The sequence below is a fragment of the Ferrovibrio sp. MS7 genome (assembly GCF_038404985.1).
Classification (GTDB): Bacteria; Pseudomonadota; Alphaproteobacteria; order Ferrovibrionales; family Ferrovibrionaceae; genus Ferrovibrio; species Ferrovibrio plantarum.
Genome location: NZ_JBBKBA010000001.1, coordinates 114,131 through 227,361 on the forward strand (window position 1 = coordinate 114,131; position 113,231 = coordinate 227,361).

The following is a 113,231-nucleotide window of genomic DNA, read 5'->3' on the forward strand; positions in this document are numbered from 1 at the left end:
GCATGGCAAACTCCATCAGTTTTGACGGGGACCACGATCCGGACCTGCCTTGGCCTGCCGGCGTGACGCTTTAGCAATGCAGACGCGGCGCAAGCTGCCCCTCAAATTCCCGCAGGCCGGTATGCGGATCCGGAGCGGATCCTCGCCAAGCCCCCTGCCCGCAGCGTCGCGCCTCCAGCAGTGTCTGACGCTTATTTCACGCATACAGATCGAATAGTCAATCCCATCTTTTGTATTTAAGTGTGATTTGTTTTATTTAACTATAATTAAATGTTATAAAGCGGCGCAAGCTTACCCCCAACCCATTGTACTGGCATGGAAAAAAGCGATGCAGGCACAAAAAAACCGGGGCGATGCCGCCCCACGACATCGCCCCGGACCTCGTCGCCCAGACCAGCAGCTCGGCGACGCACTCTCGATATACCCAGATAATATTGCGAGTGATTTGCAAAAGCAATAGGGATTCGGGCCGATAGGCGATTTTTTAATGGTGTAGCGTCTCGCGTAAAAATTTCTCGTAACTCTTTAATTCGTGAAGACAATCATTGGTGGCAACAGCGCTGTCTCATGAAGCCCTAAACTAAGCTCCAGGAAGATAGGCGGCAGATTTAATGCGGCGTCCAGTGGTGGGCGGTTTTCGGCTCAGCCATGGGCGAGGCAACCGCGCGGCCATCAATATAGTCGGCCCGTGCCTTCTGTGCCGCGTCCAGGATGCCCACTGTGTCGGCACCGTGGATGAACACCTTGAGATTGAGCGTGGTGGCGGCGGAGACCAGGCGAGTGACCGCAGCCGCAGCCTGCCCAACGTTGCACGGTAGCGACTTGGCACCAACCGAAAGGCCGAACAATCCCACTGACGCCAGCTCCTGAAGCTGTCCGCCGCTCGCCGGCGGTTCCACCAGCACGCCATGACCATACGGCTTGAGCGCTAGTGCGACATCGACCAGACGAGACACCGGCGTGCCGCTGGGAGCACTATGCACCTCGAACAGCAAGAATTGCTTGTATTGCTGAGGAATGTCGCGGCAGAGATTCAGGTACCTTTCCCGTGTCGCGCGGGTGCTCAGCGAGTTGAAGTTTACCGGGACTAGCATCTGTGCCGTGCCGCCGTCATGCAGCAGCCGATCAAGAGCCTTGATCGCCCAACCAACAATCAGGCAGTCGAGTTCGTGCAGGGTGTTTTTCAGTTCCTCCGGCGTTGTAATACCAGCCAGGCGTTGTAAGGCGCGCGTACCGGTCTGCTCGTTCAGCATGGCGCGGTAGCCGGCCACGATGCGGCGTGGCGCGTGCCAGATCGGGCTGAAGCGAATCCCAGCAGTGCGCAGCAATTCGCTGCGCCATGCCCGCGCCGAGGCTTCTGCCCTCTCGCGCACTTGGCGCAACTCGCGGGCAATCACATCGGCAATCGATTCCACCTCGCCCTTGTCGATGTCAGCCCATTCCAGCTCGGCAACAGTATGGTCGACCCGCAAGGGGATTTGCAGCGCCTGCTGGGCTAGCAGCGTGACAATCTCCTCGGCGATCATCCTTGTCTTAGCCTCCGCGTGCGCTTTGTCGAGCGATGCGAAGCACAGCAAAAAGGTTTCTCTGCCATGGCGCTGGTAGGCATCCTCAGCCGTGAGGTGCCGCTTGATAGTCTGCTCGGCAATGCGAAACGCGCTGTTAGCCATCTCACTCCAGCGTCCGCCCAACCGCTGCTTGATCTCTGCCATGCCGAGTAATTGAATGCTGCCAGCCATAACTGTGGCCGAGCCGGCCCTACGCATTTCGCCGAACGTCCGGGACGCACTGGCACTAGCGCCGGTGGCGGGTGGCGGGGTGTCGGCGGTCAGGGCGAGCAACATGCTTGCAAGCTTTTTCAAGCCGCTGCGAATGAGGGCCATGGCGTTCTACCTCTTGTCGGTTTGGTGGGAAGAAATCACCGGCATGATCACCGTTACCGAGGTGCCGTATCCGGGGCGGCTCTCGATCCGCAGTTCGCCGCCGTGCAACCGCACTAGGCGCTGCGCCAGCGTCAATCCCAGGCCGACGCCACTGCGCCGGCGGGTCATGCAGCCGTCGACCATACGAAAAGGCTGCAATGCCAGCTCGACCTGGTCGGGCATCATGCCGATCCCATTGTCGATCACCTCGAAAGCGACAAAGCCGTCATTGCCGATTGCGCCGATGCTGATCCGGCCACCGTGCGCGGTAAACTTGATGGCGTTCGATAGCAAGCAGGTCAGCGCCTGCTTGAGCCTTACCGGGTCTGCAGCGACCGACGACGCGGTGGAAGGACGCACCACTAGTTCGACCTTGGCAACCTCGGCCTGCGCGGCGACCGACTGGGCGCATTCCTTGATGATAGCCGAGGGCTCGACACGGCACGGCCGCAGATCAAGCTGGCCGGCGGCAAGTTGGGACAGATCCAGGGTGGCATCGACGATCGCCAGCAACTGCTCGCTGCCGGTATGGATATGGCCGACATAGTCGTAGTAGCGCCGGTCGCTGATCGGGCCGTGGATTTCGCTCAAGATCAGCTCTGCGAAACCAATCATGGCATTGAGCGGCGTGCGCAGCTCGTGGCTCATGTTGGCCAGGAATTCAGTCTCGGCCCGCGACATTGTGTCGGTCCGGATTGGGACCGTGCCCGGCTCGACCAGCGACGGCACGGCATCGCCAGACGCACCCCGCCCGATCACTATGCCGAGAGCCAGAGCCGAGGCCACGGCCAGGACCAGTGATCCCGCGGCGATCAGCCGATGCTGCGCGAGTGCCTGTAAGCTGTCGTTGCCTGCATCGGCCAAAGCGGCAGCGAATGCCACAAGAGCCGCGATGGTTGCAACCGAAGCAATCACCGCCCGCGTCAACCTAAACATCGCTGTACTCCGGAGTGACGGCGGCCAAAATGACCGAAACCCGGCCGATCACGTTGCCGCGCTCGTCCCTGACGCTGACGGCAAAGCCGAGATAGAAGCCGCCGCTGCACCCGATTTCCGCGCACATCGTAACGGCGCGCAGCATGGCCGCGCTGGGGCCGGACAAAACGACACCCACCGGATCGTCGTCCGTGCCGTGCCCGCCGTGGATCTGAAAAAAGTAGCGCTGCATCGCAAACCTCCACCAAGTTCCGTAGACATGGTGAGCAGTGCAGCCAGAAAACCTTGTAAGACTACGAGGAAAGGCAGATACTCGTAATAGTACGAGGTTGCCTGACTTTCTCATGTCGGGTCTGGGCCTCGGGGTCACTACACGCATCCAGACATATTGGGTATCTGCTACCGCAGACGCGGCAGCCTGTGACTCCGGGAGGGCAAGGTGTCCCCAAACATCACGACCGCACGTGGCGACGACAGAACTGGCGGAAGCCTGTCGCGCAGGCCCAAGCCCGGCGCACCCGCAGCGGATGAGCCATTGCGGCAGAGCGGCATCCGCGTAGTGGGCGAGGTGCCGTGGGGCGCCCATATCTGCATCTTCTACGAGACCAAGGACGACCTGCTCGATACGGCGGCGGCGTATTTCAGGGCCGGCCTCGAGAGCAACGAATTCTGTGTCTGGGCGATCTCGGAGCCGATTGGCGAGGTCGAGGCCACGGTCGCCCTGCGCCGTGCCATCCCCGACCTGCAGGCACATATCGCGGCCGGACGGATCGAGATCATTCTGGGTACCGACTGGTATTTGCGCGGCAACCAGTTTGATCTACAACGGATCACCGGCGGCTGGAACGAGAAACTGCATGGTGCGCTCGCCAAGGGTTTCGACGGCATGCGGGTGAGTGGCAATGCTTTCTGGATCGAATCCAGTCACTGGCAGGCATTCTGTGAATACGAGCACGAGCTAGACCGCTCGCTTGCCGGACAGCGGATGGTGGTGCTCTGCACCTACTCACTGCAGGCCAGCCGGGCGGTCGACCTGCTAGACGTGGCACGCGCGCATCAGTGCTGCACCGCCCGACGTCACGGTGATTGGGAGTTCCTGGCGACGCCGGAGCTGCGGCAGGCCAGACAGGAGATCGAACGGCTGCACGGTGCACTCGACGTATTGTCGAAACCATTCCCGGGCCATGCTTTACTGACGCCGCGCGAGCGTGTCGCTCTGGCGCAGATCGTGCGCGGTGCCTCCAGCAAAGAAGCGGCGCGCACGCTCGGCGTAAGCCCGCGCACAGTCGAGTTTCACAGGGCGAATGTGATGCGCAAGCTGGGCGCCAGGAATACCGCCGACCTCGTGCGCCGGGTACTCGGCGACTGAGAGAGGGAAGCCGGCGTTGCCACAACGGTGCGGCGCCCCGCACCGGCTTAGGTGTCTCATGCCGCTGGTTGTTGTGTGGCCCCAACAATCAGCAAAAGACCATTTGCCACTCAGATCTACAGTATGGCGGCATCTTTAGGGGCAATCCTGTATATTGCTGCGCCGTTGGTGCAGAAAGCCGCCAAGCGGAATCAGTCGCTGAGGCTAGAAACAATACAAACGAATTTCCGCGAGAAAATTATCATACTGTGCGACAAAGATTATCCACCCAATAGACCAAAACAATATTCGCCGTCCGCATCCTAGCTGAGGAAATTCTCATTTTAGGCGAGCCCCTGCAACGCCGCCACCGCCGCTGTTCATACAGCGGCAGCTACGCCGTCTGGGCCGCAGGCTTCAGCCGGTGCGGTTCTCTTCCTTATCGCGCGCCCGCATCGCCGCCGAGCGCTCCTCCGGTTTGCCGAAGCCGCCGCCGCCGGGCATCTCGACGACCAGGCGATCGCCCGCCGGCACGGTCTGGCGCCCCTTGGCCTTCAGCACCGGGCCTGAAGCGAGCCGCACGCGGCCCGGCTTGCCATCGGCGCCGCCGGCACGACCACGCGCCGGATTGTCGACGCGCTCGAAGGTGGCGTTGAGCGTGAAGGGCTCACCCTCGGCATGGGAAAGCTCGATGATCTGGCCATCGCCGCCGCGCCACTGCCCGGCACCACCGGAATTCTCGCGCAGTTCCTTCCGCCAAAACACCAGCGGCGTCATCGTCTCGACGATTTCCAGCGGCACGTTGCGCACGCCGGCAGGGAACGAGGTAGCCGACAGGCCATCGGAGATCGGTCGCGCGCCGGCACCGCCGGCATTGAAGGTGGTGATGCCGAAGCGCCGGCTGTTATGCCGCCGGTCGGCCGCCAGGCCCGGCGTGCCGGGGCCGCCAGCGACACGGATATTCCACAGGCAGGACGCGCCTTCCGCCGGCACCCGGTCGGGCGCTGCCTGATACAGGCAGCCGAGCACCGCATCGGGCAGCATCTGGCCGATCATGTGGCGTGCCGCCACGGGTGCTGGATGCGGCGCATTGAGAATGCAGCCCTCCGGCGCCGTCACCTGCACCACTTCCAGCGAGCCGGCATTGTTGGGAATGCGCGAGCCGACAACGCAGCGCACGCCGAAGCTGGTATAGGCATCGGTATAGCATTTCGGCACGTTGATGCCGGCCTGCGACAGCCCGCTGGTGCCATCGAAATCGATCAGGATGCGCTCATCCTCGATGGTCGCCGATACCACGATCTGCACCGGCGCGTCGAAGCCATCGATGGTCATGCGGTTATGGTAGGTGCCGCGCGGCAATTCCTGGATGGCGCGGATCATCGCGGCGCGCGAGGTGGTGAAGATATACTCCGCCAGTTCGTCGAGGCTCTGCTGTCCGAATTCATGCATCATCGGCAGCAGGCGGTCGATGCCGCCCTGGTTGCTGACGATCAGCGAATGCAGGTCGCCTTCCACCTGCATCGGCTCGCGCACATTGCTGCGGATCATGCGCATCAGCGTCTCGTCGATCTTGCCGCGACGGGCCAGCGGCATGATCGGCACATAAATGCCTTCCTGGTAGACATCACGCGCCTCGGTGCCGACGCCCAAGCCGCCGATATCGGCGACATGCACCGTGGCGGCAAACATCGCCACCACACGATTGCCGATATGCGCTGGCGAGACCACGGTGAAATCGTTCAGATGCCCGCTGGCCTTCCAGGGATCGTTGGTGATGAACACATCGCCCGGCTCCATCGTCTCCACCGGGTGCTCTTTCAGGAAATGCCCCACTGCCATGGCCATGGAATTGATATGGCCCGGCGTGCCGGTGATCGCCTGGGCGATCATGCGGCCATCGGGCGAAAACACGCCCGCCGCCAGATCGCCGGCTTCGCGGGTGGAGGTGGAAAAGGCAGTGCGGATCAGCGTCTGCGCCAATTCCTCCACCACCGAGATCAGCCGGTTCCACATCAATTGACGGCGGATGCCGGACATCGCTCCAGTCAGCTTGTCGCTCATTGCACAGCCCCTTCCTGGCGGTCGATCACCAAGTATCCGCCCTCGTTCACGCCCAGGGCATAGCCCTTGAGCACAATGGTCGTGGTTTCGCTTTCCACCACCGCCGCCGGACCCTGCAGACGCATGCTGCTGTCCAGCGTGGCACGGTCGCAGATCGCCAGTGGCTCGCGCTGGCCGCTTTCCGGATCGGTCCAGGGCCGTTCGGCCTGGGCCTGGGCCTGCTTCGGCGAATCCGACGGCGGCGCCAGCGGCTGCACGGTCGCTGGTACGGTGCCGAGCCGCAGCGACCAGCTCAGGATTTCGGACGCCAGGCCCGGAATCGAGCGGCCATAGAGCTTGGTATAGGCGGCGACAAAAAGCTCATGCAGGGCGGCGCGGTCGGCCTGCACCAATGGCCGTGTCGGCAATTCCACCTCGATCTCATGGCCCTGGCCGATATAGCGCATCAGCACACTGCCGCGTTCGACCAGCGGCGCCTGGGTAGCTGAGCGGATCAGTGCCGCCGCCTGGCTGCGCATGGCATCAAGCCGCGCATTGGCGGCAGCGAAATCCATCTCATCGGTGCGCTGATACCAGCTCTGTGCCAGATCGAAGGCAATGGGCGCCTGCAGGAAACCCACCGCCGAGCCGACGCCGGCGGAACTCGGCACCACGATGCGGCCGATGCCGAGGCGCTTGGCCACTGCCACCGCATGCAGCGGCGCGGCACCGCCAAACGCCACCATGGTGTAGCTCGAGACATCGCGGCCGCCCTCGATGGCGTGTACGCGCGCGGCATTGGCCATGGTTTCCTCGATGGTCTCGGCAATCGCCAGGCCAGCCTGATCGGCGGTCAGGTCCAATTTAGCACCAAAGGCACCCAGGGCCGCCGCCGTCTTGGCCGCATCGAGCGTGAAGGCGCCACGGGCGAAGCGGTCGGGATCGATGCGGCCAGTGGCGAAATCGCCATCGGTCACGGTCGGCTCAGTGCCGCCCCGGCCATAGCAGACCGGGCCGGGTTCGGAGCCGGCGCTGTCGGGGCCCACGGTGAGCAGGCCCAATTCGTTGATGCGCGCAATCGAGCCGCCGCCGGCGCCGATCTCGATCATCTCGATCACCGGGATGCGCAGCGGCAGGCCGCTGCCCTTGGTGAAGCGATAGACGCGGCCGACCTCGAAACTGCGCGAAGCCTGCGGCAGGCCATTGTCGATGAAGCAGATTTTCGCCGTGGTGCCGCCCATATCGAAGGACAATACCTTGTCCAGGCCACATTCCAGCGCCACCTGGGCAGCCAGCAGCGCACCGCCGGCGGGGCCGGATTCCACCAGGCGCACAGGAAACTGTTTCGCCACTTCCACACTGGTCATGGCGCCGCTGGAGGTCATCAGGAAGATCGGGCAATTGAAGCCCGCCGCGCGCATCTGGGCTTCCAGGTCGTCCAGATAAGTCTGCATGATTGGCCGGATATAGGCATTAGCGCAGGCGGTGGAAAACCTGTCGTATTCGCGGATCTCGGGGCAGACCTCGGCGGCCAGCGAAATCGACAGCTCCGGCATCTCCTGGCGCAGAATGTCGCGCGCGCGTTCCTCATGCACCGGATTGGTGAAAGCCTGCAGGAAACCGATAGCCAGACTGCGCACGCCCTGGCGGCGCAGTTCCGGTACGATGGCGCGCACGCCGGCCTCGTCCAGCGGCAGAATCACGTTGCCCTTGGCGCCAACACGCTCGGCAACAGTGAAGCGCAGGCCGCGCGGCACCAGCGGCGCCGGCTTCTCGATCATCAGATCATACTGATCGAAGCGATTCTCGTAGCCGATTTCCAGCACATCGCGGAAACCGCCGGTGGTAAGGAAGGCGGTGCGCGCGCCCTTGCGTTCGATCAGCGCGTTGGTGCCGAGCGTGGTGCCATGGATCACGCCGCTCACCGCATCGGGCTGCAGGCCGGCCTCGGCCATGATCTGGCGGATTGCGGTCATGAAGCCCTCGGCAGGCCGCTGCGGCGTGGTCAGCACCTTGCCGGTCCACCGCTTCTCTCCCTGCTCCAGCACGATATCGGTGAAGGTACCGCCGATATCGACCGCAATACGTGCCGCACCCTTACTCATGGACATTGTTGCTTCCGTTCCTCAAAGAGCCATAAGCCGGTCAAACCGCGATGAACTCGCTGACCCGGCAATAATTCCGGCCGCCGATGCGGCCCAACGCGTTGCTGGCTGCCGCATCCACATGGCAGGCCTTGTTCACCAGGCCGCTGCGGGCATGCATCAGCAGCACGCGGCCGACCACCAGGGAATTCGGCGCATCGCCGAATTCCACGATCTTCTCCACCCGGCATTCGAACTGGATGCGGCTTTCCGCCACGCGCGGCGGGCCAACCAGTTCCGATGGCAGGGTGGTAAGCCCGGCCTTCGCCAGCTCATCAACGCCGGGTTCCTCGATATCGGCGCAAAGCTGCACGGCTTCCGCCAATTCCTCCGGCACGGTGTTGATCACAAACTCGCCGCTACGCCGCACATTGCGCAGGGTATCCTTGATGCCGCGCGGTGCCGGACCGACCGAGAAACCCAGCAGGCCCGGATTGGCCGCCACGATGATGAACTGGCTAAATGGCGCGGCATTGATGCCGCCATCCTCGTTCAACGTCGTGACGAAGGCGATGGGCCGCGGAATCACGCTGCCGGTCAGCAGCTTGTACCGCTCCGGCGGCGTCAGGCTGTCCAGCGTGATGCGGTCGTATGCGGGTTCAAGTGTCATGAGGCTCGCGGCAGGATGGCTTCGCCGAACCACTGAATCTGGTCCTGCAGCTCGCTCATGGTGTTGGCCGGCACCATCAAAGCCGTGCAATGGTCAACGCCGATGGTTTTCAGGTAGGCGATCTTTTCCAGGATCACGTCCGGCGAACCGACCAGGTTTGCGATTACCTGCTGGCTGAGATCGCGGCCCGTATAGGACAGCGACTTGCGATGCGCCACCAGGCCGCTCTCCATGTAGATGCGCTCGGCCTCTTCCATGGTTTTGGCAATGGTGAAGGAGAATTGCGGCGCCACCTCGATGGACTTGGGGTCGCGGCCATGCTCGGCGGCGCGACGGCGCAGCAATTCGATGCGCTCCTTCATTTCCGGCAGCGGACGCCAGCCCGGCAGCCAGCCCTCGCCATAGCGCGCGGCGCGCTCCACCACCTCGACATTATGACCACCGATGAATAGCGGGAAAGGCTGCTGCTTCGCCTTCGGGAACATCTCCACATCCTTGAAGCCGTAGAACGGGCCTTCATGGCTGGCGCTCTTGTCGTAGAGCAGCTTGAGCAAGGCAGCGATACCGTCATCCATCATGTCGCCACGCCGCGCCTTGGCCAGTCGCGTGTTCCAGGCGGCGAATTCCTCGCGATAGGCACCCAGGCCGATACCAAGCACAAAGCGGCCATTGGTAAGCTGGTCCATGGTGGTGACCTGCTTGGCCAGATACACCGGATCGCGCATCGGCAGCACCAGCAGCGAGGTGCCGAGCCGCAGCTTGGTGGTGGCGGCGCCAATGGCGGTGAGCGTGATCAGCGGCTCGTAGAAAGCCGGCGGCGTGTCCGGGAATAACTCGCTGACGTATTTCTGCGTGGTGATATGGTCGTTGCCCCACACCGAGTCATAGCCGAGCTTTTCGCACAGCACGCCGAGCTTGACGAAATCCTCCGGCTGCACGAACGGGATCGGATACATCACGCCCTCGAAACCGGTGGGCAGGCAGATACTGAATTTCATTGGTCCCCCTTCGCGGCCGCCATGGCCGCCTTGATCAAATCCGAAACCTGCTGGCTTTCGCTGACACCACTCAGCACCAGTTCATCCAGGCCGGCAGCGCCGTAGGCGGCAAAGCGCGCCGCCACTTCCGCCGCGGTGCCGCTGGCGGCATGGCTTGCAACGATACGGTCGGTGAGCAAGGCATTGGCGGCAGACCAATCCTCGGCTGCCACGGCGGCGCGCAAGGCCGCCTGATCGAGCGTATTGCCGGCCAGTTCGAGATTGAGGCGGTGATGCTGGCCGCGCAGCACGATGGCCAGCACCCGGCGCAGGCGCTGATGCGCCGTTGCAGCATCCGCCGCCACCGAGCCATAGACCAGGCCGATGCGACGCACGGCACGGCCATTGGAACCGCGCGCCACATGATCCAGGCACCAGCGCATGAAATCGATCGAGGTGGCCGCCGAAAGCAGCACGCCATCGGCTTCGGCGCCGGCCAGTTCCAGCATCTTGGGCCCCGAAGCAGCCAGGATGACCGGCAGCGGCCCCGGTGCATGCACCAGCCGGCGGCTCTCGATGCGGAAACTCTCGCCCTGGAATGTCACCATCTCGCCGGCCAGCAACGCGCGCACCACGCGGATCGCCTCGCGCATCGGCGCCAGCGGCTTTGGGATCTCCAGGCCTACCGAACCAAGATCCACCGGCGCGCCGACACCAAGGCACAGCGTGATGCGCCCGGGATAAAGCTCATCCAGCGTGGCGGCACTCATGGCAAGCTGCACCGGATGCATGGTGAAGGGCGACATCGCCATCAGCGCAACGTCGATCAGCGGGCTTTCCTGCAAGGCGGCAGCGGCCAGCGCAATGGGGTCGCGCTGGAACAGATGGTTGGCGATCCACACACGGCGGCGCTGCCCGGCCTGCACGCCGGCGGCGAGCTTGGCGCGGAAGGCAGCCGGGGTTTCGCGGCCATCGGAACTGATACTCAGGTCAAACAAGGCTCTTCACCGCTTCGATGATCTTCACATAGCCGGTGCAGCGGCAGATATTGCCGCGCAGGAAATGCCGGATCGTCGCTTCCGTGGGCTTTTCATGCAAAGCCAGCAGCGCGCGCACCGCCAACACGAAACCCGGCGTGCAGAAACCGCATTGCAATGCGCCATGATCGACGAAGGCCTGCTGAATGCGGTCCAGCTTGCCTTCCTCGCCCACGCCCTCGATGGTCAGGACATCGCGGCCATCGGCATCGGCGGCCAAAGTCGAGCAGGCACTGGCCGGCAGGCCATCCAGCAGCACAGTGCAGGCGCCGCAGACCTCGACATCGCAGGAACGCTTGGTGCCGGTAAGGCCTAAGCGGTTGCGCAGGAAATCCACCAGCAATTCGCTGGGCTGGATTTCCACCTCACGCGGCTGGCCGTTCACCACCGGTGTGATGCGGATTTTCGCAATGCCCTGAACGTCGCTCATGCCGGCACCCGCTTCGCCTCTGTCTCATGGCCCAGAGCGGCCGTCAGCGCGCGCTCCAGCATGGTCAATGCCAGATGGCGCTTGTAATCGGCGCTGCCATGGCTGTCGTCCGATGCCTCGATTACGGCTATTTCTTCCGCTGCTATGCCCAAGCAGGCTTCCGCCACATCGTGCATCGCCTTGCCGCTTGCCGCAGCCATCGTGGCCGGCAATGGCAGCGGGCGGCCACTGACCGCGCCGATCCAGAATTGCGCTTGAGCAACCTTGCCAGTCGCATCCGGCAGGATCACGGCAGCCGCACCCGCCGCCGGGCGCTCGCCAGCGCCATAGCAGCGATAGGCGGCCTGCAGGCCGGGAGCCGGCTTCGGCACCAGAATGGCGGTCATCACTTCGCCGGGCTGCCGTTCGGTCTCGAAATCACCAAGGATGAAATCAGCCACCGCACAATCGCGCTGGCCTTCCTTGCCTTGCAGCCGCACCCTGGCGCCGAGTGCCGCCAGCAAGGCCGGCGGATCGGCGTGAGGTTCGGCGAAACACAGATTGCCGCCCAGCGTGCCGGCGCAGCGCACGCGGATATTGGCGATGCCGTCACTCAATTCGGCATAGGCCGGCAGAAGGCGCTGCATCAGCGGATGGTTGGCGATGCGATGATGACTGGCGAGGGCACCGATCACCACATCATCGCCGGCCTCCTCGATGGCGGCCAGTTCGGCCAGTGCCTTCAGGTCAACCAGGTGCGGGTAATGCAGCACACGGGCCTTCAGAGCAATCAGCAATTCGGTGCCGCCGGCATAGACCGAGGCATCGTCGCCATAGCGATCCAGCAGGCCGAAAACCTCTGGCAGCGAGCGGGGGCGGTGCAGTTCGAAGCGGCGCGGCAGCATCAGCGCAGCACCTCCTGCTGCAATTGCTGGCTGAACTCGGCGAAATTCTCGTCCGCCTTCTTGCGGATCACCGAGTAGCCGAGCGATGCCAGCCTACCTGCCACCTGCAGGCCGGCCTGCACATTCAGCGCCGATTGCGGCTCTGCCTGCAGTATCACCTCGAAATTCACAGTGAAATTCGTGCCAGTGAACTTGTCCCGTCCGGTGGCGCGGGCGCGCACCAGTTCGTTGGCGCGCATCTCGTCGATGAAGATTTCTGCCGGCACTTCCAGCTTGAAGGGGCCGATCTTCTGCTTCAGCACCGCCTTGTAATGCGCCAGCTCGGCCACTTCCTCCACCTGTTCGCAGCCGGGAATGCAGCCGGCGATGCGGCGGAAATCCAGCAGCACGGGCCAGACCTCTTGCGGCGCGCAGGGCAGCGGCATGGACATGGCGAAATCCATCACGCCACTCCCTTCGCCTTGATATCGCGCAGCGCACGCCAGACTTTTTCCGGCGTCAGCGGCAGACTCTTGATGCGCACGCCATAGCGGCGGGCCAGGGCATTGGCGATGGCGGGAGCTGTCGGCAGGATAGCGCCCTCGCCCATGCCGCGCGCACCGCCGGGGCCAGGGCCATCACCGCCTTCGATCAACACGGTATGGAATTCATCCGGCGCCTCGTCGATGCCCGGTACATGATAATCGATCATGCTGGCATTCACCGGCTGGCCGTCTTCGTAGAGCAGTTCCTCGAACAGGCCATGGCCGATGCCCTGCATCGCCGCACCTTCGTCCTGCCCCTCGGCGGCCACGCGGTTGATCACCTTGCCGACATCGGCGACGCTGACATAGCGTCGCACGGCAATGGCGCCGGTGCCTTCATCCACATCGATCTCGCAGCCAGCGGCGGCGGTTTCCCAGAACAGCGGCGCCTGCACGAAAGCCCCGCCGCGATATTGCGGCGTGATCACACCAAGGCCCGTCACCTCGCCGCTATCGATGCCGAAACAGCGATGCAGGATGTCGCGGAAACTATGCAGCTCATTGCCGACCAGCACGCCACCCGGCGCCAGGCGGCATTGCTCAATGGTGGTCTCGAAGGCAATGGCAGCCAGCTCCAATATCTTGCGCGCGGCATCGCTGGCCGCTTCCTGCACCGCCAAGCCGATGATCACAGTGGAACGGCTGGCGCCGGTGCCCCAATCAAACGGCGTGGTCAGCGTGTCGGGCTCGGCCACGCTCACCTGCTCCACCGGCTGGGCCAGCACATCGGCCGCCAGCTTCGCCAGCACGGCGCGCACGCCCTGGCCGATCTCGACGCTGTTGGCGAACACCACCATCGAGCCATCGATATGCAGCCGCACCATGGCCGAGCCGACCGCCATGATGCCGGGATCGCTGGCCGCCACCGCCAGGCCGCGCGCCGGGGCGTCGCTGCCCTTGGCTCCCGGCGGCAATGCCTGCGCCACCAGGTCCAGCGCCTCACCCATATCCACGTCGATGGGCCGCAGGTCGGACCGCACCGTCTCGCCCCGGCGCAACAGATTGCGGCGGCGCAGTTCCAGCGGCTCGATGCCCAGCGCATCGGCAATCTGATCCATCTGCGACTCCGTCGCCCACACTGCCTGCGGCCCGCCGATGGAGCGGAAGGCGGCGCCGGGCACGGTGTTGGTATAGACGGCGAGCGATTCAAGCCGCAGGTTGGGAATGCGATAGGGGCCGATGGCACGGTTGGCGGCCTTGATCGCCACGGCCGGCCCGGTATCGGCATAGGCGCCGCCATTCATCACCACGCGCACCGCCTTCGCCAGCAGCGTACCATCGGCAGCGACGGCGGTGCGTAGCGACACCGTGGCGCTGAGGCGGCGGCAAGTGAGCATCGATTCGGCAATCGACAGACAGAGCCGCACCGGCTTGTGCAGCTTCCAGGCCAGGCCGGCCACCAGCGGATCGAGCTTCACCGAGGCCTTGCCGCCGAAGCCGCCGCCGACATAGGGCACACGTACGCGGATCTTGCCCTGCGGCACGCCAAAAATGGCGCCGATCACTTTCTGCACCGCACTCGGAGACTGGCCGCAGCTCCACAGGCTGAAACCATCGCGCGGATCGTAATCGGCGATAACGCAATGGGGCTCCAGCGCATAATGGAACACCATGGGGAAGTCGTAACTATCCTCGAAAACCCGGTGCGCCGCCGCCATGGCGGCATCCACATCGCCGGTCTCGTAGGCGAAATTCTGGAACACATTGCTGCCGGCCACCGGCTTGGCCTGGCCCTTGAAATAGAAATCTTTGAGCGTGTCCATGCGCTCATGCAGCAGCGGTGCATCGGGCGCCAGTGCCGCCTCGGCATCGGTCACATAGGGCAGATCCTCATAATCCACCAGGATGGCGTCGAGTGCCTCCTCGGCGCTGTATTCATCCTCGGCCACCACGGCAGCCACCGGCTCGCCGACATAGCGCACGCGATCCACGGCGATCAGTGGGCGGTCGCGCAGGAACAGGCCCCAGTGATGATTGAGGCTGGCGAAATCCGCGCCGGTCAGCACCGCCACCACACCGGGCATCCGCAACGCCGCTTCAGCATCGATCCCCTTGATCCGCGCATGCGGCAGCGGGCTACGCAACAGCTTGGCATGCAGCATCCCCGGCACGGTGACATCGGTGACGAAGCGGGCAGCGCCGCTCACCTTCTCCACTGCATCGGGCCGGGGGGTGGATGCCGTCATTTCGTTTCTTCCTGCGGCTCCAGCCCCAGCGCCGCATTGCTGCGCCGCCAGGCCAGAAGCTGCATCACCAGCACCGCCAGGCCGAGCACCAGGATGATGCCGGACATCGGCCGGCTGATCAGGATCATCGGGTTGCCATCGCCCATCAGCAGCGACTGGCGCAGCGAGGTATCGAGCAGATCGGCCAGGATGAAAGCCATGATCAGCGGCCCGGCCTCGATGCTGGCCTTGCGGAACAGATAGCCGATCACGCCGCCGGCCATCAGCACACCGACATCGAACCAGGCATTGCGCAGGCTGTAGGCGCCGAGGATGGCAATGGCGATGACGATGGGACTGAGGATCCAGAACGGCACGCGCAGCAACTGCACCCACAGGCCAACCAGCGGCAGGTTGAGGATCAGCAGCATGACATTGCCGACATACATCGACGCGATCACGCCCCAGAACACATCGGCATGCTTCACCAGCATCAGCGGGCCGGGCTCGATATTCTGGATCAGCAACGCCGCCAGCAGCACGGCGGTCACCGCATTGCCAGGAATGCCCAGCGTGAGCAGCGGTACGAAAGCAGCCGAAGCGGCTGAATTGTTGGCCGATTCCGGGCCGGCGACGCCGGCGATATTGCCCTTGCCGAAGCTCTCCGGATGCTTCGACAGGTTCTTCTCGATGGTGTAGCTGAGCAGGGAACCGAGAATCGCGCCGCCGCCAGGAATCAGGCCGAGCAGGAAGCCGAGCACCGAGCCACGTCCGATCGGCCAGGCGGAATCCTTCCAGTCCTGGCGTGACGGCATGATGCGGCCGATCTTGGTCGTTACCAGCGTCGACTCGCCGCGCTGTTCCAGGTTGTAGAGAATCTCACCGAGGCCGAAGATGCCCATCATCAGCGGCACGATGCCGATGCCGTTGGTCAGATCGAGGATGCCGAAGCTGAAGCGTGGATCGCCGGTCATGGTATCGAGGCCGACCAGGCCGAGCAGGATGCCGAGGAACACCATGCAGAGGCCGCGCAAAGGCGGGCCGCCGGCCAGCGTGCTGGCCAGGATCAGGCCGAAAGTCGCCAGCGCGAAATATTCCGGCGGGCCGAAACTAAGCGCGAAACGGGCGAACATCGGCCCGATCAGCGTGAGTCCGACCACGGCGAGCGTGCCGGCAACGAAGGAGCCGATGGCGGCAATGGCCAAAGCCGGGCCGGCGCGGCCCTGCTTGGCCATCTCATGGCCATCGATGCAGGTAATCACGGAAGCCGCCTCGCCCGGCACTTTAAGCAGGATCGAGGTGGTGGAGCCGCCATACATGGCGCCATAATAGATCGCCGCCAGCATGATCAGCGCGCCGAGCGGCGAACCGACCTGATAGGTGATCGGCAGCAGCACGGCGATGGTGGTGACCGGCCCGAGCCCGGGCAACACGCCGACCAGCGTGCCGAGCAATGAGCCGACCAGGGCATAGAGAAGATTTTCCGGCAGGACCGCAAGCGAGAAGCCGTGGCCGACCTGCTGCAACGCCTCAAGCATGGGGCCAAACCTCGATGGGCGTGTCCAGGAACATGCTGAACAGCACGGCGCCGCCAGCCGTCACCAGCAGCGAAACCAGCAAGGCCGGCAGCAGGCCGCGGCCATAGATGAACTTCACCAGGATGAACAGCATCACCGCCGTGGGAATGGCGAAGCCGAAACGCGGCAGGGCCGCCACGTAAATCCAGAGCAGGACCAGGGTGGCGATGGGCAGCAACTGGAAGCCCTCGCCTTCGCCCCGGCCTTCGCGGCCACGAATGGCCTGCACCAACAGGACGACAGCCAGCGGCAGCAGGGCCAGGCTGGCGATCATCGGCATCAGCCCGGAACCGGGGATGCCGTGATCCCAGAAGCCGAGCTTGAGAGAGCCCACGCCGAAAGCCACGGCAAGCGCGATCATGACAAGTGCCGAGACTCCGAGCGGCGTGAAACTCCCCCGCATGACGCCCGCCTTACTGCTTGATCTGCGCCAGCAGCGTACGCGCGCTGGCAATTTCGGAATCGACGAGCTTCTTCACCTCGGCGCCCGGCAGATCCACCACCACCATGGCCAGACGGTTCATGGTGTCGATGAAGCCCTGATCCTTCAGCGCCGCACGGAAGGCGCCTTCCAGCTTGAGTCGGGCCGCTTCCGGAACGCCGGCCGGCGCGATGATCGCCTGCACCGAACGTAGCGACTTGAAGCCCATCTCATTCATCGTCGGGGTATCGGGGAAGCGCGGCGAGCGCGCCGGCGTGTTCACCGACAAGAGCCGCAATTCCTTCTGCTCCACGAAGGGCGCCCAGACCGAGGTTTCGGAGATGAAATCGACATGCGCACCGAGCAGGGCCGGCACCGAACCCGCCGAACCCTTCTGCGGGATATGGACGAACTTGGCGCCGGTTTCCACCATCAGCCCTTCGATGCTGAGATGCTGCGTGGTACCAACGCCACCGGTGCCAAACTTGACCTTGCCGGGATTCTTCTTGCCGTCGTCGATCAGTTCCTTGAGCGTCTTCCACGGCGCATTGGCGGGCACCGCCACGCCGATCAGGTTGTCGCCGTAATAGCTCACATAGGAAAAGCTCTTTTCCGGATCATACTGCACCTGGCGACCCGCCAGCGGGATCAGGTAGCTGCTGGTGGAAAGCACGCCGAGCGTATAGCCATCGGGCTTGGCAGCGGCCAATTCGGTCATGCCCAGCACGGTGGCGGCGCCTGGCTTGTTCACCGGGACTATCGGCTGGCCCAGCACCTTCTCTGCCGCCTTGGCCAGCACGCGCGCGGTCTGGTCGGTGCTGCCACCGGCATCCCACGGGATGATCAGGTTGATCGGGCGATCGGGAAATTCGGCGCGCGCGGCGCCAGCCGAAGCGAACAGCGCCACTGCCGCCAATGCGGAAAACGCCGCCGTGATTGTCTTGCTTTGCATCATACGCCCCCTTGTTGCTGGTTGTTCCTGTTGTTGCGGGAAACTCAAACTCAAGCCGTACTCATCGCCTGACCGCGCGAAGCCAGCTTGCGCCGGGAGGCGCCAAGCCGCTGGGAAATCCGCTCTGCCGTGGCCGCCACCACGGCGCCAAGCTGATCGAGCCTGGCGCGCGACACCATGGCTTGCGGCAACGCACCGCTGATCGCTGCCACGATGCGGCCATTGCTGTCGCGCACCGGCGCGCCGATGGAGTAGATGCCGATAATGTTTTCGCCTTCCGACAAGGTGTAGCCCTGCTTGCGCGCCTTGCGGATCTCGGCCACCAATGCGGCCACACTCAGCTTGGTCTTGGGCGTGCGGCGGATCAAATCACTGGCGCTCAGGATTGCCTTGATCTCGGCATCATTCATATCCAGCAGCAGGGCCTTGCCCAGTGCCGTGGTATGCAGCGGGATGCGGTCTCCAGGCGATACCTGGATCGCAATCGGGCCGCTGCTCTGCAAGGTGGCAAGATACAGCGCCTCGTTTTCGCGCAGGATGCCGAGATAGGAATTCAGCTTGTGGTCCCGCACCATCGGCTCCATCTCGGGCAGACTGACTTCGGCCAGGCTGCCGCCGCGCATGAAGCTGGAGCCGATCTCGAAAGCATGCGGCCCGATGCGGTATTTCCGCGTCACCGGCTCCTGCTCCACGAAATCGCGTTCGCTCAGGGTATTGAGCAAGCGCTGCACAATGCTCTTGGACAGGTCGAGTTCACGCGCCAAGTCGCGCACACCAATGGTGTCGTCGGCGGCGCCAAGCATTTCCAGGATGCGCAGGCCACGGTCCAGCGACTGGCTGCGGCTCTTGGCATCGCGGCCTTCAGTGTTCCGATTATCGGTACTTTGTCCCGATTTCATGCAGGCAGCATGACAAGCCGGCGGCGATCAAGTCAAGCCAGTTTCTGTGCATCTGCAATGCTGCCGTAAAAAGCAGCAAGTTTTCATCACTGCGCAGATGATCCGCGCAGCTTCTCCGCATCAATGGTTGTTGTCAGTGCCGCCGGCTGACGCGACGCGCGCAATCCAGCTCACGCCATCAGGCGGCGGAGCAGCTCGTCGAGACCGTTTTCGTCAATATGAGGCACGCCATCGACAATGGCCGGCACATCCTTGAGGCCTGACGAGGTGAGAATCGCCACCACCGGCCCCTCGAAACGCTCGCCGCGCGCCGATGCCGCACGCAACGCAGCAAGCCCGGCGACGCCGGCGAGTTCCTGGTACAAGCCGGTATGGGCCAGGCTGGCGCGGATCGACACCAGATCTTCATCGCTGCAGGTAAGGGCAACGCCGGCAGTGTCGCGGATCGCGCGCACGCCGCGATAACTGTTCACCGTGCAGGCAATACCACCGGCGATGGTCGGCACTGATGCCACTTCCACGGCAGCGGCATTGCTTTGCAGCGCACGCGCCAGCGGGCCGCGCGCAGCCGGCTCGGCCGAGATGATACGCGGCACGCGGTCGGTGAGGCCCAATTGCTGCAATTCGCGAAAACCCTTGGCCAGGCCGTAAAGCAACTCGCCATAGCCGGTCGGCACCACCACGCAACCCGGCAGCTTGCGCCCAAGCTGCAGAAAAAGTTCATAGGCCACGGTCTTGTAGCCTTCCGGACCGAAGGGATTGCCGGTGTGGAAACGCGTGAGATTACTGACCGGGAAATAGCCGGTTTCCGCGATAATCCGGCGCAGCACCGGCCAGCGCCGCTCGGTCGGCACCAGCACCAGTTCGGCACCATAGGCAGTGATGAACTGGCGGAAGGCCGACTGCGCACCGGGGCTGGAAACGATCACGCAAGGCAGGCCCATGCGCGCGGCATAGGCGGCGGCGGCGGCGCCATGATTGCCGGAAGAAGCTGCCGCGATGCCACGCGCCCCGCCGAGCTTGGCGGCACTCACGGTGCAGAGATTGAGGCGGTCCTTGTGGCTCCAGGTCGGGTTGCGGCTTTCATCTTTCAGCAGCAATTCGCCATCGAAGCCGATGGCCGCCGCGATAGCCCCGCCATCGAGCAGCGGTGTGCCGCCTTCGCCCATGGAAATGCCCGGCGCCAGTGGCGGCAGCAACGGTGCCCAGCGGTCGAGACCGGGTAGCGGCGCTTGATCAAACAGCTTTAAATCAACTTTGGCGTAGTCGTAGTCGATCTCCAGCGGATACTGCATCTCTTCGCTGCTGCTCACCGGGCAGCCCTGCAGCAAAGCCGGTTGCAACGGGAAAAGCTGCGTCGGATCGCCAAGCGAGCGCTGACCGATAGCGAGCGATGAAGAAGGAGACTGCGCCATAACCTGTATATCCGCCTGCTTTAGGAAAGCCCGAAGCATTTCCCTCTAAAGCATCGGCGACGAATTACAAGCCTGATGGCATCAGCCCTGCGGCCGCTTCCAGGTGGCTACTTCCATGGTGTGGGGGCTGGAATGGCACAGGGCGCCGGCATATCGACGGTGCTGAAATCGGCCGGGCTGACGATTTCGAGATATTCCATGTCTGGCGAATAATCGAACAGGAAATGCACGATGCCGGGACGCTGATGCACGCAGTCGCCGGCCTTCACCAAGGTTTCCTTGTCTTCATACATGAACCGGGCCCAGCCCTTCAGCATGATGACGATATGGAAGGTGGCCTCATGGCGGTGCCAGCCGGTGCCTTCTTCCGGCGGCAGATTGGCTTTCACCAACTGGGCCAGAACCATGCCGTTGGTGGCTGCGGCAATGCCGAGATCACGATAGAGGAAGAAATCGCGCAGGCCGCCGGATTTGAATTCGGTATCGCCTTCACCAACATGCGAGAAAGCCGTGGCGATCAGGGCATCAATGGCAGGCTTGGTCAACGTATCGGTCTGCATGGGGCCTCCTGGGGCAGGCAAGGTTGCAGGGCAAGACACTGCAATGAAATCCGCAAATCTCGTGCCACAGGGCTGATTTTGAGTTTTTTCAGTGGGTTGCTGGTCTATACGGTCAACTCGACCGGCTTTATGCGATACGGAAAATAGGCGGCGCGCGTAAAAATATGGCGCTTTGCCGTGGCCCGCCGGCTTCGACGCCCAAAGCACGCACGGAGCAGGCCCATGGCAACGCCGCAATCATCGCGCCAGCATTGGCATTCACTGATACGGTGCAACGCTTGGCACCACCCCGAAGGCGATGCGGCCAGCCGCATGCATGCGCATGCCCGGAATCTTGATATCAACGTGCGTTTACCATTACATACCGGACACAAATTCCGAGGCTACTTCCCACCTGTATTTCTGGAGATACAAACATGGACGTTCGTGCCGCCGTAGCCTTCGAGGCCAAGAAGCCGCTCAGCATCGAGACCGTGAAACTCGAAGGCCCCAAGGCGGGCGAAGTGCTGATCGAGATCAAGGCGACCGGCGTCTGTCACACCGATGCCTATACCCTGTCCGGCCTCGATTCCGAGGGCAAGTTTCCCTGCATCCTGGGCCATGAAGGCGCGGGCGTGGTGGTGGATATCGGCCCCGGTGTGACCAGCGTGAAAAAGGGCGATCACGTCATCCCGCTCTACACGCCAGAATGCCGCCAGTGCGATTACTGCCTGAGCCGCAAGACCAATCTCTGCCAGTCCATCCGCATCACCCAGGGCGCCGGCCAGATGCCCGATGGCACCAGTCGCTTCAAGTGCCGCGGCCAGACCGTGTGGCACTATATGGGCACCTCCACTTTCGCCAATTTCACGGTGCTGCCCGAGATTGCCGTTGCCAAGATCCGCCCCGACGCGCCATTCGAGAAGGTCTGCTATATCGGCTGCGGCGTCACCACCGGTATCGGCGCGGTGGTCTACACCGCCAAGGTACAGGCCGGTGCCAACGTGGTGGTCTTCGGCCTCGGCGGCATCGGGCTGAATGTCATTCAAGGTGCCCGCATGGTTGGCGCCGACCGCATCATCGGCGTGGATATCAATCCGGCGCGCAAGGCCATGGCCGAGAAGTTCGGCATGACCCATTTCGTCAACCCGAAAGACATGAAGGACGAGGAACTGGTGCCGCATCTGGTCGAACTGACCAAGGGCGGTGCCGATTACAGCTTTGAATGCATCGGCAACACCAAGACCATGCGCCAGGCGCTGGAATGCTGCCACAAGGGCTGGGGCGAAAGCATCATTATCGGCGTTGCGCCTTCGGGCGCGGAGATTTCCACCCGCCCGTTCCAGCTCGTCACCGGCCGTGTGTGGAAAGGCTCCGCCTTCGGCGGCGCCCGTGGCCGCTCCGATGTGCCGCAGATCGTCGACTGGTACATGGATGGCAAGATCAACATCGACGACCTCATCACCCATGTGATGCCGCTCGACAAGATCAATGATGCTTTCGACCTGATGCACAAGGGCGAGTCGATCCGCTCTGTGGTGACATTCTGATGCAGCGATTGAAGAACTGGACCTGCTTCGGCGGCCAGCAGCAGGTCTGGAAGCATCGCTCGACAGCCCTCGACTGCGACATGGAAGTGGCGGTCTATCTGCCGCCCCAGGCCGCCGCCGGTGCGCCGCTGCCGGTGCTGTATTATCTCTCCGGCCTGACCTGCACCTGGGAAAACATGGTGACCAAGGCCGGGGCGCAACGCTATGCCGCCGAGCATGGCCTGATCCTGGTGGCGCCGGATACATCGCCGCGCGGCGTGAATATACCGGGCGAGAACGAGTCATACGATTTCGGCTCGGGCGCCGGCTTCTATGTCGACGCCACCCAGGCGCCGTGGTCGAAGCACTACCGGATGTATTCCTACGTCACGATGGAGTTGCCCGATCTCATCGCTGGCCACTTCCCGGTTGATGGCTCCCGCATCGGCATCACGGGTCACTCCATGGGCGGGCATGGCGCGCTGGTCTGCGCGCTGCGCAATCCGGCCCTCTACCGCTCTGTTTCCGCTTTCTCACCAATCGTTGCGCCGAGCCAGGTGCCGTGGGGCCAGAAGGCCTTCACCGGCTATCTCGGAACTGCCACGGACCAGTGGCAGCCTTATGATGCCACGGCATTGGCAGCCACGACGGCATGGACTAATCCCATCCTGATCGATCAGGGCACGGCGGATGAATTCCTGGAAAGCCAGTTAAAGCCGCAGCTTTTTGCATCGGCCTGCGCCAAGGCCGGTATCCCGGTGACCCTGCGGCTGCAGCAGCATTACGATCACAGCTATTACTTCATCCAGAGCTTCATTGGCGAGCATATCGCGTGGCACGCGGACGCGCTGCGGCAATAAACCATATCGGCCTGAACGCTACTTCGCCTGCAGAAAAGACAGTACAACCCTGACAACATGACCCTTCCAGTCATGCTGCCAGGCTTCCGACCGGATATCGGTCTGGAATGTCGCAGAGAGCGTGTAGCCGTTATTCAGGTGATGGCAGCTCAGGGCAACGATAGTGATATAGAGCTTGAGCGGATCGGTGCCGCGCCGGAACAGGCCGCTGGTTTCGCCGCGCTTCAGCACCATGCGCAAGGTATCGATCAACGGCGATGACATGGCCGGAATCCGGCTGGAGGCCTTGATATACTTGCCCTTGTGCAGGTTTTCCGTGCTGGTGAGGCGAACAAAGCCCGGATGCGCAGCAAAATGATCGACGGTGAATTCGACCAGCTTCTTCATCGCCGCCACCGGCTCCAGATGCTCCAGGTCGAGCTGCTGCTCGGCCGTGCGGATCTCCTCATAGACAGCTTCCAGCGCCGCGATATAGAGGCCTTCCTTGTCCTTGAAATGGTGATAGATCATCCGCATGTTGCACTTGGCCCGCGTGACGATGGTTTCCACCCGCGCGCCGCTGAAGCCATGCCTGGAAAATTCCTCTATCGCCGCCGTGAGGATCTGCTGGCGGGTGCGCGCACTATCCCGCTTCGCGGCGACACGAGCTCGCGCGCCGGGCGCGGGATGGCTGGAAATGCTTCTGGCGGCCATTCATGGTCTCAAGGGTTACTGTTCTGATTATAGTATCGAATCTCGAACAGCAATGCTTGCCAGTAGTGGGCCGAGTTTCTTGCCAAGGCCGAGCAATGCCCGATCCTGGCCCGGCGCCGCCGCCAGCATGCAGGCAAGCGGCAGGCCATGCCGATCCAGCCGCCCCGGCAAAACCGCCAGCGGCCCGCGCAGCATGGTCCAGGGAATCTGGTAATGCGCCGGGCCCGTGCTGGTGAGGCTCGGCGCCGAAGCCGGTACCGGCAGGGTCAATATGGCATCGAAATGCCGCAGGCCAGACCAGGTTGCCGAACGCCAGGCGGCGATGCGCTCCAACGCTGTTGCCGCGGCTTCCTCACCGATGCCGGAGCCATAATCGAGCAATGCACGGATATGCTGGCCGAGCAAAGCCCTGTCCGCCTGATAGACCGCCGCATGGGCCCGATATGCCTCGAAGGCCATGACCAAGCGATGATCCTGCAGCGGGGCATCGCCAGCAAAGGGAGTATCGATCCGTTCGAGGCTGTAGCCTGCCTGCACGACCATGGCCGCTGTCTGCTCGAGATGATCCAGCGCCTCATGATCGGCATCGGGGAAGAAATCGTGGCTAGGCATGCCAATCCTGGCACTCTCCGGCAGGGTGCTCTCGGGCCAGTCCGCCAAGGCTTCGAGCAACAGGGCGCAATCCGCGATCTTCGGCGCCATGACGCCCAGCGTGTCGAAGCTTGGCGCCAGCGGCAGCAATCCATCCGTGCGCAGCAGGCCATAGCTCGGCTTGAACGCAGCAATGCCGCAATAGGCAGCGGGCCGGCAGAGGGAGCCGGCGGTTTGGGTACCCAGCGAAGCTGACACCATGCCGGCGGCCACGGCCGCTGCCGAGCCACTGCTCGAGCCGCCAGGCGTATGCTGCAACTGCCACGGATTGCGCGTGGCGCAGGGATCCATGGTGGCATATTCGGTTGTTGTGGTCTTGCCGAGAATGATCGCGCCACATTCCCGCAGCCGCTTGATGATCCAGGCATCCTCTGTTGCCGGCCCGATCGCTGCCCGAGTGGCACTGCCGCCACGGGTCACCTCACCGGCAATGTCGATCACGTCCTTCACACCGATGGAAATACCCTGAAGCGGGCTCGGTGCCCCATCAACAGTATCCTGTCGCCGCGCCTCGGCAAGTGCGCCAGACGCATTGACCGAAACCCAGGCTTTCACATTGGCATCCGATTCCTCGATACGACGGAGCGCGGACAGAATGCATTCTTCCGCCGTGGTCCGCCGCTGCCGCAGGCCATGCGTCACCGCGAGCGGCGCCAGGGAAACCCTGTCATTCATGGCATGCGAATCCGGAAAACGGCATCGACCTCCACCAATGCCTGGCGCGGCAGCGTCGCTACACCCACGGCAGTACGTGCATGCCTGCCGGCTTCGCCGAAAACGGCAACGAACAGATCGGAAGCGCCGTTAATGACGAAGGGCACGCGGTCGAAATCCGGAGCCGCATTCACGAAGCCTCGCACCGACAGGCAGCTTTTCACGCGATCAAGATCACCGCCACAGGCCAGCTTCAGGGCCGCAAGCAAATTCAAGGCACAGATTCTGGCGGCTTCCTGCCCCACTTCCGGGGAATGATCCGTCGGCACCTTGCCGGTCTTGTGCGGCTTATGCTGCACATCATTGGTCTGGCCCGCCAGAAAGACCAATCCTTCGTCGACACGAAAGGGAACATAATTGGCTGTCGGCTCTGGAATCACCGGCAATGAAAGACCGAGTTCCGTCAGGCGCTGCTCGGCGGTACTGGGCATAGGCCAATTCCTCTTCTCGTCATCTACACCAGGGCTCGCGCATGAGCCGACCCTAGAATAGATGCTGACAGGGAATTAGCAAGTTTGTAAGTAATTTCTTACTTATGATTTCAAAGCAGCGCAGCTTCCACCTGGCTCTAGCCCGCCCTGAATTCCGCGACCGCCGCATTGGCGCCGACCTCGATGAAGCGGGCATCGGAGCCGACGGTGAGCAGGGCGAAGCCGCGCGCGGCCATCCGCGCTGCATAAGCCGGCTGGCCGCAATGCAGGCCGCAGGGCAGGCCAGCAGCGGCGCAGCGCGCCCGGATATGCTCCAGCAATTCGAGCATCTCGGTTTCGGTACGATCAAAGCCGGGCGTGAAACCGTGCGACAATGCAAGGTCGGCCGGGCCGATATAGATGCCGCCAAGGCCGGGCACCTGCAGAATGGCGTCTAGATTGGCCACCGCCGTCCGCGTTTCGATCATCGCGAAGGCAAGAATCTCGGTATTGGCTGACGCCACCGTATAGTCGCCGCCATGGGCCAGCCGGGCGCGGATCGGCCCGAAGCTGCGCGCGCCCCGTGGCGGATAGAGGCAGGCATCGACCAGCCGCCGGGCATCGGCAGCGGTCTGGATCATCGGCGCGATGATGCCGAGCGCCCCGGCATCCAATGCCCGCATGATCGCCGCCTGGTCCAGCCAGGGCACGCGCACCAGCGGCGCAATGCCGGCCTTCTCGATCACCGGCAACAACGCCAGCAGATCGGCGTAGTCAGCGGTACCGTGCTGCAGATCGATGGTCAGGCTGTCCCAGCCGGCCCGCGCCATCGCCTCCGCCGCCAGCGGTGAAGGCAACGCGATCCAGCCATTCAGCGCTGCGCCACCCGCCTCCCAGATGCGGCGCAGCGGATTGCGCAGACTCATGCCGCCGGCCAGCTCAGGTTTGTCAGCTTGATATTCTGGTAATCCTGGATCGCCTGGCGGCCGCCTTCGCGGCCCATGCCGGAATGGTCGATGCCGCCAAATGGCGCCTCCGCATGAGCAACCAGGAAGGTGTTGATCCCGACCATGCCCGCGCGCAGGCCGGCGGAAAGCTTCTCCGCCTTGCCAGCATCGCCGGTGAAAGCATAGGCGGCGAGACCGAAGCGTGTGCTGTTGGCGCGCGCGATGGCATCATCGAGGTCGTTGAAACTCGCCACCGCCGCCACCGGGCCGAACGGCTCCTCGGCCATGATGCGGGCATCATCGGGCACATCGGCCAGCACCGCCGGTTCGAGGAAGAAGCCCTTATTGCGGCCCTCTGGCCGGCGGCCGCCGCTGCGCAGGTTGGCGCCGCGCTCCAGCGCATCGCCGATCAGCGCTTCCACTTTCTCGCGCCCCGAAGCCAGGGTGAGCGGCCCCATGGTGGAAGCCGGATCGCGGCTGTCGCCAAGCCGCAGTGCCTTCGCCTCCGCCACCATGCGATCAAGGAAGCGATCCGCCACGCTGGCCTCGACATAGAAACGGTTCGGCGCGATGCAGACCTGCCCGGCATTGCGGAACTTGAAGGCGGCACATTGCGCGGCGGCGGCTTCCACGTCTGCATCGGCGCAGACCACTACCGGCGAATGGCCGCCCAGTTCCATGGAGCAGCGCTTCACGGTTTCCGCTGCCTGGGCCAGCAGCAGCTTGCCGACCTGGGTGGAGCCGGTGAGCGAAATCTTGCGCACTTCTTCAGCCGCCATCAGATGCGGCACGATATCGGAGGCCCGGCCAGTCAGCACCTGAACCACGCCCGCCGGCACACCAGCAGCGACGCAGGCATCCGCGATCAATGTGGTGGTCATTGGCACCTGCTCCGAAGGCCGCACAATGATCGGGCAGCCAGCAGCCAAAGCCGGCGCGATCTTGCGCACCGGCAGGTTGACCGGGAAATTCCATGCCGAGAAAGCGGCAACGATGCCGACAGGTTCCGGTGCGGCGATCAGCCGACCGCCCTGGCGCGAGCGGATGGTTTCACCAAACAGCCGCTCGGCCTCGCCGGCGAACCAGTCGAGCTGCTCGATGGCGGCATTCACCTCGCCCTCCGACTGCGATATCGGCCGGCCGATTTCCTGCGACAGGGCGCTGGCGATAAGCGGGCGCCGCACCTCCATCTCACGTGCGATGCGGCGCAGGATGCGGCCACGTTCCCAGCCATGCACCGCCGCCCATTGCGGCAGCGCGAGGCGGGCATGGTGCAAAGCCTCGGCCACTTCGACGGCGGTACAGGCCGGCTGGCGCCACAATTCCTCCTCGGTGCAGGGATCGAACACGGCGATGCTGCCGCCACTGGCCTTGTCGCGAAAAGTGCCACCGATCAACGCATAAGGTTCGGTCACGCTCATGTCAGACTCCGGGAGGTTGGGAGGGATTATTGCGAGGCGGTGACGCCGCCATCGATATAGACGACCTGGCCGGTCATGTAGCTGCCGGCGGCGGCGGCGAAGGTGATCACCTGCCCCACCACTTCCAGCGGATCGCCGATGCGGCCAAGCGGGTTGCGATCCAGGATGAAATTGCGGAAGGCCGGACGTTCGAGATGCGGCCGGATGCGATCCGACTGGATGAAGGTGGGCGCCACGCCATTGACGGTGATGTTATGCGGCGCCAGTTCCATGGCATGCTGCTTCACCAGCATCACCAAGGCGCCCTTGGTGGCGCAATAGGCCGAATAGCCGCGCCCGCGCAAGGCAAGCTGCGAGCGCACCGAGAGCAGATGAATTTGCCGCCCGCCCTGGCCACGCGCGATCTGGTCGCGCGCCACCGCCTGGCCGAGAAACATCGCCGAGCGCATATTGGTGGCATACATCTCATCGAACGTATCCGGCGTCACCTCCAGCAGGGCCTGCTCGCGCTGGATGCCAACACAATTGACCAGTACATCAATGCCGCCCATCAGGGCGATGGACTCTGCGGTGGTATCGGCAATCGCCTGGCTGTCGCGGGCATCAAGATCCAGGGCATGAGCCCGTCCGCCCGCTGCATTGATGCGCGCGGCCAACGCCTCGGCCTTGGCGCCGCTCGGCCCGGCGATGCAGACCACGGCCCCCAGCCGCGCCATCGCCGTCGCGATAGCTTCGCCGATGGCGCCATAACCACCGGGCAGGAACACGCGCTGACCACGGATATCGAACAGCCGGTCGATGCGTTCGAGCTCAATCTCAGGTGTCAGGCTCGTGCTCTGGTGATTCATGGCACGGCTCCGAAGCGGCCATAGCCGTAATGCCAGACACTGCCGGCATCCCTGGTGGTGCGCAGGCTGTGGCGCGCACCCGCCGGTATCCGCACCAGATCGCCGGGGCCACAAAGCTGACGCACCTGCCCGACCTCGATCTCGACGCGGCCTGCGGCAACAACGACGAATTCATCCACATCGTCGTGGCGAAAGTCGTCCCAGACCTGGCCGGGCGGATCGGTATAGGTGGCGAAACTGAACCCGGGATGATCCGCGCGTATGCTGTCGGGCGAAACCGGCACGGCATAAGCGGCAGGCTGAAAAATCCTCATGCCGCACGCTCCGTCAGCAGGCTGCCTAGATAGGCATGGGCCGGGGGATGCGCCAGCAGCGCCTGGTAATCGGCCAGCGGCGTGACACTGCCCTTCTGCACGAAAATGTAGCTCTCGCAGATTTCCCTCAGAATTTCGAGATGGAATGGTTCGTTGGGGTGGACGCAGAGAAATACCAGCCGGCCCTCGCTGCGCAGGCGGCGGAAGAAATCCAGCATGAAGCCGATATAGCCGTCCTGGGTGTTGAATTGCGGCTCATCGAACAGATGCACCATGGGATAATCGAACTCCGCCTTCTCGAGCAGGACATTCGGCATCAGCGAACGGAAATGCCGCACCTGGTAGGATTGGTGATAGTGGATCGCCAGGCGGTCACGCTGGTCGGTGCGCACACGGTGGATATTGCGGCCCATTACCTGCACCTCGCCGGCGGTGGGGCTGTTGGACCCGGTGATGAGTTCGAACAACGTGGTCTTGCCCGAGCCGTTCGGCCCCATCATGCCGACCACCGAAGACTTATCGATGGTGAAATCGGCGGTGAGGCGGAAAGTTGGCGTGCGGTCGAACCGGCTTTTGCAGTAGACCTTTTCCAATCCCTGGACGTGCAGCATCGCCGGCATGGCTCAGACTCCGATCAGGCGGCAGCGCAGGGCCGGATTATCGAGCAGTTCGCGCGCCGGCCCTTCATGCTCGATATGGCCACGGTCCATGACATAGACGCGATCAGCGACATCCAGGGCCGCCAGCGCATTCTGCTCGACGATCAGCACCGAGATGCCTTCCTGCTTCAGGCGACGGATGGTACGCATCACGCCCTGCACGATATTCGGCGCCAGGCCCTGGCTCGGCTCGTCGAACAGCACCAGGCCGGGCGAGCCGAGCAAGGCACGGGAAATCGCCACCATCTGCAACTCGCCGCCCGACATGTTCTCGCATTCACGACGCATCAGATGCTCAAGGGCTGAAAAAATTCCGAACATCTCATCCTCGCACCAGGCCCGGAAGCGCGTGCGCCGGGTGCCAAGCCGCAGGTTGCGCGCCGCCGTCAGGGTCGGAAACACGCGGCGATCATCCGGCACCCAGGAAATGCCCATGCGCGCAATGCGATGGGTCGGCAGCGCGGTGATGTCCTGCTCGTCGAAACGGATATGGCCCCGGCGCGGCGGCGACAGGCCGAGGATTGAGCGCAACGTCGTGGTCTTGCCAGCGCCATTCGGCCCCAGCAAGGCCACCACTTCGCCGCGCCCGATGCCTAGCGAGACGCCAAACAAAGCCTGGGTTTCGCCGTAGAAGGTCTCGATGCCATTGAGTTCGAGCATCACGCCACCTCGCCGAGCGCAGAGCGCGCCACCCATTTGTTGGCCCGCAATTCGGCCGGCGGGCCTTCTGCGATCACCTGGCCCCAATGCACCACGGAGATACGGTCGGCGAGATCGAACAGGAAGCGCATGTCATGCTCGATCAGGCAGATGGTGTAGCGCTGGCGTAGCTTGCGGATCAGCGCCGCCAGTGTTCGCGTCGCCTCGGCGCCAAGCCCAGCCGTCGGCTCATCCAGAAACAGAACACGCGGCTCGGCGGCCAAAGCGACGGCGATTTCCAGCGCCCGGCGGTCGCCATAACTCATCGCCTTGGCCTTGTCCCAGGCGCGGCCGGCAAGGCCAACCTGATCCAGCACGGCCATGGCCGCATCGATCAGGCGGCGGTCGCCAAAGCTTTCGCGCAACGGGCTGGCGCTGATGGCGCGGAAGGCCGGCAAGGCCAGCATCACATTCTCGATCACCACGGTGTCGTCGAACAGGTTCATGATCTGGAACGAGCGCGACACGCCGAGCCGGGCGATGACATGCGGCTTGAGGCCGGTGATATCCATGCCGTCGAAGATGATCTGCCCGGCATCGGGCGCATGAAAGCCGGTGAGGACATGAAAGCAGGTGGTCTTGCCGGCACCGTTCGGGCCCATGATGCCATGCACCGAACTGGCTTCGATCCCGAGCGTGATATTCTCCAGCACCACGCGGGCGCCGAAGCGTTTCTGGATCGCCTTCGCTTCGAATAACGGCATCACGCCTGCTCCGGCTTGGTGGCGGCAATGACGGCTGGCCCTGCCACCTCAGCAGTGGCGCGGCGGCGCAGCAGGCAATCCAGCAAACCTGCAACACCTTCCGGACGCGTCATCACCATGACGACGAACATCAGGCCGTACCACAGCAGCCAGGCTTCGGTGATGCCGCCCAGCACATCGCGCGCCACGTAATAGAGAATGACGCCAAGCACCGGCCCCCAGAAATTGACCAGGCCGCCGCCCACCAGCACCATCATCACGATCAGGCCGGATTGATGCAGGCTCATCACATCGGGATAGGCACTCTGCTGTGCCATCGAGAACAGCCCGCCAGCCAGGCCGGCGAAACCGGCAGACAGTGTGAAGACCAGCCACTTCCAGCGCCAGACATCGTAGCCGATGAAGCGGGCGCGGGTTTCGTTCTGGCGGATGGCCTGCAGCACATGGCCGAAGGGGGCATTCACCAGGCGCCACATCATAATCACGGCGAGCGCGGTGATCACGGCGACGAACCAGTAGAAATTCACATTGTCGTCGAGATCGACATGCCAGGGCCCCAGCACCAGATCGGGACGCGGAATATTGAGCAGACCATCCTCGCCACCGGTGATGCCGTGCAGTTTCATCGCCGAGAACCAGAAGACCTGACCGAAGGCGATGGTGAGCAATGCGTAGTAGATCCCGCGGCGATGCGAGAGGAAAAGCCCGACCACGGCGCCGGCAAAAGCCGCTGCCAGGACGGCGGCAAGCAAGCCGCCCCACAGGCTGACCGCGACATGGTGCTGGAAAAGGCCGAAGCCATAAGCGCCGATGCCGAGATAGGCGCCATGGCCGAAGGAATGCAGCCCGGTATAGCCGAACAGCAGGTTGAACCCCATGGCGAACAGGATCCAGATGGCGATCTCGACGCCGAGATACTGGTAGAGGCCGAGCGGCACCAGCCAGAACGGCGCCGTGGCCAGGCCGAGCAGGAACAAAGCCATCGGCAATGTGAACGGCGAGCCGCCGCGTGCAGGAATATCGGAAAGCGACAGCATCGGCTCAATTCTCCAGCGCGCTGCGCCGGCCGAACAGGCCACGGGCGCGGAAGCCGACAATGGCGATCAGCAGCAGATACATCGACATCATCGACCAGGCCGGCGCATAAGCACCGGTAACGCCGACCGAGAGGCCGACCAGCAGTGCGGCGATCACCGCGCCCCAGAAACTGCCGACGCCGCCAATGACAATGATCAGGAAGGCCGGGATCACCACATCGATGCCGAGATGCGGCCGCAGGCCCCAGATCGGCGCCATCACCATGCCGGCAATGCCGGCCAGCATCGCGCCGAAGCCGAACACGAACAGGCGCAACCGCGACAGATCATAGCCGAGCGCCCGCACCATCTCGCTGTCATGGGCACCAGCCTTGATGATGGCGCCATAGGGCGTGCGTTCGAGGAACAGCCAGACGGCGAGGATGGCAGCAATAGCGAAGCCGGCGGCGTAGAATTTGTAGGTGGAGAAGATCAAACCACCCATCAGGAAGGCGCCGGTGATCATCTGCGGCACCGGCAGGTTCTGCTCACCCGTGCCCCAGATCAGGCGGATCGCCTCTTCCACCACGATGGCGGCGCCGAAGGTGAGCAGCAGGCCATACAGCGGCGCCTTGCCATAAGTGGGGCGCAGGCAGAGTTCCAGCAGCATGCCGGCTATACCTGCCAGGGCCGGGCCGAAAGCCAGGGCCGAGAAATAGCGCGCCGCCTGCGGCAGCTCCAGCCACCAGGCCCCAAACGGCGTACCGGCGAACCAGCCGGCACCGATGGTGGACAGGGCCAGGTAGGCGCCGAGCGTGAACAGCGAGCCATGGGCGAGATTGATCACTTCCATCACGCCGACAATCAGCGTGAAGCCCAGCGCGATCAGCGCGAAGAGCAGGCCAAGCGTGACGCCGTTGATGAGATGCGGAACAAAACTGGTCATGAAGGGGATTGCTTCTGCGATGAGCGGCGGCCGGCCTGGACCGGCCGCCGGCTGAACAGCTTCAGGCGTCGAAGGTCGGCGTCGCCTCGTAGGATTCCAGCTTGCAGGCCCCTGCCGCATCGCTATCCATCGCCTCCTGCGGCGAGGTACTGGCGATGATCTTGAACATGTCGTCCTTGTCCTTGGTGCCGATATTCGCCGTCGCCTGGTAGATCGTCTGCTGCACCTGGTGCGTCACCGGATCGATCCAGGCATCATGGTGCTGCATGCGGTCGCGGGCCGACATCTTGTGACCCTCCAGCGCCTTGATCACCTTGATGTTGTTGGTGGAGCCGGCGCGCTCGATAGCGGCGAACAATTCGCGCGTCGCCCAGTAGCCGTTGTAGAACACGTTGCCCGGCACGCGCATCGCGGTATCCGGGAACATGGCCTGATAGCGCTTGACGAATTCAGCTACGCCCGGCAGGTCGAGATTGTAGTACCAGGTGGTGCCGAACATGCCGAACAGGTTGTCCAGCGGCAGGCCATAGACATCCGGCCAATCCTGCTGGTTGTTCAGCCAGACCGGCTTGTTGCCCATGCCAAGCTGGGCGATCTGCTGGCGCATCGCCTTCTGGTCATCGCCGCCGATGGCCGCCGCGACCACGCCGGGATTGATCTGCTGGATCTTGAGCAGTTGCGAGGAGAAATCGCGCGTGCCCTGCGGCACCAGGATTTCCTCGACCATCTGGCCGCCATATTCCTTAAGCAGTGCCTTGGTGGCCGCCGCTGTGCTGTGGCCCCAGACATAATCGTTTGTCAGCAGCACCCATTTCTTGCCGAATTTCTCGATCGCCGCCTTCACCGAGGCTTTGGCGAAATTGGTGCCGTTGGCATCCCACACGAACTTGGTGCGGTGGCAATTGGCGCCTGCTTCGGAAGGCGCGCTGGAATTGGTGTTGAGGTAGATGACGCCGTATTTCTGCGCCACCTGGCTGATCGCATTAGCGACGCCGGAATGGATCGCGCCGATCAGGAAGCCGCAATTCTCGCGCGTGATCATGCGCTCGGCGACGCGGCTGCCGGTGGCCGGTGTGGTCTCGGTATCGAGATGCACGAATTCGATCTTGCGGCCGAGCACGCCGCCGCGCGCATTGGCCTCGGCGATGGCCATCTGCATGCCGCGGCGGTCGCTGGCACCGGAATTGGCGTATTGGCCGGTGGCATCCGAGGTGATGCCGATCCGGATTGGCTTGGCCGCACCCTGGGCATAGACCCGGGTGTAACGCCAAGGGCCGGCAAAAGCGGCAACGCCGCCGGCAGCGGCAACGCCGGTCAGCAGACGGCGGCGGGAAACCTGCAATCGAGACATCCATTCCTCCCTTGATTGGCACCTGCCATGGCTCGGCTGGGTGCGCTCGTCCGGCGCTTCTTGCGATGCGTGTGAACGCCGTTTCAATCAAGTTGAATGAATATTCCCAAACTGTCAAAGAATATTTTTTCAATGCAATTGAATATTTCATCTATGATTGAGCTTACAGGCTAAACTGTTGTAAAGATTGGCTATGAAGAATGCTGCCGTGCCGAATCCAGGCCCCGTCACCGCCGAGGCGGCGGCGTTGAACCCGAATCCCGAGACCTTCGAGGCCCTGCGCCAGCGGCTCCGCGACCGTTTCACCAGCCTCAGCCCGCATCTGCAGCGCATCGCCCGCGCCGCGCTTGAAGAGCCGAACGGCTTCGCGCTCAACACCACCTCGAAAATCGCCGGCGAACTGGATATCCAGCCTTCGACGCTGATCCGCTTCGCCAAGGAATTCGGCTATGCCGGCTTCTCCGATCTGCAGCGGGTCTTCCGCCAGCGCCTGATCGAGGGCGAGGCCGTGGTGCGCGAGCGGGTCTATTCCGAGGCCAGCGCCCTGCAGGCGCCGCCGGATGTAAAGGATCTGCTGCAATCCTGCGTGCAGGCGCATATCAACTCGCTGCAGGAATTGCTGCGCCATTGCGATACCGACAGCCTGGCCCGCGCGGTGGAAGTGCTGCGCGCCGCGCGCCATGTCTATGTTGCCGGCCTGCGCCGCTCGCGGCCAATCGCCAGCTATCTCGCTTATGCGCTGATGCGGTCGGAGCGCCCATGCAGCCTGCTCGATTTCGCCGGCGGCATGGCGGGCGCGCAGATCGCCACCATCGGCCCGGATGATCTGCTGGTCGCCATCGCCTTCGCGCCGCATTCGCAGCCCGTGGTCGATGCCGTGCAGGATGCCTATGTCTCCGGCCGCAAGGTGCTGGTGATCACCGATGGGCCGAGCAGCCCGCTCGCCTCGCATGCCCATACGCGGCTCTATATCGATGCTGGTGCTGCCTCGCCGTTTCAGCCGATTTCCGGCGCCATCGGCCTGGTGCAGACCCTGGTGACCGCGCTCACCATCGACTCCGTCACCGGCGAGTGACGCTGATAGGCCTGCCCTAGCGCAGCAACGTAGCCGCGAGTTCTATCGCCTGGTCGCGGATATCGGCAATCGCCGTGCATTCGAGATGTACGCCGCGCAGCAATGGGCCGAGGCCATAAAGCCCGGCTACTGGCTGACCATCGCCGCCGACAAGCTGGCCATCAGGCCGGGCATCCAGGCCCATGCCGAAAGCATCGCGGCGCACCAGATGCCCGGCTTCGAGGGCCTGAATCAGCATCGCTTCGTCGCCGGAGGGTTTGGGGCCGACACAGAGAATAAGCGTCGCAGCCGCCATTTCGATAATGCTTACGGCGCTGCGCCGGCGCACCGCGATGCGCAATTCGCCATTCTCCTGGCGCAGTGAAAGCAAGCGCCCCTTCTCCACCACCAGCTTGCCGCGATTGAGTTCGGTGGCCAGGAATGTCGCGGTATCTGGTGGCATGCGGTAGCGATGCGCATCCCAGAAACTGCGCAGATGGCGCACGAAACGGCTTTTCTCCGCCACGGGCAAAGCATACCAGAGTGGCCGCGTGATCGGCCGCAGGGCCTCAATCACCGCCTGCCAGCGGTTGTCGCCATGCTGGCGGATGGCGGCGCGCGAGGCCTGGCGCAATTGCTGCAGCAGGCGGCTGAAGCCCTGCCCTGCCTGTTCCGGGCCGAATGGCGCCGTTGCCGCCGGCGGATCAATCCGCAAGGTCGGCACCACGCCGTGACGCGACAAAGCTGTGATGGTGCCGAGATGCCCCGTCTGGCGCAGGGACTGCACGGCATCGGCCATGGTCAGCGCCGTGCCCAGAATGAATACCGGACGATCCGGCGGGATGCGTTGCAGCTCGTCCAGCGCCCAAGGGTTTGCAATTACCAAGCCGGCAGCGCGGGCTTCGGTGAGGCCTGGTACGGGCGGCGCGCTCGGCGGCAAGGCGCCCGCTGCCAACACCACGATGCGGCTATCGCAGACCGCGCCAGTATCAAGGGTCAGACGGAAACCGCCGGCCCGGCGTTCGATGTTGCGCACAGCCTGACGGTGATGCTCGACCTGATGCGGCGAAGCCTGCATCGCCTGGCGCAGCATGGAATTGACATACTGGCCGAAGACCAGCCGCGGCAGATAAGAATGCGGCGCCGCATCGCTATGGCCTTCGGCCACCGCCCAGCGCCAGAAGCTATCCGCATCCTGCGGCAGCAGGCTGGCGCGCGCGGCGGTGATGTTCAAGCTATGCCAGGACGCGGCAGCGCCATAAGCCAGACCAGCGCCAAGCCGCTCCGCCGGTTCGAACACATGCAAGGTAAGGCGCGGCGATGCCGGCTGGCGCAGCAAGGCCATCAGCAACGCCGCTGCCGCGAAGCCGCCGCCGACAATGGCGATGTCGGCGGTGGCGATTTTCGCTGCATCCTGCTTCATGCCGATCCGGGCTTAATCGACAGACAAATAAATCTAAATTCTCGCTGCATGCGGCACAGCTTAGCGTGGCCTGATGGTCTTACGCAACGCAGGGAACCCCGATGAAACAGATCATGCGCCGCCCAATCCTACGCCGCTCCATTATCGGCGGCATCCTCGCCGCCGGTTTGGCATTTTCTACAACGGGGGCCAGAGCCGAAGTGACCGAAGTGCGCTTCGCCCGCCAGCTTGGCCTAGGCTATCTACAGCTCTATGTCATGCAGGAACTGCAGTTGGTGGAAAAGCAGGGCGAGAAGCTGGGCCTGAAAGCCCTGAAGGCCAGTTACACACCGCTCGGCAGCCCTTCCGCGATCAACGATGCGCTGCTCGCCGGCACCACGGATTTCGGCGCCGCTGGCGTCACACCGTTCATCATTCTGTGGGACAAAACCCGCAGCAATATCCAGGTGAAGGCGGTGGCGGCGCTGAATGCGCAGCCCGCTTTCCTCAACAGCAACAAGCCTGACATCAAATCCCTGCGCGATTTTACCGAGAAGGACCGTATCGCGGTGCCGACGGTGAAACTTTCGTTGCAGGCGATCCTGCTGCAAATGGCGGCTGAAAAGACCTTCGGCCTCGGCCAGCAGAACAAGCTGGATCACCTGACAGTGTCGCTGGCCCATCCGGACGGCACGGCGGCGCTGCTTTCGGGGCGCACCGAAATCACCGCCCATTTCACGAGCCCGCCATTCCAGTATCAGCAATTGCAGGATGCCAAGGTGCATCGCGTGCTGAGTTCCTACGAGATCACCGATGGCCCGGCCTCGTTCAGTGCGATCTGGACCACGGCGAAGTTCCGCAATGACAATCCCAAGGCCTATCAGGCGGTGAACGCGGCGCTTGAGGAAGCCACCCAGATCATCCGGCAGAATCGCAAGGAAGCGGCCCGTATCTTCGTGAAGCTGGACAATTCCAAGCTGCCGCAGGATTTCATCGAGCAGTTGCTGGCCGATCCGGATATTCAGTATTCCACCGCGCCGCAGAATTTCGAGAAGTTCTCCGACTTCCTGCACCGTATCGGCAGTATCCAGGCCAAGCCGACCTGGCGCGACCTTGTCTTCCCGGAAGCCCACGGCAAGCCGGGCAGCTAACCACGGCAAGTAAACACACAGCAAAAGGGCTGGTTCCCTGTGGAACCAGCCCTTTTTTGATCCGCAGGCAGTGGCCGGATTACTGCGGCCGGTCGCCCTTCACCGTGGTACGGTAGAGCGTGCGGCGTTCGGTCGGCGGACAACCAACGGCGAGATGGATCACGGCACGATTATCCCAAAAAACCAGATCGCCCGGCTGCCACTGGTGGCGGTAGGTCAGGGCCGGCTGGGTCGAATGCGCGAACAGGAATTTCAGCAATTCCTCGCTCTCGCCTTCCGACAGGCCCTCGATCCGTGAGGTGAAACCCTCGCTGATGAACAAGGCCTTGCGGCCGGTTTCTGGATGGGTGCGCACCACCGGATGCGTTACCGGCTTGACCTGGGCCAATTGTTCCGGCGTCAGCGGATTGCGGGCATCGGACTTGGCCCGCAGGGCATCGTATTTCAGCGTATAGGAATGCTCCGCGCGGCGACCGGCGATGCGCTGCTTGATCTCCTTGGGCAGGGTCTCATAAGCCGCGTACATGTCGGCGAACAGCGTATCGCCCTCGATGCGCGGCAGTTCCTGGGCATGCAGCAGCGAGCCGAGACTCGGCTCTTCCTTGTAGGAGAGATCGGAATGCCAGTAGCGGCCGGCATCGCCCAACCCGATCTTGCGGCCGTTCTCCACCACATTCGACACCACCAGGATTTCCGGATGGCCGGGCAGATGGAATTCCTTCAGCACATGGATCTGCAGTTCGCCGAAGCGACGGCTGAAGGCAATATGCTGTTCCGGCGTCAGCGCCTGCTGGTTGCGGAAGACCAGCACTTGAGCATCGAGAAAAGCCTTGCGCACTTCGGCAAAGCTCTCTTCCGAAAGCGGCTGCGAAAGATCCAGGCCGACGATTTCGCCGCCGAGCGGCGCATCGAAATGGCGATAAGCAAAATCGATTTTATGCTGTGCGATGCCCATGGAGTCCTCCCTATCGCTGCATGCCCCAGCGACGCACGGTGGCGCGCTCGATGGAACGGAAAATGACGCTTTCGACCAGCAGGCCGATGCCGATGACGGTGAGCAGGCCGGCGAACACCGCCGGGATTTCAAGCTGATTGCGGTTCTCGAAGATGTACCAGCCCAAACCGCCATTGCCGGACGACACGCCGAATACCAGCTCGGCGGCGATCAGGGTGCGCCAGGCGAAGGCCCAGCCAATCTTGAGGCCGGTAAGAATCGCCGGGAAAGCCGCCGGGATCAGGATTTTCACCGCGAAATTCAAATGCCGCAGGCCGAAGCTCTGGCCGGCCAGGCGCAGTGTTTCACTGACACCCTGGAAACCGGTATAGGCATTCAGCGCCAGCGGCCACAGCACGGCATGCACCAGCACGAAGATCAGGCTTTTCTCGCCCAGCCCGAACCACAGTAACGCCAGCGGCAGCAGGGCGATGGCCGGCAGCGGATTGAACATGGCGGTGAACAGGTTCAGCAGATCGGTGCCGATACGGGTGGAAATCGCGGCGAGCGTCAGCAGCACCGCCACGACGATGCCGGCAGCATAGCCGAGCACCAGCAGCTTCAGCGACGTCACGGCGCGCAGCAGCAACGGCCCGCGCGTGAACCCATCCCACAAGGCCTCAATGGCCGCCCCGAAGCTCGGCAGCACCAGCGGATTGTTGATCCACAGCGCATAGGCCTGCCAGATCGCGGCGAGAATCAGCAGCAAGCTGAATTGTCGCACCGGATCGATCTGATAGATGCGTTCGGCCAGCGACAGAGGGCGCTCGACCTTGAGATCCGTCGGCACGTCATCGACATTGCGGATGAATTCCGGCCGCTCCAGCGGCGGTGCGCGGCGGGTTAGGCTGTGGCTAGCGGCGACCATGGGAGACCTTCCGTGCGTCCATCGCCCGCCCTTCCACCGCATTGTCCTGTTCATCGAACAACAGATGATGGATGCGGCGACCCAGGGCCGATTGTGCCTCGCCCCCCAGTTCGCCGCCGAACTGCGGCACATTCAGTTCACCGCGCACCCGGCCCGGATGCGGCGACAGCAGCAGGATGCGGCTGCCGACCACGATGGCTTCCTCGATACTGTGCGTGACGAAAAGCAGCGTGAAGCCAATGTCGTCCCACAGTTTCAGCAGTTCTTCCTGCATCCGGCGCCGGGTCAGGGCATCCAGCGCGGCGAAAGGCTCATCCATCAGCAGGATTTTCGGCTCCAGCGCCATGGCGCGGGCAATGGCAACGCGCTGTTTCATGCCACCGGACAGCATATGCGGGTAGACATCGCCGAAGCCCGTGAGGCCGACGCGGTCGAGATAGGCCCGCGCCTTGTCTTCCGCCTGACGTTTCGAGGTGCCGCCATTGACCAACGGGAAGGTGATGTTCTGCAACACCGTCTTCCACGGCATGAGTTGGTCGAATTCCTGGAATACCATGATGCGGTCCGGCCCGGCTTCACGCACCGGCTGGCCATCCAGCAGAATTTCGCCTTCAGTCGGGCGCAGGAAACCGGCCACCGCCTTGAGCAGGGTGGACTTGCCGCAGCCCGAGGGGCCGAGCAGCACGAAGCGGTCGCCCTTGTGCACGTCGAGGCTGACGCGGTGCGTTGCCGTAACCAGATGATCGCTGGTCTTGTACTGCACCGTGACGCCGCGCACGCTCAAGAGCGGATGCGGCAACTGGGCGACTGGGGCGGCGGCCATGGCTTTAGCTACCCTGCTGGTCGTGCAGATCGGCGAAGAAATAGTCGCGCCAGGTTTCAGGCTTGTTCTTCACCGTGCCGACACGATAGAGGAAATCGGCGATCTTCTGGGTGTTCTGCGGCGTCAGGGTGTATTTGATCGTCGGGTCGCGCAGCAGCTTCTGCACCCATTCGGCGCCGAGTTTCGATTTCTCTTCCTCGATGAAGATTTTCGCCGCCGCATCCGGGTCTCGCGCGATCAGCTCATGGCCTTCCTTGAACGCATCGAACACGGCCTGGAAGGTTTTCGGGTTGGCCGCGCGGAACTTGCCGGTGGCATAGACCGAGGTGACCGTGGTGGGGCCGCCGAAAATCTCGTAGGACGAGGTGACCCGGCGGATGCCCTGCTGCTCGAGCTGCTGATGGTTGAAGGGCGGCGTGGTGAAATGTCCGGTGATTTCCGACTTGCCGCCAAGCAAGGCCACGGTGGCATCGGGGTGCGGCAGCGTGACGGTCAGCTTGTCCAGCCGCTCATGCTGGCCGATGCCGAATTCCTTCTCCACCGCGATCTGCAGCATCACCGCCTGGATCGAGGATTTCACCGCCGGCAGCGCGATGCGGTCCTTGTCGGTGAAGTCGCGCAGCGTCTTCACATTCGGGTTGTTGGTGTTGAGGAAGGTGGACGAGGCATCCAGGCCGCCAATGGCGCGCACATCCAGGTTGCCGCGGCTCTTGTCCCACAGGATCAGCAGCGGCGCGATCCCGGCGGCGACGTAATCGACACTGCCGGTGAGCAGCGCGTCATTCGCCGCCGTGCCACCCGAAAGCCGCGCCCAGGTGACGGTTGCCGGCGGCAGGCCGTGCTTGGTCAGATGCTTTTCGATCAGGTTCTGGTTCTTGACGATGATCAGCGGCAGATAGGCCAGGCCGAATTGCTGCGCGATGCGGATTTCCTTGGTTTCGGCCCGCACCGCCGGAGCGGCAAGGCCAAGGCTGAGGCCGGCGGCAACGGCAAGCGAGGCAAAACGGGACAAGAGATGCATGGCAGAACCCTTCCTGGATGGCGCGGCCCGGGAACACGGCCCGGGAACATGGCAGTCAGGGCAACGGTAGGGCGCAGCCTCTATTTCACAAAACAAAAGGTTTTTGTTTTCTTATTTACAAATATTGTTTGAGATAAATATTTATACCCAATATTTCTATGTTAAATTAAGCTATCACATTGTGAAGGTACCGCCCCATGGGATACGCCCTGCACCCGCTGCCCGCCGGCCTTGGCGCCGAACTACATGGCCTGGATTTACGTAAGCCACTCAATGATATAGCCCTGGCCGGCGTACTGGATGAGTGGCATCGGCATCTGGTGCTGGTGTTCCGTGGCCAGCATCTGAGCGATGGTGAGTTGCTCGCCTTCAGCCGCCGCCTCGGGCAACTCGACCCGGCGCCAAATTTCGATACCGAGAAGTCATCCGCCGATGGCTTCCCGGAAATCGCCGTGGTGTCCAATGTCGTTACCGCCGAGGGCCGCAAGCTCGGTGGCCTTGGCGATGGCGAACTATCCTGGCACAGCGACATGACCTATGTGCCGGACCCGCCGGTCGCCTGCCTGCTGCTGGCGCATGAAGTGCCGGCGCAGGGCGGCGATACCTGGTTCCTGAATCTGCAGGCGGCTTATGATGCCCTGCCCTATGCCTTGAAGAACACCATCGCACGGCTTCGCGTGCTGCATGATGCCGGCTATACCAGCGCCGGCACGCCACGGATGGGTGCCCAACCGGGCCAGGGCAGTTGGCATCCGCTGGTCACCACCGATCCATTCAGCGGCCGGCCGTCGCTGCTGCTGGGCCGCCGCTCCAACACCAAGGTGGAAGGGCTGGAGGATCAGGCGGCAAAGGCCTTGCTGGACGAACTCTGGCAGCATGCAACACAGCCGCAATTCACCATGCGCCATCGCTGGCAGCCGGGTGACCTGCTGCTGTGGAATAACGTGAGCGTGATGCATCGCCGCGATGCCTTCGATCCGGCAGCCCGGCGGCGGCTGCACCGCACCCAGGTGCGGCGGCTGTTCAGCAGTTGGGAACGCTACGCCTCTTACGCCTAGGCCGTCGCCTTGACGAGCGCCGTTTCGATCATGCCGAGCGCCTCTTCGATCTGCGCCTCGCTGGTGTTGAGTGGGGCGAGGAAGCGCACCACGTTGCGCTGAACGCCGCATTTTATCACCAGCAGGCCGGCGCTACGGGCCTTGTCGATAATGCTCTGCGCCAGGGCAGCATCGGGCTTCCTGCTGGCACGATCAGTAACAATTTCCATGGCAATCATGCTGCCAAGCCCGCGCACTTCGCCGATAATGGCGAACTTCTGCTGCAGGCGATCAAGCCCGGCACGCAGCCGCTCGCCGATGACATTGCTGCGCTCGACCAGCTTCTCTTCCTCGAAAATCCTGAATACCGCGAGACCGGCAGCACAGGCGAGCGCATTGCCGCCATAAGTGCCGCCGAGGCCGCCTGGCATCGGCGCCTCCATGATCTCGGCCCGGCCGACCACGCCGGAAAGCGGCAGGCCACCGGCCAGGCTTTTCGCCACCGTCACCAGGTCCGGCTTGATGCCCGAATGCTGGAAGCCGAACATCTTGCCGGTGCGGCCGAAGCCGGTCTGGATTTCATCGCAGATCAGCACGATGCCATGCTTATCGGCAAGGCCACGCAAGGCAACCATGAAATCATCCGGTGCCGGCAGGAAACCGCCATCACCCTGCACCGGCTCGATGATAATCGCCGCCACGCGATCGGGCGTCACTTGCGTGGCGAAGACTTCTTCAAGCGCCGCCAGGGCCACATCCGTGGTGATGCCGTGATAGGCATCCGGATAAACCGAGTGATAGATCTCGGCCGGGAAGGGGCCAAAATTCTGCCGGTAGGGTTGCGACATGCCGGTGAGGGTCATGCCGAGCAGCGTGCGGCCATGGAAGCCGCCACGGAACGCAATCACCGCCGGCCGGTTGGTATAGCCGCGCGCGATCTTGATGGCATTTTCCACCGCTTCGGCGCCGGTGGTGAAAAACACCGTCTTGCAATCGGCACCCGCACCGATCGCCGCGTTCAGCTTCTCGGCCAGTTCGATATAAGGGCCATAGGCGCCGACCTGGAAAGCCATATGGCTGATCTTGCCAATCTGGCCGGCCACCGCTTCGGCGATCCGGGGGTGGCTGTGGCCGATATTCATCACACCGATGCCGCCGACGAAATCGAGATAACGGCGTCCTTCGACATCCCAGACTTCACTGCCGAGCGCGCGCTCGATCACCAGCGGATGCGCAGTAAGAACGCCGCGCGGCACATGCTTGTTGCGGGTTTCGAGTAGAGCCTGATTGCTGCGGGCGACAGACATGATAGCCTCCATCTACACCCCGATATGGGCGCGTTCGGTTCAGAAAGGATGTCGCGAGCTTAGGCGCTCGGCGCCAACGGCATCGGCTGAACTTGACCGCTTTTCCATCCAGAAATGCCGCATCGTGGGCGATGGAAAGCATTTTCCACCAGGGCAACAGGCTAGGGCATTCTGTGATCAGAATACCTTCTCGCCTGGCGCAACCGCCGACCGGGGCGACAACACAATGACATCGCCGTTTTCGTTGCGGGCGCCAAGAATCAGCACCTGCGAAGCGAAGCCGGCGATGTTGCGCGAGGCAAAGTTGCAGACGCAGGCAACTTGACCGCCGATCAGTTCATCAGGCGAATAATTGGTGATCTGAGCACTCGACCAACGCGTGCCAAGCTCGCCAAGATCCACCGCGATCTTGTAAGATGGATTGCGCGCCCTTGGGAAAGGCTGCACCTCGGTAATCCGGCCAACACGGATGTCGAGTTTCAAAAAATCAGCGAACGCCGCCACCGGCGCGGCTGCTGGAACGAGCTCTGTCATGGGTTCCTCCGATACGGGGCCCATATTCCGGCCCAATAAAAAGCAGAGGATGCTGTTTTCAACCGTTTTCCCGCATTCAACGTCGAATGTACTGCGTCTACGGCAGCAAATTTGGTGCGTTGGCGGGATGATGCCGGCTGTAATCTGAGGAGAATCGACCATGCTTAAGGACAAACTGCGCGATCCGTCACTGCTGACCGGCAAAGCCTATATCGGTGGCGCCTGGGTTGCGGCCGCCAGCGGCCAGACCATTGCCGTGACCAATCCGGCAAATGGCGATGTGATCATCGATGTACCGGCCATGGGTGCCGCCGAGACCCGTCAGGCCATCGCAGCCGCGGAAGCCGCCTGGCCGGCCTGGCGTGCGCTGCCTTCCAGCGAGCGCGGCCGCCTGTTGGAAACCTGGCATCGCCTGATGCTGGAGAATCTGGAAGACCTGGCCCGCATCCTGACCGTGGAGCAGGGCAAGCCGCTGGCCGAAGCGCGCGGCGAGATCCACTATAGCGGTGGCTTCGTGAAATGGTTTGCCGAGGAAGCACGCCGCATCAATGGCGATATCATTCCGGCGCCAAGCACCGACCGCCGCATTCTGGTGCTGCGCGAGCCGGTGGGCGTTTCCGCCGCCATCACGCCGTGGAATTTCCCGAGCGCCATGATCACGCGCAAGGCGGCACCCGCGCTTGCCGCCGGCTGCCCCGTAGTCGTGAAGCCTTCCGATTTCACGCCGCTTTCCGCCCTGGCCCTGGCTGTGCTGGCCGAGCGTGCCGGCATCCCGAAGGGTGTGTTCAATGTCGTCACCGGCATGCCCGAGGGCATCGGCGGCGAATTGACCGGCAATCTCGGCGTGCGCAAACTCTCTTTCACCGGCTCGACGCGGGTCGGTCGGCTGCTGATGCAGCAATGCGGCGATACGGTGAAGCGCATCAGCCTGGAACTGGGCGGCAATGCCCCGTTCATCGTATTCGATGATGCCGATATCGATCTGGCGATTGCCGGCGTGATGGCCAGCAAGTTCCGCAATGCCGGACAGACCTGCGTCTGCGCCAACCGCATCCTGGTTCAGGATGGCATCCATGACCGTTTCGTCGAGCGTCTGGCCCAGGCTACCGCGAAGCTGGTGGTGGGCAACGGCGTGGACGACGGCGTGACCATCGGCCCGTTGATCAACCAGGCGGCGGTGAACAAGGTGGAGCGCCATATCGAGGATGCCCGCGCCAAGGGTGCCACGCTGGTGCTGGGTGGCGACACCAAGTCGAACAGCCTGTTCGTCAGCCCCACCCTGCTGACCGGTGCGCGGATTGAGATGGACCTGGCCAGCGAGGAAACCTTCGGCCCGGTGGCGCCGATCTTCCGCTTCCGTGAGGAAAATGAGGCCATCGCCATGGCCAATGCGACGCCGTTCGGCCTTGCCTCCTACTACTACACCCAGGATATACGCCGCGCCTGGCGCGTTGCGGAACGTCTGGAATTCGGCATGGTCGGCCTGAATACCGGCTCCGTATCGCTGGAAGTCGCCCCGTTTGGCGGCATCAAGCAATCGGGCCTCGGTCGTGAAGGCTCCAAGTTCGGCATCGACGAGTATCTCGAACTGAAGTCATTCCATGTCGGCGGCCTGGATCCATCTGCCGACGCGGCGGGCTGACCCTGATAAGCACCCTGCTGCCACGAAGGCAGCGGGGTGCCGTTCAACGTTCTTCGCCGAGCAAGGTCCAGATCGGTAGCGCCGTCTTCACGATCGGTGATTTCAGCACGATATAACTGAAATACTTCTCAATCCCGATATTGCGGTCCACCAGGTCTTCGATGATCTGCTGGTAGTGGTTCACATTCCGGGTGACGAAGCGCAGCAGGTAATCATAGCCGCCGCTGAGCAGATGGCATTCCATCAGTTCTTCGATATTGCGGATGCTGGATTCGAATTTCACGAAATCGTTGCGGCGGTGGTCGGATAGCGTCACCTCGGTGAACACCGTGATGGTCTCGGTCAGCTTGGCCAGATTGATCCTGGCCCCATAGCCGGTGATATAGCCCGCCTGCTCCAGGCGCTTGACCCGTTGCAGGCAGGGACTCGGCGACAGGCCGACATGCTGGGCAAGCTGAACATTGGTGAGCTGCCCGTCCTTCTGCAGATGGACGAGGATATTGATATCGATCCGATCGAGTTTGGGCAGCCCATTCATGCCGTGTTCAATCCCGCCTGATCAGGCGCGCAACTGCTCCTGATGCGCCTTGGCCAGATCGGCCATGCTGGTGAACCTGAAATCATATTTCGGCATATCGCCGGGATTCATGGTGGCGCCAAAGCCTTCGTCATTATGACGGCGGTAGATCCAGCAGGAAGCCAGTTGCATCTGGTTGGCCGGCTTGTGGTCATGAAACATGCTTTCCGCGGTGTGCAGGATCTTGTCCTTGGTCACACCCAGGCCGGCGAGCTTTTCCAGCATGTAGTCGAAATTGCGCAGGCTCGGCTTGTAGGAGCCAATATCCTCGGCAGTGTAGATGGCATCGAATTCGACGCCGAGCTTCTGGTTGCTGTAGCTGAAAGTCTCGTTATCAACATTGGAGAGAATCACCAGCTTGTAGTATTTCTTCAGATACTGCAGCGCGCCAGCGGTATCGGGGAAAGCTGGCCAGTTGCGCACACTCTGGCCGTAGCGCACGCATTCTTCCACCGATGCCGGTACACCCCATTCCTCGGCCAGACGCTTATAGACGATGGCGAGCAATTCGCTGTAGCGCTTGGTCGGCGTGTGAAGCTGCTGCGACGATTCATGGCGGGCATGGGCTTCCAGAATCGCATTGCGACTCAGCGGCGCCTTGACCTTGGTGGTCAGCGGCTTGAGCGCCTCGACCATGCCGGATTCCCAATCGATCAGGGTGCCATAGCAGTCGAAGGTCAGGGTGTTGAAATCGGTGAGACGCATGATCAGGCTCCTTGTTACCCCGGCATGGCCCAGGGTTTCCCTGGCCCCAAACTAGGGCAACGCGCCGCAATAGAATGCTGAAGGCCATCCCTGGCGCAGCATCATCCCCTGATTCGCCGCCCGAAGGCGGCATTGTAGCGCAACCCGCAACCCGCCATCACTGGCCCAGCAATCGATTCTGCCGCGCCAGGAACAGGCTCGACAGGACCGAGGCGCCGCCGGTGACGGCGATCAGGATGAAGGCCAGGGCGGCGCCGAACGGCCAGTTCATCACCAGCGCGAATTGCTGATAGACCGTGGGCGCCATCATGCGGAATTCAGCGCCGCCAAGCAGCACCGGCGTGGCATAGGAGTTCATGCCGATAGTGAAAACCAGCACGGAGGCGGCCGAAACACCCGGAATCGACAGCGGCAGGATGACGCGTCGGAAAGCAGTTGCCGGCGAGGCGCCGAGATTGCGGGCAGCATCGAACAGCGTGAAATCCAGCCCCTCCAGGACACCCAGCAAGGTCAGGATGACGAAGGGCAGCATCACGCTCATGAGGCCGACAAACACTGCCGTGTTGGTATACATGAATTGCAGCGGTTCGGGCGAAAGACCCAAACTGATCACCAGATGATTCAGCAATCCGTCGCGGCTGAGAAAGATCGTCCAGCCTGCCGCACGCACCACATTGCCGACCAACAGCGGGAACAGCACCAGGATGATCAGCACGCTTTTCCAGCGTGTATGGGTGCGCGCCAGCATATAGGCGACCGGATAGCCGAGCGCGACGCTGCTGACGGTGCAGATCGCCGCCAGCCCGAAGGTGCCAGTCATCACCTCGCGGAAATACGGCTCGGCAAAGAACTTGATGTAATTGTCGAGGATGAAGGCCTCGGACATGAGCTGCCCTGGCGTGAACTTGTTGAAGCTGTATCGCAACAGCGTCAACAAGGGCAGCACCAGCAGCAGGAGCATGACAACCAGCCCCGGCCCCATCAAGAGCACGGCCGAGGACCGGCCGTGCCTTGTTGTCGTTGCAGCGGCCATTATCAGCCCTTGAACTTCTGGTTCCAGAATTCGCTGATTTCGGTCGCCTTCAGCGTGGCATAGGCATAATCGGGCTTGTGGAACTTGGCCCGGTCAGCCTCGGTGAAGCCGATCTTCTCTTCCATATCCGCCGGCAGCTTGGCGGTGGTGACCGTCGGCACCTGGCCGATGGCGGCAGACACGGCAAGCTGCACATCCGGCTCGAGGGCGGCGCCCAGCACCTTGTTGGCTGCATCCGGATCGCGGGTATTGCGGGTCACACCGAAGACGAAGAAGGTCGGATAGACGCCTTCGCTCGGGGTGGTGTTGAGCAGCGGCACGCCCTGCTCGGCCCACTGGTAGGCGCGGCCCTTCCACATCAGCGACACCAGGATTTCCTCGCTCTTCAGCGCGGCACCGACGGCTTCATTGGACGGATAGACGCGGACACCCTGCTTCTTGAGTTCGAGCAGAGCATCGTAGGCCGGGGTGTAGTTGCTGACGCTGCCGCCGAAAGCAATGGCGGTCATCGGGATGATCTTGTCGTAGGAAAGATCCGTGAATCCGATCTTGCCGGCATATTCCTTCTTCCACAGATCCTTGATCGACTTCAGCGGCGTGACCTTCTTGTTGTAGACCAGCACCAGGGCGCCGTAACAATTCGGGATGCTGTAGTCGGTCTGGAATTCCTTGAACAGCGTGTTGTAGTTCGGGATGGCCGAGGGATCGTTCGGCTTCAGGATATTCTGCTGGTTCATCTGGTACATGTCACCATCGACCAGCCACGGAATATCCATGCTGTTCTGCGGGCGGCTGGCCTGGGCGAGCAGCTTGGTCTTGCGGGCGGTGGGGGTGCCGACATCGAAAACGATCTCGATGCCGTAACGCTCCTTCGCCTTCACGGCCAGGGACGAGCGGAGAATGCGCTCAGAATCGCCACCCCAGGTGCCCAGCACCACTTGCTTGCCCTGGGCAAAGACCGGCATGGACGCACCGGTGGCGGCCAGGCCGCCCAAACCAGCGGTTAGCTTGAGGAAGTTGCGACGCGTCTGAATGATCATGATGCTCTCCTGTCTCTCGCTTCTTGGTTAATTCTCTTGCAGCAATCTGGCTGCAGTGCTCTTCCAGCCGACGCTGCAATCGGCACCGACTGACAGGCCGGCATTCGGCTTGTCGCGGTTTTGCAGATGCACCAGGATTGTCTGGCTCTGCTGCGGCGGGCGTATTTCGATTTCGGTGATCGAACCGAGGTAAGTGAGGCGCTCGATCCGGCCCGAGACGTGGTTTTCAGCAATGCCGGCTGCATCGGTCAGCTCGATATTCTCCGGCCGTACGCATAGCACTGCGCGGCTGCCGGTATCGAACACACCGGTATCGCATTGGATTGCCAAGCCACTATCGGCGATAAAGCGGCCCTTCTCTGCCACCTTGCCCGGCATCAGGTTGGTATGGCCGAGGAAACTGGCGACGAAGACATTCTTCGGATTGGTGTAGAGTTCGGTAGCCGAGCCGGTCTGCTCGACGCGGCCGCCATTCATCAGCACCAGACGATCAGCCAGCGCCAGCGCCTCGTTCTGGTCATGGGTGACGAAAACCGTGGTCAGGCCGAGCGATTGCTGCAGGGCGCGGATCTCAAGACCGACGCTCTGGCGCAGCTTCGCATCCAGGTTGGACAGGGGCTCATCAAGCAGGAACACGCCCGGCCGCACCGCCAGGGCACGCGCGATGGCGACGCGCTGCTGCTGGCCGCCGGAGAGCTGGCGTGGATAGCGTTCGGCAAAGCCGTCGAGGCGTACCAGGCGCAGGGCTTCCGCCACCTTCGCCTTCATATCTTCCTTCGACACTTTGCGCATCTCGAGGCCGAAAGCCACGTTCTCCGCCACGGTCATGTGGGGAAACAGCGCGTAACTCTGAAACACCATGCCGGTATCGCGCTTGTGCGGCGGCGTATGGGTGACGTCCTTGCCAGCAATCTGGATGCGACCCGATGTCACCGGCATGAAACCGGCGATCATGCGCAGCAACGTGGTCTTGCCGCAGCCGCTGGGGCCAAGCAGTGCGACCAGTTCCGCACCTTCCACCTGCAGCGAAACGCGGTCCACCGCCGGAACACTGCTGGCGTCGAAGTGCTTGGATACTTCTTCGATGGAAAGACGCGCCATTATACCACCCGGCTCAATTTAACGAAGCGATCGGTAATCAGAAGCACCGCCGCCACAACGGCTACCTGCACAGCCGTGGCCGCCGCCACGGTTGGGTCCATCTGGAATTCCAGATATTGCATCAGCGCAATCGGGAATGTGGTGGAACCCGGCTGTACCAGCAGCAACGATATTTCGAGATTTTCGAATGAGATGATGAAGCTGAACAACGCCGCGGCAATGACGCCGGAGCGCATCATCGGCAGCGTGATGCGCCAGAATACCACCAGCGGCGGTGCTCCGAGATTGGCCGCCGCCTCTTCGATCGAGCGGTTGAGGCCGACGAGATTAGCGCATATCAGCCGCACCGACCACGGAATGGTGAGCAGCGTATGCGCCAGCACCAAGCCGAGGATCCCTTGCGTGAGATCAAAGCCGCTCCAGTTGGCCACCGCGATGAAGAAGATATAGAGCGCAATGCCGAGCACGATATTCGGCACGATCATCGGCGTGAGTAGCAGGCCCTGCAGCAGCTTCATGCCGCGCAGGCCACTGCGGATAATCACCAGGCTGGCGGCGGTGCCGGTCAGCACACCCAGGAAGGTGGCGGCCAGTGCCACCTTGATGCTGGTCTTGAAGCCGCTGGTGAAGGCGGTGTGCTCCGCCGCCCGCACAAACCAGTTGAGCGTGTAGCCGGGCGGCGGAAACGACATGAAGGTACTGTCGAAGAATGCCGCCCACACCACCAGGACCACCGGCGTCAGCATCACGGTATAAACCAGATACGTGATGATGGTCCGAAGCGTCTTGAAGAGTGAGGTGGCATCCATCAACGGTATTTCCCCGCAATCAGGTAGGGCTTAGCTGGCGGCCCAAGCTCGGACCTGGTCCGAGTGGCCACGGCGCAGCGCCTTGGTCTGCTGCTTGATCGGCAGTTCAACGCCCATGCCGCGCTTCACCGCGCGGTCATAAACCAGCGAGGCCATGGCGATATCCCAGAGGCCGACGCCATGGGATTTGAACAGGCTGATCGAACCCGGCTTGCGCTTCGGCGCTTCGGCGACGACATCGCTGAATTCTCGGATACGGTTCCAGTCGAGGCGGCCTTCCTCGACCGCCTTGATGAATTCGCCCGACTCGACATGGCTCTGCTGCCAATCATCGACCGCGATCAGGTCGGCACGCTCGATGGTCAGCGTGTCGATTTCGCGGCTGGTCGGCTTCATGGCGCCCACTAGGTTGATATGCTGGCCCTCGGGCACCCAGGAGCCATCAACGACGGGATCCTTGGACGAGGTGATGGTGCACAGCACGTCGGACTTGCGCACGACTTCCTCGACCGACTTCGCCGGTTCCACCGGGAGGCCGAGATGCTTGCTCATGCCCTTGCAGAATTCGAGCAGCTTTTCCGTGGTGCGGCTGTAGGCCAGCACCTTCTCGATCTTGCGTACTTTGCAGACGGCCTCAAGCTGGCTCGGCGCCTGATAGCCGGTGCCCAGGATGCCGGCGACCTTGCTGTCCTCGCGGCTCATATACTTGGTGGCGATGCCGGAGGCGCCGCCGGTGCGGATCAGGCCGATATGCTCGGCTTCCATCAGACAATGCAGTTCGCCGTCTTCCTTGAACAGCAGCAGCCAGAAGCGCACGCCATCGGGGCCGACGGTGTAGGTCTTGTAGCCCAGGCTGCCCAGGCTCGGGATCGCCGCCGGCAGCACCGAAAGCTGGGCATTCGGGGTGGCAACGATCTGACGCGGCCGGTTGGTCGCGATCTTCTGCCCCTGCTCCCGGATGGACGCCTCAAGCACGTCCATGGAATCGGTAACCGTCAGGAGTTCTTCGACGTCATGCTCGTTCAGGAACAGGGCCATTACAATCCTCGATAGTTGTACTGGGTAATCTTTTACCCGTTGACTTCGGGATTGGTTATAGCTAAATTGGATCCAATCTACAAGCGCCAATTTTTTAAGGGATAAATCAGGTGTCGGAATCAGCAGTTCTCACCCGAGACCAAGAGCCGCCCCCGCCATTACCGACCAGCCTTACCGAGCACGCCTACAGGCATCTCCGACAGGCAATCCTGAGCGGCAAGCTGCAAGCCGGCGCCCCGCTGCGGCAGGAGAAATTGTCGAATGAACTCGGCATCAGCCGCCTGCCGCTGCGCGAGGCCCTGCGCCAGCTAGATTCAGAAGGCCTTGTCGTGCTGCGCCCCCGGCGCGGCTACTACGTTGCGCTGCTCGATACCAAGGAGATCGAAGAACTATTCGATATCCGCGCCATGATGGAGGCGCGCGCCGGCTATCTCGCGGCCGTCAACAGAACCGAAAAGGATATCGCCGAAGTCGGTGAAATCCTGGAACGGCTTGATGCCGCAGCATTCCGCGAACCGCTGGATGCAGCGGAATTCTATCGTCTGAACCGGCTATTCCATCATCGCTTTTTCGCCAGCTCGCAGCGCGCTCATCTCTGCCGCCTGCTCAGCAGCGTGCATGACAGCCTTGATCCCTATATCCGCATGGGCGAAGGGATTCAGTCGCTCGAGGAATCACAGGACGACCACCGCAACCTGTTCGAGGCGCTGAAGGCTGGCGATGGCGATCTGGTGGCGCGGCTCTGCCGCGAGCATTGCGAGGCGTCCTGCCGCCGCCTGATCAAGTCGAGTTCGTAAAGGCTAGGACGGGCTGAGCGCCACCCAGGCGCCGCTCGGTGCGCTGGCCCGGATCGCATCGAGAATCAGGGCAATATCGAGGGATTCTGCCGGCGAGGCGCCATGCCAGCCGCCCTTGCCTGCCACCAGGCTGGCAAATTCCTCGGCCTCCAGGCGGAAGCCGTTGCCATCAGGGACAGCCAGCGGCTCCAGCGGCAAGGCAAGCGTGGTGCCGCGCCGGATCTGCAACAGCGGCGGCCCCCCCATCGGTGGATGGTTCAGGTAATTGGTTTCGATGATGCCGCTTTCGCCGGCAATCGAGGCACTGCGGAAATACGCTGCATCGAAACTGCAGGAAAGCTGCGCGAACAAGCCGCTGCCGAAATCGATATTGGCCAGTGTGGTGACATCCACGCCATTGCCATCCACCTGCCAGGTGGCCTGCACGCGCAGCGGGCGCCGGCCGGCGGCAAGCCGGATCAGGCTGGCGGCATAGCTGCCGGCATCATACAGGGCGCCACCGCCCAGATCGGGCATCAGGCGGATATTGGCCGGATCCTTGAACAACACCGAAAAGGTGGAGCGGATCAGCTTCAACTGGCCGATAGCGCCCTCGTGCAGCATCTGCCACAATGTAATCGTCTGCGGTTGCGCCATATAGGGATAGCCTTCGCGCAGGATCACGCCGTGGCGGTCGGCAGCGGCGAACATCGCCGCGACTTCAGCGGCATTCATCGCCAGTGGCTTTTCGCATAGCACATGCTTGCCGGCTTCCGTCGCCTTGATCGCCCAGGGCGCATGCAGCGAATTCGGCAGCGGCAGATAGATCGCGTCGATTTCCGGATCGGCCAGCAACGCCTCGTAGGAGCCCAGTGCGCGCTTGATACCGAGTTCCCTGGCCATGGCGTCGGCGCGGCTCTGGTCGCGGCTGGCAATCGCGATGATTTCAACATGCTCAGACGGCGCACAGCCGGCAACGAACATCCGCGCGATATTCGCGCCGCCCAGAACACCGAAGCGCAGCTTGCGACTCATGGCCTGAAATCCTTATCGGTGAAGCCTCACGGCCAGCGGCGGCCGTTCAGGGCGAACATGAAAGAGTAGAGTGGTTGCTGCGCTGCCGCACCCGCATGCTGCAACGGGTCGGCATGCCGGGCAGTGGCATTGTGCAGGGCAGCCTGATCCAAGCCCTCGATCAGCAACAGGGCGGCAAAACTACGGTCCCGCTCGCGCAGTTGCTTCTCGTTGGTCTGAATGGACGTGCGCACCTGATCGGTGACGAGCAAGTGAACGGCAGCGATGCGATCCGTAGCCGCCAGTTCATCCAGCAGGGCATCCGCATCCTGCGGCGCACGCTCAAGCGGCAGGGCGGCAAGGAAGCCGCCTTGGCCTTCGCCACGCGACAGGCGTCGCTCTCCGCCGCCACGCGCGAAATTCTGCAGGATCGGCATGATCCGCTGCGACCAGGGCGTCGGGTTATTGAGGCGGTCGAGATAAGGCTGCCCGTCCAGAGCCTCCGGCGTCTCCAGTTCATAGACGATGAGGAAGCGGTTGATAGCCGGAAGCAGGGCGCGGAATACCCGCACGGCAATGAAGCCCTGCACGCCCATGCGTTCCGCCGTGTGTTCACGGGTCAGCCAATGCAGGTAATCGGTTTCAAGCTCGGGCGCTACATCGCTCCAGATCGCCAGAAATCCGCTGCCGAGCATCCTGTTCCTCTACTTCTTCTTGCGTGGCAGCGCGGCTGGGAAATCCGCCGGCAGCTTGTTCAACATCGACAAAGCTGCCTGCATGCCAACAATATAGCCAAAGGGGCCAAGCCCGCAGATCACACCCGAAGCCGCCGCAGACAGCTTGGAATGGCGGTGCATCTCGTCGCGGGCATGGATATTCGAGATATGCACCTCGATCACCGGCCCTTCGAATATCTTCAAGGCGTCGTAGATCGCGACCGAGGTAAAGGAGTAGCCCGCCGGATTGATCACAATGGCATCGGCGCTGCCACGTGCCTGCTGGATCATGTCGACGATCTCGCCTTCATGGTTCGATTGCCGGAAATCCAGTTCGACCTTCATGCGCGTGGCGAAATCCGCGCAATAGCCCTGGATTTCAGCCAGCGTGGTATGGCCATAGATATGCGGTTCGCGCACGCCGAGCAGGTTCAGGTTGGGGCCGTTGATAATCAGTAGTCGGACGGTCATGGGTGATCACCAGGAAACATTTGGATGCGGCCTGCTAACTGAACCATTTGGCGGGCACCATGACCAGGGCTGGAAACAGCACCATCAGGAACAGCACCACCAGTTCGGCCCACAGGAACGGCCAGGCGGCCTTGATCAGCTCGGCCATCGGAATCCGGGCAACACCGGCCACCACGTTCAGCACCACGCCAACCGGCGGCGTGATCAGGCCGATGGAATTGTTGATGATGAACAGGACGCCGAAATAGACCGGATCAATGCCCGCCTGCTTGATGATCGGCATCAGGATCGGTGTCAGGATCAGGATGGTGGGGGTCATGTCCAGCGCCGTGCCGACGATCACCACCACCACCATGATGGCGATCAGCAACAGGGTCTGATTGCCCATGAAGGGCCGCAGTATATCGACGATCTGCGCCGAGATTTCCGACACCGTGATCAGCCAGGAGGAGACCAGCGCGGCGGCGACCAGGAACATGATCACGGCCGTGGTATAGGCTGCACGGATAAAAACCGGGAGAATGTCGCGCGGCTTCAATTCGCGATAGATGCAGGTGGCAACGAACAGAGCATAGACGGCAACGACAACGGCCGCCTCGGTGGGCGTGAAAACGCCAAACTTCAGGCCGAAGACAATGATCAGCGGCAGGCCGAGTGCCCAGGATCCATCAATCACCGCCCGGATTTTCTCGCGCCACGGCGCCCGCGGCGGTGTTGCGATATTCTCGCCACGCACCTTCCACCACCAGGCGACGCCGAGCGCCAGGCCGATCATCAAGCCAGGGAAGATGCCGGCGAGAAACAGCTTGGTGATCGAGACGCCGCCGACCACGCCGAAGATGACGAAGCCAATGCTGGGCGGGATCACCGGACCGATGATGCCGGAGGCCGCTATCAGGCCGCCGGCCGTGGCCTTGTCATGGCCGGCCTTCACCATCATCGGAATCATCAGCGCCGAGAGCGCTGCCGCATCGGCCACCGCTGAGCCGGACAGGGCCGAAAGCAGGCAGGCCGCGAGAATGGCAACATAGCCGAGCCCGCCACGGACATGGCCGACAAAGGCCATGGCAACATTGACGATGCGCTTGGACAGGCCACCGGCATTCATCACTTCGCCGGCCAGCATGAAGAACGGTACTGCCATCAGCGGGAAGCTATCGGCACCATTGATGACATTCTGCGCGATGATCTGGGCATCGAAGATATCGAGCTGAACCATCAGCGCCACGCCGCAAACCAGCAGGGCGAAGGCGATCGGCATGCCCAGCGCCATGGCGCCGAGCAGCGAGAAGGTGAAAATCGCGATGGTCATGGCGTTCTACTGTTCTTCCGATTCCCGGACCGTAACGAGTTCATCGTCGGTCAGGTCGCCGCGCAGGAAACGCACCAGGTCATAGGCCAGGATGATGCCGGCCGAGGCGCCGAAAGCCAGACCCGCGCCATAGAAAAGGCCGACCGAGAGACTGGTGGCGGGGGCGCGGTCGCCGGCGGTAATCAGCACCTGCGTCCAACTGCCCGAGAGCAGCAGCCAGTCGGCATAGAGCATCAGGCTGTAGCTGACGACAAAGCAGAGGCGCTTGCCCAGCGGCGGCAGCAGCAGGATCAGGGTATCCACGCCGAGATGGCCGCGTTCCCGGAGTGCCACGACGGCACCCAGGAAGGTGAGCCAGACCATGAGCCAGCGGGACAATTCCTCGGCAAAGGTGATGCCGGAATTGAAGCCGTAGCGCAGCACGACATTGCCGAACACCAGCACCACCATCACCGCAAGAAACAGCGCAATCACGTATTTCAGCGCGAGGCAGTAATAGTCGATCAGCTTGGCCATGGCCTGGCTACCCCATCCGCAACAAGGCTTAGTTCAGCTTCCGGATGCGCTCGAGTTCGCTGTTGAACAGCTTGACGATGGCCGGATTCATCTCGGCGGCGAACTTCTCCGTCACCGGCTTCACGGTTTCCTGCAGGCGGGCATATTCCGCCGGCGCGATCTCGTTGAACTGCATGCCCTTGGCCTTCAATTCGCCCAAAGCCTTGTCGGCAGCCAGTTTGGTCTGTTCGCGCTGATAGGCATGGCTTTCGGCAAACGCCTCACGCAGCAGCTTCTGTTCATCGGCCGAGAAGCGATCCCAGACTTTCTTGCTGACGGTGATGACGTTCTGCGTATAGGTGTGGTTGGTCGCCGAGACGAATTTCTGCACCTCGAAGAACTTGTTCGACAGGATCACCGAATAGGGATTCTCCTGGCCGTCCACGGTCTTGGTTTCCAGCGCCGTGTAGAGTTCGGCGAAATTCAGCGGCACCGGGTTGGCGCCGAAGGCCTTGAAGGTTTCGAGATAGACCGGGTTCGGGATGACGCGCAGCTTGAGGCCGCGGAAATCCTCCACCTTGGTGATCGGGCGCGTGCTGTTGGTGGCATTGCGGAAGCCCAGGCCCCAGAAACCGAGCCCGATCATGTCCTTCTCCGGCAGCATGTCGAGCAGGGCCTGGCCGAACGGGCCCGCCACCAGGGCATCGGCCTGGTTCGGCGTGCTGGCAAGGAAGGGGAAATCGAGCAGGCCGAGTTCCTTGATCACGCCGGCCAGCGAAGTGGTGGAAGCCGACAGCATCTCCTGGGTGCCGCCGCGCACAGCGGACTGCATCTGCATCTCGTTGCCGGGCTGGGAGGCAGCGAATTCGCGGATCTTCATCTTGCCACCGCTCTTGGCGGCCAGGATTTCCGCAGTCTTCTGCACGCCGAAGCTGATCGGGTGGTCGGTGTTGTTGAGATGGCCCCAGCGGATGGTCCGCTCCTGGATCTGGGCCTCGGCGGCCGGCGCAGCGAACAGCGCCACAGCCAGTGCGGACAGGATAAGTGACTGAATTTTCATATGTTTCTCTCCCCTAGGCGATAATGGCGGGGCTTTCCCGGCCAGCTTTATCGGCCATCCGTAGACCATATGGTCAATTCATAGTCAACATTTGTTTTAGTTTTTATATGATGATTTCTATTTTACTGGATGATATTTACACTGCGCAAGAATGTGAGATCCCTCGTACGACTCGGGGGAGTTGCGGTAAGAAGACTGGCTATGAGCTTGATTCAGCGCCTGGACGCCATGCAGACGATCGGTGAGGACGGCTATCGCCGCCTCCGCACCGATATCATTCTCAACCGCTACAAGCCGGAGCAGAAGCTGAAGCTGGAGGCGCTGAAGGAAGCCTATGGCATCAGCGTCAGCACGCTGCGCGAAATCCTCTGCCGGCTCTCCGCGGAAGGCCTGGTGGTGGCGGAAGGCCATCGCGGCTTCGAGGTGGCGCCGGCCTCCATCGACGACCTGCGCGAAATCGCCGACCTGCGCCTGCTGCTGGAAACCCATGCCATCCAGCTATCCTTCGCCAGGGCCGATGTGGAATGGGAAGGCCGCGTGGTCTCGGCGCATCACAAGCTGGCGCAGACCGAGCGCAACCTGCATGGCGAGAACAGCACGGCGGAGCAGTGGAAACGCTATGACAGCGAATTCCACCGCGCCCTGATTTCGAATTGCGGCTCGCACACCCTGATGGAAGCGCATGCCGCTGCCTTCGACAAATATTTCCGCTACCAGATGATCGTGCTGGATTACCGCGGCGACGAGCCGGTGCACCAGCATGAGACATTGCTGGACTGCGCCTTGAAGCAGGATATTCCGCGCGCACAGCAGACGCTGTTCGAGCATGTGACCAACTGCGTCGAACACGCCATTGCCGCTGGCCGCCTGAAATAATCAGTCCGCAAGCATCAGCGCGGAACAGTGAGGGCGGCGCTTAAATCGCGGCCTCCATGCAGCGAGGCACCGCCATCCACCGGCATTTTGATGGGCAAGCCTTAATTTGCCGCTCATTTCAGCATAAAACATTGCTGGATTGTTAAGACTGGAAAGATCAACTAGCATGCTTTGCGAATGTTTCTTTCCGCCGACAAAAGATTGCGGCGCTGTCCTGCTAATACCGTTGCCTCCGCAGAAGGTAATTTGCCCACAAATATTTGACTCGAGCGCAGCCTGAATGAAGAAGCTCGACCTGCTTATTACTGAGGACGACGCCGCCATCGCCCGTTTGCTCGCCATCTATCTGGATAGCGAGGGATATGCCGTGCGCGTCGCCGGCAGCGTCAAGGCGATGCAGGATGCCTTTAGCGCCGCCGCCCCAGACCTGATGATCCTGGACATGATGCTGCCCGATGGCGATGGCTGGGGCGCGCTGCGCTGGTTGCGGGCACGCAGCCAGATACCGGTTATGATGCTGACAGGCCAAGGCGACATAGAGGGCAAGGCGCCAGGCCTTGAATTCGGCGCCGACGACTACCTGGCTAAGCCCTTCGATCTGCGGGAACTGCTTGCCCGGCTGCGCAATCTCCAGCGCCGCACGGTGTAGCCTGCATCGACAGCAGCGCCCAATGGTGCAATCGGTGATCAGCCGTCCTGTGATGATGCAAGCATTACCTTTTGGCGCTGCGTCTGGCTGACAAACACCGCCAGCAGTCTGGCAATCATCCTACTTCGGTGCCGCCTTGGCACGGTTGACCTCCTGTAATGCGGCGCGCAGCATCTGGGCCAATTCCTGCCGCCGATAGGGCTTGCTCAGCAGGCGGAAATCATGCGCCACCTGGCCATCATTGCCAATATTGGTATCGGAGAAGCCGGAGGTCAGCACGATGCCAATCTGAGGCCAGCGTTTACGCACGATATGCGCCAGTTCCAGACCATCGAGCTTGCCGGCCATCACCACATCGGAGAACAGCAGATCAATGGCCTTGCCGGATTCCAGCACCTCCAGTGCGATGGCAGCATTCTCGGCAATGATGCAATGATAGCCAAGCATCTCCAGTTCGCGCTCGACAAGCTTACGGATGGCCGGATCGTCCTCCACTGCCAGCACGGTTTCCTGCAGACCTGGCACGATCACGTCATCGACCGGCGCGACCGTTTCCTGCTCGCCCATATGGCGCGGCAGATAGAGCCGGAACGTGGTACCAACACCCGGCTCGCTGTAGACATTCAGATGCCCGCCGGACTGCTTGATGAAGCCGAACACCATACTCAAGCCCAAGCCTGAGCCGCGACCTGCTTCCTTGGTGGTGAAGAACGGCTCGAAGATGCGCTTCATCAAGTCCGGCGCCATGCCCATGCCGGTGTCGCTAACCTCCAGCATCATGTAGTCGCCTTCCGACACATCCGAATGCTGAGACGCATAGTCGCGGTCGAGACGCCGGCGCTGGGTACGGATATTCAGGCGTCCGCCACGCGGCATGGCATCGCGCGCATTGGTCGCCAGATTGGCCAGCGATGCCTCAAGCTGCGTCGGGTCGACATTGACCATCCAGCTATCTGGTTCAAGCGACAGGACAACCTCGATCCGTTCGCCCAACACATGACGCAGCATACGCGTGGTTGCCGATATCGTTGTGTTGAAATCCACCGGGCGCGGCCGCAGCGGCTGGCGTCGCGCAAAGGCCAGCATGCTGCGGACCAGTTCGGCACCACGTTCAGCCGCCGCCATGATCTCGCCGCCAAACTGCTGCACCGTTTGGTCATTCGCACGCATATCGCGCAGCAACTGCGTATTACCCATCACGATCAGCAGCAGGTTGTTGAAATCATGTGCCAGGCCGCCCGTAAGTTGGCCGAGCGATTCCATCTTTTGTGCTTGGAAAAGCTGAATCTCGGTCTGCCGCCGCTGCGAAACATCTTCCATCACACCAAGCGTGCCGATCAGCACATCATCCTCATAAAGCGGTGCACCGGAAAAGCTGACATTGAGCTGGCGACCATCGCGGTGGTGGCACAGAATCTCCATATTGTGCAGCACCTCACCCTGTTCGACGCGGCTAAAGTAGCTATGCGCCTCCTCGGCGCTGTCTGGCATCGACAGATTATAGGGCCGGCCCATTACCTCCTTGGCGCTATAGCCGAAAATGCGCTCCGCCGTTTTACTCCAGAAACGGATACGCCGTCGGGTGTCTATGAAAATGATCGCCACCGGCAAGGCTGCAAGAGCGGTTTCAGTGGTGCGTGCCTGTTGCCGTAGAATCCTTTCCGCCTTGCTACGCTCCTCCACCTCCTCTGCCAGAGTCGCATTCGCTTCACTCAATTCCTGAGTACGCATCTGCACTGCCTGCGCAATATGTTCATGCAGTGCCTTCTGGTACATGAAATACAGCGTGAGGATTGCGGTCAGCAGCAGGGTCAGCAATCCGGAAACCCAAGGCAGGTTGGACCGTAAGGCACCAGCTACCGGTGCCGGGAAAGCGAAAGCCAGCGTCCAGCGCTGGCCGAAATCATCAAAATCAGCCTTGAACTCCATCGCGTCCTGCGGCGGCAGCCAGCTTTCTATCTCGCGCACCACGATCTGTTTCGCTCCAGGGTCATAGAGCGCCACCAGCTTGCCTATGCCTTCGGCCTTCGCGTCATTGGTATAGAAGCGAATGTATTCAACGATTTCCGGCGTATCGGCGATGGCGTGTTCCAGGATCGCGGCGATGCGCGAATGGCCGACAACGAAACCGCGCAGTTCACCACGGCTGGCATTGCCAAGGCTGCCAGCGTCTGGCGTCTTGGTCGACGTGAAGACCGGTGCGATCAGTTGCCGCATCGGTTCGCCAATCGACTGCATTGCCGGCTGCCAGGCCGGCGTAGCCATCATCTGGCCAGTGTTGCGCGCCTCCTGCAGCAGCGCACCGCGCACAGCATCGTGCAGCAAGTCATAACCATAGAGCTGGGCATGCTCTTCAAACAGTTCGGTATAGGCGATGGGGGCATATTCCGGCCACTCGGCGGCTGGCAGCAGGGTGCCGGCAATAGAAACATCGCGGATCGCATAAGATACCCCGATGGTCTGCGACATGACGCGCTCAAAACTGGCCCGTTCGTTGTGCTTCACGAGCGGTGCCCAACTCAATGCCCGCATGCTGGACTTGGTGCCGACCAGGCGGCCAACGAAATTGCTGTATTCGCCAGGGAAGAGGAATTCCTGCGAGGCCACGAAAGCCGCCGTGGCCGCCACGGGGGATGCCGCCAGACGTATCTTCGACTCAATGTCCTTAGCTCGCCACTCGGCGCGGAATTCCAGCGCAGTGTAGATGCGCTGGTCATCAATGTGTTTGCTGAAAAGGAAAATACCTACCGAAGCGGCAACACCGAATATCGCCGCCGTGGACGCAGCTAGGGAATGCCGCAACTGGCGTTGTACGAAGCGCCAGAAGCCTTGCTTTTCACCGCTCAATCCCTGTGTGAATCCTTCCGACACGTCGGCCTCTCACCACCCGGTCAATACCAGCAGCAGTAGACAGCACAGATCAGCATTCCAGCCTAGATTACCCAATCTTAAAACTAACTTATAGATTGTCTAACATGACCATGGGTTTGCTGTGGCGAGAAATGCATAAACCTCCATGCATTATAAAAGATGCAGCAATTCCAGGGCCATCGTGAATATCATAAGCATTTGATATAATTCACATTTACACCCAGCGACATGTGAATGCCGCACCCGGGCCATGCTGGCGCGGCCCGCTCCAGCCCAGGGCGGGACCTTTATGGTTCCCTTATGGCGGCAGCCCGGATGCCGCATGGCTTCCTGATGCAGGAGGGGCGTAAAGCTGCCTCTCGCAAAGGAGCCCTCCATGCCCGACCTGCTCTATTTCGGCCTCGGCGCCGCGTTCTTCGCCGGCTTCATCGCCTACACCCTGCTCTGCGAGCGCCTCTAGGCCTGCCTTCTAGGATTCCAGCCATGACCTTCGACTTCATTCTTGGCGGCGGCATCGCGCTGCTGCTGGCGATCTATCTCGTCTACGCGCTGCTGCGCCCCGAACGTTTCTGAAGCTGTGCCATGACCCAGAACGACTATCTCCAGCTTGCCCTCTACCTGGCCCTGCTGCTGGCGCTGACGCCGCTGCTCGGACGCTATATGACAAAGCTGTTCAGCGGCGAGATTGGCTGGCTGAAACCTGTCGAGCGCCCGCTCTATGCGCTGGCTGCGATCCGCGAGGACCGCGAGCAGCATTGGTCTGCCTATTGCATCGCCTTGCTGCTGTTCAATTTCCTCGGCTATGCCGTGCTGTTCGCGGTATTGCGGCTGCAGCATCTGCTGCCACTGAACCCGCAGGATCTGCCCGCTTTGAGCCCGGATCTCGCCTTCAATACGGCGGTGAGCTTCGTCACCAACACCAACTGGCAATCCTATGGCGGCGAAAGCACCATGAGCTATTTCAGCCAGATGGTTGCTCTGACGGTACAGAATTTCCTATCGGCAGCCACCGGCATCGCCATCGCGCTGGCGGCGATCCGTGCCTTCGCGCGCCGATCCGCCCGCACGCTCGGCAATTTCTGGACCGATCTGACCCGCGCCACGCTTGGCCTGCTGCTGCCCATTGCGGTGCTGGTGGCTGTGTTCCTGATCTGGCAGGGCATACCGCAGAATTTCGCCCCCTACACGGTGGCCAAGACGCTGGAAGGCGCCGAACAGGTGATCGCCCAGGGGCCGGTGGCCTCCCAGGTGGCGATCAAGATGCTCGGCACCAATGGCGGCGGCTTCTTCAATGCCAATGCGGCGCATCCTTTTGAGAACCCGACCGCCTTGAGCAACTTCGTGCAGATGCTGCTGATCTTCCTGATCGGTGCGGGCCTGACCAATGTGTTCGGCCGCATGGTCGGCGACCAGCGCCATGGCTGGGCGATCCTCGCCACCATGCTGCTGCTGTTCGTGCTTGGCACACTGGCGGCTGGCTATGCCGAAACCCAGGGCAATCCGCTGCTGACTGCGCTTGGCGCCGATCCTGCCTTGGGCAACATGGAAGGCAAGGAAGTGCGCTTCGGCAGCTTCAGTTCGGCTTTGTTTGCAGTGATCACCACCGCTGCCTCCTGCGGTGCAGTGAATGCCATGCATTCCAGCTTCCTGCCGCTCGGTGGCCTGGTGCCGCTGCTCAACATCATGCTCGGCGAAGTCATCGTCGGCGGTGTTGGCGCCGGCTTCTACGGCATCCTGCTGTTCATCGTCGCGACGCTGTTCATCGCCGGCCTGATGGTGGGCCGCAGCCCGGAATATCTCGGCAAGAAGATCGAGGCGCGCGAAGCCAAGCTGGCGGTGCTGGCGATCCTGATTTCGCCCATCGTGATCCTGGTTGGCACCGCCGTCGCGCTCGTCACCGAGGCCGGGCTTGCCGGCCTGATGTCGGCGGGCCCGCATGGCCTGAGCGAGGCGCTGTATGCCTTCACCTCGGCCGCCGGCAACAATGGCAGCGCCTTCGCCGGCCTTACCGCCAATTCGCCCTTCTACAACACGGCCCTAGGCATCGCGATGCTGCTCGGCCGCTTCGCCATGATCGTGCCGGTGCTGGCACTGGCTGGCGGCCTGGCGGCGAAGCCCGCCGTGCCTGCCTCCAGCGGCAGTTTCCCGACCCATGGCGCGCTATTCGTGCTGCTGCTGGCCGGCACCATCCTGATCGTCGGCGGCCTCACCTTCTTCCCCGCCCTGGCGCTGGGGCCGATTGCCGAGCATCTGCTGCTCGCCGCCGGCCAGAGCTTCTAAGCATCGGGTCTTCTGAGGAGTAAAGCATCATGAGCAAACGTAGCATCGGCGCGCCGGCGCTGTTCGATCCGGCCCTGGCTTTGCCGGCCATGACGCAAGCCGTCGCCAAGCTGGACCCGCGCCATCTCTGGCGCAATCCAGTGATGTTCGTCACCGCCGCCGTGGCCCTGGTCGCCACGCTGCTGTTCCTGCGCGATCTGCTTACCGGCGGCGAAGCCGCCCTGCTCGGCCAGATCGCCGCCTGGCTGTGGTTCACCGTACTATTCGGCAATTTCGCCGAAGCGCTGGCCGAGGGGCGCGGCAGAGCCCAGGCCGATAGCCTGCGGCGCGGCAAGACCGAGGCGATGGCGCTCAAGCTCGGCAGCGATGGCGCCACAACACTGGTGCCGGCCACGAGCTTGCGCGTCGGCGATGTCGTGCTGGTGCAGGCCGGTGATCCGGTGCCCGGCGATGGTGACGTGATCGAGGGCATCGCCTCGGTGGATGAATCCGCCATCACCGGCGAATCCGCGCCGGTGATAAGGGAATCCGGCGGCGACCGTTCCGGTGTTACCGGCGGCACCCGCGTGCTGTCGGATTGGATCAAGATCCGCATCACCGTCAATCCCGGCGAAAGCTTCCTCGATCGCATGATCGGCTTGGTGGAAGGCGCCAAGCGGCAGAAAACGCCGAACGAGATCGCGCTGACCGTGCTGCTGGTCGGCATGACCCTGATCTTCCTGGTTACCACCGGCAGCCTGGAGGCGCTGGCGATCTATTCCGGCATGCCTGTGCCGGTGGTCTACCTGATCGCCCTGCTGGTGACGCTGATCCCCACCACCATCGGCGGCCTGCTGTCGGCCATCGGCATCGCCGGCATGGACCGCCTGATCCGCCACAACGTGATCGCCAAGTCCGGCCGCGCCGTGGAAGCCGCCGGCGATGTCGATACCCTGCTGCTGGACAAGACCGGCACCATTACCCATGGCAACCGCATGGCTGCCGCCTTCATCTCCCTGCCGGGCGTGACGGAACGCGACCTGGCAGAAGCCGCCTTGCTCGCCTCGGTGGCGGACGATACCCCGGAAGGCAAGTCCATCGTCGCGCTGGCGGTGGAAAAATACAGCCTCGGCAATGCTGTGCCGCAGGCCGCCATGGGCCACTTCATCGCCTTTTCGGCGCAGACCCGCATGAGCGGCCTTGACCTCGGCGCGAAAGAAATCCGCAAGGGCGCCAGCGATGCTGTGCTGCGCTATTGCGGCGGCAATGCCCCGGCCGATCTTGGCCTGATCGTTGAGCGCATCGCCAAATCCGGCGGCACGCCGCTGCTGGTGGCGGTGGATCGCCGTCCCCTGGGCGTGATCCATCTCAAGGACGTGGTGAAAAGCGGCATCCGCGAACGCTTTGCCGAATTGCGCCGCATGGGCATCCGCACCGTGATGGTGACCGGCGACAACCCGCTCACCGCCGCTGCCATTGCCGCCGAGGCCGGCGTCGACGACTTCATCGCGGAAGCCACGCCGGAGAAGAAGCTGGCCCTGATCCGCACCGAGCAGGCCCAGGGCAAGCTGGTGGCGATGTGCGGCGATGGCACCAACGATGCACCGGCGCTGGCCCAGGCCGATGTTGGCCTCGCGATGAATATAGGCACCGCCGCCGCGCGCGAGGCCGGCAACATGGTGGACCTCGACAGCAACCCGACCAAGTTGATCGAGGTGGTGATGATCGGCAAGCAATTGCTGATCAGCCGCGGTTCGCTCACCACCTTCAGCCTGGCCAATGACGTGGCAAAGTATTTCGCCATCATCCCGGCGTTGTTCGCGGCCACCTACCCGCAGCTCGGCACGCTGAACGTAATGCAGCTCACCTCGCCACAGAGCGCCATCCTTTCGGCGGTGATCTTCAACGCCCTGATCATCATTGCGCTGATTCCGCTGGCCTTGCGCGGTGTGCGCTACCAGCCGCTGCCGGCCGCCAGCCTGCTGCGCCGCAACCTGCTGGTCTATGGCCTGGGCGGTGTGCTGCTGCCCTTTCTCGGCATCAAGGTCATTGATCTGGCCGTGGCCGCCCTGCATCTCGCTTAAAGGAATACCATCATGCTGTCGCATCTCCGCCCCGCCCTGGTCCTGCTCGTCACACTCACGGTGATCACCGGGCTGCTCTACCCGCTTGTTGTCACCGGCCTCGGCCAAAGGCTTTTCCCGCGCCAGGCCCAGGGCAGCCTGATCGAGCAGGATGGCCGTATCGTCGGCTCCCACCTGATCGGGCAGAATTTCTCCAAGCCGGAATATTTCCAGCCCCGCCCCTCGGCCGCCGGCAAGGAAGGCTACGACGCCACATCTTCTAGCGGCTCGAATCTTGCCCCCACGGCCAAGGCGCTGGTGGAACGCACCACCAGCGATATTGCCACTTACAGGGGCCGCGATGGCACGGCTGCCGTTCCCATGGATGCCGTCACCGCCTCGGGCAGCGGCCTCGACCCGCATATCTCGCCGGCCAATGCGGCACGCCAGATGCCGCGTGTCGCCGCCGCCCGCGGCATGGCGCTGGTGGAGTTGCAGCCGCTGGTGGAGCAGCATACCGAACGCCCCGTCCTGGCCTTTCTGGGCCAGCCAGGCGTGAACGTGCTGACGCTGAACCTGGCACTGGATAAGATCAAGCCGCTTCAATGACACCCGCTTGCAATAACGCCTGGCATGGCAGACCCACCAACCGATAGCGACCGGCGGCCCTCGCCGGAGGCCTTGCTGCAGACGGCCGCGCAGGAAAAGCGCGGTCGTCTCAGCGTGTTCCTGGGGGCCGCGCCTGGCGTCGGCAAGACCTACGCCATGCTGGAAACCGCCCATGCCCGCCAGCGCGAAGGCATCGACGTGGTGGTCGGCGTGGTGGAGACCCATGGGCGTGAGGAAACCGCCTTCCTGCTGCGTGGCCTGGAGCAATTGCCGCTGCGCCGCGTCGACTACCGTGACCGGGTGTTCAACGAACTCGATCTCGATGAAGTGCTGCGGCGGCGACCGCAACTGGTGCTCATCGACGAACTGGCGCATTCCAACGTGCCGGGCAGCCGGCACGAAAAACGCTATCAGGATATCGAAGAAATCCGTGCCGCCGGTATCGACGTTTACACCACGCTGAACATTCAGCATCTGGAAAGCCTGAACGACGTGGTGGCGCAGATCACCCGCGTGAAGGTGCGCGAGACAGTGCCGGATGCCGTGCTCGGCAATGCCGACAGTATCGAAGTGGTGGATCTGCCGCCGGAGGAACTGATCAAGCGGCTGCAGGAAGGCAAGGTCTATGTGCCCGAGCAGGCGGCGCGCGCGGTGCACCATTTCTTCGCGCCCGGCAACCTGACGGCTTTGCGCGAACTGGCTTTGCGCAAGGCGGCGGATCAGGTGGATGGCCAGATGCTGTCGTATATGCAATCTCATGCGATTGCAGGACCATGGCCGACGCGGGACCGCATCATGGTCTGCATCAGCCCGAGCCCGTTGCTGCCACGCCTGGTGCGCAGCGCGCGCCGCGTCGCCGAGCGCCGTCGCGGCCCCTGGATCGCGCTCTATGTCGAAACCCCGGCGCATGACCGGCTTTCGGATGAGGAAAAGAGCCAGATCAATCGCGCACTGACACTTGCAGAAGAATTTGGTGCCGAGGTGGTGACTGTCGCGGCCAGTAACGTACCCGCCGAGATCATCCGCCAAGCCAGGCTGCGCAACGTCACCGATATCGTGGTGGCGCGCAGCCACCGCAGCCGGCTGCTTAACCGCCTGCGCGGCACGCTCACCGACCGGCTGGTGGAACTCGGCGAAGGCATCAACATCCATGTCGTCACCGGCCAGTCGGAGCCGGAGAACTGGTGGGAGGTGACCCGGGCAAGGCTGGCCGACATGCGGCTGGACGGCTTGGCGCCGGCAGCACTGTTGTCGCTGTTCGGATTGCTCGCCGTCAAGCTGGCGGAACCCTGGCTGCCGCCCTCCAGCATCCCGCTGTTCATCCTGGTGGCGGTGCTGCTCAGTTCCCTGCGCCATGGCCATGCGGCGGCAGTGCTGAGCTCGGTAATCTGCGTGCTCGGCTACAACTTTCTTTTCCTGCCGCCGCTCTACACCTTCACCATCAATAACCTGGAGAATATCCACACTTTCTTCGTCTTCCTGGCCGTGGCGCTGGTGACCAGCAACCTGACCGCCCGCATACGTGCCCAGGCGGAAGCGGCGCGCACGCGCGAGAGCCGCACCGCCGCGCTTTATGATTTCAGCCGGCGCGTCACCAGCGCAGCAACCGAGGATGATATTCTCTGGACCGTGGTGCATCACGTTGCCGCCATTGCCAAGGCGCAGTCCCTGGTGCTGATGCCGGGCCATCAGGACCTGGCAGGGCATTTGAGCATCCGCGCCGCCTATCCGCCGGAAGACCAGATCGATGAGCGCGCCAGGGCCGCCGCCGACTGGGCCTGGGAGAAGGGCGAACCGGCCGGCCATGGCACCGGCACGCTGCCGGCTTCCGACTGGCTGTTCCTGCCCTTGCGCACCGCCGAGCGTCGGCTTGGCGCACTCGGCATCCGCTTTGCTGACCAGCGACCGCCCCTCGGGCCCGACGAACGCCGGTTGCTGGATGCGCTGGCCAACCAGGCCGCCCTTGCCATCGAACGCAGCCTGCTCAATCGCGATGTGGCGGAGGCGCGCGTCGCCGCCGAAACCGAGAAGCTGCGCTCCGCCCTGCTCTCCTCGATCAGCCATGACCTGCGCACACCGCTGGCCTCGATCATCGGCGGTATTTCCAGCCTGATGAATTTCGGCGACCGCATCGATGCCAAGGGCCGCCAGGACCTGATGCAAACCGTGCGTGATGAGGCCGAACGGCTGAACCGCTTTGTCGGCAACCTGCTCGACATGACCCGCATCGAAGCTGGCGCGATGCAGCCCAAGCTTGACTGGGTCGACCCTGAGGAACTGGTGGCAACTGCCGTGAAGCGCGCGGCGGGCCTCACGGCCGGGCATGAGATTGCCATCCAGATCGAGCCCGGTCTGCCGCTGCTGCGGGTTGATTACATCCTGATCGAACAGGTGCTGATCAACCTGCTGGATAATGCCGCCAAGTATTCGCCCAAGGGCAGCCCGGTAGCGCTGCGGCTATCGCGCAACGGCGATGGGCTTGTTGCCGAAGTGACCGACCAGGGCAGCGGCATTCCAATGGGTCAGCTTGAACAGGTGTTCGACATGTTCTATCGCGTCAAGGCCAGCGATCGGCAGGTGGCGGGCACCGGCCTTGGCCTGTCGATCTGCCGCAGCATCCTGCAGGCCCATGGCGGCAGCATCCGTGCCGAAAGCCCGGTTGCCGATGGCCACGGCACGCGTATGGTGGTGACTCTGCCGCTGGAGGAACAGCCCTTGCTGCCAAATGACGAGAAAAGCAGCCATGGCTGATGGCGCCAGCATCCTGGTGATCGATGATGAGCCGCAGATCCGCCGCTATCTGCGGGTCAGTCTGGAAGCACATGACTTCCGCATCCTGGAGGCGGCAACGGCCAAGGAAGGCCTGCGCCTCGCGGCCCTGGAAAAGCCCGACCTGATGATCCTCGATCTCGGCTTGCCGGATATGGATGGCCAGGAGGTTATCAAGCGGCTGCGCGAATGGAGCAGCATGCCGGTGGTGGTGCTCTCCGTGCGCGCCGATGAAGTCGACAAGATCGCCGCCCTCGATGCCGGTGCCGACGACTACGTGACCAAGCCATTCGGCACCGGTGAATTGCTGGCGCGACTGCGAGCCGCGTTGCGCCACACCATTGGCGCTGCCGCCGGACAACCGGTTTTCACCAGCGGGCCGTTACGTGTCGACCTGGAAAAGCGCCAGGTGGCGGTGAATGGCGACGCCGTGAAGCTGTCGCCAAAGGAATACGACCTGCTGCGGCTGCTGGTGCAGCATGCCGGCAAGGTACTGACGCACCAGTTCATCCTGCGCCAGGTCTGGGGTCCGGCGCATGAACATGATGTGCAGTATCTGCGGGTCTTTGCCCGCCAGTTGCGGCAGAAGCTCGAGGCCGATCCGGCCCAACCCCAGTTATTGCTGACAGAGCCCGGCGTCGGTTACCGCCTAAGCCTGGATTAGATAAACAGCTTGCGGATGCGCGAAGACACCAGGTCGACGCTGCTGACCAGCAGGATGATCATGATCATCACGGCGCAGGTCTGATCGAAGCGGAAACCCCGGATCACTTCCCACAGCACCACGCCGATACCGCCGGCACCGACCATGCCGACCACGGAGGCCGAGCGCACATTGGCCTCGAAGCGGTATAGCGAATATGACACCCAGAGCGGCATCACCTGCGGGATGACACCATAGACGATTTCTTCCAGCGGATTGGCGCCGGTGGCGCGGATACCTTCGACCGGCTGCGGGTCGATGGCCTCGACAGCTTCCGAAAACAGTTTGGCCAATGTACCGGTGGTGTGAATCCACAAAGCCAGCGCGCCGGCAAAGGGGCCGAGACCGACCGCCACCACGAACAGCATGGCGAAAACCATTTCGTTGATCGAACGCAGCGCATCCAGCAGGCGCCGCACCGGCTGATTCACCCAGGCCGGCGCTATATTGGAAGCGGCCAGCAGGCCGAGGGGCACGGCGAAGATTATGGCCAGCAGGGTACCCCAGATGGCGATATGCAACGTCACCAGCAGTTCGCTGAAGTAGTAGCGCCACTCGCGGAAATCCGGCGGGAAGAAGTCGCGCGCGAAGGTGGCCATGTTGCCGGCATCGCGGATAAGGTTGCCGGGATTTATCTCGGCCCCCTGGTAGGACCAGACCAATACAGCGCAGGCCAGGGCATAGCCGAATAGTTTCAGCAGCGAGGACTTTAGACCCTGCTTCGGCGGGTGGATCGGATAGTCGGTCTGGATCGCGGCGGTCTGGGACATCGGCAGCCTCACATAGAGAAACGCCGGGGAGGTTTTCCCACCCCGGCGTTCATTGCTTGCTTCAAGAACCAAGCTGCTTGTTCAGTTCGGCGAGCTTGGCGTCGATCTCAGCCAGCTTCTTGGCCTTTTCGTCGGCAGCCATGTTGGCATCGCCTTCCAGCTTTATCTTGTCGCGGAACAGGCCGAGCTGGCGGATCGGCAGCAGCTGCTTGTTGGAGGATTCCTTGAACGGACCCCATTGCAGGTCGGCAAGCACCTTCTTCTCGCGCTCATCCTTGGTGCCATAAGTCATGAAGAACGTCTTCACGGCCTTCTTGGTCTCTTCCGGCAGATCCTTGCGCCATACGATCGGGTCGGAAGCGATCAGCGGCGACTTCCAGATCGCCTTCACCTCCTTGGCCTTCTCGGGCATGGTCTTCTGCAGACGCTCGAGATTCTCGGTGTTGTTGGTGGCGATATCGACCTGCTTGTTGGCAACGGCGAGCGCGTTGGTCTCGTGATTGGCCGCCACAACGCGGGTGAAATGCTTGCGGATATCGATATTGTTCTGGCCCCAGGCGTAGTAGCTCGGCACCAGGAAGCCCGAGGTCGAGTTCGGATCGCCGTTGCCGAAAGTGTATTTGCCCGGCGCCTTGACGATATCTTCCAGCGAATTGATCGGGCTGTCCTTGTGCACCAGCAGCAGCGACCAGTAGCCCGGCGCGCCATCCTTGGAGGTGGTCTGCACGAACACTTCGCCATCGGCGCGATCCACCGCCTGCATAGCAGAGGCATTGCCGTACCAGGCAATCTGCACCTTGTTGAAGCGCATGCCTTCAATCACGCCGGCATAGTCGGGGGCAAAGAAGGCATTGATCTTCATGCCGGTCTGCTTCTGCATGTCGGCGAGGAACGGCTCCCAGATGGTCTTCAGGTTGGCGCTCGATTCGGTCGAGATGATGCCGAAGTTGAGTTCCTTCAGACCCTGGGCCTGAGCCGGGGCAGTGCCGGCGAAGCCGAGCAGCAGCAGCGGTAGTGTTGCCTTAAGCAAGTTGCGGCGAAGCATGGATAATTCTCCCGTTGGCTACGAAGTAATCGTGAAAAGGATCAGGCGATGGCCGCCTGCAGCGGACGTGCCCGGTATTCGGCGGCCTTAGGCTCCTCGACTTCTGGCGTGCCGAGCGAGCCGAAATCGAGGTCGCTGTTATCGCCATAGAGGTCGCGCAGCAATGGCGCGGTGACGCTGGCGGCCGGGCCGTCATACATCACGCGGCCATCGCGCAGCGCGACGACACGGCGGCAGTATTTCAGCGCGAAATCCACCTGATGCAGCGACACCACGACGGTGACCCCATCGGTGCGGTTGATATCGGCCAGAGCCGCCATGACGCGGCGTGAGGATTCCGGATCCAGCGAGGCAATCGGCTCGTCGGCCAGAATGACAGCAGCTTTCTGCACCAGGGCGCGGGCGATGGCGGCGCGCTGCTGCTGACCGCCGGAAAGGGTGGAAGCACGCTGGAAGGCGCATTGCGCGATACCGACGCGGGCCAGGGCCTGCACCGCATCGCGGCGCTGCTCGTCGGTGAACCAGCGGAGCAGGCTGCGCCACAGCGGCAGGCGGCCCAGATTGCCGGCCAGCACATTGGTGATCACCGAGAGCCGGCCAACCAGATTGAATTGCTGGAACACGAAGCCGATACCGGCACGGGTCTCACGGATGCCCCGGCCAAGCTTGCCGGCCTGCTGCACCATGCGGCCATTCACCGCCACCTGGGCCTGGGCATCGCGGTCGCCCTGCATCAGCCCGGCGACATGGCGGAGCAAGGTGGATTTGCCCGAACCGGAGGCCCCGATCAGGGCGACCATTTCGCCGGGCTGGATTACGAGATTGATCTTGTCGAGAGCGCGCTTGCCGGTGGCAAAGGTTTTCGATAGATGAACGATCTCGATTGCGGCACGCATACATGCTCTCCTGATGCCCTCGGGCCTGGATGGCTTAGCAACGCCACATGACACTTCCGTTGCGCTTCGGCGACGGGATGGTGAAATCGCCCCGGCGGCCGGTTCGCTGCCGAGTTACCCACAGGACGATTGCAGCACTTGTCTATCCCCTCGCCGCGCTACGCCCTCTACGCCGCTCCCGCCACCAGCGATCCGTTGCATGGCTTTGCCGCCCGCTGGCTGGGGCATGATCCGGATTCGGGGGAAAGTTTCCGCGCCGGGGTGCCCGGCTTCGATGCCGCCTGGCTCGACCGCATCACCGCCGAGCCGCGCCGCTATGGCTTCCACGCCACCTTGAAACCGCCCTTCCGGCTGGCCGAAGGCAAGTATGAGGCCGGACTGATCAGGGCCTTGGCCGCTTTCGCCAGCAGCTTCCCCAGCGTGCTGCTGCCGCGCCTGAGCGTAGAAGCCCTGGGCAGTTTCTTGGCGCTGCGCCCCTCGCAGCCCTGCCCTGGCGTGAACCGGCTGGCGGCTGATTGCGTGCGCCGCTTCGACAGCTTCCGGGCGCCCGCCAGCGCCGCCGAACTGGCCAAACGCCGCGCCATAGGTTTGACCGCGCGGCAGGAGGCATACCTCACCGAGTGGGGCTATCCTTACGTATTCGATGAATTCCGGCTGCATTTCACGCTGACCGGCAAGATCGAGGATGCCGGCACACGCCAGCGCCTGCTCGATTACCTTAAAAATGCCACAGCGCCGCTGCTCGGCGAGACGCTTATGCTTGGCGAGCTATGCCTGTTCCGCCAGGCATCAGAGCGGGAGAATTTTCGCGTGCTGCGCCGCTTCGCCCTGGCTCCTGCAGAGTAATCCTGGCTCCTGCAGAAGACTGACCAGCCGCGCCACGCCTTGCTCCAGCGGGCCATCATTGGCCAGAATCGCCACATCGTCGCCGGCCAGATCGAAGGCGGCAGCACGCGCCAAGCGCTGCACGATATCGGCGGGGCTTTCACGGCCACGCGCTTCAAGCCGCTGACGCAGCACGTTGGGCGACGCGGTGACACCAATGATCAAGCGGTTGGCATAAAGCCGCCGCAGATCCGGCAGGATGGCGCGGGAAACATTCACCACCACCTGAATACCGGCACGGAGATCATCGTCTATCGAGCGCGGTATGCCGTAAAGCAGACCATGCGCCGCCCAGGACAGGGCGAAAGCACCGCGCTCCTGCTCGGCCTGGAAGGCGGCTTCATCCAGCGCGATATAATCCTCGCCGCCGAGATCCGGCGCCCGCGTCACCACGCGGCGCGGGAAACGGATGGTGGGATTCGTCCCTAATACCGCACGCGCACCAGCCAGCAGGCTGTCCTTGCCGACGCCGCTGGGGCCGACAACGACGACGAGACGGCCAGGATGGAATGTACCGCCCATTCAGGCCGCGTTGCCGAGGGACCGGGCGATGAAGCTGCGGTAATAGGCGAGATCGGGGGTGCGCAGCTTCGGTGTTTTGGCGGCATCATCCCAGCGCCGCAGCATCACGGCATCCTGGGCAAAAGGCTGGGCGATGAATGCCGCCGCTTCGGCCTCGCTGTAGATGCCGCCCTGCACTTCCAGGCTGGTCTTGGAGGCTTGCGACAGGCCGGCCCAGTAGTGCTGCTCGGCGCGGCAGAGATAGCGCTTGGCATTGACATGCAGCCGCACCGGCTCGGCCACCGCTGCCGGGAAATACTGCGCCAGCCAGTCGGCGGCGATGGTCTCATGCTGTGCATCGACACCCTGCTCGGCCAGGCCCTCGTCGCCCTGCCCGACCAGATGGCCGATATCATGTAGCAGCGAGGCGGTGATCAGTTCCGGGCTGGAGCCGCTACGTTCGGCATGCATGGCGCATTGCAGGGCGTGTTCCAACTGGCTCACCGCCTCCATGCCGTAGCGCTCGGCGCCGGCCTTTTCCAGAAGTCCTACCACGGTGTCAAGAATATCCGGCATTGCATCCTCCCTCACATAACCCGCTGGCCCTCGCGCCACACGCTACGCACCACCGGGAACCCGTCCACGACGCTGACGCGGATCAGGTCGGCCCGGCGGCCCGGCTCGATGGCGCCACGATCTGTAAGGCCGATGGACTCGGCCGGGTTGCGCGTTACCATCGCGACTGCCTGGGGTAGCGAAATATCGGGCACCTGGCTCGGCAGCAGGAAAGCGGAATGCAGCATGCTGCTGGGCACGTAATCCGAGGAGATGATATCCAGTTCACCGGCCTCGGCCAGCGATCTGGCTGAAATATTGCCGGAATGGGAGCCGCCGCGCACCACATTCGGGCCGCCCATCATCACCTTCATGCCATGCTGGCGGGACAGCGTGGCCGCGGTCTTGGTGGTGGGGAATTCCGCCACCACCATGCCATCGGCGGCGGCTTCGGCGACATGCTCGGCGGTGGCATCGTCATGGCTGGCGAGCGGCAGGCCCTTGGCACGGCAGAGATCGACCACGGCGCGGCGGTTGCGGACGCCATTGGCTTCGGCTGCCGCGATCTGGCTGGCCATGAATTCATCCATCTGGGCATCCGAGAGGCCGAACTTGCCTTGATAATATTCGCGATACTTGGCCGGATTGACGAATTGCCGCTGGCCCGGGCTGTGATCCATCACCGAGATCAAACGCAGCCACGCCAATTCGGTCATGGGCTCGACCAGCGCCATCAAATCCTTGAAGGAAATTTCGCAGCGCAGATGCAGCAGATGCTCGGCCCGCAGCATTCCGGCCTGCTGCGCCCCGTCGATGGCCTGGATCATCTCGCGCAGCATTTCCATACGCACAGCACCTTCGCGCACATCACCCACCGCTACCGCATCCAGCACCGTGGTAATCCCGGCGGCCGTGACCTGGGCATCATGGCTCATCACCGCCAGGCGACCGGGCCAGCGCACCCCGGGGCGCGGGGCGAAATGCTTTTCCATATGGTCGGTATGCAGCTCCACCAGGCCCGGCAGCAGATAATCACCATCGAAATCAATGGCATCGGCGGCGTTGCTGGCACCGGCATCGATGGCTTTGATGCGGCCCTCCGCCATGCTGAGGCAGCCCTGCTCGATCATCGCCTCGGGCGTGACCAGGCGGGCATTGCGGATCGTGACGGCACTCATGCGGCGGCTCCAAGGGCTTGCAAAGGTAACAGGCGGGTGGCGATGGCAGCCCGGGTCTCGTCGTCATGCACAATGGCGACGATGGCGGTGCCGCGTCGGCGCGCAGTTTCGATCAGATTTATGACAATGGTGCGATTGCCAGCATCAAGCGAGGCGGTTGGCTCATCCAGCAGCAGCATTGGATGATCGGCGCAGAACCCCCGCGCGATATTGATCCGCTGCTGTTCGCCGCCGGAGAAAGTGGCCGGCGGCAGGCTCCATAGCCGCTCCGGGATATTGAGTTCGCTGAGCAGTGCGGCCGCCCGCTGCCGGGCAGCCTGCTCAGCCTCGCCGCGCGCCAGCAAGGGTTCGGCGACGATATCCAGGGTGGCGACGCGCGGGATGACGCGCAGGAACTGGGTGACATAGCCCAAGCTGCGGCGGCGGATATCGAGCAGCACACGCGGCTGGGCCTGGAGAATATCCACCAGCTCGCCTTCATGGCGCAGCAGAATACGGCCCTGCTGCGGCCTGTAATTGCCATAGATCGAACGCAGCAAAGTGGATTTGCCGGCGCCCGAGGGGCCATGCAGCACCACGCATTCGCCGGCCTGTACGCTCATGCTGGTATGGCGCAGCACCGGCAGCGAAATGCCGCCGCGCAGATGCAGGGTGAAGGTCTTGCTCACATCCTCGACGCGAATCATGTCCATGGGGGCCTCACACGCTCAAGACCGAGGAGACCAGCAACTGCGTGTAGGCATGCTGCGGATCGTCGAGCAATTGGTCGGTAAGGCCGGCCTCCACCACCTCGCCGCGCCGCATCACCATCAGGCGATGCGCCAGCAGGCGGGCAACGCCAAGGTCATGGGTAACGACAATCACCGCGACATTATGTTCCTGCACCAGGCGGCGCAGCAGGTCTAGCAGGCGCGCCTGCACCGAGACGTCGAGGCCGCCGGTCGGCTCGTCCATCAGCACGATGCGTGGCCGCGTCACCAGGTTGCGGGCGATCTGCAGGCGCTGCTGCATGCCACCGGAGAAACGGCGCGGCTGGTCGTCAATACGCTCGGCGGGTATCTCCACGGCATTCAGCCAGTGCAAGGCGGTGCCGCGCAATTCGCCATAATGCTTATTCCCCAGCGCCATCAGGCGTTCGCCGATATTGGCGCCGGCTGAAAAGGTCATGCGTAGGCCATCGCGGGCATGTTGCTGCACGAAGCCCCATTCGGTGCGCATCAACTGACGGCGCCGCGCCTCATTGGCGGTGAGCAGATCAACGATCTCATCATTGCCGGCCCGGTAAAGCACCCGGCCGGCATCGGCGGCGATGCGCCCGGCCAGGATATTCAGGAGCGTCGACTTGCCCGAGCCGGATTCGCCGACAATGCCGAGCACCTCGCCCGGCCACAGCTCGAACGAGATGTCGCGGCAGGCCGCCTGGCGACCGAAGCTCTTATGCAATTCCTCGACGCTGAGCAGCGGCATTTCCTGCGCAATCATGCCGCAGTCTCCTTCTCATAAGGTGCAGCCAGCGCACCATGATGGCCGGCTTCGCGGCGGTCGTTGCAGTAATCCGTATCGGAGCAGACGAACATGCGGCCGCCCTGGTCATCCAGGATCACTTCATCGAGGAAACTGTCGCTGGCGCCGCAGAGCGCGCAGGGCTGTACCCAGCGTTCGATGCTGAACGGGTGGTCGGCGAAATCCAGCGGCTGCACATCCGTGTAGGGCGGCAGGGCGTAGATGCGCTTTTCGCGACCGGCGCCGAAAAGCTGCAAGGCGGCATTCATATGCAGTTTCGGCGTATCGAATTTCGGAATCGGCGAGCAGCGCATCAGGTAGCGGCCATTCACCAGCACCGGGTAGTCATAGGATGTCGCGATATGGCCGTGCTGTGCGATATCCTCATAGAGCTTCACATGCATGACGCCATATTCCGACAGCGCATGCATCACGCGGGTTTCGGTCTCGCGTGGCTCCAGCCAGCGCAGCGGCTCCGGGATCGGCACCTGGTAAACCAGGATCTGGCCCTCACTGAGCGGCGTTTCCGGCACGCGGTGGCGGGTCTGGATCAGGGTGGCGGCACGGGTACGCTCGGTGGTGGAAACCCCGGTCATGCGCTGGAAGAAGCGGCGGATCGACACGGCATTGGTGGTGTCGTCGGCGCCCTGGTCGATCACCTTCAGCACATCGTCGCTGCCGATCACCGCCGCCGTCACCTGCATGCCGCCAGTACCCCAGCCGTAAGGCAAAGGCATTTCGCGGCTGCCGAACGGCACCTGATAGCCGGGAATCGCCACCGCCTTGAGGATGGCGCGGCGCAGCATGCGCTTGGTCTGCTCGTCCAGGAAGGCGAAATTGTAACCGGCTAGCTGTGCACTGCCTTGATACGCTTGCGTCAAGTTCATTGCGCGGCCTCCGCCAGTTCGTTGCCGGCTTCCAGTTCGGCGCGCATGGTACGGATCAGGGTGAGTTCCGACTGGAAGTCGACATGGTGCGGCAGCTTGAGATGCTGCACGAAGCCGGAAGCCTCGACATTGTCGGCATGCGACAGCACGAATTCCTGATCCTGCGACGGCGCGGTGATATCCTCGCCCAATTCCTCGGCACGCAAGGACCGGTCAACCAGCGCCATGGCCATCGCCTTGCGCTCGGCGAAGCCGAAGCTCAAGCCATAGCCACGGGTGAATTTCGGCGGTTCGCTGCGCGAGCCACGGAACTGGTTTATCATCTGGCATTCGGTGACGGTGATATCGGCGATATCGACAGCGAAGCCGAGTTCGGGGATGTCAATTTCCACAGTCACATCACCACTGCGGATTTCACCGACGAAAGGATGCGATTTGGCATAGCCACGCTGGGTGGAATAGCCAAGCGCCAGCAGATAGCCCTCATCGCCGCGCGCCAGATTCTGCAATCGCAAGGCCCGGTCGGCCGGAAACATCAGCGGCTCGCGCGTCAGGTCGCCTACTGGCGCCTCATCGGCATCGGGTAGTTCCGGCTCGATCAGGCCTTCCGCGTTGAGCAGGTCGACCACCTGCGGCATCTGGCTTGGCAGGCTGCCTTGGCCGGCGAGCGGCGCCGCTTCCTGCTCGCCCATCAGCGCGAAATCCAGCAGACGATGGGTATAGTCGAAAGTCGGGCCGAGCAACTGTCCGCCCGGCAGGTCCTTGAAGGTGGAGGAGATGCGCCGCATCACCCGCATGCACGTGGTATCGATCGGCCGCGTGACGCCGAGGCGCGGCAAAGTGGTGCGGTAGGCGCGCAGCAGGAAGATCGCCTCCACCTGGTCGCCGCGCGCCTGTTTCAACGCCAGGGCGGCAAGATCAGGATCATAAAGCGAGCCTTCGGTCATCACCCGGTCGACACCCAGGCTCATCTGCTCGCGGATCTGCTCGATGCCGATTTCCGGCACTGTGCGGTCGCCACGGCGTTCCTCTGCCAGCAGCTTGTGGGCATTCTCGATAGCGGCCTCGCCGCCTTTCACTGCCACATACATGTCAGGCTCCCTTGGTGCCGAGTTGAACCTGCGTGCTGCGCGGCAGGCCGAGGACGGCATCCGCCGCCACCAGATAGATATCGACGCCGCGCGGGAAGGCATCGCGCATCGCCGCGCGCTGGCGCCAGAAATCGTCACTTAGGCCGCAACCACTAACCGGCTGGCGCTCGCGGATGCCGGGGCCGGTCAACACCAGATCGGCGGCACCATCGAAGCCCTCGACGGCCAGCAACAGTGTGGCGCCGCGCTCGGGTGCCACATCGCTGCCCCAGCCAAGCTCTTCCAGAACCGGCAGCGCAACAGCCACGGCAATCGCAGCATCGCTGGCCTGGGCGGTGAGCGGCGCACCGGTATGGAAACGCAACCAGGTGGCGGTTTCCGCATCGTCGCAGCCCGGCCCGAGCCACACCGGGGTATCGAGATCGCAAAGCGTGAGTAAAGCTGCCGCCATGGCGGGCGTCAGGCCGGCGGGATGGCCGGCTTGCAGCGGCATGGGGATGATGCGGCCGGGATGGGCCAGGGCCTGCAGCAGATGGCGAAAGGCCTGTTGGCTCTGCTGCACCGGATCGTTGAAACCGGCAGCGGGCGTTGAGGGCACAAATGCATTCATGCTCAATCCTCCCCGCGTACCATGGTGAAGAAATCCACCTTGGTCGCCGCCACCTTGGCTTCACGCGCCGCCTGAGCCTGGTTCAATTCGCTTTCCAGCGGCGCGAACAGGCTGGCTTCGAGGGCGGCGGCCATCGCGGCGCCCTGGCTCAAGGCATCGAACAGCGCCACCAGTTCCGCCTTGCGCTGATCCCGCCCTGGCACATAGCCGACGCCCATGACGCCGCTGGCCTCCAAGGCCACGACGCAGCGGCTGATGGTCATCTCGCCGAGATTGAAACGCTGCCCAACGCCGCCGGCACGGGCGCGCAGCATGGCAAGCCCGGTCTCCGGCTGCTTCAGCCGGCGGTAGCCCGGCTGCTGCGGCAAGGCGGCATAGACCTGTTCCAGTCGGCCGCGTTCGGCGCGCGCCAGCAGCCGCAGGCGGCGCTGGCGTGCGGCTATCGCCCCGTCGTTCGGGGAGTGCGGACTGGATTTTTGTGCGGCGGCGGACATGTAGACCTCTTGCGCAGATGTCTAAATTCATCTAGACATCTATACGAATAAGCCGAGGCCGCACGCCAATCAAGCACGGTTTCAGCGAAGTTTTTATGACACCCAGAGGAATGGCTGAGCGGCAGCGATGGTTGAACGCGGCAACGGCATGGCGGTGTGGCGGCAGATTGCCGCCGAAATGGAGCGCATGATCCGGCGTGGCGATTATGCCCCCGGCGCGCAATTGCCGACCGAAAAGCACCTGGCGACGGAATTCGGCGTCAACCGCCATACCGTGCGGCAGGCGATGAACCGGCTGGAAGAAACCGGGCTGGTGAGCATCGAGCAGGGCCGCGGCATGTTTGTCGCCGAGCGGGCGCTGGATTATGCACTCGGCGCCCGCACCCGCTTTACCGAAAACCTGCGCACGCGCCAGAAACAGCCCTCGCGCGAACTGATCTTCGCTGAACAGATTGCGGCACCCGCCGATATCGCCCGCGCCATGGGCCTGCCGATTGGTGCCCGGCTATGGCAGCTGGAATTGCTGAACCGCGCCGATGACAAATGCATCAGTGTCAGCAGCCATTATGTGGCGCAGGAGCGTTTCCCGGAAATGCCGGAACTGTTCCGCCGCGCCGGCTCGATCACCGGCGCGCTGCAGGCCGGTGGCGTCACCGATTTCCGCCGTCGCTCAACCCGGGTGGCGGCGAAGCTGATCGCGTCGGGCGATGCGCGTTTGCTCGGCCTGCCGCGCACGCGGCCTATCCTGCTCAGCGAAACCGTGAACGTGGATGCCCAAGGCCGGGCAGTGGAATATGTCCGCTCGCGCTTTGCCGCCGATCATGTCGTGCTCACCATAGAGCACGAGTGATGCCTAGTGTGCGCGGGCGGTGCGGCTCTGCCGGTGTTCGAGAAACGCCTTGATCAGCAGAGTGAGCAGCGCGATCACGGTCAGCGTGGTGGCGGCGGCAAAGGCGCCGACGGCATTGTAATCGTGATACAGCAGCTCGACCTGCAGCGGCAGCGTGTTGGTCTCGCCGCGCACATTGCCCGATACCACCGAGACAGCGCCGAATTCGCCAATCGCCCGCGCCGAGCAGAGCACGGCGCCATAGAGCAGAGCCCAGCGGATGCTCGGCAAGGTGACGCGTCGGAAGGTCTGCCAGCCGGTGGCGCCGAGCGTGGCCGCTGCTTCTTCCGGCTCAGTGCCCTGGGCCTGCATCAGCGGGATCAATTCACGCGCCACGAACGGGCTGGTGACGAACAGCGTGACCAGGAAAATCGCCGGCAGCGCGAACATCAGACGGATGCCATGATCTTCCAGGAAACCACCGAACAGCCCCTGCGCGCCATACAGCAGCAGATAGGTGACGCCGGCAACGATCGGTGAAATCGAGAACGGAATTTCCAGCAGGGTCAGCAGCAGCTTCTTGCCGGGGAATTCGAACTTGGCGATGGCCCAGGCTGCGGCGACGCCGAACAGGATATTCACCGGCACCACCACGATAGCGGTGAGGATGGTAAGCCCCATGGCATGCAGGGTTTCCGGCGCCTGGATACTGTGCAGATAGAAATCCCAGCCCTTGGAGAAAGCCTGCTCGAAAATCACCACGATAGGCGCCAGGATGAAGCCGGCAGTGAGCAGTACGCCAATGCCGATCAGAAAGAGCGGCAGGCGGCCGAGTTGCGGTTTGCGGCGGTCGCTCATGATTTCAAGTCTTCTTCAGGGCGCGCATCTGCCAGGCTTGCAGCAGGTTGGCCAGCAGCAGCATGACAAAGGCGGTAAGCAGGATCACGGTGGCAATCGCCGCCGCTGCCGGATAATCGAATTCTTCCAGACGGATGAAGATCAGCAAGGCAGCGATTTCGGTCTTCATCGGCAGGTTGCCGGCAATAAAGATAATGGCGCCGAATTCGCCCAGCGAACGGGCGAAAGCAAGCATGCAGCCGGTGAGATAGGCCGGCATGATCGCCGGCAGGATCACCTTGCGGAAAATCGTGAAGGGATAGGCGCCGAGCGTGCGCGCCGCTTCCTCGGCTTCCGGTGCCAGGTCTTCCAGCACCGGCTGCAGCGTGCGCACCACGAAAGGTGCCGAGGTGAAGGCCATGGCGATGGCAACGCCGGTGATGGTGTAGACCACCTTGATGCCGGCCGGCTCCAGCACGCTGCCGAACCAGCCATTCTTGGCATAAAGCGCGGTGAGCGCGATGCCGGCGACAGCGGTGGGCAGCGCAAAGGGAATATCCATCAGCGCATCCAGCAGGCGACGGCCGGGAAATTCGTAGCGTACCAGAATCCAGGCCATCAGCAGGCCATAGATGGCATTGAAGGCCGTGGCCAGGACGGCGGAGCCGAGCGTGAGCTGGAACGAGGCCAGCGCGCGGGGCGAGCTGACGAGCTGCAGGAATCGCGCCGGACCGATCTCGGCGGATTTCAGCAGCAACGCCGCCAGCGGCAGCAGCACGATGACGGTGAGATAGAGCAGCGTGGCGCCGAGCGTGAGCCCGAAACCAGGAAGCACATGCCGGGCCTTCGGCGGCCCGGCATGGCGGATGGCAAGTGACATGTCTAAACCCGGCGCGGGGCGGCCCCGGCTTTAAGATTAACGCTTAGCGGTTGACGAAGACCTGATCGAGGATGCCGCCTTCGGCGAAATGCACCTTGTTGGCCTGTTCCCAACCGCCGAACACGGCTTCGATGGTGACGAGGCGCAGGGTGGGGAATTGCGCCTTGTACTTCTCGAGCACCTTAGGATGATGCACGCGGTTATAGTTCTGCGCCAGGATTTCCTGGCCGGCTTCGCTGTAGAGGAAATCCAGGTACGCCTTGGCCACCGCCTGGGTGCCCTTGCGCTCGGCCACCTTGTCGACCACGGCCACCGGGAATTCGGCGAGCAGGCTGACCGAGGGAGTCACCAGCTCGAAGCCCTTGTCGCCATATTCGCGCTTGATGCCGTTGGTCTCGGCCTCGAAAGTGATCAGCACATCGCCGATTTCGCGGTCGACGAAGGTAGTGGTGGAGCCGCGGCCGCCGGTATCGAACACCGGCACATTGCCAAGCAGGGTCTTCACGAAGGCATTCGCCTTCGCCACATCGCCCTTGTTCTGCTCCAGCGCGAAGGCATAGGCGGCAAGATATGTGTAGCGCGCGTTGCCCGAGGTCTTCGGGTTCGGGAACACCGACTGCACGTCCTTGCGCACCAGGTCGGACCAGTCCTTCACGTTCTTCGGGTTGCCTTTGCGCACCAGGAAGGCCGGCAGCGAGTAATAAGGCGAAGCATTGTTCGGGAACCGCTTCTGCCAGTCGGCGGCCACCAGCTTGCCACGGTCATGCAGGATCTGCACGTCCAGTACCTGATTGAAGGTGACGACGTCGGCCTGCAGACCTTCCAGGATCGAGCGGGCCTGGCGCGAGGTGCCGGCGTGGCTCTGCTTGATCTCGACCACCTGGCCGGTCTTGGCCTTGTAGTCGGCTGCGAAGACCGGGTTGATCTGGGCGAACAGCTCGCGTGCGATATCGTAAGAGACGTTGAGCAATTCGACCGTCTGGGCCTGGGCACCGCCGGACAGCAGGGCAAGCACGGCAGCGACGGAGAGAAGACGCTTCATGGGAGGTAATCCTTTCTTCTGATACTTACTCGCCCGCCGCGCCGCGCTGAGCGGCATAGGCGGCGGACTGATTGGCGGGATGCAGGGCGGGCGAAAAGACGCGGCCTTCGCGGATATGCACCCGCACCGCATCGCCCTGGCGCAGATTGCGCCGCCGCGCCTGTTCGCGCGGCAATTCGACTTCCAGATGCTTCGCCGCACCCGGCAGGGCCACGTCATAACGCAGCACCGGGCCGCTGGAGGTGACGGCCTGGATACGCGCCGGCGCATCGCTGGCGGGCTCAAGGTCGATCTCCTGCAGGCGAACGAAAAGCTGGATGGCACCATCGCCGGCGGCGATACGGTCGAGCGAAGCGGTCTCGGCACCGGCAACGACAACACGGCCATCATTGATCTCGGCGGCGATCTCGTTGACGCCGCCGAGGAAGCGGGCAACGAAGGGGCTGGCCGGCTGCTCGTAGATTTCATCCGGGGTGCCGACCTGCTCGATGCGGCCTTCGCCCATCAGCACGATACGGTCGGCCAGTTCGAAGGCTTCTTCCTGGTCATGGGTGACGAAGATGGTGGTCATGCCGAGCTGGTCATGCAGTTCGCGCAGCCAGCGCCGCAGGTCCTTGCGCACCTTGGCATCCAGCGCGCCGAACGGCTCGTCCAGCAGCAGCATCTTCGGCCGGATGGCGAGCGCGCGGGCAAGCGCCACGCGCTGACGCTGGCCGCCGGAAAGCTGCGCCGGGAAACGGTCGCCGAGCGCCCCGATCTGCACCAGGCCGAGCAATTCCTCGACCCGGGCCTTGATCTCGTCCTTGCCTGGGCGTTCGCCACGCGGCAGCACATCGAGGCCGAAGGCGATATTGTCACGCACCCGCATATGCTGGAACAACGCGTAGTTCTGAAACACGAAACCGACATGGCGCTGCTGCGCGGTCAGCGACAGCCAGTCGGCACCATCCACATCCACGTTGCCAGCATCAGGCCATTCCAGGCCGGCCAGGATACGCAGCAGGGTGGTTTTGCCCGAACCCGAGGCACCGAGCAGCGCGATCAATTCGCCATCCTTGATGTCGAGATCGATGCCGCGCAGCACCGGCGTGGCGCCGAAGCTCTTGGTGATGCCGTGAATGCCGATAGCCATGGTCGTCAGAGGCTCCCGAGTGCCGCCGTGAGATCGGCGAGAATGTCGTCGATATGCTCGATGCCGACCGACAGCCGCACATAGCCGGGCGAAACGCCGGCGGCGAGCTGTTCGTCGCCGCTCAACTGGCTATGGGTGGTGCTGGCCGGATGAATTGCCAGGCTGCGCGCATCGCCGATATTGGCGACGTGATAGAACAGCTTCAGGCCATCGATGAACTTGCGGCCAGCTTCCAGGCCGCCCTTCAGCTCGAAGCCGAGCAGGCCGCCATAGCCGCCCTTGAGATAGGCATCGGCGCGACGCCGGCTCTCGCCCTGCTGCAGGCCGGGATAGATCACGCTGGCGACCTGCGGATGCTTGGCCAGGAAATCGGCAACGGCAGCGGCGTTGCGGTTATGCTCACGGATGCGCAGCGGCAGGGTTTCCAGGCCCTGAATGGTCTGGAAAGCGTTGAACGGACTCAGCGCCGGGCCGAGATCGCGCAGCAGCGTGACGCGCGCCTTGATGATATAGGCCACCGGGCCGATCGGCTTCACCGACTCGGTCCATACCGCGCCGTGGTAGCTCGGATCAGGCTTGTTCAGCAAAGGCTGTCGCTGCGGTACCGCCGCCCAGTCGAAATTGCCGCCATCGACGATCAGGCCGCCGATGGAGGTACCATGGCCGCCGATATACTTGGTGGTGGAATACACCACCACGGCGGCGCCATGCTGCAACGGCTTGGCGATGATCGGCGCGGCGGTGTTGTCGACGATCAGCGGAATGCCGAGCGGACGGCCGATGGCGGCGACTTCGGCAATCGGGAACACCTGCAGCTTCGGGTTCGGCAGCGTCTCGGCGTAATAGGCGCGGGTGCGGGCATCGGTGGCGCGGCGAAAATTCTCCGGATCGACCGGATCGACGAAGCGCACTTCGATGCCCTGCTGCTTCAGGGTATTGGCGAAAAGGTTCCAGGTGCCGCCATAGAGATCGGTGGAGCTGACGATATTGTCGCCCGCCACGGCCAGATTCTGCAGCGCCAGCGCCGAGGCCGCCTGGCCCGAGGCCACCGCCAGCGCGGCGGCACCACCTTCCAGTGCCGCGATGCGCTGCTCCAGCACATCGGTGGTCGGGTTCATGATGCGGGTATAGATGTTGCCGAATTCCTTCAGCGCGAAGAGGTTCGCGGCATGCTCTGCATCGCGGAACTGATACGACGTGGTCTGGTAGATCGGCACCGCCACGGCGCCGGTGGTCGGGTCGGCGCGGTAGCCCGCATGCAGTGCGATGGTCTCAGGATGGGTGAACGGCACGACGCAAACTCCTCTTGCCCAGGGAACGATCCCAGGCTTATTTCACATACATTATGTGGCAACAATTTATTTTAACAATAGTTTTAGCAAATAAATCTAAATACACTAAAATATTATGTTATATTTACCAGGCAATATCATCAGTTTTCCGGCATAAATTCCTTTCTGATCGCCGCCGTATGCTGGCCGATGGACGGCACCGGACCCGCTGTTTCTGCTAAATCAACCCAGCGCACCGGACCCGCCACCAGGTCGACAGGCCCGGTCGGGGTATCGGCTGCAATGCGGCGAAGCTGTGGATGCCGGGCCAGATCCTCTGGCGTGTTGAGGTTGCCATAGGCGACCTTGGCCTTGTCCAATGCCGCCACCGCCTCGGCATGGCTTAAAGCGCCAAGGGCCGCCGCCACTAGGCCATCGCAGGCCGGACGGTTGGCGACGCGGTCGGCATTGCTGCGGAAACGCGGATCCTCGATCAGCGCGGCATCGTTCAGCGGCCCACGGCAGAGCGAGGCCCATTCGCGATCATTCTGGATCGACAGGATCACCTGGCGGCCATCCCGGGTGGCGAAGGCGCCATAGGGAGCGATGGAGGGATGCGCCAGGCCGACGCGGCGCGGGCTCTTGCCGCCATAGACCGTATGCATCAGCGGCACCGTCATCCAGTCGGCCAGGCTGTCGAACAGCGACACCTGCAGGCCGCTGCCCTGCCCTGTCCGGCCACGCAGCAGCAGGGCCTGCAGGATGCCGGCATGCGCATTCATGCCGCAGGCAATATCTGCCACCGAAACCCCGACGCGGCCCGGCGCTTCCGGGGCGCCGGTGATCATCGCCAGGCCAGACTCGCCTTGGATCAGCAGGTCATAGGCCTTCATGTCGCGGTAGGGCCCATCCTCGCCATAGCCGGAAATGTCACAGGTGATCAGGCGCGGATATTTCGCGCGCAATTCAGCCGAGCCGAAGCCGAGCCGGCCCGCGGCACCCGGCGCCAGATTCTGCACGAAGATATCGGCCTTCTCGACCAGCCGGCCGAGCAGGGCAATGTCATCCGCCTGGCGCAGATCCAGCACCAGGCTTTCCTTAGCCCTATTGAGCCAGACGAAATACGAACTTTCGCCATGCACGACATGATCATAGCCGCGCGCGAAATCGCCTTCCGGCCGCTCGATCTTGATGACGCGCGCGCCGGCTTCCGCCAGCCGCATGGTGCAGAGCGGCGCCGCGACTGCCTGTTCCAGCGCGACGACCAACAATCCTTCCAAAGGACGTGTAGCGGGGGGGTGCATGGTCAGAAACTCTTGGGCAGGCCAAGCACATGGGTCGCGACATGCGAGAGGATCAGGTTGGTGGAAATCGGCGCCACCTGATAGAGCCGCGTCTCGCGCCATTTGCGCTCGATATCGTATTCCTCGGCGAAACCGAAGCCGCCATGGATCTGCAGGCAATGGTCGCCGGCGAACCAGGAGGCCTCGGAAGCCACCAGCTTGGCCATGTTGGCTTCCGTGCCGCAGGGCGCGCCGTTATCGAACAGGCGCGCCGCGCGCTCGATGAACAGCATCGCGCCCTCGGTCTGCACCTGGGCGCGGGCGATGGCGAACTGTACCGCCTGATTGCGCCCGATCGGTGCACCGAACACTTCGCGCTCCTTGGCATAGGCCGAGGCGCGATCAATGAAGAAGCGGGCATCGCCCAGGCATTCGGCGGCGATCAGGATGCGCTCGGCATTCATGCCATCGAGAATATACTTGAAGCCCTTGCCTTCCTGGCCGATCAGGTTTTCCGCCGGCACTTCCAGATTCTCGAAGAACAACTCGGTGGTGGCGTGGTTGATCATGGTGCGGATCGGCCGGATGGTGAGGCCGTTGCCGCGCGCCTGGCGCAGATCCACCAGCAGCACGCTCATGCCATCGGACGGCTTCGACACCTGGTCGCGCGGCGTGGTGCGCACCAGCAGCACCATCAGGTCGGAATGCTCGGCCCGCGAGATCCACACCTTCTGGCCATTGACGATATACTTATCGCCGCTCCGCTCGGCGAAAGTGCGGATGCGGGTGGTATCGGTGCCGCTGGTCGGCTCGGTGACGCCGAAAGCCTGCAGCCGCAAACTGCCATCGGCGATGCCGGGCAGATAGGCGCGCTTCTGCGCCTCCGTGCCATGCCGCAGCAAAGTGCCCATGGTGTACATCTGGGCATGGCAGGCGCCGCCATTGCAGCCGGAGCGGTGGATTTCCTCCAGCACGGCGCAGGCCGCCTGCACGCCGAGGCCGGAGCCGCCATAGCTTTCCGGAATCAGGATCGAGAGAAAGCCGGCCTCGGTAAGTGCGCGTACGAACTCGGTAGGATAGGCACGTTCGGCATCCAGCTTGCGCCAATAGGCGCCGGGGAAATTGGCGCAGAGGCGGCGCACCGCCTCGCGGATATCGGCATGCTGTTCGGCCATGGTCTCCACCCTCCAGGATTCATCTTTCGGGCATGGGTTCTAGGGCAGACACAGCCATAGCACAAATATATATTCAGTATGGTCGATATACTTTTGGAGCATGATCATGGAATTGCGCGACCTGGAGCATTTCCGCCTTGTGCTGCAGACCGGCAATATCTCGAAAGCCGCCTTGCAGCTCGGCCTGGCGCAGCCGGCCCTGTCGCGACAACTGAAGCAGTTGGAAGAGGAATTGGGCGTTGCGCTGCTTACCCGCCATAGCTGGGGCGTGCAGCCGACCGCCGCCGGGAGCCTGCTGGCCGAACAGGCAGAGCGCGTGCTGGCGGAAGCGCGGCGTACCCGCGAACTGGTGCAGGGCTTGCAGGCCGAGCCCTCCGGTGCCCTGACCCTGGCGGCGCCAACCTCGTTCAGCGCCGTGCTGTTTCCCGAGATTGCCCAGGCGATGCGCCAGCGCTATCCAAAAGTGCGGCTGCATCTGCGCGAAGGCTTCAGCGCCGTGATCCATGACTGGGCTTTAAGCGGCCAGACTGATCTGGCGGTGCTGTATGAGACCCGCGCCATGGGGCCGCTGGCCACCGAACCGCTGTTGCAGGACAGCGTGGTGGTGCTCGGCCCGGCGGGGCATTTCGCCAAACGCGCCAGCTTGAAGCCGGCAGCACTCGCTGCCCTGCCGCTGATCCTGCCGGCACGGCCGCATCGTCTGCGGCTGCTGGTGGATGAAATCTGCGCCGGCCAGCCCAGGAACACGAAGCAGCATGGCCGCATGAATTTGATTTACGAAGTCGATGCCCTGCCGGTGCTGATCGACATGGTGCGGCGCCGTCTCGGCTTCACCGTGCTGCCCTATTCCAGCGTGCATGCCCTGTTGCGTGCCGGCGATCTGAGCTTTGCCACGCTGCAATCCGCCAGCACGTTGCGCCGGCTCTGCCTGGCACGCCCCGCCGAGCGCGCTCCAGCGCCGGCCTTACTGGCTTTGCGCCATACCATTATCGATCTGGTACGGAGCGGCGCCGCAGAACTGCGCTGGACGCCGCTGATCTGAAGCCTACTGGACCGGTGCTACGCGCACGACACGGAAGGTGTGCTGCTCACCTTCCGGTTCGGTGATGGAGAGATACTCGCCGGCGCGGATAGTGTGGCGATCCAGGCGAAAGATCGCTTCATCGTCAGTGTCGGTCGCGGGGTCGTAGGAGAAAGCCCAGCGGCCACCTTTTGTGTGAATCAGTTCACCCTGGCGATCATCCTCGCCCACCCAGAAGCGGCGCATCAGGCATTGCCGCCGCGCCTGGCGCCACTGCGCCGCATCAAGATGACCAAGTTCATCCAGCGGCGCGGTGAATTCATAGCCATGGCGCTCGCTGCCGGTCGGGTGATCTTTCTCGCGCGCCAGTTCCAGGCGGACATGATACAGCGTCATTGCATTCCTCCATTTGCCGCCAGCAGTGTATGCCGCCGACGGCAATGGACCTTGACGCAGGTCAAACCGACTTACTTCTCGCCAGAACTATGAGTGTGCGGGCTATGGGTGCGGTCGATGGCGAAATAGACGAATAGCACCGCAAAAGCAGCCAGCGACAGACCGAAGGACAGTATCGCGTTGTCCACGGCCCCAACCGCCAGCACGATCCCGATGATGCCGAGCACCACCGAGAGCGCCGACATCACCCAATAGCCGATCAATTCTTCCGTATCCATGGTCTCACTCCTTCTTGCGCAAGTCGGCATCGGCATCATCGAACAGGATGCGCGATCCGGCGGTATCGAGATCGTCGAATTGCCCGTTATTCAGGGCCCAGAGAAAACACCACATGCCAAGGCCACCAAGCGCCAGGGCAGCCGGTATCAGCAACAGCAGGATGGTCATGGCGCCGCCTCCTTGCGCTTGCCAAAATCGAGCCGCAATGCATTCAGCACCACGATCAGCGAGGAACTGGACATCGCGATGGCAGCGATCAGCGGTGTCACCAGACCAGCGATGGCGAGCGGCACGGCAAACATATTGTAGCCGAGCGCCAGGCCCAGATTCTGCAGGCTGAGCTGGCGGTTGCGCCGCGCGACCTCGAGGAATTCCAGCACCGCGCCCAGCCGCTCGCCCTGGAACACGGCATCGGCGGCATTCTGTGCGATATCGAGACCCGAAGACGGCGACAGCGACGCATCCGCCACGGCCAGGGCCACGGCGTCGTTTAGGCCATCGCCGACCATCAGCACATGACGGCCCGCGGCCTTGAAACCGGCAACCGCATCGGCCTTGCCGCGCGGATCGATCCCGGCCTGCCAACGCGTGATGCCGAGCACATCGGCAACTCGGGCGACGGCATTGGCATGATCGCCGGAAAGGATCACTGGCTCGATGCCGGCATCTTTAAGCCTTGCAATGACCTCAGCGGCATCGCTGCGCAGATCGTCACGGAAAGCAAAACGATAAGGCGCGATATCCGGGCCGCTGAACCACAATTCGCTGCAGCCATCCTGCGCCTCAGCCCTGGCGCCGATGAAACGGGCATGGCCCAGGCGATACGCGCCGGCCTGCATGCCCTGCCCCGGCAATTCCATCGCGTCCGTGCGCGGTAGCGCATCCGGGCAGGCTGCCAGCAGGGCACGGCACAGCGGATGCCGGCTGCGTGCCGCCAATGCCGCTGCCAATGGCAACAGCTTTTCTCCGGCCGCATCGGGCGCTACCAGACGCGGACGGCCAAGCGTCAGCGTGCCGGTCTTGTCGAACACCACCATGTCAATGGCAGCAGCACGCTCCAGCGCGGTGGCGGACTTCATCAGGATGCCGTGACGCATCAGCCGGCTGCTGGCCACCACCTGCACCACCGGCACCGCCAGCGCCAATGCACAGGGGCAGGTTATGATCAGCACGGCAGCGGCTATCAGCAAGGCGCTGCGCCAATCGGCATCGCCGATCAGCAGCCAGCCAAGAAAGCTGAGCAACGCTGTGACATGCACCACCGGCGCATACCAGCGCGCGACAGACTCGGCCAGGCGCACGAAGCGGCTGCGGCCCTGTTCGGCGGCTTCCATCAGCCGCGTCATCTCGCCGACCAGCGTGGCACTGCCAACGGCGGTAACGCGCAGGCTCAGTGGCGCATCGATATTCACCGCCCCGGCATGCACCTGTGCCCCGGGACCGACCGGCTGCGGCAGGCTTTCGCCGGTGAGCAGGCTGGCATCGACTGCCGACTGGCCCTGCAGCACCACACCATCGACGCCGATCCGCTCGCCCGCCGCCACCAGCACGGTTTCGCCGAGCGCCACGCGCTGCGCCGGGCGATGTGCAATACCCTCGGGGGTCTGCACCGCCACCGGGCGGCTGGTCCAAGCCAGCAGCCGCTCCGCCGTGCGATGTGCGAAGCCACGCGCGCGGGTATCGAGGTAGCGGCCGACCAGCAGGAAGAACAGCAGCGTGATCGCCGCATCGAAATAAGCATGCGGGCCGGAGCGGAGGAATTCCGCCACGCTGACCAGCACCGCCAGAATGACACCGATCGAGATCGGCACATCCATGTTGCTGCGGCCCTGACGCAATGTCTGCACCGCCGAGCGGAAGAAAGGCCGGCCGGCATAGGCGATGGCGGGAATGGCGATCAACGCCGAGACGGCGTGGAACAGATCGCGGGTGCCGGGTGTCATCTCGCCGCCATGGCCGGACCAGACCGAAACCGATAGCAGCATGATATTGGCAGCAGCAAAGCCGGCCACACCCATGGCACGCAGCAATTCGCGCTCGACAGCCAGGCCCTGCTGTTCGATGGCTTCGGCAGTCACCGGCAGGCAGCGGTAACCGAGCCGGGTCACCACCGCGACAAGCTGGCTCGCCGCCTCAGGCGCCCCTTGCCATTCGATCACCAGCCGCTTGGTGGCGCCCGAGAGCCGCGCCGCCGTAACGCCGGGTTGGGCGCGCAGGGCCTGCTCGATCAGCCACAGGCAGGCGGCGCAATGCATCGCGCCGACCAGCACCGTCAGACGCTGGCGGCCCTCGGCAAATGTCTCGGCGAATTCGCGCCAGTCGGTGACTGCCTCGTCCGCCGCTTCCACCGGCGCCGCGCCTGTCGGCAAGATCTTGTCGCGCAGCTTGTAATATTGCTCCAGCCCCAGGCCCTTGATCAGGGCATGCGCCCCGGCACAGCCGGTGCAGCAATAGGCCGCACCCTGGCTCGGCGCACCGCAATGGGCGCAGAGCGTGGCGGCTTTTGCCTCCGCCTGCACGGCAGCGCCGTTTGCAACACGGGGCAGTATCAGCGGCGCGGTGGTCATTTCACCACAATCCGTTCGGCGGCAAGGAAATGCTGCCCATCGCGCTGCGCTTCGATGCCGATATTCCACACGCCCTGGCGCGGCAGATGCAATACGGCCTCGTAGCGACCGCCAGCCACTTCCAACATCCTGGCCTGAATGGCCGGCATATTCTCGACTGGCCGCTCGGCTTCCAGCGCGATGGCGAGACCACTCAGCGCGAGGCCAGCCTGATCCTGCCAGGTCAGCACCAGGCGGAGGCCGCCATCCGGCTGGCTTTCAGTACTGAGGCGGTATTTCCAATGCAGTGCCTTCTGACCTTCCAGCGACTGCTGCATCTGCGTGTATTCGATGCCCTTCTTGTAGGGATGCTCCACCACCAGGCCACTGAAGCTTTTCGTGGCGAAGGTGATCAGCGTCGCATTGACCGCAATCACCACCAGGAAGCCGAACACGAACAGCGAGGGAATCCAGCGTTGCTTGAGGAATGACTTGGCGTTTTCCATAGCGATCACCCCGGTATGGCAAATTGTGTGCCGAGACGGATGACTTCCCGTCCTTCGGCGTTGCGCAACACGAAATCGAACGGTTCAAGCGCATTGCCCTGTGCGCCTGGCACCACATGGCGCGGCGCCTTCACGAAGACATGGAATTCCGCCACGGCATCCGCCGCAACGGCAATATCCAGGCTTTCGCGCGCCCCCGGCGCACCGGCCAGGAACAGCCCGGCGCCGGCCAGCCTGTCGGTCGACAGCGACAGGTGCATCGGCGCACGGGTCTTGTTTGCCACCTTGACAACATAGCCGTTGCGCAGGCTGCCATCGGACAGCACGACGAAGAGCGGGTTGCGGTCCTGCAGCACATTCAGCGCCAGATCCGACCGCAGCATCAGCGCCGTCAGCATCACGCCGGCAACGATGAGCAATAAGGCGGCATAGATCACGGTACGGCTGCGCAGCAGCTTCAGCCCGGTCGGCTGGCCCTTGGCGCGGCGGTCAAGGTTGTCGAGCGACACGAAATCGATCAGCCGCAATGGTCGGCCAACCTTGCCCATGATCTCATCGCAGGCATCGATGCAGAGGGCACAGCCAATGCATTCGAGCTGCGGTCCATTGCGGATATCGATGCCGGTGGGGCAGACATGCACGCAGGCGCGGCAATCGACGCAATCGCCACGGCCTTCCCAGCTTTCGCCGGCCTTGTGCTTGCCGCGGGTCTCGCCGCGCCAGCCCTGATAGGTAACAACCAGCGAATGCTCATCCTGCATGGCGCCCTGGAAGCGCGGCCAGGGACACATATAGGTGCAGACCTGTTCACGCGCCCAGCCGGCCAGGCCGTAGGTAGTGAACGTGAACATACCGAAAAAGAAGTACGTCGCCAGCGAGGCCTGGCCGGTGACAATCTCGCGTGTCACCGTGGGCGCATCCTGGAAATACATGATCCAGGCGCCACCGGTCGCGGCCGCGATCAGCAGCCAGGCGAAATGCTTTGCCGTCTTGCGCCAGACCTTGTCGAACGAAACCGGCTGGCCATCGCGGCGGATGCGGGCATTGCGGTCGCCCTCGATCCAGCGTTCGACCGCGAGGAACAGGTCGGTCCACACCGTTTGCGGGCAGGTATAGCCACACCAGATGCGGCCGAACAACGCCGTTGCGAGAAACAATCCTACGGCGCCAAGGATCAGCAGGCCGGTGATGTAGTAGACCTCCTGCGGCCAGATCTCGATATTGAAGAAATAGCCACGCGGGCCGGACATATCGAGCAGCAGGGCCTGGTCCGGCGCTCCAGGACCGCGATCCCAGCGCAGCCAGGGCAACGTATAGTAGATGCCGAGGCAGAGGATCAGCACCGCCCATTTCAGGTTCCGGAACAGCCCTTTGACGGCGCGCGGATAGACCTTCACATGATCGGCATAAAGCGACGGCGCAAAGATGCCGAGCAGGCTATCCTCGGCATCCTGCGTCTTGGCTGATGGATCGGGCGGCATGGCATTCACCCCTGATGCTGCCGCTATTCGCCGCCGCCTAGAGAATGCACATAGACTGCCAGCATCTTGATGGTCGCCTCATCGAGGCGGCCGGTCCAGGCCGGCATCACACCGTTGCGCGACTGCGCGATGGAATGTGCAATGCTCGTACGATCACCGCCATAGACCCACACCTTGTCGGTGAGGTTCGGCGCGCCAAGCTCACGGTTACCCTTGCCCGCATCGCCATGGCAGGCGACGCAATTATCGGCGAAAAGCGCCTTGCCGCGCGCCACGTTGGCAGCGTTGCCGGGCTCGCGGCCAGACAGGGTGAGGACGTAATCCGCGACCGCCTCGACATCCTTGGCCGGCAGCAGGCCATCGGCAAGGAAGCGCGGCATCTGCGACTGGCGTGCCTCGTCATGGCCCGAGCGGATGCCATAGCGAATGGTGCGTTCGATATCCGCAAGCGAGCCACCCCACAGCCAGTCGTCATCGGCGAGGCTGGGATAGCCCTTGGTGCCGACGCCGCCAGACTGGTGGCAACCGGCACAATTCTCGGCGAACAGCACGCGACCACCGGCAATGGCGAAACGATAGAGTTCGTCATTGGCCTTCACATCCTGCACACCCAGCGCCTTGATGCGGTCGCGGTAGACCGCCTGGGCGTCTGCGGCCTGCTTCAGGTCCTGCTCCACGGCATCGCGCTGCGTATAGCCCAGCGTGCCGCCGAAGTAGCTGCGGAAACCCGGAACGCTGGGATACAGCACAGACCACACGATGGCGAACACCACCGTGACATAGAAGGTGTAGAGCCACCATTTCGGCAGCGGGTTGTTCAGTTCCTGGATGCCGTCCCATTCATGGCCGGTGGTATCCTTCGGATCGGGCTTGGTGCTCATGTCAGTCATGCTCTGCCCTCTTTGGCACCGGCCTCTTTGGCTTCGGCCTCTTCACGCAACGGTATCTGCCCCAGCTCGGCCCAGCGCGCGCGGCGCGATGGCCACAGCGTCCAGGTCACCACGCCGACGAACAGCAGGAAGAACCATGCCGTCCACAGCGACTTGAGCCAGGGATAATGTTCCAGCAAGGCGATCATTGCGGGCCTCCGTTACTGGCGCAGGCCGCCGGGCTGCGTGCGGTCGAATTCGACCAGCCGGCCCAGCATCTGCAAATAGGCAATCAACGCATCCATCTCGGTGAGCCGGGTCGGATCGCCGTCGAAATCGCCGAGCGCCGCCTTCGGGTAACGCGCCGCGATGCCATCGGTGTCGGCATTGGGATCACCCTGAGCCACGAGGTCGGCCTTGGCATTCGCTACCATCTCATCGCTGTAGGGCACACCGACGACGCGCAGCGCCTTCAGGTCACCAGCCACGTTGCGCGTATCCAGCGAGCGCTCGGCCAGGAAGGCATAGCCCGGCATGATTGACTGCGGCACCACGGCGCGCGGGTCAGCCATGTGGGCGGCATGCCATTCGTTGGAATACTTGCCGCCGACGCGGGCGAGATCCGGGCCGGTGCGCTTCGAGCCCCACTGGAAGGGATGGTCATACATGCTTTCGGCGGCAAGGCTGTAATGGCCATAGCGTTCGACTTCATCGCGCAGCGGGCGAATCTGCTGGCTGTGGCAGAGATAGCAGCCCTCGCGGATATAGACATTGCGGCCCGCCAGTTCGAGCGGCGAATAGGGCCGCATGCCCTGCACGCGCTCGATCGTGGTTTCAATGGTGAATAGCGGCACGATCTCCACCAGGCCACCGATAGCGACGGTGAGCAGGGTGAGCACGGAGAGCAGGATGGTGTTGCGCTCGATGGTGGCATGTTTGATGAACATGATGCTTGCTCCTTAGCGCGCCACGGGTTGCGCCAGCGGCACAGTCGGGTAATGCACCGTTTCCGCTTCCTCGCGCAGATCGCCGCGCACCGTGCGCCACAGGTTATAGGCCATGATCAGCGCGCCGCTGAGGAACAGGATGCCGCCAAGCGCACGGATGATGTAGAATGGATGCATCGCCTGCACCGTCTCGACGAACGAGTATTGCAGGAAGCCGAGCTGGTCATAGGCACGCCACATCAAGCCCTGCATGATGCCGGACACCCACATCGCGGTGATGTAGAGCAGGATGCCGATGGTGGCGATCCAGAAATGCAGCGACACCAGACGCAGCGAGTAGAGCCGCTGGCGGCCCCACAGGACCGGCACGAGATAGTAGAGCACGCCGAAGGTGATGAAGGCGTTCCAGCCCAGCGCACCGGAATGCACATGGCCGATGGTCCAGTCGGTGTAGTGGCTGAGCGCATTGACCTGGCGGATCGACATCACCGGGCCCTCGAATGTGGCCATGCCGTAGAAGGCCACGGCAGTGATCGAGAAGCGCAAAGCCGGATCGGTGCGCAGCTTGTCCCAGGCACCCGACAGGGTCATCAGGCCGTTGATCATGCCGCCCCAGCTCGGCATCCACAGCATCACCGAAAACACCATGCCCAGCGTGGAAGCCCAGTCAGGCAGCGCGGTGTAATGCAGGTGGTGCGGGCCGGCCCAGATATAGAGGAAGATCAGCGACCAGAAATGCACGATCGAGAGGCGATAGGAATAGACCGGGCGGTTCGCCTGCTTCGGGATGAAGTAGTACATCATCGCCAGGAAGCCGGCGGTGAGGAAGAAGCCGACCGCGTTATGGCCGTACCACCATTGCGTCAGCGCGTCCTGCACACCGGCAAAAGCCGAGTAGCTCTTGGCGCCGAACACCGTGACCGGGATGGCCAGGTTGTTGACGATATGCAGCATCGCCACGGTGATGATGAAGGCGAGGTAGAACCAGTTCGCCACATAGATATGCGGTTCCTCGCGGCGCAGCAGGGTGCCGGCGAAGACGATGAGATAGATCACCCAGATCAGCGTCAGCCAGAGATCGACATACCATTCCGGCTCGGCATATTCCTTGCCCTGGGTGACGCCGAAGACATAGCCAAGACCGGCCAGCAGAATGAAAAGCTGGTAGCCGAAGAACAGGAACCAGGCCACCGCCGAACCGCCGAACAGCCGCGCCCGGCTGGTGCGCTGCACCACATAGATCGAGGAACCGATCAGGGCATTGCCGCCGAAGGCAAAAATCGCCGCCGAGGTATGCAGCGGGCGGAGACGGCCGAAGCTGGTCCATTCCAGGTCGAGATTGAGCACCGGGAAAGCCAGTTGCAGCGCGATCAACACACCGACCGCGAAGGCAGCAATGCCCCAGAACATGGTGGCGATCACGAAGGCGCGGACCGCATCCTCGACATAGGCGGGATGGGGCCTGGCGGTGTGATGCGGCAGGGGGGCGCTGGCAGCGATGGCTGTCATGGTCAATCCTCGATAGAAGCCGCTGGCCCCGGGGCTGCGATGCCTGGGGGCCGCGATGGCTGACTATCGCCGGACGAGCCAGCCGGAACATTGATGCAGGTCAATGGAATCCGGCGAGGATGGTGCATGATGGCGCCAAGCCTGTGGTTTAATGCCGCAGCCGGAGGAAAGCATGCCCGAGGGGCAGATAACTGCGGAGAAGCAGATGACCGAAGTCACCCCTGCCTTGGCCTATGTCACTGATATCAGAACCATTCCAGAGGACGCCCCCTGGACCTGGCTGCACAAGGGCTGGCAGGACCTCACCGCTGTGCCGCTGGTCAGCCTGACTTACGGCGCCGGCATTGTGGCTGCTGGCTGGCTGATTTCGGGCCTATTCTGGTGGACCGACTGGACCTATCTGGTGCTGCCGCTGGCCGGCGGCTTCCTGCTGATTGCACCCCTGGTCGCAGTCGGGCTCTACGACACCAGCCGGCGCCTGCAGGCCGGTGAACCGGTGAGCCTGGCCAAGGCTTTGCTGGCCTGGCGCCGGCCGCTGCAGGTGGCCATCTTCGGCCTGGTGCTGCTGCTGCTGCATTTGGCCTGGATGCGCACCGCTTTGCTATGGTTCGTGCTGTATTTCCATGGCGGCACGCCGCCGCTGCAATACCTGCCGCTGTATCTGCTGGAAGCGCAGAATCTGCCTTTCCTGGTCATCGGCACCCTGCTCGGGGCCGGCTTCGCCGCCCTCACCTTCGCGATCTCGGTGGTGTCGCTGCCACTGCTGCTGGACCGTGATGTGGATGTGGTGACCGCTATCCTGGCCAGCCTGCATGCGGTGCGGCGCAACCCGAAGGCGATGGCGCTGTGGGCCGGCCTGATCGCGCTCTTCACCGCTGTCGGCCTCGCTACGTTCTTTTTCGGCCTCGGCCTGCTGTTTCCGCTGGTGGCACATGCCACCTGGCATGCCTATCGAGACCTTGTCGCCTAACGCAGCAGCCAGCGCAGCGCGAGCAGCAAGAGCAGCACCGCATTGAGCAGCAGCACCGGCGCCAGCCAGGGCTTCAGCGCGGCGCGCCAGCGTGCGCCGATGGCGGCACCAAAAAAGCCGACCAGCAGCAAGCCCGGCACGGTACCGATGGCGAAGGCCAGCATCATCAGCCCACCCTGGCGCCAGTCGCCGCTGGCGCCGGCCAGCAGCAGGGCGGAATAGATCAGGCCGCAGGGCAGGAAACCAAGGCCAAGGCCGAGCAGATAGCCGTTCAGGCCGGTAGGCCGACGGAACAGACCGCGCATTCCGGACCAGCCGAGCAGGCCGGCAGCAGATTGGCCACCACTCACCACGCCCAAGCGGCGGTAGGCAATCGCCAGCAACAGCAAGGCGGCCAGGGCGAGGGCCAGGGCTGGCAGCGCACCCTGCAGCAACACGCGCTCGACACCGCCGGCCAAACCGCCGGCTGCCGCCCCGAGCAGCGAATAGGTGGTAAGACGACCGGCATGGTAAGGCAGCAGGGCCATGCCGCGCAGCCGCGCCAGACCGTAGCTTTGGTCCAGCGGCAACTCAGCTAGCCGGCTGCCTACCTGGCTCAGCACGAAGGGCCCGCACATGCCGGCACAATGGCTGGCGCCACCGACCAAACCGAACAGCAGCAGCCCGAGCGGACGGCCAAGCCATGGCCAATCACTCTCCAGCCAGCCTGCGGTTAGCCAAGCCGGCGCCAGCGAGCTGCAAGCAGCGAGGAAATCGGACCAAAGACCATGCATGGCGGCATCCTCCGCCACATCCCGGGCTGAAACCTTGATGTGGATCAATGCCGCTAGCCACACCTTGCCTATCCTGTTGCCATGAACCACCTGGCCTTTCCTGCCACCGCCATGGGGCGGATCGAGACCGCGCTTTCCGCACCCGATGCTGGATTGTCGCCGCTCGACCGACTGATTGGCCGCCGGCTCGATCTGCAGGCCTTCTGCGCCATCCTCAAATTGCCACCAGTGGTGGGCTCCGGCCTGGCCCAGGCCCTGGCTGCCGCTGCAGCCACTTATCTGGCAGAGGACTTTCTTCTTCTGGTTGCCGAAGAGGAAGATAGCCTGTTACCATTGTTGCAAAGGCGCCTGCTGCTCGGCGATGATATGGATGAGTTGTTCCGCCAATTGAGCGACGAGCATAGTCAGGACCGCGCCCAGGCCCTGGGTCTGGCAGCACAATGTCAGGATTTCGCTGCTGGCGGAGCCGGCGACTGGCCAGACCTCTGCGACGCCCTGGGCCAGTTTGCCGAGCGACAGCGGCGCCATCTGGTTTGGGAAGATGCGACAATAATCCCCCTGGCGCGGGCGCGGCTTTCGGAAGACGATATGCAGAAGTGGCGTGGCCAGTTGCAAGCGCGGCGAGCGCGCCACGGTTAGGAGAGGATCGAACCGCCATGGGCGAAATTCATGCGTTGCCGACACGGCGCGGTCCTGCAAGCCAGGCAATCGGTCAGGCTGTAGTGCACACGCCAAGCTCAGCCTGCCCGGAGCCGTGCAACAACTGCACCGCCCGTAGCCTCACCATCTGCGCGCCGCTGACGATGGATGAGCAGTTGCGCATGGCTGATCTCGCCACCACCGCATGCCTGCGCCCACATCAAGTGCTGTTCGGTGAAGGCGATACCGCCGAGCATGTCTACAACATCACCAGCGGTTCGCTGTCGCTGTCGAAATCCATGGCCGATGGCCGGCGCCAGATCACCGGCTTCCTCGGGCCGGGCGATTTCGTCGGCCTCAACACCCGTGAAGCCTATACGGTAAGCGCCGAGACGCTGACCGAAACCCATGTCTGCCGCTTCCCGCGCCTGGCCTTCCGCAAGCTGATGGCGACGATGCCGGCGCTGGAACACAAGCTGCTGGCCCTGGCGGAAAGCGAACTGGCGACAGCGCAGGAGCAGATCCTGCTGCTCGGTCGCAAGACCGCGATGGAGCGCATTGCTTCCTTCCTGCTGCTGCAATCGGAGCGTTGCCGCGCGCGCGGCATGGCAGCCAATCCGATCCCGCTGCCGATGACCCGCGCCGAGGTGGCCGACTATCTCGGCCTCACCATCGAGACGGTAAGCCGCTGCTTCACCAAGCTGCGCAAGCTTGAAGTCATCGGCCTGCTGGCCGCGGATCGGGTGGAGATCAAGCAACCGGAACGGCTGCGCCATCTGGCGGAAGCCGCTTAAGGCATTTTCTCGAAGCTTGCGGTACCGGACATGCCGGTGACGAGGTCTTTTGGTTTGGCTGGGAAGCCGCCGAAGACCTCGATGGTCTGGGAGACCGGATCGACGCGGGCGCCGATGCGGGTGAGCCTAGCCTGATATTTCTGTCCGGTCTCGTCGATCAGCAGGGTGAAGGGCGTGTTCGGCTTCAGCCAGCGCAGCCAGGCCGAGGGAACGACGAGGCGGATCTCGGGGTTGGTATCGTCGAGCACCGCCAGCAGCGGCTGGCCGGCGGTGACGCTTTCATGCGGCTGCGCCTTGCGCGCCACGACGAGGCCACCGAACGGTGCCCGGATGACGCAGCGCTCGACCGGGATGCGGCTGACCTCGGCGCGGGCCTTGGCGCGCTCCAGTTCGGCCTCCGCCAGTGCGCTGGCCAGGATCGAGCCGGAGTTCAGCTTGGCCAGCTCGCGCGCATTCTCCAGCGTCACCTCCGCCGCCTTCTGCGCGGCGCGGGCCTCGGCCAAAGCGGCGCGGTAGGCGGCGCAGTCGAAGCTCACCAGCACATCGCCCTTGCGAAAGCGCTCGCCGGCATCCAGCGGCATGCTGTCGATCCGCGCCGCGATCTCGCCCGCCAGCACCGCCTCCTGCACCGGCGCCAGCAACGCCCGCACGCCCGTCGCATCTTGTGCCTGGGCCGGGGCCTGGATCAACACCAGCGAATAGGCGCCCAACAGCAATCCAGCCAAACCCAGCTTTACCTGCAGTCGCATGACTACTGAATCAGTTTTTCACGGTGGCGGCACTCGCCAGCGGTAGGCTGGTGCGCTCGATATCGTCGTCGCTGCGGCCAACCTTGGCCGGCTGCGGCTGCTGGGTCGCGGCCGCGCGGTCCCTGGCATCGGGGAGCGTGGAGCCATCGAACCAGCCCGCCATGTTCTGCTTGATCTCGGCCGCCAGCGCCTTGATCTCGTAGCTCGTCACCTTGTTCGGCAGCGGATCCGCGCCCGCCGTCACGAACACCCGGCCCAGCGCGTTGTTCATCTCGGCAGCCGACAGGTCACGCCGCAACTCGGCTAGCAGACCGCTCATCTCAGCCGCGATCTGCTCCAGCTCGTTGCTGCGCCCGGTCTGGCTCGCCGCCCGGTTCTGCTGCAGGATCGCCACCTCGACCTGATACAGCTCCTCCGCCGTGCGGAACTCGCCGCGCGCCTGGTTATAGGCCAGCCACGAGACCTGCGCCTGGGTCAGCACCGCCATCGAGAGCGCCAGACGCCGGGTGCGCGCCACTTCCTGCGCCGCCTCCGCCGCCCTTATCCGCGCCGGCGCCGTCACCAGCATGCCGATCAGGTTGCCCGTCACCTTGGCCGAGTAATCATACCAGGTCTGGTTCTGCGCATAGGAGTTGCTGTCGAAGTTGAACCCGGTGTCGAAGGTGATGCCCGGCAGCATCGACAGCATCGCCGCCCGCACGTCGTTGGCGCCGATCCGCGTCTGGTAGGATTCCTCCGCCAGTTCCGGCCGGTAGGTCAGCGCCAGCCGCTCGATATCCGCCAGCTGCAGCTTCAGCTCCGGCTCCTGGTACAGGCTCGGATCCTCCGCCAGGCGGAAGTCCTGGCCCGGCCGCAGGCCCATCAGCGCCGCCAGCTGCGACTTCGCCACCACCAGATCGCGCCGCAGGCTCTGCACCTGGCGCAGCTGGTCCAGCAGCCCACGGCGGTAGGTCAGCGCCTCCAGCGGCGGCTGCAGCCGGCGTTCCTCGATGGTGCGCGCATTGGCCAGCGCCGTGCCGACCCGCTGCACCATCGGGTCCAGCTTGGCCAGCAGCTTCTGCGCCGACAGCGCAAACCAGTAGGCCGAGCGCACATCCTGGATGATGTTGTGCACCACCTTGCGCCGGCGTTCCTCGATGATCAGGGCGCGGTCGGCGGCCTGCTTCGCCCGCACATAGCTCAGGCCGAAGTCCAGCACGTTCCAGGTCACGCCGAGATCGAACACCCGGCGGTCGCGGTCCTGCGAGGTCGAGGTCTCCAGCGATTGCTGCCCGGTCAGGGTCGAGCGGCTGGATGAGGCGCCCGGCACGTTGCGGCCTTCATAGCCGCCCGAGGCCGCCAGGGAAGGCAGCATCTCCAGGTTGGCGACCGTGAGCTGCCGCGCCGTCAGGGCGCTTTCCATCAGCTTCAGCCGGTTGTCCAGATTGTACTTCAGCGCCCGCGCGATGGCTTCTTCCAGCGTCAGCGCGTTGCCCAGCGGCTCCTGCTGGGTGAACAGCTCCGCCAGGTCTTCCTTGACCCGCTGGCCATGTTCCGCACCGGTGATCGGCTGCAGGTCCACCGTGCAGCCCGCCAGCAGCAGCGCCAGCACCGACACGCCCGCCAGCGTCAGCTTATTGTTCGTCATTGCCTGCTTACCCATGACCTCAAACCTCTTGTCCCCCGCCGGGCCGGTACTCAACCCGGCTCTCGGCCTCGTTATATCCGTCACGCGGCATATCCGTCACGCTACGGCCCCTGGGCCGCCCTGCCTCACGCAGCCAGGGCTGCCCAGTATTCCGTTCAGGCAGCCAAGGCTGCCACCAGTCGCTCGATCTCCGCACTGCTCGCCGCCGTCGCCGCCGCGAGCTGGCTGCTGAAGTCGCCCTTGCCCAGCGCCGGGCCTTCAAGGCCCAGCCCCTCGGGCAGCGCCCGCCCAAGGCCTTCAGGCAGCGCCCGTCCAAGCCCTTCGGGCAGGGGCAGCGCGCCCGATGCAAACAGCACCGGGTCGAGTGCCAAGCCATCCAGCACGCGGCCACCCAAGACTCCGCCATCCAGGACTCCGCCATCCAGGGCCGCCTGCTGGTTGCCGCCAGGATCAATCGACCCCGTGCTGCCCGGCGGTGCCGGCGGTGCCGGTGGCGGCGGGGGCGGAGCCGGCGGCGGTGCGCCCGTGCCCGTGCCCGTGCCCGTGCCCGTGCCAGTACCCGTACCCGTACCCGTGCCCAGGCCAGTACCGAGACCTGTACCGAAGCCACTACCCAGGCCGCCCAGGCCGCCGCCGCCCAAGCTACTGCCGCCCAGGCCACCACCACCCAGGCCACCACCACCCAGGCTGCCGCCACCGAGGCCGCCGCCACCGAGGCCACCGGCGCTACCGCTGCCGCCGCCGGTACTGGTGCTGTTGCCGCTGCTGTTGCCCGGGGCCGCGTTGCTGGTCGAGATACTGTCAGAGCCGTAGCGCGCGCTCAGCGCCCCGTCGCCGCCCGACATCGAGGTGCGCACGATGCTGAACGCATTGGCGCCCGCCGACGGGTCGCTGGTCATGTTGCTGCCGGTGATGCCGCTGCCGCTGGTATTGCCAGCGCCAGACGCCGCCACCGAACCCGTGGTCTGCGACGTGATATTGCCGCCCGGCGGCGGCGGCGGCGGCGCCACTTCGACCGGCGCCACGTTGACCACTGCCAGCGCGGTCGGCGGCGGGGGTGGTGGCGGCGGCGGCGGTGGTGGCGGGGGTGGCGGGGGTGGCACCGCCGCCACCGTCACCTTCACATCCGTGGTTGCCGTGGCATTGCTGCCATCCGTCGCCGTCACCCGCACGGTATAGCTGCCGGCCGTCAGGTTGCCGGTCTTCCTGATCACCACTTCGCCGCCCACCACGGCTACCGTGAAGGCGTTCGGCACCGTGTTGCCGCCAAGCAAGGTCACGCCGGTAATCGTCAGCGTGTCGCCGGTATCCACATCGGTGAACCGGCTCACCGGGAACTTGATCTCCAGGCTGCGGTCCGCCTGCACGCTGCTATCCGTCACCGCCGGGCCGGCGAAGACCGGCGCGTCGTTCACCGCCGTGGTCACGATGCTCGCCGTCGAACTGGCGGTCGAGAACGCACTCGACCCGCCCGACGCGCTGGCATCCACCTTGGTGCCGAACCCGCCTGAGGTCTGGTCCCAGGCCTGGAAGCTGACCGTACCGCCGCCGGCATTCTCGCCATTGGGCTGGAAGCGGATCTTGTCGCTCGGCCGCAGCAGCAAGGCCGAACTGCCGCTCACCGTCCCGACATTGCTCCAACTCGTGCCGCCATCGACCGAATACTGCCATACGCCGTTCGTCGCCGTCGTGCCATTCACCGCGATGCCCTGCACCGCGCCAGAATCAACATCCGACACCGTGCCAATGAAATCCGAAACCAACTGACCCAGATTGCCAGACTGGTCCTCCGTCAGACCCGTCAGCGTCGGCGTCGAAGACGTCAGCACAGGCGCGTCGTTAACAGCATTGCTGGTGATGCTGGCAGTTGAAGACGCGGTCGAGAAGGCAGTGGTGCCACCCGACGTACTCGCATCAACCTTGCTGCCGGCCGTGCCGCTGGTCTGATCCCAGGCCTGGAAGCTGACCGAGCCACTGCCGCCATTTTCGCCATTCGGCTGGAAGCGCAGCTTGTCTGTGCTGCGCAGCAGCAGGGCGGAACTGGTGCTGACCGTGCCGACATCGCTCCAGTTGGTGCCGCCATCGGTGGAATACTGCCAGACGCCGTTGGTCGCTGCTGTGGTGTGGATGGCGATACCCTGCACCGCGCCGGTGTCCACATCGGCCACGGTGCCGATGAAATCGGATACCAACTGGCCGGCATTGCCGCTCTGGTCTTCGGTGATCGCAGTCAGTGTCGGCGTCGCAGCCGTCAGCACCGGCGCGTCATTGACCGCCGTGGCGGTGATGCTGGCGGTGCTGGTGGCAGTCGAGAAGGCGCTGGTGCCACCCGATGTAGTCGCATCCACCTTATTGCCTGCGGTGCCGGAAGTCTGGTCCCAAGCCTGGAACGTTACAGAGCCCGAGCCGGCATTCTCGCCATTGGGCTGGAAGCGCAGCTTGTCTGTGCTGCGCAGCAGCAGGGCGGAACTGGTGCTGACCGTGCCGACATCGCTCCAGTTGGTGCCGCCATCGGTGGAATACTGCCAAATGCCATTGGTGGCCGTGCTGGCATTGATGGCGATACCCTGCACGGCGCCGCCATCCGCATCCGTTACCGTGCCGATGAACGCCGATACCAGCTGACCGGCATTGCTGGTCTGGTCCTCGGTGATCCCGGTCAAGGTCGGGGTGGCAGAAGTCAGCACCGGCGCGTCGTTCAGCGGCGTGACGGTCAGGGTGATGTCGTTGTTGCTGGAGACGGTTGAGGTATTGTCGGTCAGCGTCACCCGCACGGTGCGGCTGCCACCGGTGGGATCGTCAGCATTGGTGTTCTGGTACTGGATCGCCTGCAACAAGGTCTGAACCCGGGCCAGGCTGGCATCCTGATTGAAAACAACCTTCAGGTCGTTACCGGCACTGATCGCATTCGCCAGGGTGCCGATGGTGACATAATTGTCGCCGCCGCCATCGAGATCGACCTGCACATTGCTGCCAGCGGTGGTGCCGGTGACATTGACGAAGCCGCCCGCACTGGCAAATGACAGCAGATCCTGGGCCGATACCTTGCCGCTGGTGATCGAAATCGTGAGATTGCCGTTATTGAGATTGGCGCTATCGGCATCGCTGACCGTGGCATTGCTGCCGGAATCAATCAGCACCGCACCGCCATTCTCGGTGAAGGTGACGCTATCGCCATTGAGATTGTCAATCACCGGCGGATTAGGCGTGATCGATACGGTGAAAGTGGCCGTGGTATCGGCATCGCCGCCATTGCTGGTGCCATCGCCGTCATTCAGCGTCAGGGTGAAACCACGGTCACCGATGCCCGAAGGCGCCTGATAGCCGAGGCTGCGCAGCAAGGCCTGGATACTGGCGGTCGTTGCGGTGTTGTCGTCGAAAGCGATCTTCAGGCCGTGGCCGCTCTGGCCATCCAACGTGCCATCGACTACACCGATGGCGGTGCCATCCACGGTGATGGTCTCGCCTGCGGCGATAGTACCGTCGTCTCCGGCTTTCACCACCGTGCCATCCAGGGTGAATTTGCCGTTGGTAGTGCCGCTGCCCTGGCTGATGGTGAGGAAACCACCATTGAAATTGGTCGAGTCAATATCCGTCAGCGTTGCATTGCTGCTGGCATCGATCAGCGCCGAAGCACCGCTGCCGGCCACCGATGACGCCGTGTCGCCGGAAAGATTGGCGATTACCGGCGCGTCATTTACTGCCGTGATGTCGAGGTTGATGGTGCTTTCCGAAGAGGTCAGCGTGCCGCCGGTGCCGGTATTGCCGCCATCGCTGACTTTGACCTTGAGGGTCGCGGCATCGTTGCCATTCACGTTGCTGGCGCCGGTGTATTTCACGTTCGACGCCGTATCCAGATAGGTATGGATATTCGCCAGCGTGCCGGTCAGCGTCAGCGCCGCCGTACCCGAACCGCTCACCGTGACCGAGCCGCCGCTGGTGGCCGCCAGCGTGCCGGCCGAAGCCGTCAGAGTCACCGTCATGGTAGCGCTGGCGCCGGCATCGACATCGGCAAAGGTGATGCCGGAAAGATCGATATTGGACGCCGTGTCCTCGATTACCGTCAGGTCGGTCGGGATGGTGCCACCCACCGTCGGCGCGTCATTCACCGCCGTGATACTGAAATTGCCGGTGATGTTGGTGCCGGCCGCCTGGCTGCCGCCGGTACCGGTGTTGCCGCCATCGCTGAAGCTGACCGTGACCGCACGCGTCGTCGCGGTGCCCGCCACCGTCGGATCATCATTCGTGCTGTTGAAGAACACCACCGCGTTCAGCACCGCCTGGACATTCGCCTGGGTCGCAGAGGCATTGAAGGCAATGACCAGATCGGCACCGTTGCCGCCGCCAGCCGTGGCAATCTGGGTGCCGCTGATGGTGACCGCGCCCGTGCCGGAATCGTAGGTGATGCCGGAAACATTGGCGATCGAGAGAATGTCGCCGCTTTGATACGTGGCGAACTTCACTGTTGCTTCGGCACCATTGTAGTTGCCGGCGCTGCCATCGTGGTCGACATCCGAAACAGTGAAGCCACTCAGCACATAGGCCGAGGATACCTGCTCGGTATAGGCCGACGTCGCAACACTGCCGCTAATCGTCGGCGCATCGTTAACGGCGGATATATCGAGATTGATGGTGCTTTCCGACGAGGTCAGCGTACCGCCGGTGCCGGTATTGCCGCCATCGCTGATCTTGACCTTGAGGGTCGCGGCATCGTTGCCATTCACATTGCTGGCGCCGGTGTATTTCACGTTCGACGCCGTATCCAGGAAGGTGTGGATATTGGCAATGGTGCCGGTCAGCGTCAGCGCCGCCGTGCCAGAACCGCCCACCGTCACCGAGCCGCCGCTGGTGGCCGCCAGCGTGCCGGCCGAAGCCGTCAGCGTCACCGTGACATCGGACGAGCCGACATCCAGGTCGGCAAAGGTGATACCGGAAATATCGATATTGGACGCCGTGTCCTCGGTCACTGTCAGGTCGGTCGGGATGGTGCCGCCCACTGTTGGCGCATCGTTGACGCCGGTGATCGATACCGATGCCGTACCGGTGCCGGGCGAGGTGCCATCCGTGAGGCTGAAGGCCAGCGTCACCGAACTCGGCGGCGCATCCGAGCTGTTGGCATAGGTGACATGCTGCAGCACATCATTGACCAGCGCCGTGGTGGCGGCAGTGCCCGACGAGGTGAAAGTGACCGTGAGCGTGCCGTTGCTGCTGGTAAAGGTGGCGAAGGTCAGGCCGCCGGCCTGCAGATTGCTGCCGCTGATGGTGTAGCTGGTGCCGGCAGCCAGGGTGATGGTGTCATCCGTGTTGGCGCCGCCCTGGCGGTTCACGGTGAGCGAGGCACCGGAGAAATTGCCATTGCCGCTGTTGAGCGCATCCAGCTCGACATCGGCAGAGGTGACATCGCTATCGACGGTGACGGCGCTGCCGCCTTCGGTGAAGCTGGCGCCGCCGTTCAGGCCGGTGAAGACCGGCGTCTGATTGGTTGAAACCAGGACGGCGGCCGTGGAGCCGACCGAATTCAGCGTCAGGGCCGCATCATTGCCGGCGGCATCCTTCAAGCTGCCGCCATTCGTGGAGAGAGTACCCACCGTGATGCCATCGGAATCATTGTCACCGATCTGGGTGGTATAACGGAACAGCAAAGCCGTGCTGCCGGTGCCCGAGACATAGTCGGCATAGCGCGTGGTGGAACCGATAGTCAGCGCAATGCGAGGCGTGCCGCCCGAGGTATCGACGGTGATATTCTCACCGAAATTGACGGTGAAATCGAGATTCTGAGCCGCCGCATAGGTGTTGTTCGACGGCACCGACACACTGGTCACCGCCGGCGCGATATTGTCCACCGTGGCATTGGTGGTATCGGCGGTGGTCTTGGTGTTGCCGGCATTGTCGGTGGCGGTGACCGAGACATTCTTGTTGGTGCCGTCGATCGAACCGGCGACAATGGTATAGGTGGCGGTCCAGGTGCCCGACGAATTGGTCGCCGTCACCGCCGAGCCGCCGCCGAAGGCGCTGAAATCCACCGCGACACTGCTGATCGTGTCGCTGTTATTGTCGCCGCCCGCCGAGTTGTTCCAGGTCGCGGTGACCGTATCGCCAATCTTGTAGGCGCCGCCGGTGCCACTGGCGCCGGAAATCGAAATCTTGGCGTCCGTCACCGTCGGCGCGATATTGTCCACGGTCGCATTGGTGGTATCGGCGGTCGTCGTCGTGTTGCCGGCATTGTCGGTGGCGGTGACCGAGACATTCTTGTTGGTGCCATCGACCGAGCCCGCGACGATCGTGTAGGTGGCGGTCCAGGTGCCCGACGAATTGGTCGCCGTCACCGCCGAGCCGCCGCCGAAGGCACTGAAATCCATCGCGACACTGCTGATCGTGTCGCTGTTGTTGTCGCCGCCCGCCGAGTTGTTCCAGGTCGCGGTGACCGTATCGCCGATCTTGTAGGCGCCACTGGTGCCGCTGGCGCCGGAAATCGAAATCTTCGCGTCCGTCACCGTCGGCGCGATATTGTCCACCGTGGCATTGGTGGTATCGGCCGTGGTCTTGGTATTGCCGGCATTGTCGGTGGCGGTGACCGAGACATTCTTGCTGGTGCCATCGACCGAGCCAGAAACGATGGTGTAGGTGGCGGTCCAGGTGCCCGACGAATTGGTCGCCGTCACCGCCGAGCCGCCGCCGAAGGCGCTGAAATCCACTGTCACGCCGCTGATCGTGTCGCTGTTGTTGTCGCCGCCGGCCGTGTTGTTCCAGGTCGCGGTGACCGTATCGCCGATCTTGTAGGCACCGCTGGTGCCGCTGGCGCCGGAAATCGAAATCTTCGCGTCCGTCACCGTCGGCGCGATATTGTCGACGGTCAGGTTGCTGGTATCGTTCGTGGTGGTTGAACCGCCCGAACTGGTTGCCTTGACCGATACGTTGCGGTTTGTGGTGTCAACCGAACCAGACGTGATGGTGTAGGACGCCGTCCAGTTGCCGCTGGAATTGGTCGCCGTCACGGCCGTGCCGCCGCCGAACTGGCTGAAATCCATGGTCACGGCGGTGACGGTGACCGAATTGTTGTCGCCGCCGGCAGTGTTGTTCCACTTCGCCGTGACCGTATCGCCGATCTTGTAGGCGCCACCAGTGCCGCTGCCGGTGCTGGTGATGGTGATATTGGAGTCCGTTACCGTCGGCGCCGGATCACCGGCGAAATTCGTCGAGCAGACGTAGGAATTATTGAAGGTCGTTCCATAGAACTGAGACGACGAATAATAGCCATACGTGGTGAAAGCCCCGCCACTACTGGTCTGAACATATTTCGAGTAGAACAGGGTGTTGTTAGCAAAGGCGCTTTTGTTCCAAAACCCAACCAGGATATTCGTGCCGGAGGTATTATTGAATATCTTCGTTGAACCTGCATAATATGAGTCATTGCCCGTGCCGGTCGGTGACCCTGTCTCACCGGTAATGACGCAGCCGAGGCAATGGCCGATATCCTGCATGCCGGAAAGCGTGAAGGGCAGCACGGTCTCGATGCTGCCGGTGCTGTATTCCAGATCCCAGTCGCCATGGAGGCGGGTCGGGCCGGTGCGGTCATCGGAGGCCGCCACATCCACATCATCGCCCAAAGCCGCGGCCAGCTTATCGACATAGGCGCGGCCATCGGCATCGGCGGCGACCGTGCAGCCATAGAGCAGCACATCGCCGCCAGCGCGCAAGGAAGCACCGATCCGCGCCAGTGCATCGGCGTTGGCGTCGATGCCGGCGCTATCGAGATTGGTATTGGCCAGCAGGATGGCACCGTTGTGACCATGGGTGACGACATGAATCGCATCCAGGTTCTGATACGCGCTGAGCGCAGTGGCCAACGTGTCGAGATTGGTGCCGCGACCCATCACCAGCACCGGCGTGGACGGAT

General features: G+C 63.2%; 107 protein-coding genes (1 of these 107 cut by a window edge). 22 read left to right on the forward strand and 85 right to left on the reverse strand.

Going from position 1 to position 113,231, the window contains the following annotated elements; all coding sequences use genetic code 11:
• Positions 1–608: 608 nt before the first annotated feature.
• From V6B08_RS00490 to V6B08_RS00500, 3 genes are read right to left on the reverse strand one after another with little or no spacing between them, the layout of a single operon-like run.
• Positions 609–1,883, reverse strand: coding sequence for a hypothetical protein (locus V6B08_RS00490; protein WP_341976987.1), 1,275 nt, complete (start codon positions 1,881–1,883; stop codon positions 609–611).
• 6 nt (positions 1,884–1,889) lie between these two features.
• Complete coding sequence (locus V6B08_RS00495) at positions 1,890–2,858, reverse strand: sensor histidine kinase (protein ID WP_341976989.1); 969 nt, start codon at positions 2,856–2,858, stop codon at positions 1,890–1,892.
• Positions 2,851–3,090, reverse strand: a complete 240-nt coding sequence (locus V6B08_RS00500; protein WP_341976991.1) for a DUF6894 family protein — start codon at positions 3,088–3,090, stop codon at positions 2,851–2,853. The genes V6B08_RS00495 and V6B08_RS00500 overlap by 8 nt, the downstream gene beginning before the upstream one ends.
• Positions 3,091–3,297: 207 nt before the next feature.
• Here V6B08_RS00500 and V6B08_RS00505 point away from each other — a divergent pair, with 207 nt between their 5' ends.
• The gene (locus V6B08_RS00505; RefSeq protein WP_341976993.1) at positions 3,298–4,227 is read left to right on the forward strand and encodes an MEDS domain-containing protein; all 930 of its coding nucleotides are present in this window, start codon (positions 3,298–3,300) and stop codon (positions 4,225–4,227) included.
• A gap of 396 nt (positions 4,228–4,623) precedes the next feature.
• Here V6B08_RS00505 and V6B08_RS00510 read toward each other — a convergent pair whose 3' ends face one another.
• From V6B08_RS00510 to V6B08_RS00580, 15 genes are all read right to left on the reverse strand, one after another.
• A complete protein-coding gene (locus tag V6B08_RS00510; protein ID WP_341976995.1) occupies positions 4,624–6,270 on the reverse strand; it encodes a hydantoinase B/oxoprolinase family protein in 1,647 nt (548 codons plus the stop codon).
• Positions 6,267–8,360 (reverse strand): hydantoinase/oxoprolinase family protein, encoded by a 2,094-nt coding sequence (locus tag V6B08_RS00515; protein ID WP_341976997.1) that lies wholly within the window; start codon positions 8,358–8,360, stop codon positions 6,267–6,269. The genes V6B08_RS00510 and V6B08_RS00515 overlap by 4 nt, the downstream gene beginning before the upstream one ends.
• Positions 8,361–8,394: 34 nt before the next feature.
• Complete coding sequence (locus V6B08_RS00520; protein WP_341976998.1) at positions 8,395–9,003, reverse strand: flavin reductase family protein; 609 nt, start codon at positions 9,001–9,003, stop codon at positions 8,395–8,397.
• The gene (locus tag V6B08_RS00525) at positions 9,000–10,001 is read right to left on the reverse strand and encodes an LLM class flavin-dependent oxidoreductase (protein WP_341977000.1); all 1,002 of its coding nucleotides are present in this window, start codon (positions 9,999–10,001) and stop codon (positions 9,000–9,002) included. The genes V6B08_RS00520 and V6B08_RS00525 overlap by 4 nt, the downstream gene beginning before the upstream one ends.
• Entirely contained in the window at positions 9,998–10,978 is a 981-nt protein-coding gene (locus V6B08_RS00530) for an LLM class flavin-dependent oxidoreductase (protein ID WP_341977002.1), read from the reverse strand. The genes V6B08_RS00525 and V6B08_RS00530 overlap by 4 nt, the downstream gene beginning before the upstream one ends.
• Complete coding sequence (locus tag V6B08_RS00535; protein ID WP_341977003.1) at positions 10,971–11,447, reverse strand: (2Fe-2S)-binding protein; 477 nt, start codon at positions 11,445–11,447, stop codon at positions 10,971–10,973. Before V6B08_RS00535 ends, V6B08_RS00530 begins: the two co-directional genes overlap by 8 nt.
• On the reverse strand, positions 11,444–12,331 hold the full coding sequence (locus V6B08_RS00540) for an FAD binding domain-containing protein (RefSeq protein ID WP_341977006.1): 888 nt from the start codon (positions 12,329–12,331) through the stop codon (positions 11,444–11,446). The genes V6B08_RS00535 and V6B08_RS00540 overlap by 4 nt, the downstream gene beginning before the upstream one ends.
• Positions 12,331–12,774, reverse strand: coding sequence for an SRPBCC family protein (locus V6B08_RS00545; RefSeq protein WP_341977008.1), 444 nt, complete (start codon positions 12,772–12,774; stop codon positions 12,331–12,333). Before V6B08_RS00545 ends, V6B08_RS00540 begins: the two co-directional genes overlap by 1 nt.
• Entirely contained in the window at positions 12,774–15,041 is a 2,268-nt protein-coding gene (locus tag V6B08_RS00550) for a xanthine dehydrogenase family protein molybdopterin-binding subunit (protein ID WP_341977009.1), read from the reverse strand. The genes V6B08_RS00545 and V6B08_RS00550 overlap by 1 nt, the downstream gene beginning before the upstream one ends.
• The gene (locus V6B08_RS00555; protein WP_341977011.1) at positions 15,038–16,558 is read right to left on the reverse strand and encodes a tripartite tricarboxylate transporter permease; all 1,521 of its coding nucleotides are present in this window, start codon (positions 16,556–16,558) and stop codon (positions 15,038–15,040) included. The genes V6B08_RS00550 and V6B08_RS00555 overlap by 4 nt, the downstream gene beginning before the upstream one ends.
• Entirely contained in the window at positions 16,551–17,000 is a 450-nt protein-coding gene (locus tag V6B08_RS00560) for a tripartite tricarboxylate transporter TctB family protein (RefSeq protein ID WP_341977013.1), read from the reverse strand. Before V6B08_RS00560 ends, V6B08_RS00555 begins: the two co-directional genes overlap by 8 nt.
• Before the next feature lie 10 nt (positions 17,001–17,010).
• A complete protein-coding gene (locus tag V6B08_RS00565) occupies positions 17,011–17,970 on the reverse strand; it encodes a tripartite tricarboxylate transporter substrate binding protein (protein WP_341977015.1) in 960 nt (319 codons plus the stop codon).
• Between the two features lie 50 nt (positions 17,971–18,020).
• Positions 18,021–18,869: an IclR family transcriptional regulator gene (locus V6B08_RS00570; RefSeq protein ID WP_341977017.1), complete on the reverse strand. Its 849-nt coding sequence runs from the start codon at positions 18,867–18,869 to the stop codon at positions 18,021–18,023.
• Positions 18,870–19,039: 170 nt separating this feature from the next.
• Positions 19,040–20,284: a threonine synthase gene (locus V6B08_RS00575; protein ID WP_341977019.1), complete on the reverse strand. Its 1,245-nt coding sequence runs from the start codon at positions 20,282–20,284 to the stop codon at positions 19,040–19,042.
• A gap of 107 nt (positions 20,285–20,391) precedes the next feature.
• Positions 20,392–20,844 (reverse strand): cupin domain-containing protein, encoded by a 453-nt coding sequence (locus V6B08_RS00580; RefSeq protein WP_341977021.1) that lies wholly within the window; start codon positions 20,842–20,844, stop codon positions 20,392–20,394.
• Between the two features lie 416 nt (positions 20,845–21,260).
• Here V6B08_RS00580 and V6B08_RS00585 point away from each other — a divergent pair, with 416 nt between their 5' ends.
• A complete protein-coding gene (locus V6B08_RS00585; RefSeq protein ID WP_341977023.1) occupies positions 21,261–22,373 on the forward strand; it encodes an S-(hydroxymethyl)glutathione dehydrogenase/class III alcohol dehydrogenase in 1,113 nt (370 codons plus the stop codon).
• On the forward strand, positions 22,373–23,212 hold the full coding sequence (gene fghA / locus V6B08_RS00590; RefSeq protein ID WP_341977025.1) for an S-formylglutathione hydrolase: 840 nt from the start codon (positions 22,373–22,375) through the stop codon (positions 23,210–23,212). Before V6B08_RS00585 ends, fghA begins: the two co-directional genes overlap by 1 nt.
• An 18-nt stretch (positions 23,213–23,230) precedes the next feature.
• On the opposite strand, the gene V6B08_RS00595 is transcribed toward fghA, so the two are convergent.
• The 13 genes from V6B08_RS00595 to V6B08_RS00655 all read right to left on the reverse strand — a co-directional run bounded on the left by V6B08_RS00595 (position 23,231) and on the right by V6B08_RS00655 (position 34,585).
• A complete protein-coding gene (locus tag V6B08_RS00595) occupies positions 23,231–23,905 on the reverse strand; it encodes a TetR/AcrR family transcriptional regulator (RefSeq protein WP_341977027.1) in 675 nt (224 codons plus the stop codon).
• Positions 23,906–23,932: 27 nt separating this feature from the next.
• On the reverse strand, positions 23,933–25,231 hold the full coding sequence (locus V6B08_RS00600) for an amidase (protein ID WP_341977029.1): 1,299 nt from the start codon (positions 25,229–25,231) through the stop codon (positions 23,933–23,935).
• The gene (locus V6B08_RS00605) at positions 25,228–25,701 is read right to left on the reverse strand and encodes a RidA family protein (protein ID WP_341977031.1); all 474 of its coding nucleotides are present in this window, start codon (positions 25,699–25,701) and stop codon (positions 25,228–25,230) included. The genes V6B08_RS00600 and V6B08_RS00605 overlap by 4 nt, the downstream gene beginning before the upstream one ends.
• 137 nt (positions 25,702–25,838) lie before the next feature.
• Positions 25,839–26,606 carry an HpcH/HpaI aldolase family protein gene (locus V6B08_RS00610; RefSeq protein ID WP_341977033.1) on the reverse strand — a complete coding sequence of 256 codons (768 nt, stop codon included), beginning with the start codon at positions 26,604–26,606 and terminating at the stop codon, positions 25,839–25,841.
• The gene (locus V6B08_RS00615) at positions 26,603–28,048 is read right to left on the reverse strand and encodes an NAD-dependent succinate-semialdehyde dehydrogenase (protein WP_341977035.1); all 1,446 of its coding nucleotides are present in this window, start codon (positions 28,046–28,048) and stop codon (positions 26,603–26,605) included. Before V6B08_RS00615 ends, V6B08_RS00610 begins: the two co-directional genes overlap by 4 nt.
• Before the next feature lie 26 nt (positions 28,049–28,074).
• Entirely contained in the window at positions 28,075–28,896 is an 822-nt protein-coding gene (locus V6B08_RS00620; RefSeq protein WP_341977038.1) for an SDR family NAD(P)-dependent oxidoreductase, read from the reverse strand.
• Positions 28,893–29,210 carry a cupin domain-containing protein gene (locus V6B08_RS00625; protein WP_341977040.1) on the reverse strand — a complete coding sequence of 106 codons (318 nt, stop codon included), beginning with the start codon at positions 29,208–29,210 and terminating at the stop codon, positions 28,893–28,895. Before V6B08_RS00625 ends, V6B08_RS00620 begins: the two co-directional genes overlap by 4 nt.
• Complete coding sequence (locus tag V6B08_RS00630; protein ID WP_341977042.1) at positions 29,207–29,830, reverse strand: ATP-binding cassette domain-containing protein; 624 nt, start codon at positions 29,828–29,830, stop codon at positions 29,207–29,209. Before V6B08_RS00630 ends, V6B08_RS00625 begins: the two co-directional genes overlap by 4 nt.
• 3 nt (positions 29,831–29,833) lie before the next feature.
• Positions 29,834–30,529, reverse strand: coding sequence for an ABC transporter ATP-binding protein (locus tag V6B08_RS00635; protein WP_341977044.1), 696 nt, complete (start codon positions 30,527–30,529; stop codon positions 29,834–29,836).
• Positions 30,529–31,272, reverse strand: a complete 744-nt coding sequence (locus V6B08_RS00640; RefSeq protein WP_341977046.1) for an ABC transporter ATP-binding protein — start codon at positions 31,270–31,272, stop codon at positions 30,529–30,531. The genes V6B08_RS00635 and V6B08_RS00640 overlap by 1 nt, the downstream gene beginning before the upstream one ends.
• Positions 31,272–32,309 (reverse strand): branched-chain amino acid ABC transporter permease, encoded by a 1,038-nt coding sequence (locus V6B08_RS00645; protein WP_341977048.1) that lies wholly within the window; start codon positions 32,307–32,309, stop codon positions 31,272–31,274. Before V6B08_RS00645 ends, V6B08_RS00640 begins: the two co-directional genes overlap by 1 nt.
• Positions 32,310–32,313: 4 nt before the next feature.
• Positions 32,314–33,234, reverse strand: a complete 921-nt coding sequence (locus V6B08_RS00650) for a branched-chain amino acid ABC transporter permease (protein ID WP_341977050.1) — start codon at positions 33,232–33,234, stop codon at positions 32,314–32,316.
• Positions 33,235–33,295: 61 nt separating this feature from the next.
• The gene (locus V6B08_RS00655; protein ID WP_341977052.1) at positions 33,296–34,585 is read right to left on the reverse strand and encodes an ABC transporter substrate-binding protein; all 1,290 of its coding nucleotides are present in this window, start codon (positions 34,583–34,585) and stop codon (positions 33,296–33,298) included.
• Between the two features lie 193 nt (positions 34,586–34,778).
• Here V6B08_RS00655 and V6B08_RS00660 point away from each other — a divergent pair, with 193 nt between their 5' ends.
• The gene (locus tag V6B08_RS00660) at positions 34,779–35,660 is read left to right on the forward strand and encodes a MurR/RpiR family transcriptional regulator (protein ID WP_341977054.1); all 882 of its coding nucleotides are present in this window, start codon (positions 34,779–34,781) and stop codon (positions 35,658–35,660) included.
• A gap of 16 nt (positions 35,661–35,676) precedes the next feature.
• On the opposite strand, the gene V6B08_RS00665 is transcribed toward V6B08_RS00660, so the two are convergent.
• The gene (locus V6B08_RS00665; protein ID WP_341977056.1) at positions 35,677–37,062 is read right to left on the reverse strand and encodes an FAD/NAD(P)-binding protein; all 1,386 of its coding nucleotides are present in this window, start codon (positions 37,060–37,062) and stop codon (positions 35,677–35,679) included.
• A 113-nt stretch (positions 37,063–37,175) separates the two neighbouring features.
• Here V6B08_RS00665 and V6B08_RS00670 point away from each other — a divergent pair, with 113 nt between their 5' ends.
• A complete protein-coding gene (locus V6B08_RS00670) occupies positions 37,176–38,192 on the forward strand; it encodes an ABC transporter substrate-binding protein (protein WP_341977058.1) in 1,017 nt (338 codons plus the stop codon).
• Positions 38,193–38,271: 79 nt separating this feature from the next.
• On the opposite strand, the gene V6B08_RS00675 is transcribed toward V6B08_RS00670, so the two are convergent.
• The 4 genes from V6B08_RS00675 to V6B08_RS00690 are packed head-to-tail and all read right to left on the reverse strand — an operon-like array spanning position 38,272 to position 41,898.
• Positions 38,272–39,147 carry a TauD/TfdA dioxygenase family protein gene (locus tag V6B08_RS00675; protein WP_341977060.1) on the reverse strand — a complete coding sequence of 292 codons (876 nt, stop codon included), beginning with the start codon at positions 39,145–39,147 and terminating at the stop codon, positions 38,272–38,274.
• A 10-nt stretch (positions 39,148–39,157) separates the two neighbouring features.
• Positions 39,158–40,054 (reverse strand): ABC transporter permease, encoded by an 897-nt coding sequence (locus tag V6B08_RS00680; protein WP_341977062.1) that lies wholly within the window; start codon positions 40,052–40,054, stop codon positions 39,158–39,160.
• On the reverse strand, positions 40,041–40,877 hold the full coding sequence (locus tag V6B08_RS00685; RefSeq protein WP_341977064.1) for an ABC transporter ATP-binding protein: 837 nt from the start codon (positions 40,875–40,877) through the stop codon (positions 40,041–40,043). The genes V6B08_RS00680 and V6B08_RS00685 overlap by 14 nt, the downstream gene beginning before the upstream one ends.
• A 4-nt stretch (positions 40,878–40,881) precedes the next feature.
• A complete protein-coding gene (locus V6B08_RS00690; protein WP_341977066.1) occupies positions 40,882–41,898 on the reverse strand; it encodes an ABC transporter substrate-binding protein in 1,017 nt (338 codons plus the stop codon).
• A 197-nt stretch (positions 41,899–42,095) separates the two neighbouring features.
• Between V6B08_RS00690 and V6B08_RS00695 the strand changes: the two genes are divergently transcribed.
• Complete coding sequence (locus tag V6B08_RS00695) at positions 42,096–42,956, forward strand: TauD/TfdA dioxygenase family protein (RefSeq protein WP_341977068.1); 861 nt, start codon at positions 42,096–42,098, stop codon at positions 42,954–42,956.
• Here V6B08_RS00695 and gabT read toward each other — a convergent pair.
• Both gabT and V6B08_RS00705 read right to left on the reverse strand, forming a co-directional pair.
• A complete protein-coding gene (gabT, locus tag V6B08_RS00700; protein WP_341977070.1) occupies positions 42,953–44,242 on the reverse strand; it encodes a 4-aminobutyrate--2-oxoglutarate transaminase in 1,290 nt (429 codons plus the stop codon). The genes V6B08_RS00695 and gabT overlap by 4 nt on opposite strands.
• A gap of 177 nt (positions 44,243–44,419) precedes the next feature.
• Positions 44,420–44,776 carry a tRNA-binding protein gene (locus V6B08_RS00705; protein WP_341977072.1) on the reverse strand — a complete coding sequence of 119 codons (357 nt, stop codon included), beginning with the start codon at positions 44,774–44,776 and terminating at the stop codon, positions 44,420–44,422.
• A 160-nt stretch (positions 44,777–44,936) separates the two neighbouring features.
• On the opposite strand from V6B08_RS00705, the gene V6B08_RS00710 reads away from it, so the two are divergent.
• Positions 44,937–46,418 (forward strand): NAD-dependent succinate-semialdehyde dehydrogenase, encoded by a 1,482-nt coding sequence (locus tag V6B08_RS00710; RefSeq protein ID WP_341977074.1) that lies wholly within the window; start codon positions 44,937–44,939, stop codon positions 46,416–46,418.
• Between the two features lie 43 nt (positions 46,419–46,461).
• On the opposite strand, the gene V6B08_RS00715 is transcribed toward V6B08_RS00710, so the two are convergent.
• The 7 genes from V6B08_RS00715 to V6B08_RS00745 form a co-directional block, all read right to left on the reverse strand.
• A complete protein-coding gene (locus tag V6B08_RS00715) occupies positions 46,462–46,956 on the reverse strand; it encodes an Lrp/AsnC family transcriptional regulator (RefSeq protein ID WP_341977077.1) in 495 nt (164 codons plus the stop codon).
• 21 nt (positions 46,957–46,977) lie between these two features.
• Positions 46,978–47,700 carry a haloacid dehalogenase type II gene (locus V6B08_RS00720; RefSeq protein ID WP_341977079.1) on the reverse strand — a complete coding sequence of 241 codons (723 nt, stop codon included), beginning with the start codon at positions 47,698–47,700 and terminating at the stop codon, positions 46,978–46,980.
• Between the two features lie 157 nt (positions 47,701–47,857).
• Positions 47,858–48,661 carry an ABC transporter permease gene (locus V6B08_RS00725; protein ID WP_341977082.1) on the reverse strand — a complete coding sequence of 268 codons (804 nt, stop codon included), beginning with the start codon at positions 48,659–48,661 and terminating at the stop codon, positions 47,858–47,860.
• A gap of 74 nt (positions 48,662–48,735) precedes the next feature.
• Positions 48,736–49,773 (reverse strand): ABC transporter substrate-binding protein, encoded by a 1,038-nt coding sequence (locus tag V6B08_RS00730; protein WP_341977084.1) that lies wholly within the window; start codon positions 49,771–49,773, stop codon positions 48,736–48,738.
• 27 nt (positions 49,774–49,800) lie between these two features.
• Positions 49,801–50,874, reverse strand: a complete 1,074-nt coding sequence (locus tag V6B08_RS00735; RefSeq protein WP_341977086.1) for an ABC transporter ATP-binding protein — start codon at positions 50,872–50,874, stop codon at positions 49,801–49,803.
• Entirely contained in the window at positions 50,874–51,683 is an 810-nt protein-coding gene (locus V6B08_RS00740) for an ABC transporter permease (protein ID WP_341977088.1), read from the reverse strand. The genes V6B08_RS00735 and V6B08_RS00740 overlap by 1 nt, the downstream gene beginning before the upstream one ends.
• Positions 51,684–51,713: 30 nt before the next feature.
• Entirely contained in the window at positions 51,714–52,721 is a 1,008-nt protein-coding gene (locus V6B08_RS00745; protein WP_341977090.1) for an ornithine cyclodeaminase family protein, read from the reverse strand.
• Between the two features lie 110 nt (positions 52,722–52,831).
• On the opposite strand from V6B08_RS00745, the gene V6B08_RS00750 reads away from it, so the two are divergent.
• Positions 52,832–53,518, forward strand: a complete 687-nt coding sequence (locus tag V6B08_RS00750; RefSeq protein WP_341977092.1) for a GntR family transcriptional regulator — start codon at positions 52,832–52,834, stop codon at positions 53,516–53,518.
• A 3-nt stretch (positions 53,519–53,521) separates the two neighbouring features.
• Here V6B08_RS00750 and V6B08_RS00755 read toward each other — a convergent pair whose 3' ends face one another.
• From V6B08_RS00755 to V6B08_RS00780, 6 genes are read right to left on the reverse strand one after another with little or no spacing between them, the layout of a single operon-like run.
• Entirely contained in the window at positions 53,522–54,532 is a 1,011-nt protein-coding gene (locus V6B08_RS00755) for a Gfo/Idh/MocA family protein (RefSeq protein WP_341977095.1), read from the reverse strand.
• Between the two features lie 26 nt (positions 54,533–54,558).
• A complete protein-coding gene (locus tag V6B08_RS00760; RefSeq protein WP_341977097.1) occupies positions 54,559–55,206 on the reverse strand; it encodes a hypothetical protein in 648 nt (215 codons plus the stop codon).
• A 9-nt stretch (positions 55,207–55,215) separates the two neighbouring features.
• Complete coding sequence (gene aroQ, locus V6B08_RS00765) at positions 55,216–55,698, reverse strand: type II 3-dehydroquinate dehydratase (protein ID WP_341977099.1); 483 nt, start codon at positions 55,696–55,698, stop codon at positions 55,216–55,218.
• A 34-nt stretch (positions 55,699–55,732) separates the two neighbouring features.
• Entirely contained in the window at positions 55,733–57,010 is a 1,278-nt protein-coding gene (locus V6B08_RS00770; RefSeq protein WP_341977101.1) for a TRAP transporter large permease, read from the reverse strand.
• Between the two features lie 6 nt (positions 57,011–57,016).
• Complete coding sequence (locus tag V6B08_RS00775; RefSeq protein ID WP_341977103.1) at positions 57,017–57,526, reverse strand: TRAP transporter small permease; 510 nt, start codon at positions 57,524–57,526, stop codon at positions 57,017–57,019.
• Positions 57,527–57,554: 28 nt separating this feature from the next.
• Entirely contained in the window at positions 57,555–58,565 is a 1,011-nt protein-coding gene (locus V6B08_RS00780; protein ID WP_341977105.1) for a TRAP transporter substrate-binding protein, read from the reverse strand.
• Between the two features lie 201 nt (positions 58,566–58,766).
• Between V6B08_RS00780 and V6B08_RS00785 the strand changes: the two genes are divergently transcribed.
• On the forward strand, positions 58,767–59,441 hold the full coding sequence (locus V6B08_RS00785; RefSeq protein ID WP_341977107.1) for a GntR family transcriptional regulator: 675 nt from the start codon (positions 58,767–58,769) through the stop codon (positions 59,439–59,441).
• A 280-nt stretch (positions 59,442–59,721) separates the two neighbouring features.
• A complete protein-coding gene (locus V6B08_RS00790) occupies positions 59,722–60,090 on the forward strand; it encodes a response regulator transcription factor (protein ID WP_341977109.1) in 369 nt (122 codons plus the stop codon).
• 120 nt (positions 60,091–60,210) lie between these two features.
• On the opposite strand, the gene V6B08_RS00795 is transcribed toward V6B08_RS00790, so the two are convergent.
• The gene (locus V6B08_RS00795; protein ID WP_341977111.1) at positions 60,211–62,961 is read right to left on the reverse strand and encodes an ATP-binding protein; all 2,751 of its coding nucleotides are present in this window, start codon (positions 62,959–62,961) and stop codon (positions 60,211–60,213) included.
• A gap of 483 nt (positions 62,962–63,444) precedes the next feature.
• On the opposite strand from V6B08_RS00795, the gene kdpF reads away from it, so the two are divergent.
• The 6 genes from kdpF to V6B08_RS00825 are packed head-to-tail and all read left to right on the forward strand — an operon-like array spanning position 63,445 to position 71,325.
• On the forward strand, positions 63,445–63,534 hold the full coding sequence (gene kdpF, locus V6B08_RS00800; protein ID WP_341977113.1) for a K(+)-transporting ATPase subunit F: 90 nt from the start codon (positions 63,445–63,447) through the stop codon (positions 63,532–63,534).
• 9 nt (positions 63,535–63,543) lie between these two features.
• Complete coding sequence (gene kdpA / locus V6B08_RS00805) at positions 63,544–65,241, forward strand: potassium-transporting ATPase subunit KdpA (RefSeq protein WP_341977115.1); 1,698 nt, start codon at positions 63,544–63,546, stop codon at positions 65,239–65,241.
• A gap of 29 nt (positions 65,242–65,270) precedes the next feature.
• Positions 65,271–67,304: a potassium-transporting ATPase subunit KdpB gene (gene kdpB, locus V6B08_RS00810; RefSeq protein ID WP_341977117.1), complete on the forward strand. Its 2,034-nt coding sequence runs from the start codon at positions 65,271–65,273 to the stop codon at positions 67,302–67,304.
• Between the two features lie 12 nt (positions 67,305–67,316).
• Positions 67,317–67,892, forward strand: a complete 576-nt coding sequence (gene kdpC, locus V6B08_RS00815) for a potassium-transporting ATPase subunit KdpC (protein ID WP_341977119.1) — start codon at positions 67,317–67,319, stop codon at positions 67,890–67,892.
• A 24-nt stretch (positions 67,893–67,916) separates the two neighbouring features.
• On the forward strand, positions 67,917–70,643 hold the full coding sequence (locus V6B08_RS00820) for an ATP-binding protein (RefSeq protein ID WP_341977121.1): 2,727 nt from the start codon (positions 67,917–67,919) through the stop codon (positions 70,641–70,643).
• Positions 70,636–71,325, forward strand: coding sequence for a response regulator (locus tag V6B08_RS00825; RefSeq protein ID WP_341977123.1), 690 nt, complete (start codon positions 70,636–70,638; stop codon positions 71,323–71,325). The genes V6B08_RS00820 and V6B08_RS00825 overlap by 8 nt, the downstream gene beginning before the upstream one ends.
• On the opposite strand, the gene phnE is transcribed toward V6B08_RS00825, so the two are convergent.
• The 3 genes from phnE to phnC all read right to left on the reverse strand — a co-directional run bounded on the left by phnE (position 71,322) and on the right by phnC (position 74,075).
• Positions 71,322–72,134, reverse strand: a complete 813-nt coding sequence (phnE, locus tag V6B08_RS00830; RefSeq protein WP_341977125.1) for a phosphonate ABC transporter, permease protein PhnE — start codon at positions 72,132–72,134, stop codon at positions 71,322–71,324. The two genes, V6B08_RS00825 and phnE, sit on opposite strands and share 4 nt — an antisense overlap.
• Before the next feature lie 61 nt (positions 72,135–72,195).
• A complete protein-coding gene (gene phnD, locus V6B08_RS00835) occupies positions 72,196–73,179 on the reverse strand; it encodes a phosphonate ABC transporter substrate-binding protein (RefSeq protein ID WP_341977128.1) in 984 nt (327 codons plus the stop codon).
• Between the two features lie 41 nt (positions 73,180–73,220).
• On the reverse strand, positions 73,221–74,075 hold the full coding sequence (gene phnC, locus V6B08_RS00840; RefSeq protein WP_341977130.1) for a phosphonate ABC transporter ATP-binding protein: 855 nt from the start codon (positions 74,073–74,075) through the stop codon (positions 73,221–73,223).
• A gap of 138 nt (positions 74,076–74,213) precedes the next feature.
• Here phnC and V6B08_RS00845 point away from each other — a divergent pair, with 138 nt between their 5' ends.
• Positions 74,214–74,921 (forward strand): DUF1045 domain-containing protein, encoded by a 708-nt coding sequence (locus V6B08_RS00845; protein ID WP_341977132.1) that lies wholly within the window; start codon positions 74,214–74,216, stop codon positions 74,919–74,921.
• On the opposite strand, the gene phnN is transcribed toward V6B08_RS00845, so the two are convergent.
• From phnN to phnG, 9 genes are read right to left on the reverse strand one after another with little or no spacing between them, the layout of a single operon-like run.
• Entirely contained in the window at positions 74,865–75,482 is a 618-nt protein-coding gene (phnN, locus tag V6B08_RS00850; RefSeq protein WP_341977133.1) for a phosphonate metabolism protein/1,5-bisphosphokinase (PRPP-forming) PhnN, read from the reverse strand. The two genes, V6B08_RS00845 and phnN, sit on opposite strands and share 57 nt — an antisense overlap.
• The gene (locus V6B08_RS00855) at positions 75,483–76,037 is read right to left on the reverse strand and encodes a phosphonate degradation HD-domain oxygenase (protein WP_341977134.1); all 555 of its coding nucleotides are present in this window, start codon (positions 76,035–76,037) and stop codon (positions 75,483–75,485) included.
• A gap of 11 nt (positions 76,038–76,048) precedes the next feature.
• Positions 76,049–77,194: an alpha-D-ribose 1-methylphosphonate 5-triphosphate diphosphatase gene (locus tag V6B08_RS00860; RefSeq protein WP_341977135.1), complete on the reverse strand. Its 1,146-nt coding sequence runs from the start codon at positions 77,192–77,194 to the stop codon at positions 76,049–76,051.
• Entirely contained in the window at positions 77,191–77,886 is a 696-nt protein-coding gene (gene phnL, locus V6B08_RS00865; RefSeq protein ID WP_341977136.1) for a phosphonate C-P lyase system protein PhnL, read from the reverse strand. Before phnL ends, V6B08_RS00860 begins: the two co-directional genes overlap by 4 nt.
• Positions 77,887–77,893: 7 nt before the next feature.
• The gene (phnK, locus tag V6B08_RS00870) at positions 77,894–78,676 is read right to left on the reverse strand and encodes a phosphonate C-P lyase system protein PhnK (RefSeq protein WP_440588783.1); all 783 of its coding nucleotides are present in this window, start codon (positions 78,674–78,676) and stop codon (positions 77,894–77,896) included.
• Positions 78,673–79,584, reverse strand: a complete 912-nt coding sequence (locus tag V6B08_RS00875) for an alpha-D-ribose 1-methylphosphonate 5-phosphate C-P-lyase PhnJ (protein ID WP_341977138.1) — start codon at positions 79,582–79,584, stop codon at positions 78,673–78,675. The genes phnK and V6B08_RS00875 overlap by 4 nt, the downstream gene beginning before the upstream one ends.
• Positions 79,581–80,675, reverse strand: coding sequence for a carbon-phosphorus lyase complex subunit (locus V6B08_RS00880; protein WP_341977140.1), 1,095 nt, complete (start codon positions 80,673–80,675; stop codon positions 79,581–79,583). Before V6B08_RS00880 ends, V6B08_RS00875 begins: the two co-directional genes overlap by 4 nt.
• 1 nt (position 80,676) lies before the next feature.
• Positions 80,677–81,285: a phosphonate C-P lyase system protein PhnH gene (gene phnH, locus V6B08_RS00885; protein ID WP_341977142.1), complete on the reverse strand. Its 609-nt coding sequence runs from the start codon at positions 81,283–81,285 to the stop codon at positions 80,677–80,679.
• 2 nt (positions 81,286–81,287) lie between these two features.
• Positions 81,288–81,779, reverse strand: a complete 492-nt coding sequence (gene phnG, locus V6B08_RS00890) for a phosphonate C-P lyase system protein PhnG (protein WP_341977144.1) — start codon at positions 81,777–81,779, stop codon at positions 81,288–81,290.
• Between the two features lie 127 nt (positions 81,780–81,906).
• Here phnG and phnF point away from each other — a divergent pair, with 127 nt between their 5' ends.
• Positions 81,907–82,629: a phosphonate metabolism transcriptional regulator PhnF gene (gene phnF, locus V6B08_RS00895; RefSeq protein ID WP_341977146.1), complete on the forward strand. Its 723-nt coding sequence runs from the start codon at positions 81,907–81,909 to the stop codon at positions 82,627–82,629.
• 3 nt (positions 82,630–82,632) lie between these two features.
• Here phnF and cysW read toward each other — a convergent pair whose 3' ends face one another.
• The 7 genes from cysW to V6B08_RS00930 all read right to left on the reverse strand — a co-directional run bounded on the left by cysW (position 82,633) and on the right by V6B08_RS00930 (position 90,228).
• Complete coding sequence (gene cysW, locus V6B08_RS00900) at positions 82,633–83,466, reverse strand: sulfate ABC transporter permease subunit CysW (protein WP_341977149.1); 834 nt, start codon at positions 83,464–83,466, stop codon at positions 82,633–82,635.
• A gap of 4 nt (positions 83,467–83,470) precedes the next feature.
• Positions 83,471–84,325, reverse strand: coding sequence for a sulfate ABC transporter permease subunit CysT (gene cysT, locus V6B08_RS00905; RefSeq protein WP_341977151.1), 855 nt, complete (start codon positions 84,323–84,325; stop codon positions 83,471–83,473).
• A 43-nt stretch (positions 84,326–84,368) separates the two neighbouring features.
• Complete coding sequence (gene cysP / locus V6B08_RS00910; protein WP_341977153.1) at positions 84,369–85,367, reverse strand: thiosulfate ABC transporter substrate-binding protein CysP; 999 nt, start codon at positions 85,365–85,367, stop codon at positions 84,369–84,371.
• Between the two features lie 25 nt (positions 85,368–85,392).
• Positions 85,393–86,499, reverse strand: a complete 1,107-nt coding sequence (locus V6B08_RS00915) for a sulfate/molybdate ABC transporter ATP-binding protein (RefSeq protein ID WP_341977155.1) — start codon at positions 86,497–86,499, stop codon at positions 85,393–85,395.
• Between the two features lie 5 nt (positions 86,500–86,504).
• On the reverse strand, positions 86,505–87,791 hold the full coding sequence (locus V6B08_RS00920; RefSeq protein ID WP_341977157.1) for an O-acetylhomoserine aminocarboxypropyltransferase/cysteine synthase family protein: 1,287 nt from the start codon (positions 87,789–87,791) through the stop codon (positions 86,505–86,507).
• Positions 87,792–87,931: 140 nt separating this feature from the next.
• Complete coding sequence (locus V6B08_RS00925; protein WP_341977160.1) at positions 87,932–89,038, reverse strand: CaiB/BaiF CoA transferase family protein; 1,107 nt, start codon at positions 89,036–89,038, stop codon at positions 87,932–87,934.
• Between the two features lie 38 nt (positions 89,039–89,076).
• Positions 89,077–90,228: an acyl-CoA dehydrogenase family protein gene (locus V6B08_RS00930; RefSeq protein ID WP_341977162.1), complete on the reverse strand. Its 1,152-nt coding sequence runs from the start codon at positions 90,226–90,228 to the stop codon at positions 89,077–89,079.
• A gap of 106 nt (positions 90,229–90,334) precedes the next feature.
• Between V6B08_RS00930 and V6B08_RS00935 the strand changes: the two genes are divergently transcribed.
• A complete protein-coding gene (locus V6B08_RS00935; protein ID WP_341977164.1) occupies positions 90,335–91,270 on the forward strand; it encodes a LysR family transcriptional regulator in 936 nt (311 codons plus the stop codon).
• A 3-nt stretch (positions 91,271–91,273) separates the two neighbouring features.
• On the opposite strand, the gene V6B08_RS00940 is transcribed toward V6B08_RS00935, so the two are convergent.
• From V6B08_RS00940 to ccoN, 10 genes are all read right to left on the reverse strand, one after another.
• Positions 91,274–91,645 (reverse strand): hypothetical protein, encoded by a 372-nt coding sequence (locus V6B08_RS00940; RefSeq protein ID WP_341977166.1) that lies wholly within the window; start codon positions 91,643–91,645, stop codon positions 91,274–91,276.
• A 71-nt stretch (positions 91,646–91,716) separates the two neighbouring features.
• Positions 91,717–91,923: a hypothetical protein gene (locus V6B08_RS00945; RefSeq protein ID WP_341977167.1), complete on the reverse strand. Its 207-nt coding sequence runs from the start codon at positions 91,921–91,923 to the stop codon at positions 91,717–91,719.
• 4 nt (positions 91,924–91,927) lie between these two features.
• Positions 91,928–92,092, reverse strand: a complete 165-nt coding sequence (gene ccoS / locus V6B08_RS00950) for a cbb3-type cytochrome oxidase assembly protein CcoS (RefSeq protein WP_341977169.1) — start codon at positions 92,090–92,092, stop codon at positions 91,928–91,930.
• Positions 92,089–94,491, reverse strand: a complete 2,403-nt coding sequence (locus tag V6B08_RS00955) for a heavy metal translocating P-type ATPase (RefSeq protein WP_341977171.1) — start codon at positions 94,489–94,491, stop codon at positions 92,089–92,091. The genes ccoS and V6B08_RS00955 overlap by 4 nt, the downstream gene beginning before the upstream one ends.
• On the reverse strand, positions 94,488–94,976 hold the full coding sequence (locus V6B08_RS00960) for a FixH family protein (protein ID WP_341977173.1): 489 nt from the start codon (positions 94,974–94,976) through the stop codon (positions 94,488–94,490). Before V6B08_RS00960 ends, V6B08_RS00955 begins: the two co-directional genes overlap by 4 nt.
• A 5-nt stretch (positions 94,977–94,981) precedes the next feature.
• Positions 94,982–96,457 carry a cytochrome c oxidase accessory protein CcoG gene (gene ccoG / locus V6B08_RS00965; protein ID WP_341977175.1) on the reverse strand — a complete coding sequence of 492 codons (1,476 nt, stop codon included), beginning with the start codon at positions 96,455–96,457 and terminating at the stop codon, positions 94,982–94,984.
• 23 nt (positions 96,458–96,480) lie between these two features.
• Positions 96,481–97,347, reverse strand: a complete 867-nt coding sequence (gene ccoP, locus V6B08_RS00970) for a cytochrome-c oxidase, cbb3-type subunit III (protein WP_341977177.1) — start codon at positions 97,345–97,347, stop codon at positions 96,481–96,483.
• A complete protein-coding gene (locus V6B08_RS00975; RefSeq protein WP_341977179.1) occupies positions 97,344–97,535 on the reverse strand; it encodes a cbb3-type cytochrome oxidase subunit 3 in 192 nt (63 codons plus the stop codon). Before V6B08_RS00975 ends, ccoP begins: the two co-directional genes overlap by 4 nt.
• Positions 97,536–97,547: 12 nt before the next feature.
• Positions 97,548–98,273 (reverse strand): cytochrome-c oxidase, cbb3-type subunit II, encoded by a 726-nt coding sequence (gene ccoO, locus V6B08_RS00980; RefSeq protein ID WP_341977181.1) that lies wholly within the window; start codon positions 98,271–98,273, stop codon positions 97,548–97,550.
• A gap of 12 nt (positions 98,274–98,285) precedes the next feature.
• Positions 98,286–99,782 carry a cytochrome-c oxidase, cbb3-type subunit I gene (ccoN, locus tag V6B08_RS00985; RefSeq protein WP_341977183.1) on the reverse strand — a complete coding sequence of 499 codons (1,497 nt, stop codon included), beginning with the start codon at positions 99,780–99,782 and terminating at the stop codon, positions 98,286–98,288.
• A 205-nt stretch (positions 99,783–99,987) separates the two neighbouring features.
• Here ccoN and V6B08_RS00990 point away from each other — a divergent pair, with 205 nt between their 5' ends.
• Positions 99,988–100,752 (forward strand): DUF2189 domain-containing protein, encoded by a 765-nt coding sequence (locus tag V6B08_RS00990; protein ID WP_341977185.1) that lies wholly within the window; start codon positions 99,988–99,990, stop codon positions 100,750–100,752.
• On the opposite strand, the gene V6B08_RS00995 is transcribed toward V6B08_RS00990, so the two are convergent.
• Positions 100,749–101,525 carry an urease accessory protein UreH domain-containing protein gene (locus V6B08_RS00995; RefSeq protein WP_341977188.1) on the reverse strand — a complete coding sequence of 259 codons (777 nt, stop codon included), beginning with the start codon at positions 101,523–101,525 and terminating at the stop codon, positions 100,749–100,751. The genes V6B08_RS00990 and V6B08_RS00995 overlap by 4 nt on opposite strands.
• Before the next feature lie 81 nt (positions 101,526–101,606).
• Here V6B08_RS00995 and V6B08_RS01000 point away from each other — a divergent pair, with 81 nt between their 5' ends.
• The gene (locus tag V6B08_RS01000) at positions 101,607–102,164 is read left to right on the forward strand and encodes a hemerythrin domain-containing protein (protein ID WP_341977190.1); all 558 of its coding nucleotides are present in this window, start codon (positions 101,607–101,609) and stop codon (positions 102,162–102,164) included.
• Between the two features lie 17 nt (positions 102,165–102,181).
• Positions 102,182–102,958 (forward strand): cyclic nucleotide-binding domain-containing protein, encoded by a 777-nt coding sequence (locus V6B08_RS01005; protein ID WP_341977192.1) that lies wholly within the window; start codon positions 102,182–102,184, stop codon positions 102,956–102,958.
• Here V6B08_RS01005 and V6B08_RS01010 read toward each other — a convergent pair.
• The 3 genes from V6B08_RS01010 to V6B08_RS01020 all read right to left on the reverse strand — a co-directional run.
• Positions 102,955–103,707: an efflux RND transporter periplasmic adaptor subunit gene (locus tag V6B08_RS01010; RefSeq protein WP_341977195.1), complete on the reverse strand. Its 753-nt coding sequence runs from the start codon at positions 103,705–103,707 to the stop codon at positions 102,955–102,957. The two genes, V6B08_RS01005 and V6B08_RS01010, sit on opposite strands and share 4 nt — an antisense overlap.
• A gap of 10 nt (positions 103,708–103,717) precedes the next feature.
• On the reverse strand, positions 103,718–105,334 hold the full coding sequence (locus V6B08_RS01015) for a TolC family protein (protein ID WP_341977197.1): 1,617 nt from the start codon (positions 105,332–105,334) through the stop codon (positions 103,718–103,720).
• Positions 105,335–105,489: 155 nt separating this feature from the next.
• On the reverse strand, positions 105,490–113,231 hold the 3' portion of the coding sequence (locus V6B08_RS01020; protein ID WP_341977199.1) for a DUF4347 domain-containing protein. Its footprint extends 388 nt past the window's final position; 7,742 of the gene's 8,130 nt are visible here — the last part of the coding sequence; its start codon lies off the right edge, out of view; it ends in the stop codon at positions 105,490–105,492.

What these genes read in the sequence shown, in the direction of transcription:
- V6B08_RS00490 (WP_341976987.1), bottom strand. Translation starts at nt 1,883, where the DNA reads ATGGCCCTCATTCGCAGCGGCTTGAAAAAGCTTGCAAGCATGTTGCTC.
- V6B08_RS00495 (WP_341976989.1), bottom strand. Translation starts at nt 2,858, where the DNA reads ATGTTTAGGTTGACGCGGGCGGTGATTGCTTCGGTTGCAACCATCGCG.
- V6B08_RS00500 (WP_341976991.1), bottom strand. Translation starts at nt 3,090, where the DNA reads ATGCAGCGCTACTTTTTTCAGATCCACGGCGGGCACGGCACGGACGAC.
- V6B08_RS00510 (WP_341976995.1), bottom strand. Translation starts at nt 6,270, where the DNA reads ATGAGCGACAAGCTGACTGGAGCGATGTCCGGCATCCGCCGTCAATTG.
- V6B08_RS00515 (WP_341976997.1), bottom strand. Translation starts at nt 8,360, where the DNA reads ATGTCCATGAGTAAGGGTGCGGCACGTATTGCGGTCGATATCGGCGGT.
- V6B08_RS00520 (WP_341976998.1), bottom strand. Translation starts at nt 9,003, where the DNA reads ATGACACTTGAACCCGCATACGACCGCATCACGCTGGACAGCCTGACG.
- V6B08_RS00525 (WP_341977000.1), bottom strand. Translation starts at nt 10,001, where the DNA reads ATGAAATTCAGTATCTGCCTGCCCACCGGTTTCGAGGGCGTGATGTAT.
- V6B08_RS00535 (WP_341977003.1), bottom strand. Translation starts at nt 11,447, where the DNA reads ATGAGCGACGTTCAGGGCATTGCGAAAATCCGCATCACACCGGTGGTG.
- V6B08_RS00540 (WP_341977006.1), bottom strand. Translation starts at nt 12,331, where the DNA reads ATGCTGCCGCGCCGCTTCGAACTGCACCGCCCCCGCTCGCTGCCAGAG.
- V6B08_RS00545 (WP_341977008.1), bottom strand. Translation starts at nt 12,774, where the DNA reads ATGGATTTCGCCATGTCCATGCCGCTGCCCTGCGCGCCGCAAGAGGTC.
- V6B08_RS00550 (WP_341977009.1), bottom strand. Translation starts at nt 15,041, where the DNA reads ATGACGGCATCCACCCCCCGGCCCGATGCAGTGGAGAAGGTGAGCGGC.
- V6B08_RS00555 (WP_341977011.1), bottom strand. Translation starts at nt 16,558, where the DNA reads ATGCTTGAGGCGTTGCAGCAGGTCGGCCACGGCTTCTCGCTTGCGGTC.
- V6B08_RS00560 (WP_341977013.1), bottom strand. Translation starts at nt 17,000, where the DNA reads ATGCGGGGGAGTTTCACGCCGCTCGGAGTCTCGGCACTTGTCATGATC.
- V6B08_RS00565 (WP_341977015.1), bottom strand. Translation starts at nt 17,970, where the DNA reads ATGCAAAGCAAGACAATCACGGCGGCGTTTTCCGCATTGGCGGCAGTG.
- V6B08_RS00570 (WP_341977017.1), bottom strand. Translation starts at nt 18,869, where the DNA reads ATGAAATCGGGACAAAGTACCGATAATCGGAACACTGAAGGCCGCGAT.
- V6B08_RS00575 (WP_341977019.1), bottom strand. Translation starts at nt 20,284, where the DNA reads ATGGCGCAGTCTCCTTCTTCATCGCTCGCTATCGGTCAGCGCTCGCTT.
- V6B08_RS00580 (WP_341977021.1), bottom strand. Translation starts at nt 20,844, where the DNA reads ATGCAGACCGATACGTTGACCAAGCCTGCCATTGATGCCCTGATCGCC.
- V6B08_RS00585 (WP_341977023.1), top strand. Translation starts at nt 21,261, where the DNA reads ATGGACGTTCGTGCCGCCGTAGCCTTCGAGGCCAAGAAGCCGCTCAGC.
- fghA (WP_341977025.1), top strand. Translation starts at nt 22,373, where the DNA reads ATGCAGCGATTGAAGAACTGGACCTGCTTCGGCGGCCAGCAGCAGGTC.
- V6B08_RS00595 (WP_341977027.1), bottom strand. Translation starts at nt 23,905, where the DNA reads ATGGCCGCCAGAAGCATTTCCAGCCATCCCGCGCCCGGCGCGCGAGCT.
- V6B08_RS00600 (WP_341977029.1), bottom strand. Translation starts at nt 25,231, where the DNA reads ATGAATGACAGGGTTTCCCTGGCGCCGCTCGCGGTGACGCATGGCCTG.
- V6B08_RS00605 (WP_341977031.1), bottom strand. Translation starts at nt 25,701, where the DNA reads ATGCCCAGTACCGCCGAGCAGCGCCTGACGGAACTCGGTCTTTCATTG.
- V6B08_RS00610 (WP_341977033.1), bottom strand. Translation starts at nt 26,606, where the DNA reads ATGAGTCTGCGCAATCCGCTGCGCCGCATCTGGGAGGCGGGTGGCGCA.
- V6B08_RS00615 (WP_341977035.1), bottom strand. Translation starts at nt 28,048, where the DNA reads ATGAGCGTGACCGAACCTTATGCGTTGATCGGTGGCACTTTTCGCGAC.
- V6B08_RS00620 (WP_341977038.1), bottom strand. Translation starts at nt 28,896, where the DNA reads ATGAATCACCAGAGCACGAGCCTGACACCTGAGATTGAGCTCGAACGC.
- V6B08_RS00625 (WP_341977040.1), bottom strand. Translation starts at nt 29,210, where the DNA reads ATGAGGATTTTTCAGCCTGCCGCTTATGCCGTGCCGGTTTCGCCCGAC.
- V6B08_RS00630 (WP_341977042.1), bottom strand. Translation starts at nt 29,830, where the DNA reads ATGCCGGCGATGCTGCACGTCCAGGGATTGGAAAAGGTCTACTGCAAA.
- V6B08_RS00635 (WP_341977044.1), bottom strand. Translation starts at nt 30,529, where the DNA reads ATGCTCGAACTCAATGGCATCGAGACCTTCTACGGCGAAACCCAGGCT.
- V6B08_RS00640 (WP_341977046.1), bottom strand. Translation starts at nt 31,272, where the DNA reads ATGCCGTTATTCGAAGCGAAGGCGATCCAGAAACGCTTCGGCGCCCGC.
- V6B08_RS00645 (WP_341977048.1), bottom strand. Translation starts at nt 32,309, where the DNA reads ATGCTGTCGCTTTCCGATATTCCTGCACGCGGCGGCTCGCCGTTCACA.
- V6B08_RS00650 (WP_341977050.1), bottom strand. Translation starts at nt 33,234, where the DNA reads ATGACCAGTTTTGTTCCGCATCTCATCAACGGCGTCACGCTTGGCCTG.
- V6B08_RS00655 (WP_341977052.1), bottom strand. Translation starts at nt 34,585, where the DNA reads ATGTCTCGATTGCAGGTTTCCCGCCGCCGTCTGCTGACCGGCGTTGCC.
- V6B08_RS00660 (WP_341977054.1), top strand. Translation starts at nt 34,779, where the DNA reads ATGAAGAATGCTGCCGTGCCGAATCCAGGCCCCGTCACCGCCGAGGCG.
- V6B08_RS00665 (WP_341977056.1), bottom strand. Translation starts at nt 37,062, where the DNA reads ATGAAGCAGGATGCAGCGAAAATCGCCACCGCCGACATCGCCATTGTC.
- V6B08_RS00670 (WP_341977058.1), top strand. Translation starts at nt 37,176, where the DNA reads ATGCGCCGCCCAATCCTACGCCGCTCCATTATCGGCGGCATCCTCGCC.
- V6B08_RS00675 (WP_341977060.1), bottom strand. Translation starts at nt 39,147, where the DNA reads ATGGGCATCGCACAGCATAAAATCGATTTTGCTTATCGCCATTTCGAT.
- V6B08_RS00680 (WP_341977062.1), bottom strand. Translation starts at nt 40,054, where the DNA reads ATGGTCGCCGCTAGCCACAGCCTAACCCGCCGCGCACCGCCGCTGGAG.
- V6B08_RS00685 (WP_341977064.1), bottom strand. Translation starts at nt 40,877, where the DNA reads ATGGCCGCCGCCCCAGTCGCCCAGTTGCCGCATCCGCTCTTGAGCGTG.
- V6B08_RS00690 (WP_341977066.1), bottom strand. Translation starts at nt 41,898, where the DNA reads ATGCATCTCTTGTCCCGTTTTGCCTCGCTTGCCGTTGCCGCCGGCCTC.
- V6B08_RS00695 (WP_341977068.1), top strand. Translation starts at nt 42,096, where the DNA reads ATGGGATACGCCCTGCACCCGCTGCCCGCCGGCCTTGGCGCCGAACTA.
- gabT (WP_341977070.1), bottom strand. Translation starts at nt 44,242, where the DNA reads ATGTCTGTCGCCCGCAGCAATCAGGCTCTACTCGAAACCCGCAACAAG.
- V6B08_RS00705 (WP_341977072.1), bottom strand. Translation starts at nt 44,776, where the DNA reads ATGACAGAGCTCGTTCCAGCAGCCGCGCCGGTGGCGGCGTTCGCTGAT.
- V6B08_RS00710 (WP_341977074.1), top strand. Translation starts at nt 44,937, where the DNA reads ATGCTTAAGGACAAACTGCGCGATCCGTCACTGCTGACCGGCAAAGCC.
- V6B08_RS00715 (WP_341977077.1), bottom strand. Translation starts at nt 46,956, where the DNA reads ATGAATGGGCTGCCCAAACTCGATCGGATCGATATCAATATCCTCGTC.
- V6B08_RS00720 (WP_341977079.1), bottom strand. Translation starts at nt 47,700, where the DNA reads ATGCGTCTCACCGATTTCAACACCCTGACCTTCGACTGCTATGGCACC.
- V6B08_RS00725 (WP_341977082.1), bottom strand. Translation starts at nt 48,661, where the DNA reads ATGCTCCTGCTGCTGGTGCTGCCCTTGTTGACGCTGTTGCGATACAGC.
- V6B08_RS00730 (WP_341977084.1), bottom strand. Translation starts at nt 49,773, where the DNA reads ATGATCATTCAGACGCGTCGCAACTTCCTCAAGCTAACCGCTGGTTTG.
- V6B08_RS00735 (WP_341977086.1), bottom strand. Translation starts at nt 50,874, where the DNA reads ATGGCGCGTCTTTCCATCGAAGAAGTATCCAAGCACTTCGACGCCAGC.
- V6B08_RS00740 (WP_341977088.1), bottom strand. Translation starts at nt 51,683, where the DNA reads ATGGATGCCACCTCACTCTTCAAGACGCTTCGGACCATCATCACGTAT.
- V6B08_RS00745 (WP_341977090.1), bottom strand. Translation starts at nt 52,721, where the DNA reads ATGGCCCTGTTCCTGAACGAGCATGACGTCGAAGAACTCCTGACGGTT.
- V6B08_RS00755 (WP_341977095.1), bottom strand. Translation starts at nt 54,532, where the DNA reads ATGAGTCGCAAGCTGCGCTTCGGTGTTCTGGGCGGCGCGAATATCGCG.
- V6B08_RS00760 (WP_341977097.1), bottom strand. Translation starts at nt 55,206, where the DNA reads ATGCTCGGCAGCGGATTTCTGGCGATCTGGAGCGATGTAGCGCCCGAG.
- aroQ (WP_341977099.1), bottom strand. Translation starts at nt 55,698, where the DNA reads ATGACCGTCCGACTACTGATTATCAACGGCCCCAACCTGAACCTGCTC.
- V6B08_RS00770 (WP_341977101.1), bottom strand. Translation starts at nt 57,010, where the DNA reads ATGACCATCGCGATTTTCACCTTCTCGCTGCTCGGCGCCATGGCGCTG.
- V6B08_RS00775 (WP_341977103.1), bottom strand. Translation starts at nt 57,526, where the DNA reads ATGGCCAAGCTGATCGACTATTACTGCCTCGCGCTGAAATACGTGATT.
- V6B08_RS00780 (WP_341977105.1), bottom strand. Translation starts at nt 58,565, where the DNA reads ATGAAAATTCAGTCACTTATCCTGTCCGCACTGGCTGTGGCGCTGTTC.
- V6B08_RS00785 (WP_341977107.1), top strand. Translation starts at nt 58,767, where the DNA reads ATGAGCTTGATTCAGCGCCTGGACGCCATGCAGACGATCGGTGAGGAC.
- V6B08_RS00790 (WP_341977109.1), top strand. Translation starts at nt 59,722, where the DNA reads ATGAAGAAGCTCGACCTGCTTATTACTGAGGACGACGCCGCCATCGCC.
- kdpF (WP_341977113.1), top strand. Translation starts at nt 63,445, where the DNA reads ATGACCTTCGACTTCATTCTTGGCGGCGGCATCGCGCTGCTGCTGGCG.
- kdpA (WP_341977115.1), top strand. Translation starts at nt 63,544, where the DNA reads ATGACCCAGAACGACTATCTCCAGCTTGCCCTCTACCTGGCCCTGCTG.
- kdpB (WP_341977117.1), top strand. Translation starts at nt 65,271, where the DNA reads ATGAGCAAACGTAGCATCGGCGCGCCGGCGCTGTTCGATCCGGCCCTG.
- kdpC (WP_341977119.1), top strand. Translation starts at nt 67,317, where the DNA reads ATGCTGTCGCATCTCCGCCCCGCCCTGGTCCTGCTCGTCACACTCACG.
- V6B08_RS00820 (WP_341977121.1), top strand. Translation starts at nt 67,917, where the DNA reads ATGGCAGACCCACCAACCGATAGCGACCGGCGGCCCTCGCCGGAGGCC.
- V6B08_RS00825 (WP_341977123.1), top strand. Translation starts at nt 70,636, where the DNA reads ATGGCTGATGGCGCCAGCATCCTGGTGATCGATGATGAGCCGCAGATC.
- phnE (WP_341977125.1), bottom strand. Translation starts at nt 72,134, where the DNA reads ATGTCCCAGACCGCCGCGATCCAGACCGACTATCCGATCCACCCGCCG.
- phnD (WP_341977128.1), bottom strand. Translation starts at nt 73,179, where the DNA reads ATGCTTCGCCGCAACTTGCTTAAGGCAACACTACCGCTGCTGCTGCTC.
- phnC (WP_341977130.1), bottom strand. Translation starts at nt 74,075, where the DNA reads ATGCGTGCCGCAATCGAGATCGTTCATCTATCGAAAACCTTTGCCACC.
- phnN (WP_341977133.1), bottom strand. Translation starts at nt 75,482, where the DNA reads ATGGGCGGTACATTCCATCCTGGCCGTCTCGTCGTCGTTGTCGGCCCC.
- V6B08_RS00855 (WP_341977134.1), bottom strand. Translation starts at nt 76,037, where the DNA reads ATGCCGGATATTCTTGACACCGTGGTAGGACTTCTGGAAAAGGCCGGC.
- V6B08_RS00860 (WP_341977135.1), bottom strand. Translation starts at nt 77,194, where the DNA reads ATGAGTGCCGTCACGATCCGCAATGCCCGCCTGGTCACGCCCGAGGCG.
- phnL (WP_341977136.1), bottom strand. Translation starts at nt 77,886, where the DNA reads ATGGACATGATTCGCGTCGAGGATGTGAGCAAGACCTTCACCCTGCAT.
- phnK (WP_440588783.1), bottom strand. Translation starts at nt 78,676, where the DNA reads ATGATTGCGCAGGAAATGCCGCTGCTCAGCGTCGAGGAATTGCATAAG.
- V6B08_RS00875 (WP_341977138.1), bottom strand. Translation starts at nt 79,584, where the DNA reads ATGAACTTGACGCAAGCGTATCAAGGCAGTGCACAGCTAGCCGGTTAC.
- V6B08_RS00880 (WP_341977140.1), bottom strand. Translation starts at nt 80,675, where the DNA reads ATGTATGTGGCAGTGAAAGGCGGCGAGGCCGCTATCGAGAATGCCCAC.
- phnH (WP_341977142.1), bottom strand. Translation starts at nt 81,285, where the DNA reads ATGAATGCATTTGTGCCCTCAACGCCCGCTGCCGGTTTCAACGATCCG.
- phnG (WP_341977144.1), bottom strand. Translation starts at nt 81,779, where the DNA reads ATGTCCGCCGCCGCACAAAAATCCAGTCCGCACTCCCCGAACGACGGG.
- phnF (WP_341977146.1), top strand. Translation starts at nt 81,907, where the DNA reads ATGGTTGAACGCGGCAACGGCATGGCGGTGTGGCGGCAGATTGCCGCC.
- cysW (WP_341977149.1), bottom strand. Translation starts at nt 83,466, where the DNA reads ATGAGCGACCGCCGCAAACCGCAACTCGGCCGCCTGCCGCTCTTTCTG.
- cysT (WP_341977151.1), bottom strand. Translation starts at nt 84,325, where the DNA reads ATGTCACTTGCCATCCGCCATGCCGGGCCGCCGAAGGCCCGGCATGTG.
- cysP (WP_341977153.1), bottom strand. Translation starts at nt 85,367, where the DNA reads ATGAAGCGTCTTCTCTCCGTCGCTGCCGTGCTTGCCCTGCTGTCCGGC.
- V6B08_RS00915 (WP_341977155.1), bottom strand. Translation starts at nt 86,499, where the DNA reads ATGGCTATCGGCATTCACGGCATCACCAAGAGCTTCGGCGCCACGCCG.
- V6B08_RS00930 (WP_341977162.1), bottom strand. Translation starts at nt 90,228, where the DNA reads ATGGCCGAACAGCATGCCGATATCCGCGAGGCGGTGCGCCGCCTCTGC.
- V6B08_RS00935 (WP_341977164.1), top strand. Translation starts at nt 90,335, where the DNA reads ATGGAATTGCGCGACCTGGAGCATTTCCGCCTTGTGCTGCAGACCGGC.
- V6B08_RS00940 (WP_341977166.1), bottom strand. Translation starts at nt 91,645, where the DNA reads ATGACGCTGTATCATGTCCGCCTGGAACTGGCGCGCGAGAAAGATCAC.
- V6B08_RS00945 (WP_341977167.1), bottom strand. Translation starts at nt 91,923, where the DNA reads ATGGATACGGAAGAATTGATCGGCTATTGGGTGATGTCGGCGCTCTCG.
- ccoS (WP_341977169.1), bottom strand. Translation starts at nt 92,092, where the DNA reads ATGACCATCCTGCTGTTGCTGATACCGGCTGCCCTGGCGCTTGGTGGC.
- V6B08_RS00955 (WP_341977171.1), bottom strand. Translation starts at nt 94,491, where the DNA reads ATGACCACCGCGCCGCTGATACTGCCCCGTGTTGCAAACGGCGCTGCC.
- V6B08_RS00960 (WP_341977173.1), bottom strand. Translation starts at nt 94,976, where the DNA reads ATGGAAAACGCCAAGTCATTCCTCAAGCAACGCTGGATTCCCTCGCTG.
- ccoG (WP_341977175.1), bottom strand. Translation starts at nt 96,457, where the DNA reads ATGCCGCCCGATCCATCAGCCAAGACGCAGGATGCCGAGGATAGCCTG.
- ccoP (WP_341977177.1), bottom strand. Translation starts at nt 97,347, where the DNA reads ATGACTGACATGAGCACCAAGCCCGATCCGAAGGATACCACCGGCCAT.
- V6B08_RS00975 (WP_341977179.1), bottom strand. Translation starts at nt 97,535, where the DNA reads ATGATCGCCTTGCTGGAACATTATCCCTGGCTCAAGTCGCTGTGGACG.
- ccoO (WP_341977181.1), bottom strand. Translation starts at nt 98,273, where the DNA reads ATGTTCATCAAACATGCCACCATCGAGCGCAACACCATCCTGCTCTCC.
- ccoN (WP_341977183.1), bottom strand. Translation starts at nt 99,782, where the DNA reads ATGACAGCCATCGCTGCCAGCGCCCCCCTGCCGCATCACACCGCCAGG.
- V6B08_RS00990 (WP_341977185.1), top strand. Translation starts at nt 99,988, where the DNA reads ATGACCGAAGTCACCCCTGCCTTGGCCTATGTCACTGATATCAGAACC.
- V6B08_RS00995 (WP_341977188.1), bottom strand. Translation starts at nt 101,525, where the DNA reads ATGCATGGTCTTTGGTCCGATTTCCTCGCTGCTTGCAGCTCGCTGGCG.
- V6B08_RS01000 (WP_341977190.1), top strand. Translation starts at nt 101,607, where the DNA reads ATGAACCACCTGGCCTTTCCTGCCACCGCCATGGGGCGGATCGAGACC.
- V6B08_RS01005 (WP_341977192.1), top strand. Translation starts at nt 102,182, where the DNA reads ATGGGCGAAATTCATGCGTTGCCGACACGGCGCGGTCCTGCAAGCCAG.
- V6B08_RS01010 (WP_341977195.1), bottom strand. Translation starts at nt 103,707, where the DNA reads ATGCGACTGCAGGTAAAGCTGGGTTTGGCTGGATTGCTGTTGGGCGCC.
- V6B08_RS01015 (WP_341977197.1), bottom strand. Translation starts at nt 105,334, where the DNA reads ATGACGAACAATAAGCTGACGCTGGCGGGCGTGTCGGTGCTGGCGCTG.